The sequence below is a fragment of the Rhodobacter sp. 24-YEA-8 genome (assembly GCF_900105075.1).
In the GTDB taxonomy this organism is placed as follows: domain Bacteria; phylum Pseudomonadota; class Alphaproteobacteria; order Rhodobacterales; family Rhodobacteraceae; genus Pseudogemmobacter.
Genome location: NZ_FNSK01000002.1, coordinates 57,259 through 170,011 on the forward strand (window position 1 = coordinate 57,259; position 112,753 = coordinate 170,011).

General features: G+C 61.9%; 100 protein-coding genes, 10 pseudogenes and 1 riboswitch (1 of these 111 cut by a window edge). Of the genes and pseudogenes, 53 read left to right on the forward strand and 57 right to left on the reverse strand.

The annotated features are described in order from the left end of the window. The first annotated feature begins 104 nt into the window (after positions 1-104). The 5 genes from BLW25_RS16775 (at position 105) to BLW25_RS16795 (ending at position 5,635) form a co-directional block, all read left to right on the forward strand. The gene (locus BLW25_RS16775; protein WP_092902294.1) at positions 105-1,163 is read left to right on the forward strand and encodes an ABC transporter substrate-binding protein; all 1,059 of its coding nucleotides are present in this window, start codon (positions 105-107) and stop codon (positions 1,161-1,163) included. A 71-nt stretch (positions 1,164-1,234) separates the two neighbouring features. Further along, complete coding sequence (locus BLW25_RS16780; RefSeq protein WP_092902296.1) at positions 1,235-2,032, forward strand: ATP-binding cassette domain-containing protein; 798 nt, start codon at positions 1,235-1,237, stop codon at positions 2,030-2,032. Then, positions 2,025-3,272 carry a sugar ABC transporter permease gene (locus tag BLW25_RS16785; RefSeq protein ID WP_092902298.1) on the forward strand — a complete coding sequence of 416 codons (1,248 nt, stop codon included), beginning with the start codon at positions 2,025-2,027 and terminating at the stop codon, positions 3,270-3,272. Before BLW25_RS16780 ends, BLW25_RS16785 begins: the two co-directional genes overlap by 8 nt. A gap of 17 nt (positions 3,273-3,289) precedes the next feature. Beyond that, positions 3,290-4,018: an SDR family oxidoreductase gene (locus BLW25_RS16790; RefSeq protein ID WP_092902300.1), complete on the forward strand. Its 729-nt coding sequence runs from the start codon at positions 3,290-3,292 to the stop codon at positions 4,016-4,018. Between the two features lie 9 nt (positions 4,019-4,027). Next, complete coding sequence (locus BLW25_RS16795; protein ID WP_092902302.1) at positions 4,028-5,635, forward strand: FGGY-family carbohydrate kinase; 1,608 nt, start codon at positions 4,028-4,030, stop codon at positions 5,633-5,635. Here BLW25_RS16795 and BLW25_RS16800 read toward each other — a convergent pair. From BLW25_RS16800 to BLW25_RS16835, 8 genes are all read right to left on the reverse strand, one after another. Beyond that, positions 5,602-7,389 carry an ABC transporter ATP-binding protein gene (locus BLW25_RS16800; protein WP_092902304.1) on the reverse strand — a complete coding sequence of 596 codons (1,788 nt, stop codon included), beginning with the start codon at positions 7,387-7,389 and terminating at the stop codon, positions 5,602-5,604. The two genes, BLW25_RS16795 and BLW25_RS16800, sit on opposite strands and share 34 nt — an antisense overlap. After that, a complete protein-coding gene (locus tag BLW25_RS16805; protein ID WP_092902306.1) occupies positions 7,386-8,345 on the reverse strand; it encodes an acetamidase/formamidase family protein in 960 nt (319 codons plus the stop codon). Before BLW25_RS16805 ends, BLW25_RS16800 begins: the two co-directional genes overlap by 4 nt. A gap of 9 nt (positions 8,346-8,354) precedes the next feature. Further along, positions 8,355-9,959, reverse strand: coding sequence for an ABC transporter substrate-binding protein (locus BLW25_RS16810; RefSeq protein WP_092902308.1), 1,605 nt, complete (start codon positions 9,957-9,959; stop codon positions 8,355-8,357). A gap of 22 nt (positions 9,960-9,981) precedes the next feature. Next, positions 9,982-10,902: an ABC transporter permease gene (locus tag BLW25_RS16815; protein ID WP_092902310.1), complete on the reverse strand. Its 921-nt coding sequence runs from the start codon at positions 10,900-10,902 to the stop codon at positions 9,982-9,984. Further along, positions 10,902-11,795 carry an ABC transporter permease gene (locus BLW25_RS16820; protein WP_092902312.1) on the reverse strand — a complete coding sequence of 298 codons (894 nt, stop codon included), beginning with the start codon at positions 11,793-11,795 and terminating at the stop codon, positions 10,902-10,904. The genes BLW25_RS16815 and BLW25_RS16820 overlap by 1 nt, the downstream gene beginning before the upstream one ends. Further along, complete coding sequence (locus BLW25_RS16825; RefSeq protein ID WP_092902314.1) at positions 11,792-12,391, reverse strand: ANTAR domain-containing response regulator; 600 nt, start codon at positions 12,389-12,391, stop codon at positions 11,792-11,794. Before BLW25_RS16825 ends, BLW25_RS16820 begins: the two co-directional genes overlap by 4 nt. Further along, complete coding sequence (locus BLW25_RS16830; protein ID WP_092902316.1) at positions 12,388-13,455, reverse strand: transporter substrate-binding protein; 1,068 nt, start codon at positions 13,453-13,455, stop codon at positions 12,388-12,390. Before BLW25_RS16830 ends, BLW25_RS16825 begins: the two co-directional genes overlap by 4 nt. Positions 13,456-13,650: 195 nt before the next feature. After that, positions 13,651-14,157: an ABC transporter substrate-binding protein gene (locus tag BLW25_RS16835; RefSeq protein WP_253188566.1), complete on the reverse strand. Its 507-nt coding sequence runs from the start codon at positions 14,155-14,157 to the stop codon at positions 13,651-13,653. Between BLW25_RS16835 and BLW25_RS25015 the strand changes: the two genes are divergently transcribed. Further along, entirely contained in the window at positions 14,156-14,605 is a 450-nt protein-coding gene (locus tag BLW25_RS25015) for a helix-turn-helix transcriptional regulator (protein ID WP_253188567.1), read from the forward strand. The genes BLW25_RS16835 and BLW25_RS25015 overlap by 2 nt on opposite strands. Before the next feature lie 42 nt (positions 14,606-14,647). Here BLW25_RS25015 and BLW25_RS16845 read toward each other — a convergent pair. The 5 genes and pseudogenes from BLW25_RS16845 to BLW25_RS16865 all read right to left on the reverse strand — a co-directional run bounded on the left by BLW25_RS16845 (position 14,648) and on the right by BLW25_RS16865 (position 18,197). Next, a pseudogene (locus BLW25_RS16845) lies at positions 14,648-15,630 on the reverse strand (biotin-dependent carboxyltransferase family protein). After that, a pseudogene (locus tag BLW25_RS16850) lies at positions 15,620-16,395 on the reverse strand (allophanate hydrolase subunit 1). Before BLW25_RS16850 ends, BLW25_RS16845 begins: the two co-directional pseudogenes overlap by 11 nt. Before the next feature lie 12 nt (positions 16,396-16,407). Next, a pseudogene (locus BLW25_RS16855) lies at positions 16,408-17,702 on the reverse strand (biotin carboxylase N-terminal domain-containing protein). Then, complete coding sequence (locus BLW25_RS16860) at positions 17,702-17,935, reverse strand: acetyl-CoA carboxylase (RefSeq protein WP_092902320.1); 234 nt, start codon at positions 17,933-17,935, stop codon at positions 17,702-17,704. The pseudogene BLW25_RS16855 and the gene BLW25_RS16860 overlap by 1 nt, the downstream one beginning before the upstream one ends. Positions 17,936-17,945: 10 nt before the next feature. Beyond that, positions 17,946-18,197 carry a LamB/YcsF family protein gene (locus BLW25_RS16865; protein WP_092902322.1) on the reverse strand — a complete coding sequence of 84 codons (252 nt, stop codon included), beginning with the start codon at positions 18,195-18,197 and terminating at the stop codon, positions 17,946-17,948. Here BLW25_RS16865 and BLW25_RS24735 point away from each other — a divergent pair. After that, entirely contained in the window at positions 18,180-18,497 is a 318-nt protein-coding gene (locus tag BLW25_RS24735; RefSeq protein WP_216279400.1) for a helix-turn-helix domain-containing protein, read from the forward strand. The genes BLW25_RS16865 and BLW25_RS24735 overlap by 18 nt on opposite strands. Before the next feature lie 13 nt (positions 18,498-18,510). Next, the gene (locus BLW25_RS16870) at positions 18,511-18,927 is read left to right on the forward strand and encodes a LysR substrate-binding domain-containing protein (RefSeq protein ID WP_216279401.1); all 417 of its coding nucleotides are present in this window, start codon (positions 18,511-18,513) and stop codon (positions 18,925-18,927) included. A 4-nt stretch (positions 18,928-18,931) separates the two neighbouring features. Here the strand turns inward: BLW25_RS16870 and BLW25_RS16875 are convergent, their stop codons facing one another. Further along, positions 18,932-19,222, reverse strand: a complete 291-nt coding sequence (locus tag BLW25_RS16875) for a hypothetical protein (protein WP_092902324.1) — start codon at positions 19,220-19,222, stop codon at positions 18,932-18,934. 120 nt (positions 19,223-19,342) lie between these two features. Further along, on the reverse strand, positions 19,343-21,130 hold the full coding sequence (locus BLW25_RS16880) for a monovalent cation:proton antiporter-2 (CPA2) family protein (protein WP_092902326.1): 1,788 nt from the start codon (positions 21,128-21,130) through the stop codon (positions 19,343-19,345). A gap of 263 nt (positions 21,131-21,393) precedes the next feature. Here BLW25_RS16880 and BLW25_RS16885 point away from each other — a divergent pair. The 3 genes and pseudogenes from BLW25_RS16885 to BLW25_RS16895 all read left to right on the forward strand — a co-directional run bounded on the left by BLW25_RS16885 (position 21,394) and on the right by BLW25_RS16895 (position 25,353). After that, positions 21,394-22,541: pseudogene (locus tag BLW25_RS16885) on the forward strand (IS3 family transposase). A 419-nt stretch (positions 22,542-22,960) separates the two neighbouring features. Next, a riboswitch (cobalamin riboswitch) is annotated at positions 22,961-23,161 on the forward strand. Positions 23,162-23,317: 156 nt separating this feature from the next. Further along, a complete protein-coding gene (locus BLW25_RS16890) occupies positions 23,318-24,301 on the forward strand; it encodes a DUF1852 domain-containing protein (protein ID WP_092902328.1) in 984 nt (327 codons plus the stop codon). A gap of 23 nt (positions 24,302-24,324) precedes the next feature. After that, positions 24,325-25,353: a methionine synthase gene (locus BLW25_RS16895; protein WP_092902330.1), complete on the forward strand. Its 1,029-nt coding sequence runs from the start codon at positions 24,325-24,327 to the stop codon at positions 25,351-25,353. 43 nt (positions 25,354-25,396) lie between these two features. Here BLW25_RS16895 and BLW25_RS16900 read toward each other — a convergent pair whose 3' ends face one another. Beyond that, on the reverse strand, positions 25,397-26,842 hold the full coding sequence (locus tag BLW25_RS16900; RefSeq protein ID WP_092902332.1) for a helix-turn-helix domain-containing protein: 1,446 nt from the start codon (positions 26,840-26,842) through the stop codon (positions 25,397-25,399). A 157-nt stretch (positions 26,843-26,999) separates the two neighbouring features. Here BLW25_RS16900 and aceB point away from each other — a divergent pair, with 157 nt between their 5' ends. Together aceB and BLW25_RS16910 are read left to right on the forward strand one after the other, a co-directional pair. Then, a complete protein-coding gene (gene aceB / locus BLW25_RS16905) occupies positions 27,000-28,622 on the forward strand; it encodes a malate synthase A (protein ID WP_092902334.1) in 1,623 nt (540 codons plus the stop codon). 77 nt (positions 28,623-28,699) lie between these two features. Then, positions 28,700-30,307: an isocitrate lyase gene (locus BLW25_RS16910; protein WP_092902336.1), complete on the forward strand. Its 1,608-nt coding sequence runs from the start codon at positions 28,700-28,702 to the stop codon at positions 30,305-30,307. Between the two features lie 646 nt (positions 30,308-30,953). Here the strand turns inward: BLW25_RS16910 and BLW25_RS16915 are convergent. The 9 genes from BLW25_RS16915 to BLW25_RS16955 form a co-directional block, all read right to left on the reverse strand. Next, positions 30,954-31,844, reverse strand: coding sequence for a LysR substrate-binding domain-containing protein (locus BLW25_RS16915; protein WP_171909619.1), 891 nt, complete (start codon positions 31,842-31,844; stop codon positions 30,954-30,956). Positions 31,845-31,974: 130 nt separating this feature from the next. Beyond that, a complete protein-coding gene (locus tag BLW25_RS16920) occupies positions 31,975-33,549 on the reverse strand; it encodes a dipeptide ABC transporter ATP-binding protein (protein WP_092902340.1) in 1,575 nt (524 codons plus the stop codon). Then, positions 33,546-34,388: an ABC transporter permease gene (locus tag BLW25_RS16925; RefSeq protein ID WP_092902342.1), complete on the reverse strand. Its 843-nt coding sequence runs from the start codon at positions 34,386-34,388 to the stop codon at positions 33,546-33,548. Before BLW25_RS16925 ends, BLW25_RS16920 begins: the two co-directional genes overlap by 4 nt. Continuing rightward, positions 34,385-35,332 (reverse strand): ABC transporter permease, encoded by a 948-nt coding sequence (locus tag BLW25_RS16930; RefSeq protein ID WP_216279402.1) that lies wholly within the window; start codon positions 35,330-35,332, stop codon positions 34,385-34,387. Before BLW25_RS16930 ends, BLW25_RS16925 begins: the two co-directional genes overlap by 4 nt. Before the next feature lie 83 nt (positions 35,333-35,415). After that, positions 35,416-37,017, reverse strand: a complete 1,602-nt coding sequence (locus BLW25_RS16935; RefSeq protein WP_092902344.1) for an ABC transporter substrate-binding protein — start codon at positions 37,015-37,017, stop codon at positions 35,416-35,418. 70 nt (positions 37,018-37,087) lie between these two features. After that, complete coding sequence (locus BLW25_RS16940; RefSeq protein WP_092902346.1) at positions 37,088-38,119, reverse strand: aldo/keto reductase; 1,032 nt, start codon at positions 38,117-38,119, stop codon at positions 37,088-37,090. 41 nt (positions 38,120-38,160) lie between these two features. Continuing rightward, positions 38,161-39,666, reverse strand: coding sequence for an aldehyde dehydrogenase family protein (locus tag BLW25_RS16945; RefSeq protein ID WP_092902348.1), 1,506 nt, complete (start codon positions 39,664-39,666; stop codon positions 38,161-38,163). 57 nt (positions 39,667-39,723) lie between these two features. Beyond that, on the reverse strand, positions 39,724-41,094 hold the full coding sequence (locus tag BLW25_RS16950; RefSeq protein ID WP_092902350.1) for a lyase family protein: 1,371 nt from the start codon (positions 41,092-41,094) through the stop codon (positions 39,724-39,726). 120 nt (positions 41,095-41,214) lie between these two features. Continuing rightward, positions 41,215-41,991, reverse strand: a complete 777-nt coding sequence (locus BLW25_RS16955) for an IclR family transcriptional regulator (protein ID WP_092902352.1) — start codon at positions 41,989-41,991, stop codon at positions 41,215-41,217. 80 nt (positions 41,992-42,071) lie between these two features. On the opposite strand from BLW25_RS16955, the gene aldA reads away from it, so the two are divergent. Genes aldA through BLW25_RS16970 form a run of 3 tightly spaced genes read left to right on the forward strand, consistent with a single transcriptional unit; the run spans position 42,072 to position 46,415 of the window. Beyond that, on the forward strand, positions 42,072-43,553 hold the full coding sequence (gene aldA, locus BLW25_RS16960) for an aldehyde dehydrogenase (RefSeq protein ID WP_216279403.1): 1,482 nt from the start codon (positions 42,072-42,074) through the stop codon (positions 43,551-43,553). Between the two features lie 10 nt (positions 43,554-43,563). After that, positions 43,564-44,802: a mandelate racemase/muconate lactonizing enzyme family protein gene (locus BLW25_RS16965; protein ID WP_092902356.1), complete on the forward strand. Its 1,239-nt coding sequence runs from the start codon at positions 43,564-43,566 to the stop codon at positions 44,800-44,802. Positions 44,803-44,807: 5 nt separating this feature from the next. Further along, entirely contained in the window at positions 44,808-46,415 is a 1,608-nt protein-coding gene (locus tag BLW25_RS16970; RefSeq protein WP_092902358.1) for a GMC family oxidoreductase, read from the forward strand. Positions 46,416-47,047: 632 nt separating this feature from the next. Here BLW25_RS16970 and BLW25_RS16980 read toward each other — a convergent pair. From BLW25_RS16980 to BLW25_RS17015, 8 genes are all read right to left on the reverse strand, one after another. Beyond that, positions 47,048-48,565 carry a GMC family oxidoreductase gene (locus tag BLW25_RS16980; protein ID WP_092902362.1) on the reverse strand — a complete coding sequence of 506 codons (1,518 nt, stop codon included), beginning with the start codon at positions 48,563-48,565 and terminating at the stop codon, positions 47,048-47,050. 16 nt (positions 48,566-48,581) lie between these two features. Then, entirely contained in the window at positions 48,582-49,625 is a 1,044-nt protein-coding gene (locus BLW25_RS16985; RefSeq protein ID WP_092902364.1) for a 2,5-dihydroxypyridine 5,6-dioxygenase NicX family protein, read from the reverse strand. A gap of 27 nt (positions 49,626-49,652) precedes the next feature. Further along, complete coding sequence (locus BLW25_RS16990) at positions 49,653-50,183, reverse strand: flavin reductase family protein (protein ID WP_092902366.1); 531 nt, start codon at positions 50,181-50,183, stop codon at positions 49,653-49,655. Next, a complete protein-coding gene (locus BLW25_RS16995; protein WP_092902368.1) occupies positions 50,180-51,469 on the reverse strand; it encodes an amidase in 1,290 nt (429 codons plus the stop codon). The genes BLW25_RS16990 and BLW25_RS16995 overlap by 4 nt, the downstream gene beginning before the upstream one ends. Before the next feature lie 5 nt (positions 51,470-51,474). Next, positions 51,475-52,908: an amidase gene (locus BLW25_RS17000; RefSeq protein ID WP_092902370.1), complete on the reverse strand. Its 1,434-nt coding sequence runs from the start codon at positions 52,906-52,908 to the stop codon at positions 51,475-51,477. A 4-nt stretch (positions 52,909-52,912) separates the two neighbouring features. Further along, a complete protein-coding gene (locus tag BLW25_RS17005) occupies positions 52,913-53,296 on the reverse strand; it encodes a nuclear transport factor 2 family protein (protein ID WP_092902372.1) in 384 nt (127 codons plus the stop codon). A gap of 66 nt (positions 53,297-53,362) precedes the next feature. After that, complete coding sequence (locus BLW25_RS17010) at positions 53,363-54,850, reverse strand: 4-hydroxyphenylacetate 3-hydroxylase N-terminal domain-containing protein (RefSeq protein WP_216279404.1); 1,488 nt, start codon at positions 54,848-54,850, stop codon at positions 53,363-53,365. A gap of 65 nt (positions 54,851-54,915) precedes the next feature. After that, positions 54,916-55,332 (reverse strand): carboxymuconolactone decarboxylase family protein, encoded by a 417-nt coding sequence (locus BLW25_RS17015; protein WP_092902376.1) that lies wholly within the window; start codon positions 55,330-55,332, stop codon positions 54,916-54,918. A gap of 188 nt (positions 55,333-55,520) precedes the next feature. Between BLW25_RS17015 and BLW25_RS17020 the strand changes: the two genes are divergently transcribed. The 6 genes from BLW25_RS17020 to BLW25_RS17045 all read left to right on the forward strand — a co-directional run bounded on the left by BLW25_RS17020 (position 55,521) and on the right by BLW25_RS17045 (position 61,412). After that, a complete protein-coding gene (locus BLW25_RS17020; RefSeq protein WP_092902378.1) occupies positions 55,521-56,381 on the forward strand; it encodes an N-acyl homoserine lactonase family protein in 861 nt (286 codons plus the stop codon). Next, the gene (locus BLW25_RS17025) at positions 56,378-57,130 is read left to right on the forward strand and encodes an SDR family oxidoreductase (protein WP_092902380.1); all 753 of its coding nucleotides are present in this window, start codon (positions 56,378-56,380) and stop codon (positions 57,128-57,130) included. The genes BLW25_RS17020 and BLW25_RS17025 overlap by 4 nt, the downstream gene beginning before the upstream one ends. Before the next feature lie 27 nt (positions 57,131-57,157). After that, a complete protein-coding gene (locus BLW25_RS17030) occupies positions 57,158-58,081 on the forward strand; it encodes an NAD(P)-dependent oxidoreductase (RefSeq protein WP_092902382.1) in 924 nt (307 codons plus the stop codon). Continuing rightward, on the forward strand, positions 58,081-59,427 hold the full coding sequence (locus BLW25_RS17035; protein WP_092902384.1) for an MmgE/PrpD family protein: 1,347 nt from the start codon (positions 58,081-58,083) through the stop codon (positions 59,425-59,427). The genes BLW25_RS17030 and BLW25_RS17035 overlap by 1 nt, the downstream gene beginning before the upstream one ends. Position 59,428: 1 nt before the next feature. Next, a complete protein-coding gene (gene ppaT, locus BLW25_RS17040; protein WP_092902386.1) occupies positions 59,429-60,643 on the forward strand; it encodes a pyridoxamine--pyruvate transaminase in 1,215 nt (404 codons plus the stop codon). A 61-nt stretch (positions 60,644-60,704) separates the two neighbouring features. Beyond that, a complete protein-coding gene (locus tag BLW25_RS17045) occupies positions 60,705-61,412 on the forward strand; it encodes a GntR family transcriptional regulator (protein WP_092902388.1) in 708 nt (235 codons plus the stop codon). 20 nt (positions 61,413-61,432) lie between these two features. On the opposite strand, the gene BLW25_RS17050 is transcribed toward BLW25_RS17045, so the two are convergent. Next, positions 61,433-62,200: an SDR family oxidoreductase gene (locus tag BLW25_RS17050; protein WP_092902390.1), complete on the reverse strand. Its 768-nt coding sequence runs from the start codon at positions 62,198-62,200 to the stop codon at positions 61,433-61,435. Positions 62,201-62,520: 320 nt separating this feature from the next. Beyond that, positions 62,521-62,889 carry a hypothetical protein gene (locus BLW25_RS17055; RefSeq protein WP_092902392.1) on the reverse strand — a complete coding sequence of 123 codons (369 nt, stop codon included), beginning with the start codon at positions 62,887-62,889 and terminating at the stop codon, positions 62,521-62,523. 159 nt (positions 62,890-63,048) lie between these two features. Between BLW25_RS17055 and BLW25_RS17060 the strand changes: the two genes are divergently transcribed. The 4 genes from BLW25_RS17060 to BLW25_RS17075 all read left to right on the forward strand — a co-directional run bounded on the left by BLW25_RS17060 (position 63,049) and on the right by BLW25_RS17075 (position 67,751). Next, complete coding sequence (locus BLW25_RS17060) at positions 63,049-64,083, forward strand: putative B6 ABC transporter substrate-binding protein (protein WP_092902394.1); 1,035 nt, start codon at positions 63,049-63,051, stop codon at positions 64,081-64,083. A gap of 98 nt (positions 64,084-64,181) precedes the next feature. Beyond that, the gene (locus BLW25_RS17065; protein WP_216279405.1) at positions 64,182-65,750 is read left to right on the forward strand and encodes a putative B6 ABC transporter ATP-binding protein; all 1,569 of its coding nucleotides are present in this window, start codon (positions 64,182-64,184) and stop codon (positions 65,748-65,750) included. Continuing rightward, a complete protein-coding gene (locus BLW25_RS17070; protein WP_092902396.1) occupies positions 65,747-66,817 on the forward strand; it encodes a putative B6 ABC transporter permease subunit 2 in 1,071 nt (356 codons plus the stop codon). The genes BLW25_RS17065 and BLW25_RS17070 overlap by 4 nt, the downstream gene beginning before the upstream one ends. Positions 66,818-66,824: 7 nt before the next feature. Continuing rightward, positions 66,825-67,751, forward strand: a complete 927-nt coding sequence (locus tag BLW25_RS17075; protein WP_092903073.1) for a putative B6 ABC transporter permease subunit 1 — start codon at positions 66,825-66,827, stop codon at positions 67,749-67,751. 8 nt (positions 67,752-67,759) lie between these two features. On the opposite strand, the gene BLW25_RS17080 is transcribed toward BLW25_RS17075, so the two are convergent. The 3 genes from BLW25_RS17080 to BLW25_RS24495 form a co-directional block, all read right to left on the reverse strand. Then, positions 67,760-68,626 carry an aldose epimerase family protein gene (locus BLW25_RS17080; protein ID WP_092902398.1) on the reverse strand — a complete coding sequence of 289 codons (867 nt, stop codon included), beginning with the start codon at positions 68,624-68,626 and terminating at the stop codon, positions 67,760-67,762. A 15-nt stretch (positions 68,627-68,641) separates the two neighbouring features. Then, complete coding sequence (locus BLW25_RS17085; RefSeq protein ID WP_092902400.1) at positions 68,642-68,872, reverse strand: hypothetical protein; 231 nt, start codon at positions 68,870-68,872, stop codon at positions 68,642-68,644. Positions 68,873-69,227: 355 nt separating this feature from the next. Beyond that, entirely contained in the window at positions 69,228-69,365 is a 138-nt protein-coding gene (locus tag BLW25_RS24495; RefSeq protein ID WP_171909620.1) for a hypothetical protein, read from the reverse strand. 165 nt (positions 69,366-69,530) lie between these two features. Here BLW25_RS24495 and BLW25_RS17090 point away from each other — a divergent pair. The 4 genes and pseudogenes from BLW25_RS17090 to BLW25_RS17105 all read left to right on the forward strand — a co-directional run. Next, positions 69,531-69,962: pseudogene (locus tag BLW25_RS17090) on the forward strand (transposase); the annotation flags it as partial. 385 nt (positions 69,963-70,347) lie between these two features. After that, on the forward strand, positions 70,348-72,567 hold the full coding sequence (locus BLW25_RS17095) for an AAA family ATPase (RefSeq protein WP_092902402.1): 2,220 nt from the start codon (positions 70,348-70,350) through the stop codon (positions 72,565-72,567). After that, positions 72,557-73,048, forward strand: coding sequence for a hypothetical protein (locus BLW25_RS17100; protein ID WP_092902404.1), 492 nt, complete (start codon positions 72,557-72,559; stop codon positions 73,046-73,048). Before BLW25_RS17095 ends, BLW25_RS17100 begins: the two co-directional genes overlap by 11 nt. Before the next feature lie 6 nt (positions 73,049-73,054). Then, positions 73,055-73,381, forward strand: coding sequence for a hypothetical protein (locus BLW25_RS17105; protein ID WP_092902406.1), 327 nt, complete (start codon positions 73,055-73,057; stop codon positions 73,379-73,381). On the opposite strand, the pseudogene BLW25_RS17110 reads toward BLW25_RS17105, so the two are convergent. Continuing rightward, positions 73,336-74,117, reverse strand: a pseudogene (locus BLW25_RS17110) (integrase core domain-containing protein). The gene BLW25_RS17105 and the pseudogene BLW25_RS17110 overlap by 46 nt on opposite strands. A 230-nt stretch (positions 74,118-74,347) precedes the next feature. On the opposite strand from BLW25_RS17110, the pseudogene BLW25_RS25365 reads away from it, so the two are divergent. Beyond that, positions 74,348-74,752, forward strand: a pseudogene (locus tag BLW25_RS25365) (transposase); the annotation flags it as partial. Positions 74,753-74,868: 116 nt separating this feature from the next. On the opposite strand, the gene BLW25_RS17120 reads toward BLW25_RS25365, so the two are convergent. The 10 genes from BLW25_RS17120 to BLW25_RS17165 are packed head-to-tail and all read right to left on the reverse strand — an operon-like array spanning position 74,869 to position 84,459. Further along, complete coding sequence (locus BLW25_RS17120) at positions 74,869-75,198, reverse strand: carboxymuconolactone decarboxylase family protein (protein WP_092902408.1); 330 nt, start codon at positions 75,196-75,198, stop codon at positions 74,869-74,871. Positions 75,199-75,240: 42 nt separating this feature from the next. Beyond that, positions 75,241-76,266 carry a phosphotransferase family protein gene (locus BLW25_RS17125; RefSeq protein WP_092902410.1) on the reverse strand — a complete coding sequence of 342 codons (1,026 nt, stop codon included), beginning with the start codon at positions 76,264-76,266 and terminating at the stop codon, positions 75,241-75,243. Continuing rightward, positions 76,263-77,480 carry an acyl-CoA dehydrogenase family protein gene (locus BLW25_RS17130; protein WP_092902412.1) on the reverse strand — a complete coding sequence of 406 codons (1,218 nt, stop codon included), beginning with the start codon at positions 77,478-77,480 and terminating at the stop codon, positions 76,263-76,265. Before BLW25_RS17130 ends, BLW25_RS17125 begins: the two co-directional genes overlap by 4 nt. 9 nt (positions 77,481-77,489) lie before the next feature. Then, complete coding sequence (locus tag BLW25_RS17135; protein WP_092902414.1) at positions 77,490-78,224, reverse strand: SDR family NAD(P)-dependent oxidoreductase; 735 nt, start codon at positions 78,222-78,224, stop codon at positions 77,490-77,492. Beyond that, positions 78,217-79,290, reverse strand: a complete 1,074-nt coding sequence (locus tag BLW25_RS17140) for a 3-hydroxyacyl-CoA dehydrogenase family protein (RefSeq protein ID WP_092902416.1) — start codon at positions 79,288-79,290, stop codon at positions 78,217-78,219. Before BLW25_RS17140 ends, BLW25_RS17135 begins: the two co-directional genes overlap by 8 nt. Then, on the reverse strand, positions 79,287-80,486 hold the full coding sequence (gene bktB, locus BLW25_RS17145) for a beta-ketothiolase BktB (RefSeq protein ID WP_092902418.1): 1,200 nt from the start codon (positions 80,484-80,486) through the stop codon (positions 79,287-79,289). The genes BLW25_RS17140 and bktB overlap by 4 nt, the downstream gene beginning before the upstream one ends. A 28-nt stretch (positions 80,487-80,514) precedes the next feature. Continuing rightward, positions 80,515-81,270 (reverse strand): SDR family NAD(P)-dependent oxidoreductase, encoded by a 756-nt coding sequence (locus BLW25_RS17150; protein WP_092902420.1) that lies wholly within the window; start codon positions 81,268-81,270, stop codon positions 80,515-80,517. Positions 81,271-81,286: 16 nt separating this feature from the next. Next, positions 81,287-82,450, reverse strand: a complete 1,164-nt coding sequence (locus BLW25_RS17155) for a dihydrolipoamide acetyltransferase family protein (protein WP_171909621.1) — start codon at positions 82,448-82,450, stop codon at positions 81,287-81,289. Between the two features lie 10 nt (positions 82,451-82,460). Beyond that, complete coding sequence (locus BLW25_RS17160) at positions 82,461-83,441, reverse strand: alpha-ketoacid dehydrogenase subunit beta (protein ID WP_092902424.1); 981 nt, start codon at positions 83,439-83,441, stop codon at positions 82,461-82,463. A gap of 16 nt (positions 83,442-83,457) precedes the next feature. Next, on the reverse strand, positions 83,458-84,459 hold the full coding sequence (locus BLW25_RS17165; RefSeq protein WP_171909622.1) for a thiamine pyrophosphate-dependent dehydrogenase E1 component subunit alpha: 1,002 nt from the start codon (positions 84,457-84,459) through the stop codon (positions 83,458-83,460). A 206-nt stretch (positions 84,460-84,665) separates the two neighbouring features. Here BLW25_RS17165 and BLW25_RS17170 point away from each other — a divergent pair, with 206 nt between their 5' ends. Next, positions 84,666-85,352, forward strand: coding sequence for a TetR/AcrR family transcriptional regulator (locus tag BLW25_RS17170; protein ID WP_092902428.1), 687 nt, complete (start codon positions 84,666-84,668; stop codon positions 85,350-85,352). 88 nt (positions 85,353-85,440) lie between these two features. Here BLW25_RS17170 and BLW25_RS17175 read toward each other — a convergent pair whose 3' ends face one another. Both BLW25_RS17175 and BLW25_RS17180 read right to left on the reverse strand, forming a co-directional pair. After that, entirely contained in the window at positions 85,441-86,751 is a 1,311-nt protein-coding gene (locus BLW25_RS17175) for an MFS transporter (protein ID WP_171909623.1), read from the reverse strand. A gap of 162 nt (positions 86,752-86,913) precedes the next feature. Further along, complete coding sequence (locus BLW25_RS17180; RefSeq protein ID WP_366268352.1) at positions 86,914-88,026, reverse strand: zinc-dependent alcohol dehydrogenase; 1,113 nt, start codon at positions 88,024-88,026, stop codon at positions 86,914-86,916. A 420-nt stretch (positions 88,027-88,446) separates the two neighbouring features. On the opposite strand from BLW25_RS17180, the gene BLW25_RS17185 reads away from it, so the two are divergent. The 4 genes from BLW25_RS17185 to BLW25_RS17200 all read left to right on the forward strand — a co-directional run bounded on the left by BLW25_RS17185 (position 88,447) and on the right by BLW25_RS17200 (position 92,602). Continuing rightward, positions 88,447-89,463 carry a transporter substrate-binding domain-containing protein gene (locus BLW25_RS17185; RefSeq protein WP_092902434.1) on the forward strand — a complete coding sequence of 339 codons (1,017 nt, stop codon included), beginning with the start codon at positions 88,447-88,449 and terminating at the stop codon, positions 89,461-89,463. A 114-nt stretch (positions 89,464-89,577) separates the two neighbouring features. Beyond that, on the forward strand, positions 89,578-90,696 hold the full coding sequence (locus tag BLW25_RS17190) for an ABC transporter permease subunit (protein WP_216279406.1): 1,119 nt from the start codon (positions 89,578-89,580) through the stop codon (positions 90,694-90,696). Further along, a complete protein-coding gene (locus tag BLW25_RS17195; protein WP_092902438.1) occupies positions 90,696-91,832 on the forward strand; it encodes an amino acid ABC transporter permease in 1,137 nt (378 codons plus the stop codon). The genes BLW25_RS17190 and BLW25_RS17195 overlap by 1 nt, the downstream gene beginning before the upstream one ends. After that, entirely contained in the window at positions 91,829-92,602 is a 774-nt protein-coding gene (locus BLW25_RS17200) for an amino acid ABC transporter ATP-binding protein (protein ID WP_092902440.1), read from the forward strand. The genes BLW25_RS17195 and BLW25_RS17200 overlap by 4 nt, the downstream gene beginning before the upstream one ends. A gap of 3 nt (positions 92,603-92,605) precedes the next feature. Here the strand turns inward: BLW25_RS17200 and BLW25_RS17205 are convergent, their stop codons facing one another. Further along, positions 92,606-93,499 (reverse strand): LysR family transcriptional regulator, encoded by an 894-nt coding sequence (locus tag BLW25_RS17205; protein ID WP_092902442.1) that lies wholly within the window; start codon positions 93,497-93,499, stop codon positions 92,606-92,608. A 123-nt stretch (positions 93,500-93,622) separates the two neighbouring features. On the opposite strand from BLW25_RS17205, the gene glyA reads away from it, so the two are divergent. The 9 genes and pseudogenes from glyA (at position 93,623) to BLW25_RS17250 (ending at position 100,918) form a co-directional block, all read left to right on the forward strand. Then, positions 93,623-94,894, forward strand: coding sequence for a serine hydroxymethyltransferase (gene glyA, locus BLW25_RS17210; RefSeq protein ID WP_092902444.1), 1,272 nt, complete (start codon positions 93,623-93,625; stop codon positions 94,892-94,894). A 49-nt stretch (positions 94,895-94,943) separates the two neighbouring features. Further along, entirely contained in the window at positions 94,944-96,278 is a 1,335-nt protein-coding gene (locus BLW25_RS17215) for a D-serine ammonia-lyase (protein ID WP_092902446.1), read from the forward strand. A 57-nt stretch (positions 96,279-96,335) separates the two neighbouring features. Continuing rightward, the gene (locus BLW25_RS17220; RefSeq protein WP_253188569.1) at positions 96,336-96,746 is read left to right on the forward strand and encodes a tetrahydrofolate dehydrogenase/cyclohydrolase catalytic domain-containing protein; all 411 of its coding nucleotides are present in this window, start codon (positions 96,336-96,338) and stop codon (positions 96,744-96,746) included. Positions 96,747-96,870: 124 nt separating this feature from the next. Next, positions 96,871-97,029 carry a hypothetical protein gene (locus BLW25_RS17225; RefSeq protein WP_253188570.1) on the forward strand — a complete coding sequence of 53 codons (159 nt, stop codon included), beginning with the start codon at positions 96,871-96,873 and terminating at the stop codon, positions 97,027-97,029. Continuing rightward, positions 97,013-97,279, forward strand: a complete 267-nt coding sequence (locus BLW25_RS17230) for an ATP-binding cassette domain-containing protein (protein WP_253188571.1) — start codon at positions 97,013-97,015, stop codon at positions 97,277-97,279. Before BLW25_RS17225 ends, BLW25_RS17230 begins: the two co-directional genes overlap by 17 nt. A gap of 117 nt (positions 97,280-97,396) precedes the next feature. After that, positions 97,397-97,639 (forward strand): annotated as a pseudogene (locus BLW25_RS17235) (IS21 family transposase); the annotation flags it as partial. A gap of 585 nt (positions 97,640-98,224) precedes the next feature. Continuing rightward, positions 98,225-99,124, forward strand: coding sequence for an OST-HTH/LOTUS domain-containing protein (locus BLW25_RS17240; protein WP_143040542.1), 900 nt, complete (start codon positions 98,225-98,227; stop codon positions 99,122-99,124). 637 nt (positions 99,125-99,761) lie between these two features. Further along, positions 99,762-100,127, forward strand: coding sequence for a transposase (locus BLW25_RS25020; RefSeq protein WP_092902453.1), 366 nt, complete (start codon positions 99,762-99,764; stop codon positions 100,125-100,127). Continuing rightward, complete coding sequence (locus BLW25_RS17250) at positions 100,124-100,918, forward strand: IS3 family transposase (RefSeq protein ID WP_092902455.1); 795 nt, start codon at positions 100,124-100,126, stop codon at positions 100,916-100,918. The genes BLW25_RS25020 and BLW25_RS17250 overlap by 4 nt, the downstream gene beginning before the upstream one ends. A gap of 86 nt (positions 100,919-101,004) precedes the next feature. Here BLW25_RS17250 and istB read toward each other — a convergent pair whose 3' ends face one another. After that, positions 101,005-101,799 (reverse strand): IS21-like element helper ATPase IstB, encoded by a 795-nt coding sequence (istB, locus tag BLW25_RS17255; RefSeq protein ID WP_092899009.1) that lies wholly within the window; start codon positions 101,797-101,799, stop codon positions 101,005-101,007. Continuing rightward, positions 101,789-103,309, reverse strand: coding sequence for an IS21 family transposase (gene istA, locus BLW25_RS17260; RefSeq protein ID WP_143040494.1), 1,521 nt, complete (start codon positions 103,307-103,309; stop codon positions 101,789-101,791). The genes istB and istA overlap by 11 nt, the downstream gene beginning before the upstream one ends. A gap of 269 nt (positions 103,310-103,578) precedes the next feature. Between istA and tnpB the strand changes: the two genes are divergently transcribed. The 4 genes from tnpB (at position 103,579) to BLW25_RS17275 (ending at position 106,404) form a co-directional block, all read left to right on the forward strand. Continuing rightward, positions 103,579-103,929: an IS66 family insertion sequence element accessory protein TnpB gene (tnpB, locus tag BLW25_RS17265; RefSeq protein ID WP_092902457.1), complete on the forward strand. Its 351-nt coding sequence runs from the start codon at positions 103,579-103,581 to the stop codon at positions 103,927-103,929. Positions 103,930-104,003: 74 nt separating this feature from the next. Then, positions 104,004-105,110, forward strand: a complete 1,107-nt coding sequence (locus tag BLW25_RS17270; RefSeq protein WP_092902459.1) for an AAA family ATPase — start codon at positions 104,004-104,006, stop codon at positions 105,108-105,110. Between the two features lie 11 nt (positions 105,111-105,121). Continuing rightward, the gene (locus tag BLW25_RS24035) at positions 105,122-105,574 is read left to right on the forward strand and encodes a DUF6634 family protein (RefSeq protein ID WP_143040544.1); all 453 of its coding nucleotides are present in this window, start codon (positions 105,122-105,124) and stop codon (positions 105,572-105,574) included. Positions 105,575-105,576: 2 nt separating this feature from the next. After that, entirely contained in the window at positions 105,577-106,404 is an 828-nt protein-coding gene (locus BLW25_RS17275; protein ID WP_092902461.1) for a metallophosphoesterase, read from the forward strand. A gap of 342 nt (positions 106,405-106,746) precedes the next feature. On the opposite strand, the pseudogene BLW25_RS25025 reads toward BLW25_RS17275, so the two are convergent. The 3 genes and pseudogenes from BLW25_RS25025 to BLW25_RS17290 form a co-directional block, all read right to left on the reverse strand. After that, positions 106,747-106,983: pseudogene (locus BLW25_RS25025) on the reverse strand (IS5/IS1182 family transposase); the annotation flags it as partial. A gap of 22 nt (positions 106,984-107,005) precedes the next feature. Continuing rightward, a complete protein-coding gene (locus tag BLW25_RS17285) occupies positions 107,006-107,899 on the reverse strand; it encodes a NaeI family type II restriction endonuclease (RefSeq protein WP_092902463.1) in 894 nt (297 codons plus the stop codon). After that, positions 107,896-108,843 (reverse strand): DNA cytosine methyltransferase, encoded by a 948-nt coding sequence (locus BLW25_RS17290; RefSeq protein WP_092902465.1) that lies wholly within the window; start codon positions 108,841-108,843, stop codon positions 107,896-107,898. The genes BLW25_RS17285 and BLW25_RS17290 overlap by 4 nt, the downstream gene beginning before the upstream one ends. Before the next feature lie 178 nt (positions 108,844-109,021). Between BLW25_RS17290 and BLW25_RS17295 the strand changes: the two genes are divergently transcribed. The 4 genes and pseudogenes from BLW25_RS17295 to BLW25_RS17315 form a co-directional block, all read left to right on the forward strand. Then, positions 109,022-110,794, forward strand: a complete 1,773-nt coding sequence (locus tag BLW25_RS17295) for an ATP-dependent nuclease (RefSeq protein WP_143040546.1) — start codon at positions 109,022-109,024, stop codon at positions 110,792-110,794. An 82-nt stretch (positions 110,795-110,876) separates the two neighbouring features. Then, complete coding sequence (locus BLW25_RS17300) at positions 110,877-111,401, forward strand: hypothetical protein (RefSeq protein WP_092902469.1); 525 nt, start codon at positions 110,877-110,879, stop codon at positions 111,399-111,401. A gap of 27 nt (positions 111,402-111,428) precedes the next feature. Next, on the forward strand, positions 111,429-111,659 hold the full coding sequence (locus BLW25_RS17305) for a hypothetical protein (RefSeq protein WP_092902471.1): 231 nt from the start codon (positions 111,429-111,431) through the stop codon (positions 111,657-111,659). 492 nt (positions 111,660-112,151) lie between these two features. Further along, positions 112,152-112,753: pseudogene (locus BLW25_RS17315) on the forward strand (IS3 family transposase); it runs 577 nt beyond the window's last position.

A 112,753-nucleotide genomic window follows, 5' to 3' on the forward strand; every position in this document is an offset into this window, starting at 1 on the left:
GGCTGCGCATCTCTCCTTGCCGGCTTCACCATCCGGAGCAGGATTGGCCGTGTTGGCGATCAGCGGGGGCATGGGCCGCCCGCCCCATGTGGAGGAGAGACGAGATGAGATTTCATGCCTTGCCCGCAGCGGCACCCGTGATGGCGACAGCGCTGGCCATGCTGCTTGGCACTGCTGCCCTGGCGGAGCCTTCGGGTGTGGTGGGCTTCCTGATGCCCGACCAGGCTTCGACCCGTTATGAAGAGCATGACTTCCCCGGCTTCAAGGCCGAGATGGACAAGCTTTGCCCGTCTTGCGAGGTGATCTACCAGAACGCAAATGCCGATGTCGCGCTGCAACAGCAGCAGTTCAACGCGCTGCTGACCCAGGGCGCAAAGGTCATCGTGCTGGATCCGGTCGACTCGGCGGCGGCGGCGGGGCTGGTGACGCTGGCGCAGGCTCAGGGTGTCAAGGTCATCGCCTATGACCGCCCGATCCCGGCAACGCCAGCTGATTTCTATGTGTCTTTTGACAATGAAGGCATTGGCTATGCCATCGCGAAATCGCTGACCGATCATCTGAAAGCCTCGGGCGTGGCCGATGGGGCAGGGGTACTGCAGATCAACGGCTCGCCCACCGATGCGGCGGCCGGGCTTATCCGTGACGGCATCCATCGCGCGCTGAAGGAATCCCCCTATAAGACGCTTGCCGAGTTTGACACGCCGGACTGGGCGCCGCCGAAGGCCCAGGAATGGGCCGCGGGTCAGATCACCCGTTTCGGGGCAGAGATCACCGGCGTGGTCGCGGCGAATGACGGCACCGGCGGCGGCGCGGTTGCGGCCTTCAAAGCGGCAGGTGTGAACCCGGTTCCTCCGGTCACCGGTAATGACGCGACCATCGCGGCACTGCAGCTGATCATCTCGGGCGACCAGTATAACACGATCTCGAAACCCTCCGAGATCGTGGCGGCAGCAGCGGCGAATATCGCGGTCACCTTCCTCAATGGCGAGACGCCCGAGGCCAAGACCACGCTTTATGACACGCCGTCCGAGCTCTTTGTCCCCGCCGTGGTGACGAAGGAAAACATCAAGGCCGAGATCTTCGACAAGGGTATCCAGACCGCTGAGCAGATCTGCACCGGCGAATATGCCGCAGGCTGCAAAGCGCTCGGGATCACCGAGTAAGATCCCGTGCTCTGGCCCGACCGCATCGCTCCCAGGCGGTCGGGCCACATTCTATTGCGGAAGGCGCAGCGATGAGTGACGACAAACCCCCGAAAGGGGAGCTGCTGTTGCAGCTCACAGGTGTTTCAAAGAATTTCGGGGCCGTGTCGGCGCTGAGCGATATCGAGCTTGAGGTCCACGCCGGTGAGGTTGTGGCGCTGGTCGGCGATAATGGTGCCGGTAAATCGACGCTGGTGAAGGTGCTGGCGGGGGTGCATCAGCCTTCGGCGGGCGAGGTGAAGTTCATGGGGAAACCCGTGACCCTCGACAGCCCGGCCAAAGCGCTGGATCTGGGGATTGCGACCGTCTTCCAGGACCTCGCGCTGTGTGAAAACCTCGATGTGGTGTCGAACCTGTTTCTCGGCCATGAGATTTCGCCCTGGCGCCTCGACGAGGTGCAGATGGAGGTCCGGGCCTGGACGCTTTTGCGCGAACTCGCGGCGCGGATCCCTTCGGTGCGCGAACCTGTCGCTTCGCTTTCGGGCGGGCAGCGCCAGACCGTGGCGATTGCGCGCTCGCTGCTCACAGATCCGAAGATCATCATGCTTGATGAGCCGACGGCGGCGCTTGGTGTGGCGCAGACGGCCGAAGTTCTGAACCTGATCGATCGGGTGCGGGCTCGGGGTCTCGGTGTGATCGTCATCAGCCATAATATGGAAGATGTCCGCGCGGTGGCGGACCGGATTGTCGTGCTCAGGCTGGGGAAAAACGGCGGGGTCTTCACGCCCGAGTCCAGCAACCAGGAGCTGGTCGCCGCCATCACCGGCGCGTCGGAAAATGCGGTTTCGCGCCGCGCAAGCCGCAAAGCGGCGGAGGTGCATGATGAGTGAGGCGAAACTCGCCCCCAAACCCCTTGACCGCGCGGATGAGCGGGTCAGAAACGATGATAGTCTTTCCGGTGCAGTGCGGCTGTTCATCGACCGGGTGCGGGCGGGCGATCTGGGCATCCTGCCGGTCGCGGTCGGGCTGGTTGTGATCTCGGTGGTTTTCTCCAGCCTGAACCCGGTGTTCCTGCTGCCCAATAACCTTGTGAACCTGCTGTTTGACTGTGCGACAGTTGGGGTGATCTCGCTTGGCATCGTCTGCGTGCTGATGCTCGGAGAGATCGACCTTTCAGTGGGGTCGATGAGCGGCTTCGCCTCGGCTCTGGTGGGGGTGATCTGGGTGAATATGGGCCTGCCTTTGCCAGTGGCAATTGGCGCGGCGCTGCTTGCGGGCATGGTGATCGGCTTTGTCTATGCCACGCTTTACACAAGGCTTGGCATGCCGAGTTTTGTGGCAACACTGGCCGGGCTTCTGGCCATTCTGGGGATGCAGCTTTACATCCTCGGGCCGACCGGCTCGATCAACCTGCCGTTTTCTTCACCGCTGGTGGCCTTCGGGCAGCTTCTGGTAATGCCGGCCTGGCTGTCGCATGGCCTTGCGCTGATCCCGGGGCTTGTTGTGCTCTTTGGCGGGCTGAACACCGCGAAACGCCGCCGCGAGGCGGGGCTGACCGCGATGCCGCTGAGCCTTTTGCTGATCAAGGCGGGCGTGCTGACGGCGGCACTGCAATTCGCGGTCTGGTATCTTAACCTTGGCCGCGGCGTGCCGTGGATGTTCGGTCTGTTCGTCGGCCTTGTCGTTGCGATGCAATATGCGCTGACCCGCACGAAATGGGGCCGTTCCCTGTTTGCAGTCGGCGGCAATCGCGAGGCGGCGCGGCGGTCGGGCATCAATGTGCGGCGGATCTATTATTCGGCCTTTATGCTCTGTTCCACGCTGGCCGCTCTGGGCGGGGTGCTGGCGGCGGGGCGGCTTGCCTCTTCGAGCCAGCAGGCCGGTACGGGGGATGTGAACCTCAACGCCATTGCGGCGGCAGTGATCGGGGGCACGTCTCTCTTTGGCGGGCGCGGTTCTGCCTGGGCGGCGCTTTTGGGCATCATCGTGATCCAGGCGATTTCCAACGGGCTGACGCTTCTGAACCTGTCGTCGAGCCTGCGTTACATGATCACCGGGGCCGTGCTGGCCATTGCTGTGATCGTCGATTCCCTTGCCCGCCAGTCGCGTGCGACCCATGGGCGCGGTTGATATACAGGAGTTAAGAAATGGCTGAATCAATGCAGGGCAAGGTGGTTGCGATCACTGGTGCGGCCTCGGGGATCGGGCTGGAATGCGCCCGCACCCTGGTCGCGGCCGGCGCGAAAGTGGTGCTGATCGACCGCGCGGAAGACCGGCTTAAGCAGCTTTGCGCCGAAATCGGCCCGAATGCTCTGCCTTTGGTCGTCGATCTGCTGGATGGCAAACAGGTCTCGGCGATCCTTCCGAGGATCCTCGATCTCGCCGGGCGGCTGGATGTCTTCTACGCCAATGCCGGTGCCTATATCGGTGGTCCGGTGGCCGAAGGCGACCCCGATGCCTGGGACCGGATGCTGAACCTGAACATCAACGCGGCTTTCCGCTCGGTCCATGCGGTGCTGCCACATCTGATCGCGCAGAAATCCGGCGATATTCTCTTTACCTCTTCGGTCGCGGGCGTGGTGCCGGTGATCTGGGAGCCGGTCTATACCGCGTCGAAATTCGCGGTCCAGGGCTTTGTCCATGCCACCCGCCGCCAGGTCGCGCCGCATGGCGTCAGGGTCGGCGCCGTTCTGCCCGGCCCGGTCGTGACCGCGCTGCTCGATGACTGGCCCAAAGCCAAGATGGATGAGGCGCTGGCCAATGGCAGCCTGATGCAGGCGAAAGAAGTGGCCGAAGCGGTTCTCTTCATGCTGACCCGTCCCCGGACCGTGACGATCCGCGATCTGGTGATCCTGCCCGCGACCTTTGATCTCTGAGGCACTGCCATGACCACCGAACCCAAATATCTGATCGGTGTCGATGTCGGCACCGGCAGCGCCCGCGCGGGTCTGTTTGACCAGACCGGCCGTCTGCTCGCATCGGCAAAGCGCGAGATCACGCTCTGGCGCGGGCCGGGGGCGATGGTCGAACAATCCAGCGCGCAGATCTGGGGGGCGGTGGCGCAATGTGTGCGCGAGGTGATGGCGGGGGCAGATCCTGCCCGCGTCGCCGGGATCGGCTTTGATGCGACCTGTTCGCTGGTGGTGCTGGGCGAGGGTGGCGTGTCGCTGCCCGTTGGTCCGTCGGAAGACCCGGCACGCGATGTGATCGTCTGGATGGATCACCGCGCGGTCGATCAGGCCGAACGGATCAACGCACAGGGCCATGCGGTTCTGGCCTATGTCGGTGGCAAAATCTCGCCCGAGATGGAGACGCCGAAGCTACTATGGCTGAAAGAAAACCGGCCGCAGGTCTTTGCGGGGGCGCGGCATTTCTTTGATCTGGCGGATTTCCTGACCTGGAAGGCGACCGGGGATGAGGCACGTTCGACCTGTACCGTCACCTGCAAATGGACCTATCTGGCGCATGAAAACCGCTGGGATCCGTCTTACTTCCGCCAGATCGGGCTGGAAGAGCTGGCCGATGAGCAGTTTACCCGTATCGGCACGCGCGTTGTGCCCCCAGGAACTGCCCTTGGCCAGGGCCTGACAGCAGCAGCAGCGGCCGATCTCGGCCTTGCGCCGGGCACGGCGGTTGCGGCGGGGATGATCGACGCCCATGCCGGAGGCATCGGCACGGTCGGGATCGAGGGATCGCCCCTGACCCATATGGCCTATGTATTCGGCACCTCTTCCTGCACCATGACCTCGACGGCAGAGCCGGTTTTCGTGCCCGGGGTCTGGGGCCCGTATTTCTCGGCCATGGTTCCGGGGCTCTGGCTCAGCGAAGGCGGGCAATCGGCTGCGGGGGCGGCGATTGACCAGCTGTTCGACTTCCACCCCGCAAGCACCGGGGCCAGGGCGGAGGCCCGGGGCCAGGGCCAGTCACTGGCGCTCTGGCTGACGCAGCGGATCCTTGCCCGCGCGCCTGATCTGTCACAGGCGGCAGCGCTGGCGGGGGATCTGCATGTGGTGCCGGAATTCCTTGGCAACCGCGCCCCCCATGCCGATCCGCATGCCCGCGCCGTGATTGCCGGGCTGGGAATGGAGCGCGACCTGGAAAACCTTGAGGCGCTTTACCTCGCCGGAATCTGCGGCGTGGCTTACGGGCTGCGGCAGATCCTTGATGTGCAGGACGCTGCCGGGGCGAAGGTCGAAAAGATCGTGATTTCCGGCGGCGCCGGGGAATCGCGGCTGATCCGCCAGATCCTGGCCGATGCAACCGGGCGGGTGGTGATGGGTTCGGCCTCGGATGAGCCGGTATTGCTTGGTTCGGCCACGCTGGGCGCGGTGGCGGGGGGGCTTTTCCCGGATATGCGCGCTGCTATGGCCGGGTTGTCCGGCCCTGGCGAGGCGCATCATCCGGCAGGCGGCGGGGTGAAAGCGCTGCATGAGCGGCGCTTTCAGGCCTTTACCGCGCTTCAGCAGGCGGCGCGGCTTGCGCGAGGAGCCTGACGCGCGACGAGGTGGCCGCCGCCGATATCTTCCAGCTGCACCCGGTCCGGTCCCTGACCCAAAGGCCAGACCGGGCTCGGGATCTCGCCCGCCATCCGGGCCGCAGCTGTGCGCGGACGTTTCGGGTCGGGCACCGGAACAGCTTCCAGCAGGCGCTGCGTATAGGGATGCTGCGGGTTGCCAAACAGCTGCGCGCGGCTGCCCATCTCGACAATCTGGCCAAGATACATCACCGCCACCCGGTCCGAGACATTCTCGACCACCGCCATGTCATGGCTGATGAACAAAAAGCTCACCCCCATCTCGCGCTGCAAATCACGCAGGAGTTCCAGAACCTTCGCCTGGATCGACACATCCAGCGCGGCGACGCTTTCATCGCAGACGATCAGCTTCGGCTTCAGCGCGAGCGCGCGGGCAATGCAGATCCGTTGCCGCTGCCCGCCGGAAAACTGATGCGGATAGCGGTTATAGACCGAGGCTGACAGGCCGACCCGTTCCAGCAGGTCACAGACCCTTGCGCGCTGCTCTGCCGCCGTGCCGATACCATGGATCACCAGGGGCTCGCGGATCAGCTCGCCGACCGTCATCCGCGCATCTAGCGCCGCCATCGGGTCCTGGAAGACGATCTGCAAATCCCGGCGCATCGCCTTGCGCGCAGCCCCGTCAAGCTCTGCCAATGCGCAGCCTGCGACCTCGATCCGCCCGCTATGGGGCACGAGGCCGACCAGCGCCCGCGCCATGGTCGATTTCCCGCAGCCGGATTCACCGACCAGCGACAGCGTCTCGCCCTTGAAAATCTCCAGCGAGACCTGTTCAACCGCGTGAACCTGGGCCGTCACCCGTCCGAGCAACCCCTGGCGGATCGGAAAGCGGACAGAGACATCCTGATAGCGCACCAGCACATCATCTGTCGCCGTCGTGGTCCGCGCCGGTCCGCCACCAATCCGCGGCACGGCGGCGAGCAGCTCGCGCGTATAGGTCTCTTGCGGCGTGTCAAATAGATCAGCCGTGGCGGCAGTCTCCACCACCCGGCCCTTTTGCATCACGATCACCCGGTCGGCCATTTCGGCGACCACGCCCATATCATGGGTGATCAGAATGACCGCCGTGCCAAGATCGCGCTGCAGGTCGCGGATCAGGTCAAGCACCTCGCGCTGCACCGTCACATCCAGGGCCGTGGTCGGCTCATCTGCGATCAGAACATCGGGTTTCAGCGCAATCGCCATGGCGATCATCACCCGCTGCCGCATCCCGCCGGACAGCTCATGCGGGAATTGTTCAAGCCTGCGCTCGGGCTGCGACAGCCGCACTGCCTTCAGCGCCTCAAGCGCGCGGGCGCGGGCTTCGCGCATCGACAGCGCCTCATGCGCCCGGATCGCCTCGGTCAGCTGGCGGCCGATGGACATGACCGGGTTCAGGGCCGTCATCGGCTCCTGAAAGATCATCGCGATACGCGCGCCACGCAGGCGTTGCATCTTTGCCTCGGAAAGGCCGGTCAGCTCGGTCTCGCCCAGATGGATCGTGCCGCCGGTGACCCTGACCGCAGGCTGCGGCAACAGCCCCATGATGGCAAGCGAGGTGATCGACTTGCCCGAGCCACTTTCCCCCGCAATCGCCAGGGTCTCGCCGCGTCTGAGCTCAAGGCTCAGCCCCTCGACAAGGGGGATCAGCCCCTGGTCGGAGCGTGCCGAGACCCTGAGATCCTGCAGCGAAAGCACGACATCATCAGCGGGAGAAAGCGCAGCCTGGGTCATTCGAAAACCGCACGCGGGAAATAGAAGCTGACCACCACATTCGGCATATCGACAATCTCGGAAATTCTGAGATCGCCGCAGACCGAACAGAGCATATAGGCCTCGACCGGATCGAGTTTCTGCGTCACGCAAAGCAGGTCGATCATCGCCGAAACCGCATCCTTCGCCGCCGTCCAGAGATCGGGGCCGATGCCGGTCGTCGCTTCATAGCCTTTCGCGTCAAGATGGCGCGTGACCGGCCCCGGCGTGGTAAAACGCGGGGTTTTCAGCGGCTGGCCTTTGATCAGATCAAGGGTCAGTACCACATCGAACGGGCTTTCAATCGCGGTGCCGCAGACCTCGCCATCCCCCTGGGCCGCATGGGTATCACCCACCGAAAACAGCGCGCCTTCGACCTCGACCGGCAGGTAAAGTGTTGTTCCTGCCGCAAGATCACGGATGTCGAGATTGCCGCCCACCCGGCGCGGCGGCACGATCGAGTGATGCCCTGCCTCGGCCAGCGCATTGCCGATGGTGCCGGCGAAAGGCTTCAGCGGAACACGGGCGTGACGGCCGAACAGTGCGGGTTCAAGGCTGGTCGGATCGAATTTCCAGACATTCAGCGCCGGTTCTTCGAACTGGTCGGTCAGAAGGCCAAAGCCCGGGATATTCGCGGTCCAGCCAAAGCCCGCGCCGTCTCGTTCTTGCGGGGTAAAGCTGTCAATCGTGACCTTCAGCACGTCTCCCGGCTTTGCGCCATCGACAAAGACCGGCCCGGAGACCGGGTTGATCTTGCCAAAATCCAGCGCCGCCACATCCGCGACAGTCGAGCGGGGGCCAAGCTGGCCCCCGGAACTGTCGAGGCACTGGAACAGGATCGTCTCACCCGGGGCGGCTTTCAGCGCGGGCGCGAAAGAATTGTCCCAGCCGAAATGGTGCTGATGGGCGTGGATCGTATGATTGCAGTGCTTACACATGATCCGTGCTCACTCCTTGATATAGACGTAATCGTAATTGACCGGGATCGAGACCGGATCGACATAAAGCGCGTCCGCCCCGCCCATACGCGGCGATTTCAGCGTAAAGCGCTGTTCGTTGAACACCGGTGCCCAGGGAGCATCTTCCATCACGCCCATATAGACATCGGACCAGAGTTTCAGGCGTTCATCCGCTTTCGCCGGATCAACGGTGCTGTCCGCTTTCGCCGCCAGCGCGTCGAGATCGGCATTGCAGTATTTCGACCAGTTCCAGCCGCCTTCGACCGCACCGCCACAGCCAAGGATCGGGCCGTAGAAGTTGGAGGGATCGGGGAAGTCGGCAATCCAGGCCATGCCGCCGGACCAGATCATCGGAGCGGTGCCGGCGCCGCCGGCCTCGATCACATTGGCCTGGGCGAGCGAGCGGATATTCGCGGTGATGCCGATGGCCTTCAGATCCTGCTGGATCGCCTGCGCGATCCGCGGGTTCGGGTCGGTGTTCATCACATAAAGCTCGGTCTCGAACCCGTCCGCATAGCCGGCCTCGCTCAGGAGCGCCTTTGCAGCGTCGACGTCATAGGCATAGCCCGCATAGTCTTTGGTATAGCCGGGCATCGAAGGCGGCAGCGGCTGGTTTGCCGGAACCGCACGGCCATTAATGACCTGGACGATCCGGTCCTTGTTGATCGCCATATTGACCGCACGCCGCACCTGGACCTTGTCAAAGGGGGCAGCGGTGACATTCATCGTGACATAGCCGGTATGGAGCTGGCCGCCTTCGACCACATTCGCGGCCTGGGCCGGGTCGCTCATCACCTCGACGAATTTCGCGGGCGGGATGCCGTCGCCGGGAATGTCGACTTCGCCGTTTTGCGCCCGCAGAAGTGCCACGACCGGCTCCTGGCCGACCTCAACCGTGAAGCTGTCGAGATAGGGAACGCCCGCAATCCAGTAATCTGCGTTTTTCTCGAAGACGAGGCGCTGGCCAAGCGTCCATTCCGCCAGCTTAAACGCACCGGTCCCGACCGGCTTCTTGCCGAAATCGGCACCTTCTGCCTCGACCACCTCTTTCGGCACCACATAAGAGAAGTTCAGCGCCATGACATGCAGGAAGGTCGCATCGGGACGCGAGAGTTTGAACACCACCGTCGCGGCATCCGGCGCCGAAACGCCCGTCAGCGCCGAGCCGTCAGCCGCCGTGGCGTCAAAGCCGTCGATCATGCCGAAAAAGCCCTGGCCCGGTGATTGGGTTGCCGGAGCCACCACGCGGTTGATCGAGTAGACCACGTCTTCAGACGTCATCTCACGGCCATTGTGGAACTTCACACCGGGGCGGAGCCTGAACGTATAGGTCAGCCCGTCTTCGGAAATCTCATAGCTTTCGGCCAGGCCGGGGCGGAGCGTGGTGGTGCCCGGCTCGTAATCCATCAGCCCGTCAAAGACCGATTTAATCATCGACCAGTTCTGCCAGTCATAGCCGATGGCCGGATCAAGCGTCGCGACATCGTCTTTGTAGGTCACGATCATATTGCCGCCCGGGGTCGGGGTCTCGGCAAGCGTCGGGCTCATGGCCATCATGGAGGCAAGTGCGGTAGAAAGGATCAGTTTTTTCATTGTTTCTCTCCTGTTGGGGTGGTCAGCGCAGTTTGATGCGCGGGTCGATAAGCGGGGAAATCAGGTCGGCGAGAAGGTTGCCGATCACGATGGCAAAGGCCGAGATAAGCGTGACGCCCATGATGATCGGGATGTCGACGCGCTGGATCGCCTGCCAGGCCAGCTGGCCGATGCCGGGCCAGCCAAAGACGCTTTCCACGACCACGATCCCGGACATGAAGATGCCGATATCAATGCCGATCATGGCGATCACCGGCAGGATGGCATTGGGGATAGCATGGCCAAGGATGATCCGCCCGCGCCCCAGACCCTTGGCCCGGGCGGTGCGGATGAAGTCGGCGCGCAGCACGTCCAGCATCGAAGACCGCATGATCCGGGCATACCAGCCCGAGCCCAGGATCCCCAAAGTCAGCGCCGGCAAGACCAGATGCGCGAATGTGCCATAGCCGCCGATCGGGAACCAGCCGAGCTTGACCGCAAAGACGTAAAGTAGCAGCAGCGCCACCACGAATTGCGGCGCCGATACCGTGACAAAGCTTGACAGCATCAGCACATTGTCGAGCGCGCGGCCCCGGTAAAGCGCCGCGATGACGCCAAGGGTCAGGCCAATCAGAAGCTCGCAGGTGATCGCGGCCAGCATCAGCAAAAGCGTCGCCGGCAGGCGCGAGGTGATCAGCGCCGCCACTTCGGTCTTTTGCAGATATGAGCGGCCCAGATCGCCTTGCAGCAGGTTCCACAGATAATGGCCATATTGCACGACGAAGGGCTGATCGAGGCCCAGCTGGCGCCGGATGCTGGCGACCGTTTCGGGGGTGGCAGAACGGCCCGCGATCTGGCGCACCGGGTCGGCGGGCAGGACGTAAAGCAACACGAAGGTGATAAACGAGACCCCAAGCAGGATCAGCGCAGAGAGCGCAAGGCGGCGCAGAATATAGGCCAGCATCAGTCGCGCCCCTGTTGTGTCGGGTCAAGAATGTCGCGCAGCGCGTCTCCGACCAGGTTGAAGGCGAGCGCGAGCAGAAGGATCGCGGCGCCGGGGATAAACACCAGCCAGGGCGCGGCCTGGAACCAGGTCTGGTTTTCAAAGATGATATTGCCCCAGGACGGGATCGGCGGCTGCACGCCCACCCCGAGGAAAGACAAAGTCGCCTCCAGAAGCACGGTGGTCGAGATCCCCAGTGTCCCCCAGACGATCAGCGTCGGCAGAAGATGCGGCAGGATATGGCGAAAGAGGATCCGCCCATGCCCGGCGCCCAGCGTCTTTTCGGCCGCGATGAAATCGCGCTCGGCCAGCGAGGAGGTCTGGGTAAAGACCACCCTTGCCGTCTGCACCCAGTTCACGAAAGCGATCACCAGGGCCACGATCCACAAAGACGGCTGAAAGATCGCGGCCATGCAAATCGCCAGCAACAGCGCCGGAAAAGCCATCATCAGATCGGTGAACCGCATCAGGACCGTGCCGGTGATCCCCCGGAAATAGCCCGCGGTGACCCCGACCAGCGTGCCGATGAACAGGGCCGCGCCATTGGCCACGAGCCCGATGATCAGCGAGGTCTGCGCGCCGTATAACAGGCGCGACAGCAGATCGCGGCCCAGAAGGTCGGTGCCGAACCAATAGACCGGTCCGGGCGGCAGCGGCGCGCCTTCGAGGGTCAGGCCGTCGAAAAATTGCTCATTCGGATCGAAGGGTGCCAGCCAGTTGGCAAAGACCGCGCCACCGACACAGATCACGATGATCAGAAAGCCGAACAGCGCCAGTTTGCGCCCCATCAGGCGGCGCAGCACCGATGGCCCTTTATCGACGGGCGCAGTTACGATCGGGGCAGCGGCGGTCATTTGCGGTCCTCTTTGCCCGGGGTTTTCGCCCGGTGATTGGCCACCAGCCTTGCGGCGGCGATCTCGATGGTGACGCGCCAGGCCATGGCCGTCTGGCGCAAAAGCTCATAGGCCTCGGCTTCGGATTTGCCGCGCAGGACAAAGATCATCACGGCCTGGACCACGGTCTGCCGCGCCGAAAGCCGGTCTTCCAGATCCGCTATCAGCGCATCCGAGGCGCGCGCCCGGTCGTAATTCGCCCGCGCCACCAGAAGGGCTGCATAGACGCCCTTATCGCTTACGGGCTTCAGAAGCTGGGCATGAGCGCCCATGGTCAGCGCCCAGTTCAGCCGCCCCGGCGCTTCGGACCCGATCAGCGCGATCATCGGCATGGGCGAGGCCCCCGGCGCCCAGGGGAATTGCTCATCATGGCCGGTATCGGCGTCGTAAAAGATGAAATCGGCGCTGATCGCCTCGGCAGGCAGATCGGGCCAGGCCTCGCGCAGCTCAAGCCCGATGACCCGGAGCTGGCGTGTCAGCCCCTGGATCGCGGGATGCGGCCGGTGCAGCACAAAGGCCAGCGCATTGCCGAGGTTTTCGGTGCGGACCCGCGTCATGACACCACCCGCAAGACCGGTACCGGCGGCAGATCGCGGTCGCGCGCGGTCAGATAGGGATCGGCGGCGCGCGGCGGCTGGCGCAGGATCTCGTGAAAGCGCCCGTCCCGGATCTGCGCGATCACCACCGGCTGCGCGGCATGGAAATGGGTCGGATCAAGGCGGGAGCGCGTCCCGCCCGGCGCATCGCGCAGCAGTTCAGCAAGGCTCAGCCGCTCGGCCCCGGGGCGGCCGTGCAACAGCCGCGCGAGCTCATGCACCGCACGGCGCGCCATCTCGGCAATCGAGCCGCCGCGCCCTTCGCCAGGCTCGAACCAGGGGCCGGCTGCGATCAGACCCTCGGCCCCGGCCTGGCTGCTTTCGATCTCGCATTCGGTGAAATTGCATGACAGCACCTGGAGCCGCGCCCCGGTCCTGTCGCGCAGATCCCGGAGCTGCGACAGGAAGGCATAATCGCTTTCCCCGACCAGAGAATTCAGGATGAAATCGGGCTGCAAAGCCGCGATCTCGTCGATGATATGACTGGAATCGCAATCACCAAGCGCCAGATAGCGATCGCCCGCCACTTCGCCGCCAAGCGACGCGATCCGTTCGCGCGCGATCTGCGCGATCTCCCAGCCCCAGATGTAATTCGAGCCGACCAGATAGCCGCGCCGCCCGAGTGCGGGCAGCGCCCAGTCCAGCAGCGGCAGCAAATGCTGGTTCGGACAGGAATGCAGATAGGCCACGCGTTCCGAGGCCTCGAACCCTTCATAGGGCACAGGGTACCAGAGCACGCCGTCAAAGCGTTCCAGTTCGGGGATCACCTCTTTGCGGCTGGACGATGTGACGCAGCCGAAGATATGGCGCGCACCGGTTTCGCGCAGGATCTCGCGGCACAAGGGCGCATAGCGGTCGGTACGGCCTTCGGGGTCGCGCCCGCAGACGCGGAAGCACAGGTCGTAATCGGGGCTCGCATTGACCTCGGCCACACCGCGCAACAGACCCGCCCGGCTGATGACCGAGAGGGCGGCATAATTGCCGCTCTGCGATTGCAGGATGCCGATGTCGATGCTGCGTTTCATCCCGCCCCAAATGCAAAAAACCCCGCGCCGATCTGCGTGGATAACGCGATCAGAACGGGGCGTGACTGCCAGTATTTGACATAAAGGTAACGCGCCTGCGATCCGAAGGAAAGCCAGAACCGGGTTGATACCGGTTTTCTTCGGTCTTTTGCGTAAATTTCGGGCCGAAGCCCGGGCTCCTGCCCGCAGAACCGCTTATTTCAGAAGCGCGTCCAGCGGCACGGGTTCCGGGATTGTCCAGGTGCCGATCACGGTCGGCTTGCCGTTTTCGGTGCCGATGATGCGATATTCGGCCTTGTTCTGGTGGTGCAGTTCGGCGGTGAAGGTGCGCGGCCCGAACAGGGTCGGCTCCTCATTCATCTTCTCAAGCTCGGTGACCACGGCACCGGTTTCGGTGGTGCCGGTGCGTTCGACGGCTTTGGCCCAGACATCGATCATCACATAGCCCGGGAAGGCATATTGCGTCGCGGGCGGCGCACTGGTGGCCTCCTCGTATTTCTTCACGAAGGCATTCACTTCCGCGCTCGGATCATCGTCGAAGACCGAGCCCCGGGCCGGCACGTAGAAATTCGACAGATCCGGCACCGCCGACATCCAGTAGCTGCCATCGGCACCCGAGCCGTTCAGGAGCATCGAACCGATCCCCGCCGCGCGGATCTGTTTCACCGCCGAGACAAAGCCCGGCATCATCGAGCACAGCATGATTGCATCTGGCTCTTCCGGCAGCGCCTTGATCCGCGCGACCGTGGGCCGGCGGCTTGCCGATCTGCTGGCTCTGGCAACCCAGGCTGATGACCGGGTGATGCAGTCGGGGGTTTCCTCGGTGCGGGCCGGCCATCTGATGCGGATCGAGGGCTTTGTGCGCCGCCATCTCGATGACCCCGATCTGGGCCCGGATTCTGTGGCTGCGGGCTGCGGCATTTCGGTGCGTTACCTCCATGAGGTCCTGCGCGACACCAACACGACGCTTGGTGGCTGGATCCGTGACATGCGGCTGTTGGCCGCGCAGGAGGATCTGGCGACCCCCGGCGACCGGCGTTCTATTGGTGAGATTGCCTGGACGCGGGGCTTCCCCGATCAGGCGCAGTTCTCCTGCGCCTTTCGCGCCCGGTTCGGGATCACCCCGAAAGAGGCGCGCGGGCGTGGTTAAGGCGGAGGCTCTTTTGATCATGGCTCGCCCCCGCTCCCGCCTTCAGCGCCCGAGATGGGCGCGGAGCCGCGCCAGTGCTGCCTTACGGTCCTGGCGGGCAGTCAGCGCCTGATCATCGAGACCCCGGTAAACCGTGCGGGCGAATGCGGCTGCTGCTGGCCGATCAGGTCCATATCGGCCGAAATCACGCAGCCGAGCATCATATAGCCGCCGCCCGAAACCGCATCGCGGTGCAGCACAATCGGTTCGGTCCCGCCCGGAACCCGGATCGAGCCGTAAGGATAGCAGGCATCAACGATGTTCGAGGGGTTCGACCCCGCGCCAAATGGCTGCTCGCGTGGCACGAAATCCAGCGCCGTGCCGCCTTTGAACCGATAGCCGATCCGGTCCGCCTCGGGCGCAACTTTCCAGGTGTCTGCAAAGAACCGCTGGCCCGCCTCCGCCGTGATGCGGTGCCAGTAAAGCCCCGGCAGCATCCTCAGTTCGGCCGGATTGCCGGGTTGGCGCCGCAATACCTCCGGAACCGATCCCTTGCCGCCCGCGCCATTGCTCGCCGCACCCTGGCCAAGCGGCAACACATCGCCCGCTTTCAGCGCCCGTCCCTCATGCCCGCCAAGCGCGCCCAGCGTATAGGTCGAACGCGAGCCCAGCGTCCGGGGCACATCAATACCGCCCGACACCGCGATATAGGCGCGCGCGCCGGATTTCAGGAAACCAAAGGACAGATGGTCGCCGGGACTGACCGGGACTGCCTCCCATGGCGCGAATTCGGTGCCGTTCAGTCTGGGCGGCAGATCGGCCCCTGTAATTGCTACGGTCGCGGCCGAGGTGAATTCCATCTCTGGCCCCATGAAGACGGCCTCAAGCACAGCCGCGCTTTCGTCATTGCCCACCAGCATATTGGCGGCGCGCAGCGCTAAACGGTCCATGCCACCCGAAAGCGGGATGCCGAGATGGTAATAGCCAGGCCGACCAAGGTCCTGGACGGTGGTCGACAGGCCGGGGGTGATGATTTTAACGGCCATTGAGCGCCTCCATCATCCGGGCTTTGGTGCCTGCCATATCCCTGTTGTAATCCGAGAGGCTGAAACTGGTCTGGCGGATCACCGGTTCGAACCGGTTCGCCTCTACCGTTTCAATCGCCGTGTCATACTGATCGCGGGTGACGGGCTTCCATTTCACGATATCGCCGGGTCGGAAGAGGCACATCTCGTCCTGCAGGTAATTCACCTTCTGGCCTGGGTCATAGATCGGCATCGGCGTGACGCCGAACATCTGATAGCCGCCGGCGCCGCGCACCGAATAGATGCAGGAAAAACACCCGCCATGCCCGACCGTCAGTTTTGGCGTATGGGTCCGGGGGCGGAGATATTTCGGGACCTGGAGCTGACGCTCGCGCTCCACCATCTGGTAAAGGAAGGGCAGCCCCGCAACAAAGTCGACCATCGAGACGAACCAGGGCTGGCTGGAATGCGCCTCGATGAAATTCCCGACGGTGCCGAGCCCGTTCACACCCGCCGCATATTCCAGGTCTGTTTTTGACGGATACTGGTGGCGGCGGCCTCCATCGATTGCAGCTCGCGCATCAGATCGTCTGGCCTGATGCGGTCGGGGTCGAATTTGACCTGGAAACTGGCATTGGCGGGGCAGAACTCGGTCACGCCGCTGATCTGCGCCTCCCGCACCACATTGGTCATGGACAGTGAGGTGAAGAAGGATTCGAGCGACATATCCTCGGAAACCTCGCCGAAGATATGCTCATCGCCCCCGAAACTGAAACGGATCGACATGGTCCTTCCTGATCAGGTGTCCGGGCTGAGCCGGGCGGAATTTTCATCAAGCCGGCTCTCCAGCCAGTGGGTGTGGAATGCGCCTGCGCGGACCGACGGATCTGCGGCCAACGCAAGGAAGAGGGGTTTCGTGGTCTTGCAGCCCTCGATCTTCGTCTCTGACAAAGCGCGGGCGAGACGGGTGATCGCGGCCTCGCGACTGTCTGCATGGACGATGAGTTTCGCCAGCAGCGAGTCGTAAAACGGCGGAACGGTATAGCCCGCATAAAGCATGGAATCGAAGCGCACCCCCGGCCCGCCGGGCAGGCGCAGGTCCGAGATCGTGCCGGGGAAGGGGGCGAACCCGCTGGCCGGATCTTCGGCATTCAGCCGCACTTCGCTGGCATGGCCACGGATCTGCACGTCATCGTGAGCGATCCAGAGTTTCTCGTCGCCTGCGATCCGCAGCATCGCCGCCCCGAGGTCGATACCGGTGATCATCTCGGTCACCGGATGTTCCACCTGAATGCGGGAGTTCATCTCGATAAATTAAAAGCGGTCGGCAGCATCGTCGTAAAGATATTCAATCGTACCGGTGCCGGAATAGTTAACGGCTTCAGCCAGCCGCACCGCACTGGCACAAAGGGCGTCGCGCAGATCGGGCGAAAGCGCCAGCGACGGCGCCTCTTCCCAGACTTTCTGACGGCGCCGTTTCGGCGAACGTTCGCGCTCGTTGCAATGGATCGCGCGCTTGCCGTCACCGAGGATCTGCACCTCGATATGGCGTGCCTGGCCGATGACCTTTTCCATGTAAAGCCCGCCATCCCCGAAGGCGGCGAGCGCTTCGGCGGCGGCCTTTATCATGACCGGGAACCCGGTCTCTTTGAGGATCTCGCGCCCCTCAGCGATTGACGCCACCCGCCCCATTGACCCCGGCGCCACCGGGACGCCCGCCTGTGCAGGAGCAATGCGCGCGGAGACCTTGTCGCCCATCAGCCGGATCGCATCCCCCGATGGCCCGACCCAGACCAGGCCCGCCGCAACAACCGCATCGGCGAAATCAGCGTTTTCGGCGAGGAAGCCGTAAACCGGATGCACCGCATCGGCGCCGGTTCTGGCTGCCGCGTTCAGAATGGCCTGTACCGAAAGGTAGCTCTTTTTGCTGCGGGCGGCCCGATACTCAACGCCTCATCGGCCAGCTGCACAGGGAGGCTGTCGCGGTCGGCCTCGGAATGCACAGCAACCGTCGCGATGCCGAGATCCCGGGCCGCGCGGATGATCCGCACGGCAATTTCACCCCGGTTGGCGACCAGCAGTTTGCGGATCATCAGGACAATTCCGCGAGCATGGCTCCGGCCATCACGGGCTCTTCGTTATAGGTCACGAATTGCACATTCCTGCCGGCGACATCGGATTTCACCTCGTGAAAGCTCTTCATCACCTCGATCAGCCCGATCACCTCGCCCACGGCCATATCATCGCCATCGGCCTTGAAGGGCGGCTGATCGGGCGAGGCGGAGCGGTAAAAGGTGCCGGGCAGGGGGGACAGGATCTGGGCCATGGTTTGCCACTCAGACAAAGGGTTGGAGGACGGCGCGCACCGCGCGGGCGATATCGACCGCATTGGGCGTGTCGGAATGGATGCAGATGGTCTCGCAGCGGGTCGGAAAGAGCGAGCCATCCGTGGCGATACCCCGGCCTTCGGTGATGGCCCGCAGGCAGCGTTCTGCCATCTCATCGGGGTCTTTCGCGTCAGGTTCGCGGGTCACGATCAGGCTGCCATCGGGGCGGTAATCGAGATCGCCGTGAAATTCGGCAATCATGCGATGGCCGCGCGCCGGATAGTATTGCTATTGGTTTTCAGGGATGGTGGCGCGACGCGGGCCTTTGTGGCAAATACGAAATTATGCGATTGTTTATCTGAAAAATTGATACAGAATTCGTATATGTCTCTGACCCTGAAACAGCTGAGATATTTCGTCACCGCCGCCGAGACGGGGCAGATCAGTCATGCAGCGATCGAGATGAATATCTCGCAATCGGCGGTGACCGCGGCGATCCAGGATTTGCAGGCCGGGCTTGGGTCAAGCTTTTGTCGCGCAGCCCGAAGGGGATGGTGCTGACGCCTGAAGGGGCGTGGTTCCACTGGCGCCGCAGGCTCTGGCTGGCGACCGACACCCATTGCTGACCGAGCCGCTGGTGCCGGTCGAGGCGGTGATCCGCGAACCCTATATCATGCTGACGGTGGATGAGGCCGACCGCACCCAGGCGAAGTTCTGGCAAGGTTTCGGCATCCGGCCCCGGGTGATCTTCGAAACCTCATCGGTCGAAGCGGTGCGCTCGATGGTGGCGAGCGGCATGGGCGTCACCATCCTGAGCGATATGGTCTACTGGCCCTGGTCGCCTGAAGGGCAGTGGATCGAACAGCGCCCGGTCGCTGAAGGGGTGCCCAGCATGGATGTCGGGCTGAGCTGGTCGAAGGGCAGGGTGCTTTCGCCCCCCGCCCGGGTGTTTCGCGCCTTTCTCGGGCTGGCCACCGGGGGAGGCGGCTGAGCTCTCAGCGGTTGCTGTCGATCCAGCGCGACAGGAGCTGACGGTCGCGGAAGCATTCATCCGGCACCGCGCGATGTTTGATCCGGGCAAGCTTTTCGGCGAACGCGACCTGTTTCGAGGTCGGCTGATTGTCCTGCACTGGTTTCAGCCCCGCCTGCGCCTCGATCCAGGCGCTGAGACTGCGGCGATCCTGCTGAACCTCCCATGGCAGGAGGGTCTTGTTGCGCAATGCCAGCGAGCGGGCATAGGCAATCTGGCGCGGTGTCACCGGCATGATGAAACTGGCAGCTTCCATAGCGGTCTCCCTTCTGTTCATAAAGATGAACATAGAACATAAAGGGAACATTTTCAAGTGAGACCCTGATCGGGACCTCTGAGGGCCCGATCAACACTGCGCGAGGGGTAAATCGGGGCGTCAGTGATGCGAGGGCGCATCCTTGTTGCCCTGGATCAGGCCCGCACCCGCCGCGAGACCTTCGGTAAAGTCGATGGCAAGGCGCTGAACGTCATTGGCCCGCACATCCTGCATCAGATCATCGGCCTCTTCCGGAGTGTCGCCCAGCCGCACCAGCGCCGCGTGGCCAAGCGCCAGCGCCGAATCGCGGGTCTCCCGGATCTGGAAATCGGCATCTGCCTTCATCAGGGCAACCGCATGTTCCCGGTCCCAGGCGCGGGCGAAGACCGGCACCAGCGGGAATTCGTGTTTCACCAGCCCGACGATTTTCAGCGTGGCTTCGGGGTCATCGGTGGCGGCGACGATCAGGCTCGCCTCTGCCGCGCCGGCATTCCTGAGGATATCCAGGCGCGTGCCATCGCCATACCAGACGCGGAAGCCGAAATCAGCCGCATCGCGGATCACCTGCGCATCGGAATCGATGATCGAGACCGTATAGCCGCGTTTCAGCAGCGGCTGGCTGACCATCTGGCCAAAGCGGCCAAAGCCGATCAGCAGGATATTGGCGTTCAGGCCGCTCGCCTCTTCGACCCCCTCCAGCGAAACCTCGGCCTTTGGCGAGAAGCGGTCAAAAAGGATCATCATCAGGGGCGTGAGCGCCATGGAGCAGATCACGATGGCGGTCAGGGTCGCGTTCCATTCGGTCGTCAGCACTCCGACCTGGGTGGCGGTGGCGTAAAGCACGAAGGCGAATTCCCCGCCCTGGGCCATGACCACCGCGCGCTCCCGCGCCTCGGCTCTCGGCGTTTTCAGAAGCCGCGCCACGCTGTAGATCACCAGCATTTTCAGGATGATATAGACCGGCACGCAAAAGGCGATCAGTGCCGCATTCTCGCGGATCACGGTGAGGTTCAGCGCCATGCCAACCCCCATGAAAAAGAGGCCGAGCAAAAGGCCCCGGAAGGGCTCGACATCGGTTTCCAGCTGGTGGCGATAGCTCGATTCCGACAGGAGTACGCCTGCGAGGAAGGCGCCCATTGCCATCGAAAGCCCGCCCGCCTGCATCAAAAGCGCCGCCGCCAGCACGACAAGCAGCGCGGCCGCCGTCATCACATCCCGCCCGCCAAACCGTGCCAGAAACCCAAACATCGGATCCAGGAGATAGCGCCCGGCCAGAACCAGCACCACGATACAGCCAAGCCCGGCCCCGATGTTCTGCACCCGGTCCATCATCGTGGATTCCTCGGCGCCAGGTGCAATAAAGGCGACGATTGCCAGCAGCGGCACGATGGCGAGATCCTCGAGCAGGAGGATCGAAATGATCCGCCGCCCGGCCGGGGTCTCCATCTGCCGCCGCTCCGACAGCATCTGCATGACGACCGCGGTCGAGGTCAGCACAAAGCCGGTGCCCGCCACAAAGCTCGCCGAGGCCGGATAGCCAAGCGCCAGCCCGACACAGGTCAGCACCGCGATAGCCCCGACCACCTGGATCAGCCCCAGCCCGAAAATCTCGCCGCGCATCGACCAGAGCCGCGACGGCTGCATTTCGAGCCCGATCACAAACAGAAAGAGCACTACGCCGAGTTCGGCGACATGGATGACCGCCTCGGCATCCTCGATCACCTTCAGACCGAATGGCCCGATCAGAAGGCCCGCTGCGAGAAAACCCAGGACCGAGCCAAGCCCGAGCCGCCTGAACAACGGCACCGCGATCACCGCCGCGGCCAGAAGAATGACAATGGTGGTCAGATCGACCCCGCCGCCGTGAAGCGCAGCCACTTCGGCCGCCCCCGCGCCCTGTTCCGCCATCTGCGGTTCTCCTGTTGCAATCGTAAGCCGTGCCACAACCATTCGGGCAACGGATCACATACCCGTGACCGGAGAAATGTTAGCTGTATTCCAGAGACACGGCGAGAAAGATTTCATCGGTGCCGCGCGGAGCATCGCAAATGTGTCTGAAGATGCCGTAAACGGTCGTGTTGTCGCGCCAGGTGAGCTACTCCCTGGAAATCGGACAGTGACGGAAGCTACGATCTGACGTTTGCTGGTCTCCACGGACGAGGAGATCAGGCATGCGAAAACGCAGGAACCATGACGCGGGCTTCAAGGCGCGCGTGGCACTTGAGGCCATCAAGGGCGAGCGCACTGTGTCGGAGTTGGCGGCCGAATACGGCGTGCATCCGACGATGATCCATCAATGGAAGAAATCGCTGCTCGACGGGGCTGCGGACATCTTCGAGCGCGGCGGCAAGAAGCCCGCGACGGAGGTGGATGAAGAGACGGTCCGGTCATTGCACGCCAAGATCGGGGAGCTGGCTGTCGCCAACGATTTTTTGTCACGAAAGCTCAAGCCGTGGAGCGGAAAGTGAGGCGTGGGATGATCGAACGGGACCACCCTGCACTGTCGATCGGGGCGCAGTGCCGCCTGCTGTCGATCTCGCGCTCGTCGTTCTGCCACGAGCCGGCTGGAGAGACTGATCAGAACCTCGGCCTGATGCAGCTGATCGACCGGCAGTTCATGGATACGCCCTTCTACGGCGTCCGGCAGATGACCTGGCATCTGCAAAACGAGGGGCACGGCGTGAACCAGAAGCGCATCCGGCGGCTGATGCGGCTCATGCGTTTGATGCCGATTTACCAGAAGCCCAACACCAGCAAGCCGAGAAAGGGCCACAAGACCTATCCCTACCTGCTGGGCGGGCTGCGGGTCGATCGCCCCGGTCAGGTCTGGTGCGCCGACATTACCTATCTCCCGATGCGGCGGGGGTTTCTGTATCTGGTCGCCATCATGGACTGGTTCACGCGCAAAGTTCTGGCCTGGCGCATATCGAACACCCTGGAAGCGGACTTCTGCGTCGAGGCGTTGAACGAGGCCATCCACCGGTTCGGCGCGCCCACAATCATGAACACTGACCAAGGCAGCCAGTTCACGTCCTTCGCTTGGACAGATCGGCTGAAACGCGTCGGAACCCGCATCTCGATGGACGGCAAGGGGCGGTGCATCGACAATGTCTTCATCGAGCGCCTGTGGCGGTCCCTGAAATACGAATGCGTCTATCTGCATGCCTGGGAGACCGGGTCTCAGGCAAAGGCCGCAATCGGATCCTGGGTCAGCTTCTATAACCATCGGCGGCCACACACTGCCCATGGCGGGTTGCCCCCCGCCGTGGTCTACTTCAACAGCATCGAAACCGACCGGCAGGCACAGGCAGTAGCTTAAACATCCTCGAAAACTGTCCAAGCATCGGGGAGTAGCTCAAGGTGCTGTGGCCGCACATATCCATCCCGCGTGACAGCCAGATCGCAGGACTATGCAAGGCGCGATGGCCATATAGGCTGAAACCGGACGGCCAGGCAGCCTGTTTCAGGTGATGCACCCGGGGCGTTGCGAGATTTCGCCAACCGGATTGCGCCAGCTTTGAAAAAGACCGGCTAAATATAGGCCGGAACGGTGCAAATCCATATGAATTCGGTCAGATTCACCTGGCGCGCAGAAGCACCTTCCGGCACAGGTCCAGCTGCAAGGGGGATTTCGAGAAAATTCGTCTGAGCCTGATCTCTTACACTACCGGTTTCGCTCATGATATTCATGAATATAATCTGCCTTTGAAATCGTTGACATTCCCTGGCTCCCAAAGGATTTTATCACTTGATTCAGGTGCCGGGGGAAGCCCCGGTTAAAAGGGAATCCGGTAAGGCCAGTGCCAAATCCGGAGCTGCCCCCGCAACTGTGAGCGGCGAGCCTGTCCGAAAAGCCACTGGCGCATATGCTGCGCCGGGAAGGCCGGACAAGGTTACGACCCGCAAGTCAGGAAACCTGCCTGGATTGATCACCTGTTCCGGCCGCGGTGGGCGTGTCGGGAGCGGCCGTTCCGCAAAGGTGACTGCAAAGGCCCGTGTGACATCTGTCGCCCGGGGCCGGCTTCGCGACATCCGTCGCGGAGTGTCTGTGGTTTTACGGCCTGTCTTTTCAGGCCGCTCAGAAGGCATGTCACAATGACAGAAGGTTTCACTTTCAGGGTTACGAAGATTGGCTTCGACGAGAATTACATTCCCGCCGAAAATACGCGCATCACCACCAATTTTGCCAATCTTGCCAGAGGGGAACATCGCCGGGAGAATTTGCGAAACACTCTGGCGATGATCACTAACCGGTTCAATTCTCTGGCGGGTTGGGACAACCCTGAAGGTGACCGGTATTCCGTCGGGGTTGAGATCATATCTGTCGACATGGATATGGGGGATGCCGAAACTGCGGGCGTTTTCCCGATTATTGAGATTTTGAAGACAAAAATCCTTGATCACAAGAGCCGTAAGGTCATTGATGGGGCCGCGGGGAATAATTTCTCTTCATATGTACGGGACTATGATTTCAGCATAGCGCTCCCCGAGTATAATAAAGGGAGATCCGTTTTCGCCGCGCCAGAAGGTTTTGGAAACCTGCATGGAAATCTGTTCAGGAGTTTCGTTAAATCTGAGGTATATCGTCAGAATTTCAGCAAAACACCTGTGATATGTCTCAGTGTGTCAAGCAACAGAACCTATATTCGAACCGATATCACTCATCCTATTCTTGGTGCTGAATACAGGCAGGATGAAGCATCTCTGACCGACAGATATTTTGCAAAAATGGGAATGAAGGTTCGCTGTTTCATGCCGCCGGGCGCCGTAGCCCCCCTGGCATTTTATTTCATGGGGGATCTTCTGGCTGATTATACAAATCTGGAAATGATCAGTGCCATCAGCACGATGGAGACATTCCAGAAGATCTATCGCCCGGAAATCTACAACGCCAATGCCGCCGCGGGCAGCTGCTATCACCCAAGCCTGAAACATCAGGACTATTCTCTGACGCGGATTGTCTATGACCGCGAAGAGCGCAGTCGTCTGGCGCTGGAGCAGGCCAGGTTCGCGGAAGAGCATTTTATCAGGCCGCATCAGGCCAGGCTTTCGCAATGGTCAGCCAGTTTCGCGCTTTGACAGAATAAAAAAGGTCCCCCACTATGAATAAACTTCTTCCCACCGCCACTGCCGGCAGCCTTCCCAAACCGTCCTGGCTGGCCGAGCCCGAGAAACTCTGGTCGCCCTGGAAACTGGAAGGGGAAACACTTGCTGAAGGCAGGCAGGATGCGTTGCGCCTTGCGCTGGACGATCAGCAGCAGTCGGGCATCGACATTGTGAGCGATGGCGAACAGACCCGCCAGCATTTCGTCACCACGTTCATCGAACATCTTGAAGGCGTTGACTTTGAGAAACGAGAAACCGTAAGGATCCGGGATCGTTATGATGCCAGCGTGCCGACCGTCACCGGTGCCGTGGCGCGCAGCAGACCGGTTTTTGTCGAGGATGCAAAATTCCTGCGGCAGCAGACAAAACAGCCGATCAAATGGGCGCTGCCCGGCCCCATGACCATGATCGACACGCTCTATGATGCTCATTACAAAAGCCGGGAAAAGCTTGCCTGGGAGTTTGCAACAATCCTGAATCAGGAGGCGCGCGAACTGGAAGCCGCAGGCGTCGATATCATCCAGTTTGATGAGCCCGCCTTCAACGTGTTTTTCGATGAGGTCAATGACTGGGGGATTTCTGCACTGGAGCGGGCAGTTGAAGGTCTGAAATGCCAGACCGCAGTTCATATCTGCTATGGTTACGGCATCAAAGCCAATACGGACTGGAAGAAGACACTCGGCACCGAATGGCGTCAATATGAAAAGATCTTCCCGAAGCTGCAGGCGTCAAGCATCGATATGATTTCGCTTGAATGCCATAATTCGCATGTGCCGATGGATCTGATTGAACTGATCCGGGGCAAGAAGGTGATGGTTGGTGCCATCGATGTGGCTTCCGAACGGGTCGAGACGCCGGAGGAAGTGGCCAATACGCTGCGCAAAGCGCTGCAATTCGTAGATGCCGAAAATCTTTGCCCCTGCACCAATTGCGGCATGGCACCGCTGCCGCGCCATATCGCAAGGGCAAAGTTGCAGGCTCTGGGTGCCGGTGCCGAGATTATCCGCAAAGAACTGCAGGCATAATCAGATCGCATCGCCATGCCGCCGGAGAAACGCCGGCGGCATGTTACTCTTCCCCAAAGCGGTAGATCGCGAGGCTTCTTTCGCGTTCATTCACCGCAAGCGGCCGGTTGATCGGCGCGTGAGCGCGGGCGGCGCAGTCGCGACGTTCGCAAAGATAGCAGTTCAGCCCGATCTCGACCGGTTTCGATCTGACAAGGTCGATTCCGTCCGCATAGATCAGGCGCGGCGCATAGGCGGTATCGCAGCCAAGCCCGATCGCAAGCCGCTGCGCCGGTTGCCCCTGCATGCCGCCCGCGCGGGTCACGGTGCGCGCAACCGAAAAATAACTCGCGCCTTCGGGCATGCGGATCAGCTGTGTCTGTACCTGATCGGGCGTCTCGAAAGCGCCATGGATGTTCCAGAGCGGGCAGGTGCCACCAAAGCGCGAGAAGGGGAACCGCCCCGCCGAAAAGCGCTTTGAGATATTTCCCGCCCGGTCCACCCGCACGAAGAAGAACGGGATGCCCCGCGCACCCTCGCGTTGCAGCGTCGACATACGATGCGCGGTCTGCTCGAAACTGGTGCCAAAGCGGTGGGACAGCAATTCGACATCATAGCGCGTTGTTTCACAGGCGCCGAGGAAACGCCCATAGGGCATCACCAGGGCTGCGGCGAAGTAATTGGCAAGGCTGACGCGCATCAGGGTGAAAGCCGACGGAGCGGTCAGTCCGGCCTCCTCCACCAGCCGCGCGATCAGCGGCTCCTGCTCCAGGCGCGCCAGCAGAACGCCGATCTGAAAGCGCCGGCTCGACTGGCGCAACAGCTCAGAGAGCATCAGCTCCTTGCGATGCAGGTCAAAGCGCCTGAGATGCCCCCCCATCACATCTGCCGGCAGGATACGCGTGCGGATGCCATGCGCCGAAAGCCGGGCCGAGAGGGCCACATGCGGCTCGCTGCGATGGAGCTGCAATTCCGCCGCCAGCGACTCGGCGGCGCGGTCGAGCGCATCGACATGATTGCCGCGGGCGTAGAACCAGGCCCGTACTGCCTCGGCCGGGCGCGAACTTTCCGAAAGGACCTCGACCTTGTCGCGATCGGTCAGCGGGTTGTCATCCGCCATCGGGCGCAGGACGGCCTCGCGGTGGCGGTCATGCAGCTGCACAAAGGCCCGTGCGAGCCGGGGTGAGGCCTGGAGAATGGCCTCGATCTCGACCTTCGGGATCTGCCCGGCCCCAAGCAGCGGATCTTTCAGCGCTGCGTTGAAATCTGCGGCCAGCTGCGCGTCACTGGCCGGGGCAAGTTCCGAGATGTTCAGATCGTAGATTGCCGCGAGTTTCATCAGAAACTGTGCCGAGGCGGGACGCTGATCAGCCTCGATCAGGGTGATGTAGCTTGCCGAAACGCCAAGCTCGGTTGCCATCTGCGCCTGGGTCAGCCCCAGCGATTGCCGCAGCACCTTCAGACGCTGTCCGATGATCAGCTTTTCGCCCCGTTTGCCCTCGCCTGTCATGTCATTCCTCGCATCCCGCTTGTGACAAACCTTACAGATCTTGCAAGGGTAATGTGACAAGACTTACATCATTACCCTTTTATTTCAGGTAGATAATGCACATGCGGCATAACATTACCATAGTGACTTTACGCCAGAGTCACATCGGAGAATCGTTATGCCGCTCGACCGTCCGCCCCATAGCCTGCCGCCCGTGATCCTGCGGGAAGTTCCTGGCGCCGACCGGGTTCTGACGCCTGACGCGCTGGCATTCCTCGCCGGGCTGCATCGCGCATTTTCTGGTCAGATCGACGCGCTTCTGGCCGCGCGGCGCGCGCGTCAGCACAGTTATGATCTGGGCATGCTGCCGGAATACCTGACCGAGACGAAAGACATTCGTCAGGGGATCTGGGAGGCGGCTCCGGTGCCCCGGGAGCTGATGGACCGGCGGGTCGAGATCACCGGCCCGGCGGATCGCGTGACGATGATCACCGCGCTGAATTCCGGTGCGAAGGTCTTCATGGCCGATCTGGAAGATGCAAGCGCGCCGCGCTTCGACACCATGATCCAGGGGCAGGTGAACCTGCTCGATTACCGCGATCACGCGCTTCGCTGCACCGATCCGAAATCCGGCGAGACCCGCGAAGTCAAAGATGATCCGGCACTGTTGATCCTGCGGCCGCGCGGGCTGCATCTCATCGAGGCAAATCTGCTGATCGACGGGCGGCCGATCCCGGCGGCGCTGTTCGATTTCGGGCTGCATATCTTCCATTCCGGCAAGGCGCTCGCCGCTGACGGGCGCGGTCCGTTCTATTACCTGCCAAAGCTGGAAAACCACCGCGAGGCGCGGCTTTGGAATGCGATCTTCCTTCACGCGCAGGAAGCAATCGATCTGGCGCCTGGCACCATCAAGGCGACCGTGCTGATCGAGACGCTGCGCGCCGCCTTTGAGATGGATGAGATTATCTGGGAACTGCGCGACCATATCGCCGGGCTGAACTGCGGCCGTTGGGATTATATATTCAGCTATATCAAGACATTGCGCGCGCATCCCGACTATGTCTTGCCTGATCGGGCCGAGGTGACGATGGACCGCGCCTTCCTTGCGACCTATGCGGCGCGGCTGGTCAAGATCTGCCATCGGCGCGGCATCCATGCGATGGGCGGCATGTCCGCCATGGTGCCAGGGCGCGACAACCGGGAGGTGACAGAGGCCGCGCTTGCCCGTGTCCGTGCCGATAAAGAGCGCGAGGTGAACCTGGGTCATGACGGCACATGGGTGGCGCATCCGGATCTCGTGCCGGTTGCGCTGGAAGTGTTCGACGCCGCAATGCCTGGCCCGAACCAGATCCGCCGCCCGCGGCAGGATTACCGGATCGACCCCGCAATGCTGCTGAAACCGCATGACGGACGGGTGAGCGAGGCCGGCCTGCGCGGCAATATCGCGGTCGCGATCGAATATCTGGCGCAATGGTTGCAAGGCCGTGGGGCTGTGGCGATCAACGGGATGCTGGAAGATGCCGCCACGGCCGAGATCGCGCGGATGCAGCTCTGGCAATGGCTGCGCCACGGGGCCGAAGTGACGCTGTCCGATGGCGACCACACGAAGCTGACCGCCGAATGGCTCGCCTCGCTGATCCAGGAAGAGATCGTCGCGATCCTTGGCCGCCTTGGGCCGACCGGCTTCCACCGGGGCCATTATGCCTCGGCCTCCCGGATCGTGCATGAGGCGATCCTTGCCGCGACGCCGCCCGATTTCATCACATTGCCGGCCTATGACGTGCTGAACGCGCTCGACTGATGGACCGGCTGACCACGCTTTCCCCCTTTGGCGGGCCTGTGCCTGCCAGCATTTCCTCTGTTACGAAAGGATCTCCCATGACCCGCAAGACCTATGCAGAACTGCGCCGCGAGGTTGCGCAGCGTTACCCGACCGGCCAGACGGCGGCCGGTGTCTCGGTGGACGATATTGTGCAGCTGAGGCTGCAGAACTCCTGGGAGAGCCATCTTGAGATCGCGCGCGAGATGGCGGTGGTGATGCGCGCCGATATGGCGGCCTATGACCAGGATGCATCGAAATTCACGCAATCGCTGGGCTGCTGGTCGGGCTTTCACGCCCAGCAGATGATCAAAGCGGTCAAGCGGATGCGCGGCACCGCGAAAGGCACCTATGTCTATCTTTCCGGTTGGATGGTTGCCGGGCTGCGCAACCGCTGGGGCCATCTGCCCGACCAGTCGATGCACGAGAAAACCGCAGTCGCCGATCTGATCCAGGAGATTTACACCTCGCTGCGCCAGGCCGATGAGGTGGCGCTGAATGATCTGTTCCGCAGCCTGAAAGCCGCGAAAACGGACGCCGAGCGCGAGGCCGCGATTGCCGCCATCGACGGGTTTGAGACCCATGTCGTACCGATCATCGCCGATATTGATGCCGGTTTCGGCAATGAACATGCAACCTATCTGCTGGCGAAAGAGCTGATCAAGGCCGGGGCCTGCTGCCTCCAGATCGAAAACCAGGTGTCAGACGCCAAGCAATGCGGCCATCAGGATGGCAAGGTCACTGTCCCGCGCGAGGATTTCATCGAGAAACTCCGCGCCTGCCGCCTCGCATTCGAGGAACTCGGCATCGATCAGGGCGTGATCGTCGCGCGCACCGACAGTCTTGGTGCGGGGCTGACGCAGAAAGTTCCGGTCTCCGCCCGCCCGGGCGATCTGGCCAGCCAATATATCAAATGGCTGAAGGTGGAGCCGATCACCGACGAGAATCCGATCCAGGAAGGCGAGCTCGCGCTTTATCAGGGCGGTGAATTCGTGCGCCCGCAGCGCTTGCCCAATGGTCTCTTCCCCTTCCGCGAAGGCACCGGCCGCGCCCGGGTGATCGAGGATTGCATCGCGAACCTGACCGAGGGCGGCGCCGATCTGCTCTGGATCGAAACCGACACCCCGAATGTGGATGAGATCGCGGGAATGGTCGCCGAAATCCGCAGGGCGGTGCCGAATGCGAAACTCACCTATAACAATTCACCCAGCTTCAACTGGACGCTGAACCTTCGGAAACAGGTGCGCGACGAATGGCTCGCAGCGGGCCGGATCAAAGCCGCCGACTACCCCGATGGCAATGAGCTGATGAAGGCCGATTTCGACGCGACCGATCTGGGCCGCGAGGCCGATCAGCGACTTCAGCGCTTCCAGACCGATATCTCGGCGCGGGCGGGGGTGTTCCACAACCTGATCACACTGCCGACCTTCCACCTGACAGCGAAATCGGTCGATGAACTCAGCCGGGGCTATTTCGGCGAGGAGAAGATGCTCGCCTATGTCAAAACCGTGCAGCGCGAGGAAATCCGTCGCGGCGTCTCGGCGGTGAAGCACCAGCATGAGGTCGGCTCGGATCTTGGTGATACCTTCAAGGAAATGGTCTCGGGCGAACGTGCGCTGAAAGCCGGCGGGCACGCCAATACCATGAACCAGTTCGCGGCCGAGTAATCCCGCGATCGTTGCCGGTGCTCTCCCGGCAATTGGCGCCGTCCTGTCAAAGGGGCGGCGCCGTCTGTCATGCCGCTGATGCAGTCCCGTGGTGACGGGGGGCAGCAATATTTATACCTTCCGCTGGGTGGGCTGCTCTTCGAGGATTGAACAGTGACGGAGGCTGCGATCTGACGATTGCCGGTCTCCAGGGGCGTGCAGATCAGGAATGCGGATACGCAGGAACCATGACGCGGGGTTCAAGGCGCGCGGGGGGGCGGAAGCCGTCAAGGGCGCGCATTGTGTCGGAGTTTGCGGCCGAATACGTCATGCGTCCGACGTTGATCCACCAGTGGAAGAAGGGCTTTCGACCGAGCTGCGGATTTTTCGAGCGGGGCGGCAAGAGGCCCGCAGCCGAGGCGCATGAGGAAACTTTCCTGCCCGGAATGCCGAACGCGACGATAGGACGGCACCATCCAGCATTGTGGATCGGCGTGCAGTGCCGCCTTCTGTTGGTCTGGCGCTCATCTGTTTTCCACGAGGCTGCGGGTGAAACGGAGCAGAGCCGCAGGCTGATGCAGGGGACTGATCAGCGGTTCCGCGGCACGCCCTTCTGCGGCGTCCACTCTAATCTCAGACATCAGCACGCATTTGCCTGCCCGTCTGGTCAGTCGCCGGCCGGGGCACGCGTTCCCTGCAGCGCCAGCTGTTGCATCCAGCGGGCGAAATGCACCACCCTGCTGCGGGCCAGCCGCTCGGTCGGGATGTCCAGCCAATAGCCGTAAGGGCCCGTCACCACCACCGGATCGATCTGGATCAGCGCGCCGGAATCCAGCTCGGATTCGATCATATTGCGGTCGATCACCGCCAGACCCGCCCCCGAGACTGCAGCCTGTGTCACCATGTCCAGCGTCGCGAATTCCATCGCATTTTCCGGCAGATCGCGGCGGTCATGCTGGGCCGAGGCAAACCAGTTATCCCAGGTGGGCAGCCGGAGCGCGCGGTCCAGCACGTAAAGCAGGCAACTTGCGCGCAGCCGTTCGGGATCGGCCCAGAGATCGGGCGCACAGACCGCAATATGCTGCTCGACCATCAGGCGGGTCGATGACTGGCGATCGCGCGGGTCCGTGCCGAACCGGATCACACAATCGAACCGCACATTGTCATCGGGGCTCAGATGCAGCGAGAGGTCGAGATCGGGGAAGCGCTGCCGGAACGAGACCAGCCGGCGCGAGAGCCAGCGCGCGGCAAAGGTTGGCGGGGCCAGCAGGGTCAGCTTCTGGCGCGGCACAGACTTGCGCGCTTCCTGCACGGCGTCGTCGATCAGATCAAAGGCCCCGGCAAGGCGCTCATGCAGGATCGCCCCGGCCTCGGTCAGTTCAACCGCATTGCCGATGCGGCGAAAAAGCGCGATGTCGAGCGTGCTTTCCAGCTGGCGGATCTGCCGGCTGACCGCGCTTTGCGTGACGCCAAGGCGATGCGCGCCTTCCGTGAAGCTGAGGCATTGGCCAACGGTCGCGAAAGCGCGCAGTGAAGTCAGGGAGGGGGCGGATGACATCGGAAGGGCAGGGCTCCCGGCACAGGAAACGGGGGCGCGCCGACCGGGCGCGCCCCGAACCTTGTGCTTCTGCCTGCCGCGCGTCAAGGCCCCGTCTGATGCAGGAATGCGGGGCATTCGCCCACCGGCCTCAGAATGCGTCGCGCCCGGGGGCGGCGGCGATCAGCTCGCGGGTATAGGGATGCTGTGGTCGGGTCAGGACCTCGCTCGCCGGGCCGCGCTCGACCACATGGCCCTTGCTCAAGACCACGATCTCGTCGCTGATCTGGGCGGCGACACGCAGGTCATGGGTGATGAACACCACGGCAAGCTTCAGCCGTTTTTGGAGTTCGGCCAGCAGATCCAGCACCTGGGCCTGGACCGAGACATCCAGCGCCGAGACGCTTTCATCGGCGATCAGCACATCGGGCTGCATCGCAAGCGCGCGGGCAATCCCGATCCGCTGCCGCTGCCCGCCGGAAAAGGCGGCCGGTCTGCGGGTATAGGCGCTGCGCTCCAGGCCTACCAGCTCCAGCAGTTCTTTCGCGCGGGTGACGGCTTCGGCGCGGCTGGCGCCCGAGAGCACGGCGGCGCGGGCGATCATCGGCCCGACCCGGCGGCGCGGGTTCAAAGACCCGAACGGGTCCTGGAAAATCATCTGGATCCGCTTGCGCATTCCGCGCAGGGCGGGGCCGTTTGCTCCCAGAATATCCTCGCCCGCAACCACGATCTTGCCGGAAGTCGGGTCGATCAGCCGGATCAGGTTCTTGGCAATGGTCGATTTTCCCGACCCGCTTTCACCGACGATCGACAGCACCCGGCCAGGGGCGACGGAAATTTGAATGTCATGCAGCACCTGTTTCGCGCCGTAAGAGTGGTTCAGCTGCGTAACCTCCAGCGCCGGTTTGGCGGCCTCGGGCGCAGGGCGGTCATGGGGTACAAGGCTTGGAACTGCGGCGATCAGGGTTTTGGTATAGTCATGCTGCGGGTTTTTCAGCACCTGCTCGGCGGTGCCAAGTTCCACCACCTCGCCCCGCCGCATCACCGCGATACGGTCGGCAATATCGGCCACCACGCCAAGGTCATGGGTGATGAAGATGATGCCATGACCATGCACGTCGCGCAGTTCACGGATCAGTTTCAGCACCTGGGCCTGGGTGGTCACATCCAGCGCTGTGGTCGGCTCATCGGCGATCAGCAGTTTCGGGCTCATCGCCAGCGCCATCGCGATCACCACGCGCTGGCATTGCCCGCCCGAAAGCTGATGCGGGTAGCTTTTCAGGATGCGGTCGGGTTCGGGCAGATGCATCGCCTCGACCAGGCGCCGCGCCTCGCGGGCGCGATCCGCCTTAGACATATCGGAATGGAGGATGAAAACCTCTTCGATCTGGCTCGCCACCGTGAGGGCCGGGTTCAGCGACGCCATCGGCTCCTGAAAGATCATGCCGATCTCTTTGCCGCGGATCTTCTGCCATTGCCGTTCCGATAGCGTCAGCAGGTCCTGGCCCGCCATCAGGGCCTCGCCGCCGGCGACCGAAAGACCCTTTGGCGCGGCCCCCATAAGGGTTGCGGTCAGCACCGATTTTCCCGAGCCGGATTCGCCGACAATGCAAAGGATCTCGCGCGGTTTCACATCCAGCGTGACGCCCTGGACCGCGAAAGGCCGGTCGGCACCTTTCGGCAGTGCGACCGAGAGATTGCGGATATCAAGCAATGCGTCGCTCATGCCTGGCGCTCCTTCGCATCATTCACTTCGCGCAGCCCGTCGGCCAGCAGGCTGAGGCCCAGTGTCAGGGTCGAGATCGCGATACAGGGGAAGACCACCAGATGCGGGAAGGCGATGGCCATGGCGCGGCCCTCATTCACCATACCGCCCCAGTCAGGGGTGGGGGGCGGCAGGCCGAGGCCGAGGAAGCCGAGCGTGCCGATGGTGATGGCGGTATAGCCCAGCCGCAGGCAGAAATCGACCGCGAGGGGCCCGGTCGTATTCGGCAGGATATCGACAAACAGGATGCGCCAGGTGCTTTCACCCTGCGTGATCGCGGCTTTGACGAAATCGCGGCTGGCGACATCAATGGTGATGGCGCGCACGATGCGGAAGATCGCCGGGGCCGAGCTGAAGGTCACCGCGATCACGATATTCACCGGAGAGGCGCCGATCACCACGATGATCACGATGTAAAGCACCAGCACCGGGAAGCTGAGGATCACATTGGCGAGGAAACACAGCACCGCATCGGTGCGCCCGCCGACATAGCCCGCGATCAGGCCAAAGCTCAGGCCCAGGATATAGGCGGTCAGGGTGGCAAGCGTGGCATAGATCACCACGGTCTGTGCGCCCCAGATCAGTCGCGAAAGAATATCACGGCCGAGCATGTCGGTGCCCAGAAGGAAATATTCGCCATTGGTGCCGGTGCTTAGCGGTTTGACCAGCGGCTGCAGTGTTTGCAGCGGGTTATAGGGCGCGAGGACCGGCGCCAGGATGGCGACCAGCAGCCAGCCGAATGCGAGGAATCCACCGATCAGAACCAGCGGCTTTTGCAGGTAAGGGGTCAGCGCCTTCATGCTTTTGCTCCCAGCTCGATACGGGGGTTCAGCCAGCCATAGAGCAGGTCGGAAAGGATCTGGCTCAGAACGACGACGAGGACCGAAATCATCGCGCAGGCTTCGATCAGATAGATGTCCTGGTTCAGCGCGGCGTCATAGAGGAGGGTGCCAAAGCCCTTATAGGCGTAGAACACCTCGACAACGATCACGCCGGAAAGGAGCCAGGGAAGTTGCAGCATGATGACGGTCACGGGCGTGATCAGCGCATTGCGGAGCGCATGGCGCAGCACGATGCGCGACAGGCTTGCGCCCTTGAGCCGCGCGGTGCGGATATAATGGGTCGACATCACATCAGCCATCGAGGCGCGGGTGACGCGGGCCAGATAACCCATCGAATACAGGCCCAGAACCGAGACCGGCAGGATCAGCTCGCGGAAGGAGAATCCGGTAATCATCGTGCTGGCCCCGGGGAGCAGCCCCAGCCAGAAGACGAAGATCCCCGACAGAAACACCGCCGAGGCGAAATCCGGGATCGAGGTGGTGATGACGGAAAACACCGAAATCACCCGGTCGAGCACGGTGCCGGGCCGCATCCCCGCGAGGATTCCAAGGCCAAGCCCGAATACGATGATTACAAGGAGCGCGCCGCCGGCAAGAAGTGCTGAGGCGCCAAGGCGCGGCATCACCATATCCATCACCGGTGCGCGGTAATAGGTCGACTGCCCCCAGTCGCCGGTGACAAAATTCGCCAGCCAGCGGAGATAGCGGATCAGGAACGGTTCGTTATAGCCGTTTTGCAACAGCCAGGCCGCACGCTGTTCGGCGGTGGAATACTGCCCCAGCACCTTGACGGCGACTTCCTCGATATTCACTTCGAGTGCGAGAAAGATCAGGAACGAGACCGCCACCATGGTGGCGATCGCGATCGCGGTCTTTCGGATCAGAAATCTGCCCAGTGACACCAGACACCCCCCTTTTGGTTGAACCGCGCCGAAGCGCGAAAGGGGGCCGGGCGCGATGGCCCGACCCCGGTTTTGCCTGGCGATCAGGCCAGCCAGACGCCATCCATACGGAAGAAGTCCGACGGATGCAGCACGAAGCCGCGCACATTCTGCGCCGCAGCCGAGAAACGGTTCGGCCAATAGGGCTGCACCATCACAGCGTCATCGCGCAGGATGGTTTCGACCACGGCCATCGCCTCGCGGCGGGCGTCCGGGTCAACCAGCGACATCGCCTTGTTCAGCGCCTCGTCAAAGGCCGGGTTGGCGTAATGGCTTTCATTCCAGGCCCCGCCCGAACGATAGGCCAGATCCAGCGTCATCGTGCCCAGCGGGCGATGCGCCCAATAGGTGACGCCGAAGGGCACCTTGTCCCAGATCGGCCAGTATTGCGAGGCGGGCAGAACGTTCAGCTTCAGCCGGATGCCAGCCTCGGCGAGGTTCTGTTGCAAGACCTGAGCGGTATCCTGCTCCCATTTGCCCTGGGTATTGCCCAGCGTCAGCTCGATATCGATGCCATCCGGATAGCCGGCCTCGGCCAGCAGCGCCTTTGCCGCCGCCACATCGCGGGCGATGGGGTCGACAGGTGCGTAATCGGCCTGAACCGGCGAGACATGGTAATTCGCCCCCAGATCACCCTCGCCCCGATAGGCAATCGCCAGCATCTGGCCATTGTCGGCCGCCAGCTGCACGGCTTTGCGCACGCGGATATCGTCGAAGGGTTTCTGGTCAACCTGCATCCGGATCGCCAGAGTATGGGCCGCTTTGCCGGCCAGGATCTGGATATTCGGCAGCGATTGCATCAGGTCATATTCGGCAATCGTCGCGCGGTAGAGCACGTCGACCTGACCGCTGGACAGCGCGGCCAGATGGGTGGTGATATCCGCGCCGAGGTCGATGTAATGCACCTCGTCCAGATAGGCCGGCGTGCCCCAGTAATCTTCGCGCTTTTTGAAGATCGCCTGACGGCCGACCTCATGGCTGACCAGGGAGAAGGGGCCGGTTCCGACCGGATCAGCCGGCCAGTTGCCGGTGAAACCACGATGCGCGATGGCGCATGTATGGGAGTAAAGCTGTTCCGGCAGCGAGGCGATGGGGCGCGACAGCGTGATGCGCACCGAATGATCGCCGGTCTTTTCGACCTTTGTGATCGCCTCAAACGCGCTCTTGTTCGAGCTCTGCGAGTCCGGCGCGATCCAGCGTTCGATGTTGAAGATCACATCTTCCGGGCCGAACTGATCGCCATTCGACCATTTGGCGCGCTCGTCGAGATCGAAATCCCAGACGGTCAGATCGTCCGAGGCCGACCAGCTTTTCGCGAGATAGGGATGGGTGATGTTGTCTGCGTCGACAAAGGTCAGGAATTCGAGGCAGTTGCGCAAAAGGTTCGAGGATTCGATCCAGGTCGCCATCATCGGATCGGTGATTTCCTGGATCTGACAGGCAAAGCGCAGCGTGCCGCCGGATTTCGGCGTTTCTTCAGCGCGCAGCATCCCGGGTGCTGCACCTGCGGCCCCGACAGCGACACCCAGCCATGCCATGCCACGCAGGAAGCCGCGACGGTCAATCTGCCCCGCCGCAAAACGGCTTTGCATGGCGCGGGCTTCCGGGTGCAGCGGCTTGCCGTTCAGCGTTCTGAATTCATTCATCCTTATTCTCCCTGTCAGAAGTAATGTATTTTAGCGCCGGAGCGGCGTTGCCGCCGCTCCGGCAAGGGGCTCAGGCCACGGCCTCCAGCGCGAAGCGACCGGCGGCCGGGCGCGGCGCACGCGGAATGCGCTTGCCAGCGGTGTAATCGTTAATCACGTCACAGGGCGTGTAATTGCGCTCAATCTCATAAACTTCATCGGCATCAAGCTCGGTGGTCAGCGCCGCCAGTGCTGAATCGAACTGCGCCCTTGTATCGGCGCCGACCAGCATCGAGGAGACCTCGGGTTTCCTGAGCACCCAGGCCTGGGCGATCTGCGCCGGGCTGAGGCCGCGGGCCTCGGCCACACGCGCGACCGACATCGCGACATCGCGCGAGGCGGCATCGTTATACATCTCGGCGGTGAAGAAGTCGGTCTTGTTGCGGACCGAATTCATATCGCTGGAAAGGATGCCCCGCGCGAGCGGGCTGAAGACCGAGACGCCCACGCCCTGATCCACGCAGAAGGGCAGCATCTCGCGCTCTTCCTCGCGGTAGGCGGCGTTCAGCTGCAGTTGCATATTGATCGGCTTCGCCCAGCCATGTTTTTCGCAGACCGCGAGGATTTTGGCGAATTGCCAGGTGAACATCGTCGAGACGCCGATATAGCGGGCTTTGCCGGCACGCACGATGTCGTTCATCGCTTCCATGGTTTCTTCGATCGGGGTCTCGGTATCGAAGTAATGCAACATATAGATGTCGACATAATCGGTCTTCATCCGGGTGAGCGAGCCATGCAGCGCATCGAACACATGCTTGCGGGAATGGCCGCCATTGTTCGCGCCGGCACCGATCTGATAGCCAAGCTTGGTGGTGATCACCAGCTCATCGCGCTTCGCCAGTTTGCGCAGCACATTGCAGACGACTTCCTCGCCCGCGCCTGCCGAATAGAAATCGGCGAGGTCGATGAAGTTAACGCCATTGTCGAGCGCATGGCCGATGATCGGCTCGGATTCGGTCTCATCAAAAATCCAGGGCTTCCAGGATTTCGAGCCCATATTCATCGTGCCGAGGCAGAGGCGCGATACTTTCAGGCCGGATTGGCCAAGACGGGTATATTGCATGGTCTTCAGTCTCTCGAAGAGGGTGTTGCTTGCAGGCGGGGTCAGCCGCCGAAATGGATCCAGGTGCCTTTGGTTTTCGTGTAGGAAGACAGCGAATGGATCGCCATTTCCTTGCCCCAGCCGCTTTCCTTGAAGCCGCCGAAGGGGGCCGAGAGGCCGTAGCAGCCATAGCGGTTCACAAAGACCATGCCGGCATCGAGACGCTCGGCCATGCGGTGGGCGAGGTTTACATTGCCGGTATAGACGCCGGCCGCGAGGCCATAGCTGGTGCCATTGGCGATGCGAACGGCCTCGTCAGCGGTCTCGAACGGGGTGCAGGACAGGACCGGGCCGAAGATCTCTTCCTGCGCGATACGGGCAGTATCGGGCACATTCGAGAAGATCGTCGGACGGACAAACAGACCTTTGGCATTGCTGCCGGTGGTATCGGCGGTGCCGCCCGCGACCAGCTCGGCCTCGGTCTTGCCAATCTCGATATAATCCATGATGCGTTTGAACTGCGCCTCGTTGCACTGCGCGCCCTGTTCGGTCAAAGCCAGCAGCGGGTCGCCGCATTTGACCGCTTCGGCCTTTGCGATCAGCTTTTCGAGCACATAGTCATAGATGCCCTTCTGGATCAGGAAGCGGGTCGGCTCGGAACATTTCTCGCCTTTTTGCGAGAACATCACATAGAAGGCGCGGTCAATCGCGGCATCCAGATTCAGCGTATCCTCAAAGAAGATACAGGGCGATTTGCCACCCAGTTCCAGCGTGACGCCCTTGAGGTTTGACGCCCCCGAATTCGCCACGATACGGCGCCCGACGCCGGTCGAGCCGGTGAAGGACACTTTATGGACATTGCGGCTCAGCGTCAGCTGATTGGCGGCCGCGCCATCGCAGAGCACCAGGTTCAGAAGGCCTTTGGGAAGATCCAGCTCCCGGTCGATCAGCTCGAAGAGATGCAGCGTCGCGAGCGGCGTATATTCCGAGGGCTTCATCACCACCGTATTGCCCATCGCCAGCGCGGGGGCGATCTTCAGGCTGGCCTGGTAGAGCGGGTAATTCCAGGGCGCGATCAGGGCGCAGACACCAACCGGTTCTTTGGTGGTGAAATTCAGGAAGCCATCTTCGACCGGCGAGACCTCGCCGTAGAATTTATCTGTCCAGCCGGCGTAATATTCAAAAATCTCGGCGCAGGTATAGATGTCGTCATTGACGGCCTCGAGATAGGTCTTGCCATTGGCAAGGCTCTCCAGCAGCGCGAGATGTTTCACATTCTCGCGGATCAGCCGCGCAATCGCGATAAGCTGATCGGCGCGCGCCTTGCGCGAGGTCTTGCGGCTCCAGACGTCCGACTGGTGGCAGCGGTTGGCGGCCTCGGCGGCGGTCTCGATCTGACCGGCATCGGCCAGTGCGATCTGGCAGAGGGTTTCCCCGGTCGCCGGGTTTTTCACCCCCCAGGCGGCACCGTTTCCGGCAACCCATTCACCATTTATATACTGTTTCTTGCTCTCTTTGAGCCAGGATTTGGCCCAGTCAAGATCGGTATCGAGCAATTCATCTGTCATTGTCGTCTTCCACAGAGGAGGTCTGTTTGGGGAAACTGTAGGGTGTACGGGGCGCGCTCAGCGGGGTTCGGCTTCGGCCACCTTGCGGCGCACGAAATCAACGTCACCGGCGGCATCTTTCGCGACCTGGGCCGAATAGCTGTAGCCTTTCAGCTGTTTCAGCCGGATCAGCGAGGGCAGCAGGCTGGTCGAGAGGTCCTGGTTGCGGGCTGCATCGGGCTGCAGGCCCTGCACGCAGTTGCGCCGCAGCGTCGCGACACCGCTTTCCAGCACCCCGATCATTTCGAGAAGGCTCACGATCACCACCGCTTCCCAGGGGTTGTAATCCATCTCGCCATGATCCTGGGTCATCGCCATCGCCGCCGCATGACCGACCGCGATCATGCCGCATTGCACCATGAATTCCGGGATGGTCGGATTGACCTTGCCGGGGATTGCAGAGGATCCCGGCTGCATCGCCGGCAGCCGGATTTCTCCAAGGCCGCCATGCGGGCCGGAACCCATCAGCCGCAGGTCTTTTGCGAAACGGATCAGGGTCCGTGCCAGCTGATCAAGCGAGGCACCAAGCGCCAGCAGCCGGTCATGTGCCTGGCTTGCGGCGAAAAGATTGTCGGTGTGGGCGAGACCGGCGGGCAGTCCCGCCGCCTCAAGCGCGGCATTAAGGGCGGGCAGGATTGCGGCAAAAAAGGCGGGTTCGCAATCTTCCGACCTCCCGATGATATTGCCACCGATGGACACCTCGCGCAGCGCATCTGCGTCACGGGTGGCGCGCTCGAGATTAAAGCGCAGCGAGGCGGAGACGCCGCCAAGGTAATCGGCAAAACCGATATCAACCGCATCCTGCAGGCAGGTCCGCGCCAGTTTGCGCAACGGCGCCCAGTCGGCGCCCAGCCGGTCGAGATCAGCAGCCAGGCCTTCGATCTCAGCCGCCAGGCCCGCAAAAGCCACCCGCGCCGCGATGTGGCAGCCGGTGGAGAGGCAATCTGCCGTCGAATGGTTGAGATTGGCGTGGTCATTCGGGTGGATCGGCGCGTAAGAGCCATATTCCGCGCCAAACCCGGCCTTGTTCGCCAGATTGGCGAGTACCTCATTGAGGTTCATATTGAAGGAAATCCCGCCGCCGCCATGGAAGGCATGGACCGGAAACGCCTCGGGGCGTGGGGTGGTCAACAGGTCCGAGGCTGCATCGATCAGCGCCTCACCCATCGCGGGCTCAATCGCGCTGGTGTCGATATTGACCCGCGCTGCGGCCTTTTTGACCATCAGCATCGCGTTCAGAAGGGCAGGGTAATCAGCAAAGCGCTTTTGCCCTTCCAGCGGGTAAAGCCGTACAGCGCGTTCGGTCTGGATGCCGAAAACGGCGTCCAGGCTGACATCAAGCATACCAATACTGTCACGCTCGACGCGTGTGTTCCGTCCGCTGACCATGAATCGGGCTCTCCCCCACGATGGCGCTCAGGAAAGTCGATTTCGCGACAGTGAACAAACGACTATTCCGCCGGGGTCATTCCAAAAAGTCATGACTTGGAGAAAAAGCGGGATTTCAGCTCAGAGGATATGCGAGGAAAGCTGGCGCGCCGCCTGGACGACGTTTTTCGAATAGACCCGCGCGCTTTGCAGCGACAGCGCCTCGCCGGTGAAGCAGGCGCTGATCGCGGCAACCGGCTCACCGCGCCCGTTCACCACGGGTGCGGCGACACAGCCGACATCAAGCTGGATCTCGTTGAGGCTGACGGCATAGCCGAGGCGGGCCGAACGTTGCAGATCCTGGGCCAGCGCCGGCAGTCCGGCCGCCATGTCGGGCGCGGCAAGGCCCTCGTCGCGCAGATAGGTGAGCTGATCTTCCAGCGGGCGGGCGGCCAGGATCGCCTTACCCGAGGCCGAAAGATGCATCGGCATGGTGCGCCCGACATAGGCATTGAAGGCCGTGCTGGCCGGCGCATCCAGCCGCGCAAGGATCACCACCTGATTGCCGATCGGCAGGCTGAGAAAGATCGAGCGCTGGATCTCGTTCTTCAGGATCTCGGCGATGGGGTAGAAATGCGGCACGAAAGGCTGGCGGGCGAACACCGCTGAGGCAAGCTGGAACAGCCGCGAGCCGGGGACATAGGTTTTGCGCCGCCCGGGGGCGAGCGCGACCATCCGGTGGCTGAGCATGGAATTGAGGATGCGGTGCACCGTGGCCTGGGCCAGCCCGGTCTTTTCGCAGATATCGGAAAGCTGCAGAGGCCAGGGCGAGGCCGAGAGCACTTCTAGGATCTCAACCGCGCCATCAATCGCCGGGGCGGCGGTTTTGGTGGGATCGGGTCTGGCTGTGCCGGACATGCGCTGCTCCTGCAAGGGTGCTGAGGAGATGCCATAATATTTTCCATATGTGGAATATTAATTCCCAATATGGAAAATAATTGACAGCAAGGCGTGTCTGCCCTCTGGTCCTGGCCGAAATCGCACCGGAGGACGCCATGCGGATCGACCGCAACTTCGTCAATAATGACTTCCTGACATCGGATGGCGAAGAGCTGATCGCAGTGCTGAACCCGGCCACCGGTCAGCAGATCGCGCATGTCACCGCCGCCACCGCCGCCGAAGCGCGGGCAGGCGTAGAGGCGGCGGCCCATGCGCAGCGCGGCTGGCGCCGCCTGACCTCGGTCGAGCGGGCCGGGCACCTGCGGGCGCTGGCCGATATGCTGGTGGCACGCAAGGACCGGATCGGCGCGGTTTTGGCGCTGGAATCCGGAAAAAGCCTTGAGGATGCGACGGGTGAGGTCTTTTACGCGGCCGAGCTGACGCGCTACCATGCCGAATGGGCGCGGCGGATCGAGGGGGAAATCATCCCTTCGGACAGCCCTGATGAGAACCTGCTTTTGCAGCGCGAACCGATTGGTGTCGTCGCGGCGCTGATCCCGTTCAACTACCCGATTTATACGCTGATGCGCAAAATCGCCCCGGCGCTGATTGCGGGAAATACCGTGGTGGCGCGGCCTTCGAACAACACGCCCTCTTCGGCGCTGGAAGTGGCGCGGGCGGTGAAAGATTGCGGCTTTCCGGCGGGCGCAATCAATATCATCGCGATGACGCATCAGGTGGCGCAGACGGTCTGCACCCATCCTCGGGTCGGCATGATCACGCTGACCGGCAGCGTCGGTGCGGGCCGCAAGGTGCTGGAATACAGCCAGGTCAATATCGCGAAATCCTCGCTGGAGCTTGGCGGCAAGACGCCTGCGATCATCGAGGCAGATGCCGACCTGGAGAAGGCGGCTGCGGCGGTGGTCGCGTCGCGCACCACCCATTGCGGCCAGCTCTGCACCGCGATCGAGCGGGTCTATGTGCAGGACAGCGTGCATGATCAGTTTGTTGATCTGCTGCGCGGCCATATGGCGGCACGCAAATTCGGCGACCGGATGCGCGAGCCTTCGGTGATGGGCCCGCTGATCAACCAGAATTCGCGCGTGAACATCCATCAGATGGTCAGCCGCGCCATTGATGACGGGGCGCAACTGGAATGCGGCGGCTTCATCCCCGACGGCCCCGGCTGGTTCTACCCGCCCACGCTGCTGACAAATTGCCGCCAGGAGATGGAGATCGTGCAGGAAGAAGTCTTCGGCCCTGTCCTGCCGGTGCTGCGCTATCAGACGACCGAAGATGCGCTCGCGATGGCCAATGACCACCAGTTCGGCCTGTCCTCGGTCATTTATACCGAGAATTACCGCAAGGCGATGATGGTTGCGAACAATATCGAAGCGGGCGAGGTCTATATCAACCGCACCCCCGCAGACCCCTATCAGGGCTACCATTCGGGCTGGAAACGCTCGGGCCTTGGCGGGGATGACGGCAAACACGGGATGCTGGATTTCACCCAGACCCGCCTTGTGATCCAGAGCTGGTGAGGAGCGGCTTATGAAACTCGTATCCGTTAAAACCGATATCGTCGCCGTACCGCCGCCCCATATCGGCGGCATGTACTGGATTTTCGTCACGCTGAAGACGGATGACGGGATCGAAGGCGTCGGCGAGGTCTATGCCGCAACCTTCCACCCCAAGGTGATGGTGCCCGCGATCCAGGATGTGTTTGACCGTCTGCTGGACGGCGAAGACCCGCATCACGTCGAGAAATTCTTCCGCCGGGCCTATTCCAGCGGGTTCACGCAGCGCCCCGATCTGACGATGATGGGCATTGTCTCGGGGCTGGAAATGGCCTGCTGGGATATTATCGGCAAGGCGGCGGGCAAGCCGGTCTATGAGCTGATCGGCGGGCGGGTGCATGAAAAGCTGCGCTCTTACAGCTATCTTTACCCGAAAAACGCAAAGGGCGATCACGATTACAGCAATATCGAACTCAGCGTCGATTGCGCGCTGGAATATATGGAACAGGGCTTCACGGCGCTGAAATTCGACCCCGCCGGGCCGTATACGGTGATGGGCGGTCATCAGCTGTCTCTGGAAGACATGGACCGTTCGGAAACCTTCTGCCGCCGCATCCGCGAGGCGGTGGGGAACCGTTGCGATCTGTTGTTCGGGACGCATGGCCAGATGACGGTTTCCGGCGCGATCCGGCTGGCGCGGCGGCTGGAGCAATATGATCCCCTGTGGTTCGAAGAACCGGTGCCGCCAGGGCAGAGCGAGGCCATGGGCCGTGTCGCCGGTCAGACCACGATCCCGATTGCCGCCGGTGAGCGACTGACCACGAAATACGAATTCCACGATCTTTTGCGCAACAATGGCGCGTCGATCCTGCAGATGAATCTGGGTCGTGTCGGCGGCATTCTGGAAGGCAAGAAGGTCGCGGCACTGGCCGAGGTCCATTACGCCCAGATCGCACCGCATCTTTATAACGGCCCGGTCGGCGCCGCGGCCTCTGTGCAGCTTGCCACCGCAACGCCGAATTTCCTTGTACAGGAAAGCATCCGCCGCTGGGACGGCTTCCATGCCGAGGTGCTGGAGGAAGGGCTCACCTGGTCTGACGGCTGGATCATCCCGTCGGAGAAGCCCGGCCTTGGCATCACCCTGAACCGTGAGGTGATCGAGGCGCATTCCCCCTATACCGACAAGCGCCTGCACCTGTCGATGTGGGACGCCCCGCATGATTTCAAGGCGCAATCCGACACATCCTGGAAAGAACCGCCCGCAAAGGCCTGACGCTCATGTCCTACGATTACATCATCATTGGTGCCGGTTCGGCGGGATCGATCCTGGCCGCGCGGCTGAGCGAAGACCCGGCCACCCGTGTGCTGCTTCTGGAAGCAGGCGGCTCTGACCGCTCTTTCTGGTTCGACATGCCGGCGGGCTATGCGCGGAACTATTTCAACCCCGAAACCAACTGGATTTATTCGTCCGAGCCCGAACCAGGCATGGCCGGGCGCCGGATCTATACACCGCGCGGAAAGGTCCAGGGCGGATCCGGTTCCATCAATGCGATGATCTGGGTGCGCGGGCAAAGGCGTGATTTCGATGACTGGCGCGATGCGGGCAATCCGGGCTGGGGCTATGATGATGTGCTGCCCTGGTTCAGAAAGCTGGAAAACCATCCGCTCGGCGAGACCGAATGGCATGGCGCCAGCGGCCCGGTCGGTATCACGCCGATGAAGGGTCAGACCCATCCGATCTGTGACCGGTTTATCGAGGCCGCGCGGGAAATGCAGCTGCCGGTCAGCGACGATTTCAATGGCGCAGAGTTTGAAGGCGCCGGGATCTATGAGACGAATATCGGCAGGGGCAGGCGGCAATCCAGTTCGAAAACCTATCTGACACCGGCTCTGAAACGGGCCAATCTGACGCTGCGCCTGAAGGTGGATGTCACCCGCATTGTGATCGATGACAGCGGGCGCGCGACCGGGGTCGAGATCCGCGCGAATGGCGTGACCGAAACGCTGAGCGCTGCGCGCGAGGTGATCCTCTCGGCCGGTGCGGTCGGGTCTCCGAAACTCCTGATGCTGTCGGGGATCGGCGATCCGGCAGAGCTGGCGCAGCACGGGATCCAGGTCAAAGCGGCGCTGCCGGCGGTGGGCGGAGGTCTCCAAGACCATCTTTGCGCAAGTTACTATTACCGCGCGAATGTGCCGACGCTGAATGACGAGCTGCGGCCCTGGTGGGGCAAGCTCTGGGCGGGGATGCGCTATGTGCTGACCCGCAAAGGCCCGCTTGCGCTCAGCGTCAATCAGGCGGGCGGGTTCTTTCGCACCGCCTCTGCGGGAGATGCGCCGAATATCCAGCTTTATTTCAACCCGATGTCCTACCGCATTCCGGCCAGCACGAAGGCAAAGCTGGAGCCGGAGCCCTATCCGGGCTTTCTGCTCGCCTTCAATTCCTGCCGCCCAGACAGCCGGGGGCGCATCTCACTGGCCTCGGCCGATCCGCTGGCCGCACCGCTGATCCGGCCGAATTATCTGTCAACCGGGCGCGATTGCCAGGAGGTGATCGAGGCCAGCCGGCTCATCCGTCAGTTCATGCAGGCCCCGGCGCTGCGGGCGATCACGGTGGAGGAAGTGACGCCCGGCCCCGGATGCGACAGTGATGAGGCGATGCTGACCCATCTGCGCGAAGAGGGGGGATCCATCTACCATCTTTGCGGCAGCTGCGCGATGGGGCCGGATCCGGCGACATCGGTGGTCGATGCCGATCTTCGGGTGCATGGCATTCGCGGGCTTCGGGTCGTCGATGCCTCGGTCTTCCCCAATATCACCTCGGGCAATATCAATGCGCCGGTGATGATGGTGGCCGAGAAAGCCGCTGCGATGATCACCGGGCGGTAAGGCATTCGCGCAAACCGGGCCAGGGCGCGCTCCTGGTCCGGGCCATCATCGCGATCTGTCCGGGTCCGAAGACCGCTTCCATCGCCGGACCTGGATTGTGCCGCGCCCGCAAATCGGCCCCCCGGCCGACGCCGAAAGACCCTTGCGGTAAAGCTGCCTTATCGGCGGCAGGGGCGGGGCAGCTGCTGATCAACGCGTTATAGGTTAAGGGGCGCAAGCGCCTCATGCCCAGTGACCATATCTGCAAGATCCGGACCTCAGCGCCAGACATATCCATCGTCAATCAGGTCCACCAGATGTCGGGACGGAACAGCTCATGTGCCCCGGAACTGCTGCATCAGCCGCGTCGCCGCTCCCGGCAAGGTGCCGCGATGCGGCAGGATAAAGCGAAGAACACCATATGGGCGGATCCCGCCTCTCGTCCCAGTCTCGAATTGTTGACGGCGGCCCGTCTTGCGGGTCCGGGACGCATGAGGAAGCGATATGATACGCGCAGCAGCCGTGATCGGCACAGATGTTCACTTGATTGACTGGACAGTTTTCTGCGCAGATAGCGGCGCGCTTTTGTAAATTCAGGGCTTATTGGAGACCGGTCACCATTGCCGTGAAAAGGCTCATGGTCGGTCGCGTGCTCAGGCTGTCTCAATGACGCCCCGTGCAAAGGTCTCGGCAATGGCCAGGACCGCAGCATGGATCGGGCCTGCGGTCAGGGCGGGCAGCACCGAGGCATCGACCACTGCAAGATTGTCGATACCGTTCAGCCTCAGATCGGGTGTGGTCACTGCCCCCGCATCGCGCCCCATGCGGCAGGTGCCGGACGGGTGGTGATGGGTGATCGCGGCCCGCGCGATAAAGGCATCCCGGTCCGCATCTGTATATACCGGTCCCGGCAGGATTTCATGATCGCGCCAGGCGTCGAGTTCGGGCCTGGCGCCGATCTCGCGGGCGGCTTTCAGCGCCTCGCGGAAAAGGCGGCGGTCATTGCCGGTTGAAAGATAGCGCGGCTCGATCACCAGCGGATCGGCGGGCGAGGGGCCGGTTATGCGGATCTCGCCCCGGCTGGTCGGATGTGTCACGCCGAACAGCAAGCTGTAAGCGGTGCCCGGCGCAGGGCGATCAAACATCTCGGAAGTGATCGGCGCCACGCCGCAACCGACCACGATCTCCGGCTGGCCGGTGGCGGTGAAACCTTCCGCCCGCATATAGGTCATGCTTTCGGAATGCTGGAGCCTTGAGGGCGCCACCATACGCTTTGCCGCATAGAGATTGCCGGCGCCGAGAAGGTGGTCCATCAGGTTCTGCCCCAGCTGTGGCACTGCAAGATGGCAGGGGACCCCGGCAGCTGCCAGCACCTCTTCCCGCCCGATGCCGGAGCGCATCAGGAGGGCCGGGCTTTCCAGAGCGCCGGCAGAGAGGATGATCTGATCGGCCTCAACTCGACCCGCAGAGGTCTCCAGTCCTGTGACGCGTGAGCCGCGCAGGGTGAGGCTGGTCACCAGCGTGCCGGTGAGGATTGTCAGGCTCGCGCGCGCCCGCACTGCAGGCGTCAGCCAGGCCTCGGCGGTTGTGACACGGCGGCCATGGCGGATCATCAGCGAATTGGGTGTGACCCCGATCATCTCGCCGGTATTATGGCCGTTCAGACGTTTCAGCCCCAGCCCGGCCCCGGCCTCGATGAAGGCGCGGGCGAGGGGAGAGACCTCGTCGCCGGGCAGCCAGACCGGCATCGGGCCGCCTTTGCCATGGATACCATCGCCGCCAAGCGTATGATCCTCGATGGCGAGAAACGCGGGCAAAAGACCCTCCCAGGACCAGCGGGGATCGCCGGTCGCCTCCTCCCAGGTGGCGAAATCCTCGCGACAGCCCCGGAAATGGCCAAGCGCATGCAGCATTGACGAGCCGCCAAGCCCCCGCCCGCGCGCCCAGGAGAGCGAGCGCCCGGCAAGCCCCGGCTGCGGCGTGGTGCGGTAATCCCAGTCATAGTCGCGATGCTGGATCAGGGGCCACATCTGTGGATTGAGGATGTCGGGATCTGTCGGCTCGCCCCCGGCCTCGATAAGCACCACCTGCCGTGCGGGGTCTTCCGACAGCCGTGCCGCCAGCAGGGCGCCGGCAGAGCCGCCACCGACAATCGCAAGATCAAAGCGCATGGCCTATTTCTGGTCCCTATTTCTGGTCGGCGGGCTGCACCACGCCGTCAATGGTCATCGCCTCACCATCCAGCGAGACCGAGCAGTTCCTGAGCGGAATATCGAGATGGCAGGGCGTGTCGCGGTCGCCGCCGGCCTCGGTATTCGGCCCGGAAGACCAGAGGAAGTTGCCTGCGAAGGACCGCGCATCCATGCCGAGCTGCGATTGCGGGTTGTAAAGGCCCAGCACCGTCCAATGTGCGCGGTTTTCCAGCCCCCAGCCGACATGCGCCATCGCATAGGCGCGGGGATCGTTGAAGCTTTCCATGAACTTGCGCATGAACTCCGCCTCAGTCCGGCCTTTGATATCGACGATCATACCTTTCTCGATGGTCACGAAGACCTGTTCGCGGGCGTAATGTTTGAAGGGCAGGATGATGTCGCCCTCATCGATCACGATGGTGCCCTCGGCAGAACCCTCATCGGGCCAGCGGGCCGAGAAACAGGACGGCCAGTGATCCCAGCGGCCCGGCTCATCGGCGAGGCCATATTGCGTCAGCACCGGGTATTGCCCCAGCCTGCAGCGGAAATCGGTGCCGACGGCCGAGGTCACATGCATCTCTTTCGCGGCACCGATTTTCTTCGCCGCCGCCAGCACGCGGAGCTTGTCTTCCGGGCGCGGGATCTGGCGCATCATGATCTCGGGCGGCTCTACCGCCAGCAGCATGCGGGTGCCGCCCTTCAGCACCTCTTCCTGCTCCTTTGAGAACAAGAGTTGCAGCGTGTCGATCACCAGATCGGACGCTTTCAGGCAGGCGAGGGCCGCCGAGTTCAGCTCCAGTGCGGTCTTGCCGACATAGCCGGATTTATCCGGCGAAAGCGCCTTTTCGCCATTCATCACCGGCAGGTTCAGTTCCGTCACCACCGCGCCGAGATCCGAGGCCGCGAGCTTGGCGATATAGGCGATCTGGCGGTTCGAGTCGTCGCCGGTAAGAACCGTCACCTGCTCGCCGGGTTTCAGCTTGCACGCGGTCAGCACCTCTTTCCAGCCCCTGAGGAAATGCGCGTCACTGATGGCCATGGGGAGATCCTTCCTGATGGGGCGCTGTCAGAGCGCGGTCGTATGGGCGAGGGTGAAGAAGCTGCGGTTGAAATGCAACAAAGGCGACGGCGCGGGTGCATAGCGGATCGCCCGGACCTCACCGATAAAAATCGAATGGCTGCCTGTTTCGGTCGCGGAGGCGATTTCGCAGTCGAGATTGACCAGCGCGCCGTCCAGCGCCGGGGCGCCTGTGGCGAGGGTGGTCCAGCCATGCGGGGCGAATTTGTCCTCGCCGAGATCGCCCGTCTGGCCGGCGAAGCGCTGTGCCACCTCGCGCTGGTGATCGGCGAGGATATTGACGCAGAAACTGCCCGTGTCTGAAATGGCACGATGCGCCGCGCCGCCCCGGTTAACGCAAACCAGCATCGAGGGCGGGGTGACCGACATCGAACAGACCGCAGTGGCGGTGAGCCCGCGCCGGGCAGGGCCTTCGCCCGCGGTGATGATGTTCACAGTCGCCGCAAGGAGCCGCATTGCGGCGCGGAAATCATCTGTCAGCGGATCTGGCTCATGGGGCCGGGTTGGGCCATGGGTCATGGAAGCGCCTTTTGCGTCTGTTCCAGCCAAAGCGCTGCAGAGGCCAGCCGGTGATCGGCCCCGCGCGCGCCCACAAGCTGCACGCCGATCGGCAGGCCCCCGGGGCCGGTGGCGCCGGGCAGGTTTATCAGCGGCACCTGCAAGACGCTCCAGAGCCGGTTGAAGATCGGATCACCCGTGGCGGTGCCTTCCGGCGCCTCGCCGGGCGCAGCGAGGGTGAGGGTCGCGTCGAACCGCGACAGCAGATCATCCATCCGGGCGCGAAGGGCGGGGAGCCGTTCCCGTGCGGCTCGGTAGCGCGGTTCCGTCACGCGACCCTGGTCCTCCAGCATGGCGCGGGTGACGGGGGTGAGGTCTTGCCAGTGATCACGGATCTCGGGGGCGAGCGAGTTCGTCACTTCCCAGCCCATCACCGCCTCATGCAGGTCGAAGATACCGTCATACCAGTCGGGCGGATCGAGAAGGGTGACCTCGGCGCCGACCTGTTCCGCTTGGGCCTTCAGGCGTAAGACCGCCTCTGTGCTTGCCGGATCGGCCTTTTCAAGCCGCGTGCCAGGCAGCACCGCGAGGCGCGGGCGGGCAGGGGGGGTAAGGGTCGCGAGGGCCTTATACCCCGAAAGCACCGAGGCTGCATGGGCGGCGTCTTCAATCCCGCGCGCAAGGACCCCCAGCGTGTCGAGGCTGTGGCAGAGCACTTTGATCCCGACCGTATTGATCAGCCCGAAAGAGGGTTTCAGCGCAGTGACGCCGCAATAGCTCGCCGGTCGGATCACCGAGCCGGAAGTTTGCGTGCCAAAAGCCAGCGGCACATGGCCGGCGGCCACGGCAGCGCAGGACCCCGAGGAAGACCCGCCCGGCGTATGGGCCGGATTATGCGGGTTTCGGGTCTTGTTGGGGCTGGCCATGGCAAGCTCGGTCGAGACGGTTTTGCCGAGGATCAGCCCGTCTGCAGACCGGGTCAGCGAGACCGCTGCCGCATCCCAGGGTGGCCGGAACCCGTCATAGACCTTTGTGCCGTAACCGGTGGGCATGTCTCTGGTGTCGATCACATCCTTGACGCCGACCGGCACCCCCGCAAGCGGGCCTTTCGCGCCGCGCCGGTCCAGCACATCGGCGGCGGCCCGGGCCTGAGCGGGGTCGAGATATTGCCAGGCCATGATCGGGCCATCGGTGGTGGCGATATGTTCCAGATGCGCCTCAAGCACCTGACGGGCGGTGAGATCGCCCGATGCGACCCGCGAAGCGGTTTCACGGGCGGAAAGGGCAAGGATGGTCTCTGTCTTCATCCCGCTCACCCGAAAATCGCCGGGCGGCGGTTGGCCCAGGGCAGCGCGTATTCGATGTCGCGCGCCAGTTGCAGCAGCATCGTGTCATTGCCGAAACCGGCACCGATATGGATGCCGATGGGCAACCCGTCCGCGCTGGTGCCAAAGGGCACCGACATTGCGGGGCAGCCCGAGGCGTTGAAGACGGCGGTGAAGGGGGAATGGGACCAGAACTGGTCATAGAAGGCGTCGAGGCTCTGGCCGTGACCTGCGAGTTTGCCAATGGGCGGCGCGGGTTCAGACGCGGCCGGGGTCAGCACGGCGTCGAAACGCGAGAAGAAACGGCCAAGCGCGCGGGCGGTGGCATGAAGGGTCTGCACTGCCGCGAGATAGGTGGTGGCGGAGAGGGACAGCGCCTCGCGCACCCATTCGCGATTAACCTCTTCCAGCTGTGCGAGGCGGGGCGAGGTCGGATCTCCACCGGTCACACCAAGCGCGACATTGGTGCCGACGACCTGGCGCCAGGCTGTCTTCAGCGCGGCCGCATCATAGCCCATATCGGGGACCGGGATGATGGTATGGTTGCAGTCTTTCAGGAAACGCGCGGCCTCATTGGTCACTCGGATCATCTCGGGATCGATGGCCTCGCCAAGTGGCGATTTGGTCACCACTGCAATCACCATATGGCCGGTCGGCTGGTCGAGCGCAGCCAGGTAGCCTGGTTTCGCGGGTGAGGCCCAGGGATCGCCGATATCGGCCCCGGCGGTGATGTCGAGCATCGCGGCGCTGTCGCGGACCGACCAGGTTACCGCATGAGGCGTCGACATGCCGCCTATGGCTTCGGCCGCCACCGGCCCGACCGGGTTCACAAGGCGCGAGGGTTTGAACCCAAAAAGCCCGCAATGGCTGGCGGGCAGGCGGGTTGATCCGGCGCCATCGGACGCGTTCGCGAGCGGCACCATGCCGGAGGCGACGGCAGCGGCGGACCCGCCCGATGATCCGCCTGCGGTGCGGGACAGATCCCAGGGGTTGCGGGTCGGGCCGAAGGCCTCGGGTTCCGAAGTGAAGGAAAGCGCAAATTCCGGCGTGTTGGATTTGCCGAGGATCACCATTCCGGCGGCCTTGTAGCGCGCGGTGATGGTGGAATCGCGCTGGCTTACCACGCCGCGCAACAGCTCCGAGCCAGAGGAGAGGAGCATCCCCTCCGCTTCGAACCCGGTGTTCTTCAACAGCATCGGTACCCCGGCCAGCGGGCTGAAGGGCAGGAAGCCTTTGGCGGATGCATATTCAGCGACCTGCCCGCGGGCGAGGTCGAAATGCTTGTGCACGACCGCATTCAGCTTTGGGTTCAGCCGCTCGATCCGTTCAATCGCGGCCTCCAGCACCTCGGAGGGGGTGATCTCGAAATCATCAAGCAGCTTTGTGGTGGCAATGCCGTCGAGTGTGGCGAGTTCCTGCATTGTCTCAGCCCATCTGCGCTTTGAAAAGGTCGAGATCCCAGAGGTCCCTGGTGACCGCGAACACCCCATCCCGGATTTCAAACAGATGCAGCCCGTCCAGCGCAATGGGGCGTTTTCTGTCATCCTTGCGGGTGAAGGTGCCGGTCATATGATAGGGCACCGCGACGTGATCCCCTGCGCGGATATAGCCCTGGCGCGACCAGGTGACATCGGGGAGCATGCGCCAGAAGCCGTCCAGCCCCTCGGCCAGCGCCTCGCGCCCCTGCCGTGATTTGCCCATGGCGACCTCTTCATGGCGGCCATCAGCCGCATAAAGCGCGGCAGCACCCTGCGCGTCGCGCGCGACATAGGCGGCGTAAAAACGGTTGATCAGGTCTTCATATTGCATGGCAGCACCCGGGCCAGAATCCGCAATGGCCCCGCCCGTGACTGAACCGGGCGGGGAAGGCGGGGGTCATTCGATCCCGGCGATCTTTTTCACCTGGGCGACATAGGCATCGCGCTTGACCTCGTTATAGAGGCGGGCGCGCAAAGCGGGTGCCGGTGTCGCATTGACGTTCTCAAAAAGCGCCACGCGGCCGGCCAGCGAGCCGGAGGTCATATCCCAGATGAAGTTCATCAGCTGTTCCTTGACCATGGCAGAGACACCATGGCCGGGCAGCAGCTCATGCAGGAAATGGCCGACATCGGGATTATCGAACGCGTTCTTGCCAAAGCGCATGACGAGACCCTGGCCGCACATCTCCTGCAGGATATGGATGATCTTGGGGTAGTTTTCGATGGAATAAAGCCGCCCTGCGGTCAGCATGCCGACATCGGGGCGCACGACGCCACCTTCCAGCTCCACCGCCAGAGCCTCGGCTGCGGTGACAAAGGCGCGCAGGGTCTGGGCGTATTCGATCAGCTGCCCGAGCATCATCTGCACTGCCGGGATCTTGCCGGTGCCGAGATAGTCGAGCACCATCTGCCCTGCGCCGACGAAGAGCTCGGCCTTGACGGCAAGGCGGCTCAGCACATGCCAATGGGCATAGACGCAGACCGGGCCATACCAGGACATGCCGGTCGGGTCGCCAAGGTTGAAAAGACGCTCTTTCGGCACGAACACATTGTCGAAGACGATGAACTGGTCGGCTTCTTCGCCCAGGGATGACACCGGATGGTCGAATTTCGACGCCTCCGGCTGCGAGACCATCTCGCGCGAGATCATCTTGATCCCATCCGTGTCAATCGGGACGGACCCCCAGATACAGGCCTCGGGTGGCGTCTCCATCAGCCCGCCGAGATTGGTGAAGAAAATGTCATTGGCCTGGGCGGCGATCGAGCCCACGGTCTTGGCGCCGTAGATATAGACGCCGTCTTTCGTGACCTTTTTCACCTTGAGCATCGAGGCTTCGGACGCTTTCGGCGAGGAGCGGTCGGCCTGTGGCCCGGCAAGGCTTTCCGAGGCGGTCAGATTGTTGTTCTGACCATATTCCATATAGGCTTCGATATTGGCGCCGAAATCGGGGTCGATGCCATCGATCATCGATTTCTTCTGCCGGAAGGTCGGGAGGTAAGCGTAAAGCCCGGCCACAATCGCCGGCGACAGATCCGGCGGGCGGCCAAAGGTGCCAGCGGTTTTCAGCGAGGTATATTCGATCATCCTGCGCCGCGCGGCGAGGTCTTCTTTCGAGCGCGGCACCTGCCAGGCGCGGGAAATCACGGCGCCGATCCTGTCGTCATAATAGGTGGTCGCGTCCTGATATTCCGGGTCGAACTGATCGTCGAACATCGAGGCCAGCGTATCGATGCCTTTCGCCAGCGCCGGTTCGTCATAGACCGAGGCCAGCTTGCGACCGCCGACCCAGATCTGCCGGTTGTCTTTCAGCGAGTCCTTGTATTCCGCACCGGTCTTCAGCCGATGCGGCCTGCCGTTGATCGTATCTGGTTTTCCCTGTGTCACGGGGGTGTTCTCCTGTTGGGATGACATGCCGCGCCCCTCGTGCCGGGGGCTGTGGCGAAAGCAGGTCAGGTCTTTTCGGCGGCGGATTTCTCATCGCGCATCTGGCGGATCACCTCGGTTGCCGACCGCATCGCATCGAGCGCCGCCGGCACGCCGCAATAGATCGCGGCCTGCAGGATCACTTCGATGATCTCGGCTTCCGTCACGCCATTGTTCAGCGCGCCGCGGACATGCAGCCTGACCTCATGCGGGCGGTTCAGCGCGATCAGCATTCCAAGGTTCAGAAAGGATCTGGTCTTGCGCTCCAGCCCCGGACGGGTCCAGATTTCTCCCCAGCACCATTCGGTCACGAGTTTCTGCAAGGGCGCGGTCAGCTCATCGGCATTGGCAAGGGAGGGCGCGACATAGGCGTCGCCCAGCACCTCACGGCGGACCTGCAGCCCTTTTTGAAACTGCTCACCCTCGAATTCGGGACGGGTCATGTCATTCTCCGCTGGGGATGGGGCGCGGGCCGAAACAGTCGGGTTGGACGGGCCTGCTGAACTGCGCTCAGGTTAGGCATGGCGCGCTTGACCTGTCAACAGATTGTATGACAGGATTACGGTCATACTGATAGACAAAACACCGCTGCCCGCAAATGAGGCAGCCGCAAAGAGGAGGCGGGGCCGCGATGCAGGATCAGCACTTACCTCCGGCCGAGGCGGCGGTTTTTGAGCTTTTTGCACTGCGATATGCCGAACATGCGGGTCGTCATGCGGGCGAGAATTTCCTGGATGCCGCCGCTGTTTCCGCCGATCCGCATGAGGCGGGATCGAACCTGGATTACTTCATCTGGCTGGCGCGACGCGGGCATGAGGTCGTCGTGATCGATACCGGATTCGGGGCGGATGCCGCAATCCGGCGGGGGCGGCAGCTGCACCGGACCGCGCGCGAGGCGCTGGCGCTGACGGGCATCGATTCGCATCAGGTGAAGACGGTGATCCTGACGCATCTGCATTACGATCACGCGGGCGGCTTTGGCGATTTTCCGGCCGCGACCTTCCATCTGCAAGAGGCCGAAGCGGCCTATGCCACCGGCCCCTGTATCTGTGATCCGGCCGCGCGGGGTGTGTTCGATGTGGAAAACATCGTCGATTACATCCGCAGCCTTTACGCAGGGCGCATCCGGTTTCATCGTGGTGATCACGATCTGGGCAATGGCATCACCCTGCATGAAATTCCGGGCCACAGCGCCGGGCTGCAGGCGGTGTCGGTCCCGACCGCGCGGGGGCGGGTGCTGATCGCCTCGGATGCGACGCATCTCTATGCCAATCTCGCGCGGCGCAATCCTTTCCCGATCCTTTGGGATGAGGCGCAGCTGCGCGCGGGGTTCGAGCGGCTGGCGACACTCGCGCCCTCGATGGATCACATCATACCGGGCCATGATCCCCTGGTGATGCGGGCCTATCCCCCCGTGCCAGAGCTGCCAGTGGGCATTGCCGTACGCCTTGATGTGGCACCGCTGATCCCCTTCGCGGAGCTTTGCGCATGAGCCGGGGTGTGCTGATCACCGGCGCGGCGTCAGGCCTTGGGCTGGGGCTGGCGAAGGCCTTTGCCGCTGCGGGCGACCGGGTGTTTCTGTCCGATGTTTCGCCTGTGGTTGCCGGGGCGGCGGCAGAGCTGGGGTCTGGCAGTCTCGTCACGGATCTGGCGCGTACCGGGGCAGCGGCGGAGCTTGCCGCACGGGCCGCAGATCATCTCGGCGGGGTAGATATCCTGATCAATAATGCCGTGATCCGGCGGATGGCCGGGGTCGAGGATCTGCCCGATGCAGACTGGGACTGCGCGCTGGAGGTCAATCTTTCGGCACCCTTCCGGCTGATCAAAGCCTGCCTGCCGGGAATGAAGGCGAAGGGCTGGGGGCGGATCATCAATATGGGGTCGGTCTATAGCCTGATCGCGCTGGCGGGTCGCGCCGATTACGTCACCACGAAACATGCGATCACCGGGCTGACCCGGACCGTCGCCCTGGAACTTGCAGAGACCCGGATCACCTGCAACGCGATCTGCCCCGGGCTGATGGCGACGGATTCGGCGCTGGCACGGATCAGGGCACTGGCCGAGGCGCGTGGCATCAGCACGGCGGAGGCGGAAGGCGCGTTTCTCGCGACCCGCCAGCCGGGGGGTAAATTCATTCCGATGGAAACGGTGACGGCGCTGGCGGTCTTCCTGTGCGGTGAGGCGAGCGCGGGGATCAACGGGGCGGCGATCCCGGTGGATAATGGCTGGTCCTTTGCCTGAGGGGCGGGGCGGCAACAGGAGAGCGAGATGGCTGAGACGGGTTTTGCGGGCCTTGGATTTGCGGGCCTTGGATTTGTAGGTCTGGGCAATATGGGGCGGCCGATGGCCGCGAATATCATCGCCACCGGTGCATCGCTGCTGGTGAATGACCGCGATGCAGGCGCGGTGGCTGCGCTGGTTGCGCAGGGCGCAGAGGATGCCGGTTCCCTGAAGGCACTTTGCGCCCGCGCAGAGACGGTCTTCCTCTCGCTCCCGACGCCCGAAGTGGTGCTGGCGGTCGGCCGCGAGATCGCTTCGCATCCCGGCATGGTCGCGCGGGTGGTTGATCTTTCCACCACTGGCCCCAAGGCCGAGATGGATCTGGCCGAAGTGCTGGCGGCGTCCGGCATCGCGCTGATCGACAGCCCGGTTTCGGGCGGCGTGGCGGGCGCGAAGAAAGGGACGCTCGCGCTGATGGCCGCCGGGCCGTCGCCGCATTTCGAACGGGTCGAACCCCTGCTGCTGGCTTTGGGCAAGGTCATTCGCGTGGCCAATGAACCCGGTAAGGCCCAGGTGATGAAGCTGATCAACAATATCTGCTCGGCCGCCTCGCTTGCGATCACCTCCGAGGCGATGGTGATGGGCGCCAGGGCGGGGCTCGATGCCGATGTGATGATCGAGGTGCTGAATGCGGGATCGGGGCGGACCTCGGCCAGCACGGACAAGATCCCGCGTTTCGTGCTGTCGCGCGGGTTTGATTTTGGTTTTGCGATTGCGCTGTCGCTGAAGGATATCCGGCTCGCGCTGGAGGAGGCAGAGCGCCTTGGCTGTCAGATGCTGGTTGGAAATGCGGTAAGGACGCTGTTTTCCATCACCAGAGCCCAGCTTGGCCCCGACGCCGATATGACCGAGATCATCCGCCCGCTGGAGGCCTGGGCCGGCACTGAACTGCGCGGCAAGGCCGCCGGCTGATGTCCCTCAGCCGCCGGATCGCTGCCTTTGCCACTGATCCCGGCCCGCTGCCAGTTACTGTACGGGTTGCGGGACGGCGGGCTTTCCTGAACATGACCGGCTGCGCGATCGGCGGCGCGCGCGAGGGCGCGATTGACCGGCTGGCCGCGCTGCTGCCGGCATTTTCCGGCCCCGCCACCGCCAGCCTGATCGGGCGGGAAGAGCGCGCCGATATGCTCTGGGCCGCGTATATCAACGCGGCGGCTGCGAATATTTTCGACTATGACGACACCCATATCCCGACCGTGATCCATCCTGCCGCGCCGGTCGGCCCGGCAGTGCTGGCGTTGGCGGAAACCCTGGCGGGGCAGGGGCGTCCGGTTTCGGGCAAGGCGCTGATCAGGGCCTTTGTTACGGGGATGGAGGTGACCTGTCGCCTCGGCCTTGCGCTGCATCCTGTGCATTACGCGCGTGGCTGGCATATCACATCGACCTGCGGAACCTTTGGGGCGGCGCTGGCTGCGGGGCAGATCCTCGGGCTGACCGGGGCGCAGATGGTCGATGCCATGGGGCACGCGCTGGCGCAGAATGCCGGCTCGGTGGAAACGCTGGGAACGATGTCGAAAAGCCTGTCGGTCGGCCAGGCGGCGCGGGCGGGGCTGATGGGGGCGCTGCTGGCGCAGCGGGAGTTTACCGGCCCGGAGGCACCGCTGGAGGGCAGGCGGGGGTTTTTGGCGCTGCATTCGGATGCCCCCGATCTGACTGCTTTTGAAGATCTGGGCAAGCGGTGGGAGGTTTTGCACAACACGTTCAAACCCTATCCCTGTGGTGTGGTGCTGAACCCGGTGATCGAGGCCTGTCTGGCGCTGCATCACGAGCTGAAAGCGGCGCAGATCACGCGTGTCACCCTGACCGGCCATCCGCTGCTCAGACAGCGCACCGACCGGCCCGGCGTGACTTCGGGGCGGCTCGCCCAGGTCTCGGCGCAACATGCGGTGGCGGTAAGCCTTATCCGCGGCGAGGCCGGGCTTTCAGCCTTTTCCGATGCGGCAGCCGCGGACCCGGTCTTGCGTGCCTTTGGCGCGAAGCTGACCTTTTGTGATGATCCGGGCTTTTCACTGGAGACGGCGGAGGTCAGACTGGACCTGGCGGATGGCAGCAGTCTCACCCGCCGCGTTGATGCTGCGAAAGGCGGGCTTGAATATCCGTTGTCCGACGAAGATCTTGCCGCGAAACTCGCCGGTCAGATTCGCCATAACGGAGCCGTGCCGGATGCCGGCGCGCTGGTCGCTGCGCTGACCGGGATCGAAGAGACTGACAATGCCGCGGCCTTCCTCGCCATGACGCGCCCGCCGAAAGGAGCCTGAAATGACCAGAAAACCGATTGCCCCGCCGGTTATGACCCTGACCACCGGCCCGGTCGATGCCTATCCCGAGGTGCTGCGCGCCCTCTCGCGCCCGGTGCTTTATGATTACGATCCGGCGTTTCTGGACTTCTATGAAAGCGTCAATGCGAAGGTTCAGCGCGCCTTCCATACCGACACGCCGCCGGTGATCCTGCAGGGCGAGCCGGTGCTGGGGCTGGAGGCCGCCGCTGCCTCGGTCATCGCCAGGGGCGATGTGGTGCTGAACCTCGTCTCGGGGGTTTATGGCAAGGGCTTTGGCTATTGGGCGGCGCGCTATGCCGGTGAGGTGATCGAGCTGGAGGTGCCTTATAACGAGGCGTTGACGGCGGGGGCCGTGGCGGAAGCCCTTGCGGCCAGGCCCGACGTGGCGGTGGTGTCACTGTGCCATCACGACACGCCGTCGGGCACGCTGAACCCGGTTGATGAGATCGGCGCGGTGGTGCGGGCGGGGGGCAAGATCTTTATCGTCGATTCGGTTTCGGCCTTTGGCGGCGTTAAGGTGCTGCCCGAAGATTGCGGGGCGGATATTTTCATCACCGGGCCGAATAAATGCCTCGGCTGCCCGCCGGGCCTGTCGCTTTTGCATGTGTCAGATCGCGGCTGGGCGAAGATCGCCGCCAATCCCGATGCACCGAAAGACTCGATCCTCTCGATTGCCGACTGGCGGCAGGCGCATCTGGCGGGGCAGGGCTTTCCCTTCACGCCGTCCGTCTCTGAGATCAACGCGCTGGATGCCGCTCTGGATGTCTATCTGGCCGAGGGCGAAGAGGCCGTCTGGGCCCGCCATGCGCTGACCGCGAAAGCCTGTCGCGCCGGGATTGTCGCCGCCGGTATGCGGCTCTGGCCGGCGCGCGAAGAGATCGCCTCGCCAACCTGCACCGCCGTGGCCACGCCTGAGGGCGTCGATGAAGCGGCGCTGCGCGCCCTGATCCGGGCGCGTTACGGGGTGATGCTGTCTTCGGGGCGCGGCGAGACGCTGGGCCGGCTGACCCGGATCGGCCATATGGGGCCGACCGCGAAGCCGACCTATGCGCTGGTCGCGGTGGCCGCGATGGCGGGGGGGATGCGCGCGATGGGGGTCAAAGGCATCGACCCGGGCGCCGGAGTTGCGGCCGCGCTTTCGGTGATCGACGCCGCCGGAGAGACGGTCCTTTCACCAGGGGCGATTGTCGTATAGTAACATTGTCATATGGCCGGCGGCGCCCACTGCGCTGCTGCCCCGATCATGATGGTATGGAATGAACGGCAAAGCCCTTCCGCTGGAATTTCGTGTGACCAAGGCCGCCGCGCCGGTGCGCCATTCGGTAACCGAGAGCATCCGTAATTCGATCGCGCTTGGCTATTTCACCGCCGGGCAGCGTATCACCGAACGCGACCTCTGCGAGATGACCGGCGTGTCCAGGACCGCCGTGCGTGAAGCCCTGCGCCAGCTGGAAAGCGAAGGCCTCGTTCAGGTCGTACCGCATCGCGGGCCGATTGTGGCGGTGCTGACGCCGGAACAGGCCGAGGGCATCTACCAGGTCCGGATCGAGCTTGAGGGGCTCGCCTGCGAGCTTTTCACCCGCAATGCGACCGATGCAGATATCGCCGCGCTGAAAGCCTCGTTCGAGGTCCTCAAGGGCATTGGCAATATGACCGACCCGCTGGAACGGCTGACCGCGAAAAACGCCTTTTACGAGAGCCTTATTTTCGGTGCCCATAATGAGGCGCTTGGCCATACCCTCTCCGCGCTGAACGCGCGGGTAATGGTCTTGCGCGCGACCTCGCTGGCGGCGCCTGGTCGCACCGCCGAAAGCCTGCTGGAACTGGCAGAGCTGGTCGACCATCTTGCGGCGCGACGGGGGAAGGAGGCGCGTAAACTCGCGGCGCGCCATGTGATGAATGCCGGCAAGGTGGCGATCGGGATCCTGAAGAAGCGCCTCGCCGAGGAAGCCGCTGAGGGCTGAATGCCCATCAGCCCGCCCGGTCAGAGTCCGGGCGTCGCCCCACCATCGACATTGATCACGGTGCCGTGGACATAACTTGCCGCCGGGCTGCACAGAAAGCGCAGCACATTGGTGACCTCGTCCGGCTGGCCGTAAGTGGCAATACCATGTTCGAGACGCATCTCTTCCTGCGCTGCGGCGAAACTGATGCCGCGTTCCGCCGCCCGGGTTTCGATCCGGCGGGCGAGACGGTCGGTGACGATATGGCCGGGGCAGAGCGTGTTGATGCGGATGCCCGAGCCCTGCGCCCGTTTCGAGATCGCCTTGGTGAAATTGATCAGCGCCGAATTGACCGATCCGCCGATGGTGAAATCGGGTTCGGGTGTATGGGCGCCGACGCCGGAAATATTGACGATCACGCCTTTTGAGACGGCCAGTGCCTCCCATGCGGCGCGGCAGAACCGGACGGTTGTGTGATATTTCAGCGCGAAGCCTTCGAGGAAATCTTCATCCGTCAGCGCGAGGAAATCGCCGCGTTTGGTGGCGCCGGCATTGTTGATCAGCGCGTCGATCCGGCCCAGCTGATCAAGCGTGGCCTGCACGACCTCGCCCGCTGCCTCGGGCCGTGAGAGGTCGGTCGCGGTGATGATCACCTGCGGCGCCCCGGCGGCACGTGCCTCGCGCGCCGTTTCCTCAAGCGCATTCGCGTCGCGCGCCGCGAGGGAGAGCGCGAATCCATCCCGGGCGAGGCCGATGGCGAAGGCTTTTCCGAGGCCGCGGCTTGCCCCGGTGACGATGGCGCTGCGCATGACATTCTCCTGTTTCTTCCGGTGTCACCGGATAAAATTCCGGCACCCGCCCCGGAAATATGATGAAATTTCAGCCCTGTGACGGAAATTTCAGCGAGGCTGCAGGCGAAGGATTTTTTCACATTGTATTACGGTATGATAATGTTATCGTATTCTTGTGCTGTCAATCGGGGACCTGGTTTCTTATGCTGCCGCAGGGGAAGTTCCCTGAAGTCAGGCAGGCGGCAGAGGGGTTTTCCCGAACGATACCTGCCATGATGTCCCTCAAACGGAAGGGGTCTGATGTTCAGCTTTGCGGCGAGAGATGCAGGTTCGGGCGGTCATTCGGCCGCTTTGGCCGTGCAGCGGGTGGTGCCTTCCGCCGCCGCGCAGTCCAGCGCGACCGGCGCAGGGGCCTCGCCCGCCCGCCGCTCCAGCGGGATCTCGGCGCGGGTGGGCCAGGCATTGCCCGCAAGACCGCACCAGACCCGTTGCACCGCCATTTCATCGCCAACATCATTCAGCCGAAACACCGTGCCGGATGTAAGGTCATATCCAAACCTGAATTCCAGGGTCTCGCCCGGCGCCGCATGGCCCAGGTCTTCCGAGAACCAATGCGCAATCGCGGCACCACAGGCGAGGCCCGCATCTCCGGTATTGGTTATTGCGATTTCCACACTATGCTGCGCGGCAAATGCCGGTGCAGTCATCGCTCCGGCCAGACTGGTGACGAACGCCAGAGCAGGGGTCGTAACAGAGCGTATGCGGGTCAACTGCATCATAAGCCGTGTGTTCGGGTTTCAACTGACCGGATGGCATCCGGGCGGCGGCTGACTGTCAACTGTAAAACGACAACAAGGAAAGATGAGATGAAAAAGACGATTACCGGCAGTGTCAGCCGCGCAGTTCTTACACTCGCCCTTGTGGGCTGGGGGGCTGTTGCTTCCGCGGATGAGATTGATTCCATTGCAATTCTGGCGCCCGAGATGGGCACCGATATGGGCTGGAATCAGCAAGGCGTCGATGCGGCCAAAGCCGCGGCTGCTGCGGCGGGGATCGAGGTCATCGTGGCCGAAAACCTCGGCTATGGCGATCTGCGCCCCACGTTGCGTGAACTGGCCGAAGACGGTGCCGGTCTCCTGATCGGCCATGCTTCGGGCTATAACACCTCTGCGCCCGAGATCGGCGAAGAGCTTGGCGTGCCGGTGGCCATTGTCGATATGCCCGACAAGCTCTCGAAGGGCAAAGTCGCCGATTATACCGCGACCGGCTCGGATGGCGCCTATCTTGCGGGCCGTCTGGCCGCCAAGATGACCCGCACCGGCGTGGTCGGTATCGTGGTGTCAGGCGAGCCGCCGTCCTGGAACAATATGTCCATCGCCTTCGCCGAAGGCGTCAAGGCCGAGAAGCCCGGGGTCGAGGTCCGCTATGCGGTGATCGGCCCGGCAGCATATGCCGATGCGGCAGGCGGCAAGCGCGTGACGGAAACCGTGATCGCCTCGGGCGCGGATATTATCTTCGGCCAGGGCAACGGATCGTCTTTCGGGATGCTCCAGGCCGTGGAAACCACACCCGCAACCGATGGCGGCAAAGCCTATTTCATCGACGTGATCGGCGACAAGACTTCGATCGACAAGGGTCATCTCTTGTCTTCCGTGGTCTGGGATCTGACCCCGGTCTATTCCGCGATGATTGCCGATCTGAAGGCGGGCACCTATGGCGAGAAGAACTATGACATCAAACTCTCGGATAACAGTCTGCGTCTTCTGAAGACCGCGAATATCCCCGATGATGTCTGGGCCGAGATCGAGGCGCTGAAAGGCGAGGTGATTTCCGGCGCGATCAGGGTCGAGGCCAAATATGACGCCGAAAGCGTGCATGCCCTGGTGAAAACTGTCGAGTAAGCTGCGACTGCAGGGGCGGGGTCGATCAGGCCCCGCCCGCCAGTGACATGCGCCCCGCAAGGCCGAAAGAGCTGCGGGTATTCCATAAGGACCACTCCATGCAGGCACCTGTCGGGGCGATGGCGGATGCGCCATCCGCAACCCCCGGCCCGGTTGTTGCGCTGAAAGGCGTGACAAAACGGTATCCGGGCGTGATCGCAAATAACAATGTCAGTGCCGGGATTTACGCGGGCGAGGTCCATGTTCTCCTGGGCGAAAACGGGGCAGGGAAATCGACCCTGGTGGGGATGCTTTCCGGGCTGCAACAGCCCGATGAGGGGCATATCGAGATCGGGGCGAAGCGCGTTACCGTGACCTCGCCGCGTCATGCATTGTCTTTGGGCATCGGCACGGTGTTTCAGCATTCGATGCTGGTGCCGTCGCTGTCGGTCGTCGATAATTTCACCCTTGGCGGCCGCTGGTGGAAACGCCCCGACCGCGAGGGCCAGGCGGCGCGCATCCTTGAGACCGCCGCGCGGCTTGGCCTCCGGGTCGATCCTTTCGCGCTGGTCGCGACGCTGTCGCTGGGCGAGCGCCAGCAGGTCGAGATCCTGCGCGCGCTGATGCGGGGGTCGCGCTGTCTGATCCTGGATGAGGCGACGGCAATGCTGACGCCGCAGGAGGCGGTCTCGCTGGGGGAACTCATGCGGCGCCTGGTGGGCGAGGGGCTGGCGATCATCTTCATCACCCATAAGCTCAACGAAGCGCTGGCTTATGGTGACCGGATTTCGGTGCTGCGCCTCGGCAAGAACGCGGGCGAGATCGGGCCGGAGGAATTGCGCGCCCATACCGATGCGGAAAACACGGCCCGGATCATCGCGCTGATGTTCGGCAGCGGCGCGGGGCAAAACGAGGCGGCGGCACGCGAGCCGCGCGCCCTGGGGCCGGTGGTGCTGGAGGTCCGGGGCCTGACCGCGGGCTCTGGCCGTGTCCCGCTGCAGGACGCGACTTTCGCAGTGCATCAGGGCGAGATCCTCGGTTTTGCCGGCATCGATGGCAACGGCCAGAAGGAACTGGCCGAGGCGCTATCGGGGCAGGTGCCGTCGGGGGGATCTGTGCGGCTGAACGGGCGCGAGATCGGCGCGCTGACTGTCGGCGGGCGCCGCGCGGCAGGGCTGCGCTATGTGACCGATGACCGGCTGGGCGAGGGCACGGTTGGCACTTTCCCGGTTTCGGTGAATTTCCTTCTGAAAGAGATCGGGTCTTCGCCTTTCTGGCAGAAAGGGGTCGAGAACCCGCAGGCGATCCGCGCCCAGGCCGAAGATCTTGTGACGAAATTCGACATCCGCACGCCGGGGGTGCAGACCCCGGTCGGCAAGCTTTCGGGCGGTAATATCCAGAAGGTGCTTCTGGCGCGCGAACTGACCGGCGCGGCCGAGGCGGTGATCTTTGCCAAGCCGACCTATGGCCTTGACGTGCAGAATATCCGCGCGACCCGGGCCCGCATCCGCGAGGCGGCGGCGGCGGGGAAGGCCGTGATGCTGATCTCGACCGATCTGGATGAACTGCTGGAGCTTGCCGACCGTATCGCGGTGATCGACCGGGGCCGGATCCGCGGCATAGTGGAGAACGGACCCGGCGCGCGCGACGCCATTGGCCGGCTGATGAGCGCGGGAGACAGCCTATGAGCGACACGAGTGTGACTGCGCCGCCGCGCGCGGGCCGCGACTGGCTCCGGATGCTGGCGCTTTTGATCGGGCCTTTGTTTGCGGCGCTGGCGCTTGGCGGGCTGATCCTGATTGCGATGGGGGTCAACCCGCTGGATTATTACGCTTTCGTGGTCGAACGCTCGATCCTGAGGCCCTCGGGCCTCGAGGCGACGCTGACCCGAATGGGGCCGCTGCTTCTGATTGCGGCGAGCCTGATCGTGGCGTTTCGGGCAGGGATCTGGAACCTCGGCGGCGACGGGCAGTTTCTTTTGGCCGCCGTGCTGGTCGCTGCGCTGACGCCGCTGATCTATGCGGCCGGGATGCCGGTCTGGCTGGTGCTGGTGCTGGGCCTGGTGATCGGGGCGGTGCTGGGTGCGGCCTGGTCGGTCTTGCCTGCGATCCTCAAGGCGTATCAGGGCATCAATGAAATCATCACCACGCTGATGATGAGCTTTCTCGGCGTCTCCTTCGCCAATGTGCTGGTAAAGCTCGCATTCCTCGACCCCGCCACCACCACGCCGCAGACCAGGACACTGCCGGTCGAGGCACGGCTGCCGCGTCTTTTCGACACGACGGTTTCTTCGGGGCTGATCATCGGGCTCGTGGTGGTGATCCTCGTGCATCTGATGATGACGCGGACGGCATTCGGCATGCGGTTGCGGGTCGTGGGGGCGAACCCGCGCGCGGCGATCCATGCCGGGCTGTCGGTGCCGAAACTGACCATCGCGGTCTTTGCGATCTCGGCGGCGCTTGCGGGGTTGTCGGGGGCGGTCGATATTCTCGGTACTCAGGGCAATGTGCGCGCCGACTGGAACCCGGCCTATAGCCTGACCGTGGTGCCGCTGGTGTTTCTGGCGCGGCTGAACGGGTTCGGGTCCATCGCCTATGTCTTCCTGTTTTCCGCCCTGACCATTGGTGGCGAAAGTGCTGCGCGGCGCCTCGGTGTCCCGAGCTTCTTCTCGCTTGTCATCGTGGCGCTGTTGCTGATCACCCTCGGCCTTGCCGAATATGCCGACAAGCGCCGCCGCGCGCGCGCCAGAGACTGAGGCCCCGATGTTCACGGAAACCTTCCTCATCACGCTCTTCCTTGGCGCCGTCATGGCGGGGATTCCGCTTTTGCTGGCGGGTCTGGGCGAGCAGCTTTCGGAAAAGGCGGGGGTGCTGAATATCGGCCTTGAGGGCATGATCCTCGCCGGGGCCTATGCCGGTTTCCTGACAGCCTGGACAAGCGGCAGTTCCGCCCTCGGCTTTGTCGGAGGCGCGGGGGCGGGGGCGCTGGTGGCAAGCCTGATGGTGGTGTTCTGTGTCATCCTGGGGCTGAACCAGATCGTGATCGGCATCGCGCTGACGCTGCTGGTCCAGGGCCTTACCGCTTTGCTCCATTTCGTGCAATTCTCGAGATCCTATCCGAGGCTGGACGGGATGCAGAGCTGGCGCATCCCCGGCCTCGCCGATATCCCTATCCTCGGGCCGATGTTTTTCAACCATAATCCGGTGGTCTATCTTGCGGTGATCCTGGTGGCGATCTTTGCCTGGATCTATCGCATGACCCATCTCGGATCGGCCCTGCAGGCGGCGGGCGACAAGCCGGCCGCGCTGGATGCGGCTGGCGTCGATGTGATCCGCACCCGCGCCCTGGCGGTGCTGACCACCGGCGCGCTCGCCGGTCTTGGCGGCGCTTTCATGTCGGTCGCGGTGGCGGGTGTCTTCATCCCCTTCATGAGCCATGGCAACGGGTTCATCGCCATCGTGCTTGCGATGCTGGCGCGGGGGCGGCCGCTCTGGGTGCTGGGCGGCGCGCTTTTGTTTGGTGCAAGCCTTTCGATGACAACCGCGCTTCAGGTCGCGGGCGTCAATGTGCCGGTCGATGTGATCCAGATGCTGCCCTTCGCCATGGTCATGCTGGTTCTGCTGGTCGCCGGCCGCAAGGCGAGCCTGCCTGCAGCCCTTGGCGAAAGCTTCGAGCGGGGCGCCAGGTAAGACCGGGGTTAAAGCGCCGCCATATCGACCGAAAGCCCGAATTCCCGCGCCTCACCCGGGGCGAGGGTCAGGCTGTAGGGGCGTGCCGCCAGTTCTGGCCCGGCGCCGATCAGTCCAGGCAGGCCCTGCCAGGGTTCGACACACAGGAACCCGGCCTGCTGCGGGCGCCAGAGGACCAGGTTTTCCAGCCCCTGCCAGCGGATCACCAGACCCCGGTTGCCCGATCCGTAAAACAGTCCGTCCCCCGCGCCTTCGGCGAGGATGATCGAAGATGACGGGAAGAAGGTCTCGTCCCGGATCGCGAGCCGCCCGGCGTCAAATGGTGATGGGATCTGCCCGCCGGTCAGGAAATTCTCGCGCTGTTCCGCAGGCGCAGGTGTGGCACCGTTCAGGAGCCGCACCTCATGCGCGCCAGTCACACCCGGCAAGGGCAGGGCAAAGCCCGGGTGATAGCCAAAGCTGAAGGGCATCAGCCGGGTGCCGGTATTTTCAACCCGTGTCCGGCAGTCAAGCCGGTCGGCTTCCAGCCGGTAGCTCTGTTCCAGCCGGAACGCGAAAGGATAAAGGCGGCGGCTGGTTTCATCGGCCTCAAGCCTGAAAATGCAGCTGTCAGGAGTGGTATCCACCAGCGTGAACCGGCTTTCCATCGCGAAGCCATGGATGGTCATCAGATAATCGACCCCGTCAACGCTGACGCGGTTGTCGATGGCCCGGCCACAGATCGGGAAGAGAAGCGGGCTCGACTGGCCCCAGAACTTCGGGTCGGCCTGCCACAGAACCTCGCACGGGCCGTGTTTCAACGATCGCAACTCTGCCCCCATAACAGCGATTTCCGCCGTCACAGATCCATTTTCAAGCCTGATCCTCTCAGTCATTCTGTACTCTCCCGATCAGCGGCCATGACCGCTTATGCCGCCTGCACTGCGCATGTTCCAGCCGCCCTCTGCCACTTCGGCCAGCAGCGCCTGCGCAAAATCACGGGGATGCATCGTCACCTTGCAGCCAATATCGGCCGCGCGGCGCGCATCGTCGTGACCGTCCCGGCACCAGCACATGATCAGAATGGCTGCGCCATGCAACTGCGCCTCGCAAAAGGATTTAACGCCACTGCAACGGATCATACCCTCCGCCCCGCTCCGGGCCAATACCGCACCCAATCGGCGGCTCAGCCCGATATCCGCGGCGCCGGGGGGGCAGCGCGCTATGCTGGTCGGGGAAGATGAGCGAGCGGGCCGTGCTCACGACCTCCGCGAAAGGAGAACAACGGCCTCAGTCCGCGCTGTCGGCGAAAGGCCTTGTAACGGTCGCGCGCCGGTCAGGTGACGGGCCGGGCCCCGGCGACAAAAGACGCCCGCCCGCTCAGACGGACCGCATCCCTTCCCGAAAGCAGCCTCAGTGAGGTTGGTCACGGCACAAAACCAAGGGGAGCGGCCGCGGCAATCGCCTTCATCACCTGAGTGGTACTGCCTCTACAGATCACATCTGCCGGTAGCGCCCCCGCACCAAAGAACCCACAGCACTCATTATGAGCGATACAAGGGTGGCACCGGCCCCGATCCAGACGTTGCCATTGATCGTGATCAGATGCGTGTATTTAAACTCTTTGTTGCGCATTCCGCATCCGACGGGTGGCCCATAGTAGAGACACCGACAGTTGCAGTGACAGACAGTGCGTGCCGATCAGCACCTTTGCCCCGTTAAGGAGCACAAGGCTGCCAATCGCATAAAACTTCTCGCAGAGATCGGTGCTTTCGGCGTATTTTCAGTGGAAACAGCCTTCGAGGATGCGCTGCCACCAAACTGCACGCCGTTGCAGATGCGGATGGACGCCCGGTCTGCCTCTTCCTGACTGCTGGTCAGGTCAGTGATTATACGGGGGCAGCTGCGCTCCCCGGTAGTTTGCCGCAGGCGGAATGGCTGCTCGGCGACAGGGGTTATGATGCCGACTGGCTCAGGGGTTCACTGAAAAACAAGGGCATAAAGCCCTGCATTCCCGGCCGTAAGTCACGTGGCAAGCCGATCAGGCACAACACGCGCCGTAACCGCATCGAGACCATGTCTCAGCAGGCTCAAAGATTGGCAATCGTCGGGAAAGCAGTCCACCGGACTGTTTTCTGATCGTCCTCATACGTTGCAACACGCTACGACAGATGTCCGAAGGTCTTCCTGTCCGCCATAGCTCTCGCTGCAACCGCCATCTTCTGGTTATGAACCGAGAACGAGGTCTGACCCTAGCGAACGCGGCACGGCCTTTGGCATAGTTATTACATAATTAGGCTTACGCGATATTCTCATCACTGAGCGGTAGTTTCTGTGTAAGCGAACCCATTACTTTGCCATTTCACCCAATTTACTTCCTCTCCGACATTCCGCACCAAAATTAAACTACACAATATCATACACTTAATGCCATCCCCCCCGGCACCCGTCAGCTCGCCACCACCTCGCTTGACCTGCTTTCTCGGCATCCGCATGGTCCGCTGAAACCCTCCGGACCTGTCGGCACCGCCGCAGCACGGAGTTCCCAAATTCATGTCTCATCCACACGAGAGCGCCGCTTTCGTGACCGGTGAGCTGTTGCGCAAAGGATGCCGCGATGACGACTGACCTCACACCAGCCTGGTCGGATTACGCCAAGGATGTGCTCGAGCGTCTGAATGAAACCTGGCACATCCATTCCTGGGAACGGCCGCGCAGTGAGGCGTTTGCAGCGCCGGTTGTTCTGCCCGAGGTTGCCCCATCGGCACTCCAGAAGAAACGCGGTGCTGAATGCCCCCTCGGTGCAGCTGCACTGGATGAGCTCGCGCTGCCGCCGGTGCCCCCACATGTTATCCAGCTCTGCCTGCGGCTTGCCGCGCATTTTGGCACTGCTGATGGCTTTCAGCAGTGCCTCCGGCCTGGGCAGATCACACTGATCAGCGGTATTGCACAGGATCAGCTGAGCTTCGTGCGAGAGCTGATCTGTGTCGGCTTTGCCCCCGAAAACCTGAGGATCGGCTTCGCGCCCCGGCATCACGCAGAGTGCGATGTCATGGTGCTTTCCCCGGAAGACGGCCTGACATCATCTGCAGCGGCTTCGTTCCATCGGCGCATCAGCGCCGCTTTGGGCCATTCCCAGCCGCTGATCCTTCTGTGCACAGATGAGACCGAACCTGCAGCAGAGCTTTCGCGATATCTTCCGCCTGTCACTCGGCTCACCCCGCTAAATCGCGAGGTCCTGTTTGAGCTTCTCCGCATCACATGGCCAAATGGCGCGGCTGGACTGGTCAAAATTGCAGACCAGTTCCCGGATGATCACCAGCTTGCTGCCCTTCCCCTGCCCGCGCTGCAGATCGCCCTTCGTGCCAACAGTGCCTTGGAAGTGGCCGAGACCCTTCGGAATTTCCTCGCAGGAACAGAAGTGAAGAAAGGCCCGCAACTCTCTGATATTCATGGTGGAGGCCCGGCGTTAGAAGCCGCGAAGCGGATAGTCGCCGACCTGCAGTCCTGGCGGGACGGTAGTCTGCCATGGACGGAAATGAGCCGCTCCCTTTTGCTCCATGGCCGACCCGGAACAGGCAAGACCTGGCTGGCGCGCGCCATGGGCAACACCCCTGGGATCGGATTTGTGGCGGCAAGCTTTGCAGACTGGCAAGCACGCGGCCATCTTGGAGATATGCTGAAAGCCATGCAGGCCAGCTTCAGTGAGGCACGGCGACTGACGCCCGCGATCCTGTTCATTGATGAAATCGATGCCGTGGGAGCGCGCGGTAGTCGAGACCACAATGCCGACTACCGGCATCAGGTAGTCAACGGCTTCCTTCAAGCGATGGATGGCATCGCGCGTGAGGAAGGTGTCGTCGTTGTAGGAGCCTGTAATGACCCATCCCGCATCGATCCCGCGGTGCTGCGGGCCGGCAGGTTCGACCTCAAGGCCGAAGTAAAACTTCCCGATCATGACGCCATTCACGGTATCCTGACAGCCCATCTGGGCCAGATCCTGCGCCAGTCAGAGATATCCGAACTGGCGCGCGCCGCCATAGGAAGCACTGCAGCCGAAATCGATGCTGCCATTCGCAGAGCGAAGGCCGAGGCTCGCGCCCGGGGGACCGATGTGCAGCTCGCCGAGCTTCGCACGCTGCTCGTCGGAGACATGTCAGTGTCGCCCGAACTCGATCATCGCCTCGCAGTTCACGAATGTGGTCATGCCATTGTGGGCCATGAACTTGATTTCACCATCCTACGCACAGTCCTGACGCACGATGGTGGCGCGACTGAGCACACCGTCCCAACAAACGCCGGCCGCTTGCAGGATATAGAGGCGGAAATCGTTATGTGCATGGCGGGCCGCGCGGCAGAGCAGATGGTCTTCGGCGACGTCAGCAGCGGATCAGGCGGGCCTGAGCGCTCAGATCTTGCGCGGGCGACCAGCCTTGCTGTCGCGATAGATACCCGACTTGGGCTGGGCGTATTTGGTCCAATCTGGACCGATACCTCATTGGATGCCGCAATGCGCGATCCAGATGCACGCCAGCGCGTCCGGCTACGGCTGGAGGCTGCAGAACAGCACGCGATCAGGATATTGCAGACCAACCGTCCCCATTTCGATGCTATGGTCGCAGCGCTTGCGCAGGATCGGGATCTGGCCGGAGACACCCTGCAGACGTGGCTGGACAATTGGAAGCCACCCTCACCATCTTCTGCCCCTGCCCCTGCCCCTGCCCCTGCCCCTGCCCCTGCCCCTGCCCCTGCCCCTGCCCCTGCCGAAACCCGGCCCATCTCCGATAGCGCTCATCCATCGCAGCTGTCAGATTGCGAGGTATCGAATGCCCCGTAACAAGCCGGCGCCGCAGGTCAGGCTCGCTCTGACAGAGGAAGGCCTCGCGCTGACCGTCCGTTTCACGCGCGATCAGATCCGCAATTTAGATCCTGATCTGGCCATCACCGAGGCACACCCGCAAGACACCATCAACGCGATCGACAGGCTGGAAATTTCGCGCCTCGCCCAAGCATTGACGGCTGATTACACGCAGGATTTCCTAACATATACATGCACTTCCGAACTCCGATTGGCCGATCTCAACGAGATTGCTGCGGCCCTCATCAGCCCACCGGACGTCAAACCTGACATCAAGCACTTCGCAGGTGGCACAGAACTGACCTGCGTGATTGACGCAGCACTCGAGAAGTCTCTGCCAACGGCGCTGCGCCTCCAGGTTGCGGTCCACCGTTCTCGCCTCAAACTACTTGCCCGCACTTCAATGCTGATGCCGGCCGAGGCGGCGAAAGTCCTCGGCAAGAAGCCTGCAACGGCATAACGCAGCATGAAACGGTTGATCGCAACCGGGAGGATTTTCCAGATCAATACAGTGGATGGCGTGCGATACCCGCAGTTCCAGTTCAGGACCGAGCGCCAGGATCTTCAGCCGGTGATCGCCCGCCTCCTCGAAGTGCGGATGAACCGGGAGAGCGACATGCATCTGTTGGGATTTCTGATGTCGGCCCACCCTGCCCTGACAGATCGGGGGCAGAAGTTAGGGCCTGACGCCGCCGCGGCATATCCTGCATCCTTGATTGGCGTAGATGATGGGCAACTGCTTGCACTTTATCGCGACAGTTTCTGCCGGGAAGGTGAAGGATGGGATGCGTAGATTTTCAGTCCCGGCATCTGGTGGATCGGGTTTAGGATGAATCTGTCTGGCTCTGATGTCCAGATCTTGCAGATGTATTCGTATGGGGTGAGGCCACCGAGGGTCTTGAGCCTGCGCGCGAAGTTGTAGGCACCCATGAAGTCTCCGAGGTGTGTTCGCAGCTGGTCATGGGCTTCGTAGTGGAAGCGTTTGACGGTGGCGTCCTTGATCGTGCGGTTCATCGGTTCGACGTGGCCGTTGGTCCAGGGATGGTTGGGCTTGGTCAGCCGGTGCTCGATGCCATTGGCCTCGCAAATCATGTCGAAGCGCATCGGCCGGGAGTAGATGGATTTCCGGTTCCGGGGCTGCTCTGCGAACGGGATTCCGTTGTCGGTGAGAATCGTATGGACCTTGTAGGGCACGGCTTCGAGCATGTGCTGAAGGAATTCCCAGGCTGTCTTCCTGTCGGCTTTATCGACGAGTTGGGTCACGGCGAACTTGCTCGTCCGGTCGATGCCAACGAATAAATTAGTTTGCCTTCAGCGGTATGCACCTCGGCCTCCGTCAGCACGGTAGATCGCGGCTCGGAATGCCCCGTCTTCATATCCTCGACCGTCGCGCGCTTGCGCCACTTCGCAACGGTCTTGGGATTGACCCCCAGCTCCCGGCTCAGCTGCGCGAGCGAAGCTTGCGATCGCTGTATTGCTGCTCGGACGGCGTGCGTGGTCGTGGCGCTGCCATGACGAATTTGTCCCATAGGGCGTCCTTATCAAACCGTGGGATCAAACACCTTATGTGTCTCGGGTCTGCTACATTAGCCCCATCGCGGCTCCCGGCCAGGAGCTGCGATGGGGTGGGATACAGCGCTGAACACCTTGTGGCCTGACCACGATTTCTAGCCGGCTGATCCTGCCTCTCCTCACCGTCTCGAACAATTGACGGCGGCCCGTTTTGCGGGACCGCGAAGCATAAGGAAGAGAGAGTGACATGATAGCAGAAACCAGTGTGGTCGGGATAGACGTGTGTCGTGACTGGCTCGACGGGTTTTGTTTGCCTGGCTTGCAGAGGTTTCGTTTGCCCAACTCACCAGCAGGGCATCAAGAGCTGATCTCGATGATCCGTCAGTTGCCTGCCTCCATCCAGGTCGGTTTCGAAGCAACCGGCGGACAAGAATGGGCCTTGTGGACTGCGCTGGTCGAAGCAGGGATTGTCTCGAAGCAGCTTCCTCCATCTCAGATCAAGGCGTTTGCCATGTCGCGGGGAACACGCGCCAAGACGGACCGGATCGATGCGGAACTCATCGCCCGCTTCATGCTGTTTCGTCCAGATGCCGGGCGAATGTTGCCGGGTCATAACCTGCGTATTCTCAGAACCTTGACAACGCGACGCGCTAGTCTTTCCGCAGCATTTCAATGTCCGCGCATCCGTCGTGAAATCTCTCGTGAAAGTGGTCTTTTTAAGAGAGTAGAGGCCGCCGCAAACGGCCTCCGCACAAGCGGTCAGCTGAATCAACTGCGAAAATTGTCCAGCGCTTTGGCGCCATACATGACCGCCGGGCCGCCGCCCATTTCGACCGCGATCTCCAGCGCTTCGATCAGCGCCGCCTCGTCCACCCCATGCTTTCGCGCCGCATCGAGATGGTAGAGGATACAGTCATCGCAGCCCTTCGCCACCGCAATCGCCACCGCGATCAGCTCTTTCTGCCCGGTCGTGAAGCTGCCCGCCGCTGTCGCCTGTTTGCTGACCGCGCCAAAGCCCTGCATCAGCGCCGGGGTGGCTTTGGCAAAGGCGGCAAGCCTCGACTTTGCCGCAGTCAGCTTGTCTTTCGTGGTCTCCATGGCGCGTCTCCCTTTCGGCCGCTTTTGTTCAGATATTGCCTGTCACGCTGTTAGATCGCCAAAGGCGCCGTCCAGAACCTCGGTCGCGCGGGTGGCAAGCCGCCGAGCCAGCGGCGCATGGCGCGCGGCCTCCGGATCAGAGGCGATCCCCGCCGCTACACGGTCGGCTATGCCGACAAAAATCACGGCGAAGCGGAACAGCGCGAAAGCGACATGGAAGGGCTGCGGCGGTGGCAGATCCGGCCGCACCGCACGATAGGCGGCAAAGAACTCGCCCACGTCCGGGATCCCCTCGCTGACATCGCCCAGCATGCCACCGAATTCATCGGGCGATGTGAACCAGGGCATGGCGGCAAAGGCCAGATCCGCCAAAGGATGGCCAATGGTCGAAAGTTCCCAGTCGAGGATCGCCACCACGCGCGGCTCTGTCGGGTGGAACATCAGATTGCCGAGCCGGAAATCACCATGTGCGATGGCGCTGTGGCCACCATCGGCAGGGCGCAAAGCGGCAATCCGGGCGGCAAGACCGCTGAGTAAAGGGTCATCCGCCTGACCCGAGCCTTGCAACTGGCTGGTCCAGCGGTGGATTTGGCGGCCAAAATAGTCGCCGGGCTTGCCGTAATCGCCCAGCCCGATAGTGGCGGGAGTCTCGCTGTGCATCCGTGCGAGCGTTTTCGCCATCGCAAGATAGACTGCCCGCCGCGCCTGCGGATCAAGATCGGGCAGGCGGCAATCGGAAAAGACGCGGCCCTCCACCCGCTCCATCAGGAAAAATGGTGTGCCGATCAGCGCGGGGTCATCATGCAAAAGCTCCATCCGCGGCACCGGAACCGAGGTCGCGCCAAAGGCTTTCATCACGCGGTATTCGCGCTGGATCGCATGGGCGCCTGGCAGGATCGGCCCCTTCGGCTGTTTGCGCAACACCAGCCGGCGGCCGGCATAGTCGAGAAAATAGGTGGGGTTCGACTGGCCGCCGCCGATCCGCTCCAGCACCAGCTCGCCCGGGCCAAAACGCTCCGCCAGAAACCCCGCGAGCTTTTCCGGCGCAAAATCGAGGGACGCCGTCATTGTGCGGGCTCCGCCGCGACATCCCAGGACCAGAACCTGTGTGCCTCCTCGGCAAGAAGGCCGTTCAGCACCATTTTATGCACCTCATCCGCCCCATCGACGAGCCGGGCCTGACGGGCGTAGCGGTAGATCCATTCCGCCACAGTGTCGCGCGAATAGCCCCGTGCACCGTTGATCTGGATCGCGGTATCGGCGGCGCGGTTGACGAGACCCGCGACATGGATCTTTGCCATGGAAATCTCTTTCTTCGCGAACCCGCCCTGATCCAGCGCCCAAGCCGCTTTCATCACCAGAAGCCTGCCGATCTCGATATCCGCCGCCAGACCGCCCAGCAGCACCTGGACGCTTTCGCGGTCGGCAAGCCTGACACCAAAACCCTGCCGCCGTGCAGCATACTCGGTCGCAAGGGCGACACAGCGTTTCGACAGGCCGAGCCAGCGCATGCAATGCGTCAGCCGTGCGATGCCAAGCCGCGTCTGCACCACTTTCAGCCCATGGCCTTCGCGGTATAGCACATTGCGCGACGGGATGCGCAGCCCGTCAAACGTCATCTCGCAATGACCGCCATGTTCCTCCGGCCCCATGATCGGAATGCGCCGCCCCAGCGACCAGCCCGGATCATCGCGGTGGAACAGGAAACAGGTATGGCCGCGCCGCGGATCGTCAGAGGTGCGGGCGACAAGGAGGAAATGCTCTGCCACACCGGCGCCGGTGATGAACCATTTCCTGCCATGGATCACATAATCATCACCATCCCGCGTGGCGCGGGTCAGCATCATGCCGGGGTCGGACCCACTGCCCGGATCGGGTTCGGTCATCGCAAAAGCCGATCTCACGCAGCCATCGGCGATAGGTTGCAGGAATTCGGCCTTCTGCGCCTCGGTGCCAAGGGCCTGCAGCACCATCATATTGCCATCATCGGGCGCCGCCGAATTGAACACGACCGGCCCGAAGATCGAACGGTTCATCTCTTCATAACAAACCGCCATCCCAACCCGCGACAGACCCTGGCCGCCATGTTCGGGGGACAGTTGAAGGCACCAGAGGCCCTCGGCCCTGGCTTCGGCGCGCAGGCGTTCCAGATGGTCGGGCGCGATATTCTCATGCGCGTCATAGGCAGCCGGGTCGGCCTCCAAAGGCAAGAGCCGGGTCTCGACAAAATCGGCGATGCGCCTGCGAAAATCCTCAATGCGCGGCGAGATCGTAAAATCCATCGCTGTCTCCTAAAGTCCAGAACAGAGGTGACCGCCATCGACGGCAAGCACCGCCCCGGTCATGTAACGCGCGCCATCCGAGCACAGGAGCTTCAGCGGCGCGTCAAGGTCTTGCAGCTGCCCAAGGCGGCGCTGCGGGATGCGGGCGATCAGGGCCTTGCCGGCATCGGTTGCAAAGAAATCGCGGTTGAGCGGGGTCTCGATATAGCCCGGGCAAAGCGCGTTCACCCGAATGCCATGGCGCGCCCATTCCAGCGCCAGCGATTTCGTGAGCTGCACTACCCCCGCCTTGGCGGCGGCATAGGCCGAGACATGCCCCGCCACCCTGAGCCCCAGGATCGAGGCGACATTGACCATCGCGCCACCCCGCCCGGCCATGCGCTTTGCGCCCGCCTGGGCAACATGGAAAACACCCTTCAGATCGACATCGATGATATGGCCGAAATCGGCGGGATCCATGGTCATTGCGGCAGCCGTCGCGGTGACACCGGCATTGTTGATCACCACATCGATCTCGCCCGGGATGGCCGCGAAAGCCGCCGTCACACTGGCGGGATCGGCCACATCCATCGCAACCGTCAGCACGTCGCCCCCGGCGGCGCGGATCTCGGTCGCGACATCTTGCAAGACATCGGGACGACGGGCGGCAAGGATCACCTTTGCGCCCTCGGCGGCAAGAATCTCTGCGAAATGCCGGCCGAGCCCGCTGGAGGCACCGGTGATCAGGATGGTCCGTTCACGCATGAGACAGGCTTTCCTTCGGGTGACGTTTGTAAAGGGCGGCGACCAGCCTTGCTGCTTCCGCTTCGCCAAGGCTTTCGCGCAAGGCGCCTGGCGGTGTGCCGAAGCGCAGTGCCAGCCGCGCGCCCCGGTCAAGATCATCGGCGCTGACCACGCCCTCGGCAACCACCTCGCCTACCACCAGCAGGATCGCGGCCTGCAGGCGCTCTGCAACCTGGCGCGCGGTATCCGCGGCCAGAGGCTCAGGCTCCGCCTCGATCTCCCAGAGCGTGCCCTGCGCGCCGATGGCGGTCAGAGCGGGCGACGGAGTATAGAAAGCGCCAAAGCGGGTGAGGCTTTGCTGTGCATGCAGCATGATGCGCGGATGGGTGAGGTTCATCACCGCGAAAGGGCCAAGCGCCAGGCCGAACGTCTCGCGTGCAACGGCATCGACCTGGCCGGGTGTAGCGAGGCCTTCGCCGGTCAGCCGGGTCGCCTCGTTGCAATAGGGGCAGAAAAAGCGGTTGATCGCAAAGCCATTGCTGTCACGGCAGAGCAGCGCCTCCTTGCCGGTCCGGCGCAGCAGGTCAGCGGCCATCTCTGCACTGCGGGCATTGGTCTGAGCAGTGCGGATCAGTTCGACCACCGGGTTGACCGCCGCCGGGCTGAAATAATGCAATCCCAGAAAGCGTTCGGGATGGCGCAGCGCACGGGCCAGATCCGCCACAAGCAGGCAGGATGTATTGGTCGCAATCACCGTATCCGGCGCGATCAGCGGTTCGACTTCGGTCAGCAGCGCATGCTTGACGTCGGGATCCTCGAACACGGCCTCGATCACGACTGTTGCCGGGGCGAGGTCGGCAAGCGCCTGCGATAGGGTCAGCCCGGACTGAAAGCGAAGCGCCTCCGGCTCCGCCAGCCGACCGGTCTCGACCTGGCGACGGAAATGGGCGCTGATCAGCGCCCCGGCACGCTCCAGCGCGGCGGGCTGGCTGTCGATCAGCGTGACCGGCAGCCCCGCGCTCAGACAAGAGACCGCGATGCCGCTGCCCATGGTGCCGGCGCCGAGAACGGCGATGACCTGGGTCATGTCGCCTGCCCCGCGCCCGGGTTCTCGATCACCAGCGCGATGCCCTGACCACCGCCGATGCACATGGTCGCCAGACCATAGCGCCCCGCCACGCGCCGCAGTTCATAAACCAGTTTCGTCAGGATGATCGCCCCCGAAGCGCCAATCGGATGACCAAGCGCAATTGCGCCGCCATTGGGGTTCACCCGTGCCGGATCAAACCCGAGCCGGTCACTGACCGCACAGGCCTGGGCGGCAAAAGCCTCATTCGATTCAATGACATCGATCTGCGATAGCGTCAGGCCTGCCCGGGCCAGCGCCTGTTCCACCGCCGGAACCGGGCCAAGCCCCATGACCTCGGGTGCGACACCGCCAAGGCCCGAGGCGATGATCCGCGCAAGTGCCGTGACACCGCGCGCGCCGGCCCTCGACTCTTCCATCAGGATCAGCGCCGCCGCACCATCATTGATGCCGCTGGCATTCCCGGCCGTCACCGATCCCTCTTTTGAAAAAGCCGGGCGCAGCTTTGCAAGATCCGCAGCTGTCACATCCGGGCGGACATGTTCATCCGTGTCAAAGACCCGCTCGGCCCTGCCCTTGCGCACGGTCAGCGGCAGGATCTGGTCGCGAAAACGCCCCTCGGCCGCCGCCGCTGCCGCGCGGCGATGCGATTCCAGCGCGAAGCCATCCTGACGCTCGCGACTGATGCCGTCTTGGGTCGCGATGTTTTCAGCGGTCATGCCCATATGACCCGCGCCGAACGGATCGGTCAGCGCGCCGGTCATCATATCAATCGCCCGGACATCACCCATCTTCCGGCCCTCGCGGGATTCGGTCAGCAAGTGGCCAGCTCGGCTCATGCTTTCCGCGCCGCCTGCCAGAACGACATCGGCATGACCCAGCCGGATCTGCTCGGCCCCCGATATCACCGCCTGCAGGCCCGAGCCGCAAAGCCGGTTCAGCGTCAGCGCCGGGGCACCAGCGCGCGCCCCGGCACCAAGCGCCACGACCCGCGAAAGATACATATCTTCCGGCAAAGTATGGATCACATTGCCAAAGACGGTCTGGTCAATGTCGCTGGCTGCGATACCGGCACGCGCTACCGCCTCACGCGCCACGGCAATGCCGGTTTCGCTGGGCTTCAGCCCCGACAGAGCGCCGCCAAAATCGCCAATCGCGGTCCGCACCGCCGAGGTGATGATCACAGAACGGGTCATAGTCTTTCCTTCTGAACGTATCCGGGCCTCAGGGCGCGACCTGGCCGCCATCGACCGGGATGATCGCGCCATGCACGAACGAGGCCGCATCCGAGGCGAGGAACAGGCTCACCGCCGCGATCTCTTCCGGGCGGCCCGGGCGACCGAGCGGGATGCGTTCCGCGACCATTTTGATAAAGCCCGGATCATTCAGCGCGCCCTCGATCATCGGCGTCACCACCACGCCCGGGCAAACACAATTCACCCGCACGCCCTTGCTGGCCCAGTCAAGTGCCAGCACCCGTGTCAGCGCGACGATGCCGCCTTTTGACGCCGTATAGGCATCGGCCCCTGTCAGCCCGGCAATGCCGTTGATCGAGGCGATGTTGACAATGGCGCCGCCGCCCTGCGCCACCATCAGCGGGATCGCATGTTTGCAGGCCATGCCGACACTTTTCAGGTTGATCGCCATGATCTGATCCCAGTCATCCGCCGGGGTCTCGGTCACACTGGCCATTTTGTAGCGGTTGCTGGCGCTGAACCCGATCCCGGCATTGTTGATCAGCACATCAAGCCGCCCCCATTTCGCCACCGCCGCATCCAGCATGGCGCGGACCTGGTCTTCCTGAGAGACATCGACCCGGACGGCGATCCCGCCGATTTCGGCAGCAACCTTTTCTGCGGCCTCGAAACTCCAGTCCGCCACCACCACTTTTCCGCCATCCCGGGCAAAGCCGCGACAGGTCTCCAGGCCCTGGCCGGAGGCGCCGCCTGTCACCACGGCAACCTTGTCTTTGAATCGCATATTCAATCTCCGCGCGTCAGCCAAAGGCCGTCGGGTTGAGGCTTTCCAGCCGTTTTTTCAGATCAGACGTGAACGCCGCCGCCGTCATGCCGTCGATGAAACGATGATCAAAGGCGATGGAAAGCCGCATGACCGGCGTGATGCGAATGGCATCATCCTCGCCCACGGTGACGGTCTTCACGATGGCCCCGGCAAAGACCAGAACCGCCTGGGGCCCATTTATCACCGGCGTGCCATATTCCACGCCATAAGCCCCGAGGTTGGAGAAGGTGATCGTGCCGCCTTCGGTATCGGCGGGCGCGAGGCCGGGGCCTTTCGCCTTTGCCGCCAGCGCCGCGATGGCCGTGTTCACATCCTGGACGCCAAGCGTCTCGACCGCGTGCACCACTGGCACGACAAGGCCCTTCGGCGTGGCAACCGCCACCGAGACATTCACATTGCGGCCGATGCGGACGCGGTCCCCCTCCAGCCGGCCATTGATCATTGGATGATCCGCCGCGGTATCGGCCACCATCTTGACGAGGATGTCATTCAGCCCCGCCTTGCCAAAGGCACCCTTGAGCTTCAGCACATTGGTCATGTCGACGCTGAGGATCTGCACAAAATGCGGGATCGAGGTCCAGCTGGCGGTGATATGCGCCCTCATCGCGCGCTGGATCGAGGTCAGCTCGACATAATCTGCATCGCCCGCGGGGGCGGGCCGGGTCTGATCGGCAGCCATGCTGCGGATCAGTTCTTCGCTGATCTCAAGCCCGGCAAGGCTTTCAACCTCCAGTCCCAGATCCTGCGCCAATTTGCGGTTATAGGGCGAAAGACGCACCCGGTCCGGGGCAGCAGCGGCAGGCTCCGTCTGTGCGGCGGCGACCGGCGCGGATTCCGGTGCAGGTGCGGTGCCCTCCTCAGGGTCGCCCGCGAGGTCAACCCCGGCGAGGTCGATCTTCTCATCTTCCCCCGCGATCACGGCGATTGCGGTATTGACCGCAATCTCCTGATCCAGTTCCACCAGCAGCTTTCGCAAGATCCCCGAGGCCTGGGCCTCAATCTCGACGGTGGATTTGTCGGTCTCCATCTCGAAAAGCGGATCACCGGCTTTGACCGGGCTGTTCACTGCGACGATCCAGCGGCCGACCTTGCCGCTTTCCATCGTGATGCCAAGGCGCGGCATGCGAACGATATACATGGCGCCCCCCTTACCTGAACCGGATAAGATCACGCGCCGCCGCGATGATTTCGTCGCGGCTCGGGCGGTAGAACTGTTCAAGATGCAGGCTTTGCGCGATCGGCACATCGGGGCCGGCCAGACGGCGGATCGGGGCCCGCAGATCAAACAGCGCCTTTTCCGCGATGATCGCGGCAATCTCCGACCCGGTTCCGCCGGTCTTTGCATCCTCATGCACCAGCAGCACCCGCCCGGTTTTCGCGATGGAGCTGAGGATCAGATCCTCGTCCAGCGGCTTCAGCCAGCGCGGGTCGATCACTTCAACGTCAATTCCATCCCCGGCCAGTGCAGTCGCCGCCTCTATCGCCGTGCCGACGAGCGTTGCGGTGGCGATGATGGTCAGATCCGCGCCTTTGCGACAGAGATTGCCCTTGCCAAGCGGCACGATATGATCGCCTTCGGGCACCTCGCATTTCTGGGTGTAAAGCACCTTATGCTCGAAAAAGAGCACCGGGTTATCCTCGCGGATCGAGGTTTTCAGCATCCCTTTCGCATCAGCCGCATTTGAGGGCACTGCAATATAAAGACCCGGCCCGCTGACGAACAAAGCCTGCGGGCTTTGGGAATGTTCCGGGCCTGCACCCCCCGCGATGCCGATGGGCAGGCGCACCGTGACCGGCACGCGCATATCGCCGCCATGCATCCATTTCCATTTGCCGAGCTTGTTGTAGATCTCGTCAAAGGCAAGCCCCGCAAAATCACCGAATTGCAATTCCGGCACCGGACGCATTCCGGTGATCGCCATCCCGAGCGCCGCGCCGATAATGGTCTTTTCCGCAATCGGCGTGTCAAAGATCCGGCGATCCCCGAATTCGGCATGCAGCCCTTTCGTGGTGCCGAACACGCCGCCGAATTTGCCGATATCCTCGCCAAACAGGATCACACTGGGATCACGGGCGATTTCTTCGCGAAGCGCCTCAACAATGGCTTCGCGCATATTCATCATGGCCATGAGACTCTCTCCCCCCTCAGGAATACAGACCTTCGAAAATCCGCTCACGCGGGGGCAGAGGCGCCGCCTCGGCCAGGTCGATCGCAGCGGCGACCTCGGCATCCGTTGCCTCTTCGATCGCGGTCAGGGCCGCCGCGCCGAGGGCACCGCGCTCCTCCAGCAAGGCCCTGAAATTCTTGACCGGATCACGGTTCTCGACCCATTCCTTCATCAGGACCGGATCGACATAGTCAAAGGGATCGCCTTCGAAATGCCCGCGATGCCGGAAAGTTTCGGCCTCGATAAAGGTCGGCCCGCCGCCGCCCCGTGCACGTTCCACCGCCTCGCGGGTGGCCTCATACATCAGGAGCGCATCATTGCCGTCGACGACCAGATTTGGGATGCCATAGCCATCCGCCCAATCGGCGATATGTTCGCGCACCGCATGGGTTTCCCGCCAATGTGACGAGATCGCATATTGGTTATTTTCGCAGATGAAAATGATCGGCAGCTTATAAAGCGCCGCCCAGTTCATCGCGCCGTGGAACGCCTCTTCGGACGCCGCGCCTTCACCGAAATACACCGCCGTCACCCGGTCATTGCCATTCCATTTCGAGGAATAGGCCGTGCCCAGACTGATCGACAATTGCGAGCCGATGGTGCCGGCCTGGCCCATGACCCCGCGCGAGAGATCGGCGCTGTGGACGATCCCGGCGCCAAGCCCGCGGGTGGTGCCTTCCAGCGTGCCAAGAAAATCACCATAAAGCTTTGCCAGCGGCACGCCTTTGGCGATCATCTGGTTACAGCCCCGATGGTTGTAGAACAGATAATCATCGTCGCGCAGATTGGCGATGGAACTGGCCGAAACCGCCTCGGACCCGATGCCGGAATGATAGAATCCCGAGACCTTACCCTCATTCATCAGACGGATCAGGTTCTCGTCGAATTTCCTGATCCGCACCATCATGCCGTAAAGTCTGGCCAGCCAGTCCTTGTCATAGGATGACGGGACGATCTGGGTTTTGAAAATTGGTGCCATTTTACTCCTCCCCTGGGCAAGGTGCATGCCGGTGCCAAAGGGCTGCCCCTTTGCGCCCTGCCAATGTCAGCTTGAGCTTTCAGGATCGCGGCCATTGGTTCCTCCCCCCGGCGCGCATCCCTTCTCTTTTTCCATTAAGGCTCTTATCATTCTTCGAGTCAATAAATAAATCGGTCGCTCGATTTTTTAGCAGCCTGGAGCCGTATATGACCCTGCGCGTCACAGATACCCTGGACACAAGCGAGATCTGTCGCCGCATGCTGGAACGCAATCCGGACACGATCCGCGTGCAGAAAGAGCGGATGGCGCTGCCAAAGCTGATGCGGATCGTCGAGGCGACCCTTCTGCTGTCGCGCCGCCAGGGGTTTCACGCCACCAGCCTGCGCGAGCTGGCGGCCGAGGCGAGCATGTCGATGGGCGGGCTTTACGCCTATTTCGATTCGAAGAATTCGCTCTTGCGGATGATGATCACCGAAGTGGCCAGCACGATTGTCGAGGCCCTGAACCACCCGCCCGAGGATCTTTCCGAAGACCCGGTCGCTTATCTGCACTGGCTGATCCGCACCCATATCGAGGTGACGGACAAGATGCATGCCTGGTTCACATTTTCCTATATGGAAGCCCGGTTCTTCGCCGAGGCCGAACGCAATCTGGCAATGGATGGCGAGCTTGCAACCGAGAAGATCTTTGCCGCGGCACTGGAAAACGGCGTGCAACGCGGGGTGTTTGCGATTGATGATGTCGGGCTGACGGCGGCATTGCTCAAGCCCCTGTTGCAGGACTGGTATGTGAAACACGGCAAATACCGGCGCCGCAATGTCTCGCCCGCGCAATATGCCGAGGCGGTGATCACCCTTTTCGACCGCGCCATAGTGAAAGGCACCGCCCTTTGAACGGCAAAATGGGGCCTCCGGCCAGCGGGCGCCCCATATCAGCCTGGAAAGTGACCGGGCGACATTGTGCCGCCCGGCGCAGGACGGGTCAGTCGCGCCCGGCGGATCGGAACTCCACCTGCACCCCGCGCGCGATAAAGACCGGAACCAGCGTCAGGAAGAACATGATCGCGCCAACAAGCCAGATCGTGTCCAGCGCGCGTATCCCCGCCACGTCCAGCGGCCTGACCCAGCCGCCCGAAAGGCTCAGGAGCACATAGCCCGCCGCGACCTGACCGGCAGCAGAAATGCCGTTCAGCGTGCCGGCATATTCTGGCTTTGCGATCTGGGTCCAATAGGCGTTGATCGTGCCCCAGAAGAACGGGTTCGCCAGATTTGCCACGCCAAACACCGCGAGAGCAAAGACGATCGGGTTCGAGGTGGTGGCGGCAATCAGAAAGCCGATTCCCGCAATGACCGGCCCCGCCGCAAGCGTCGGACGGCATCGCCCGCCGAAGATATGCTGGAACACCCAACCATGGAAAAACCCATAGGCGGCGGTGGTGCAATAGCCCAGCGAGATGAAGAAAGAGGCCGTATCGCCTTCAAGCTTGTAGACATTGATCAGCTGGTAAAAGCCCCAGGCCCCCAGAAACCAGGTCGGAGCTGTGGCAAGAAGGGTTGCGATCACCATAGCCACAACGCTGCGGCTGCGCAGCAGATTACCAAGTGCGGCCCAGCTGAACTGGCTTTTCGCTGCATCGGGGTCAACACCGGCATAGATCACGCTCAGCTCTTCCTTTGTGACGCGCGGCTCTTCTTCCGGGCGGTCTCTGGTGCCGAAATACAAGAGCAGGAAGGCCGGAACCCCCAGCACTGTCACCAGAAGGAAGGCATCCTCCCAGACCCAGGTCCGTGCGATCCACAAAGCCAGCGGTGCGGCAACCGCGAAAGCCAGCATGGTGCTGGAAAACCAGATCGCGCCAAAACGCGTCCGCTCCTGCACCGGCAGCCAGAGCGCCATGATCCGGTTGCAAGGCGCCCAGAGGAAGCCAAAGAACACGCCGAAGACCACATTGCGCAGGAAGAGCGTCGGATAATCATGGACCCAGAGCATCGCCGCGCTCAGTATGCTGCATCCGAGCACCGACAGCAGCAACAGACTCCGCGCCCCGAACCGGTCGGAGAGCACGCCCGCCACCAGCAACGTCGGGAAATAGCCCAACAGATAGGCCGCCGATCCGGTCCCGATCTGCACAGGCGTCAGATGGAGCGCCTCGGCCCAATAGGGCGTCAGCGCGGCCAGCACCGCCTCATCCAGCCATATGGTGAAATTGACGAAAAAGATGATGAGAAAGACGCTGTGCCGCCTTCCCCAGGCCGGCGCACGGCCGGGTTTTGTTGAAGTGTTTGGTGTCATTTGTCCTCTCCCTGTCCGGCGGCAGCCCTTGTCCCGGGCCACGGCCATGGCTGATTGGGCGACCGCTGCGGGCCGCCGATGATTCCTGTTTTGACGGTGGTGACGCGCTCCGGGGCCGGTTCTGTGACCCGCGACCGGGGAGTGGGGATCAGTGATCCAGTATCAAGGGAAAATCATCGCCTTGATCTGATCCGAGGGTCTGCGCAGCTGTTCAAATGCCGCTGGCAAGGTCTCAAATGTGAGCCGGTCGGTGATCATCGGCAAAGGCCGGACAAGACCCGCAGCCAGGGCCGCCAGCACCCGCGCGAAATCGTTCTCTTTGTAGCCGAGCACATATTGCAGCCGCAGTTCTTTCATGATCGCGGTGAAGGGGATCTGGGTATCCTCCTTCATGCAGACGCCGACCACCACGATGGTGCCCCGCGCCCGGACAAGGCCAATGCATTTCTGGATGATGCCCGGCACACCGACACAGTCGAAAACCACATCCGGCGGCCCGTCTGCGAGGGCCGCGAAAGCCGCGCCCACATCCTGTTCCTGGCCCGCGTCAATCGTGCCGGTCGCGCCGAAAAGCGGCCCCGCTTTCAGGCGCGCCGGGGCGCGCTCGGACAGGATGACCGAAGCCGCGCCGGCCGCACGGGCAAAGGCCGCGACCGCCTGGCCAATCGGCCCGCCGCCAATGACCAGCACCCGATCGCCGATCCGGATATTGGCATTGTCGACCGCATGCAGCCCGACCGCCAGCGGCTCGACCGTGGCGCCCTCATCGAAACTGACCGCATCGGGAAGCGCGACTGCATAGCGCGCCGGCAGGGTGATATATTCGGCGTAAGCCCCCGGAAAATCCTTTGCGAGGCCGGTGATGCTGTTCGTCGCGCACATCATCGGATACCCCTCGCGGCACTGGGCGCAGCTGCCGCAGGGATTGACCGGGACGGCCGTCACCCGCGTGCCCGGCGGAAATGCCGGATCCGCCGATTGTTCAACCACGCCGGAAAATTCATGGCCGAGGATTGTTCCCTCTTCCTGAAGGAACACCCCCTCTTCGGTCGCATGAAGATCCGATCCGCAAATCCCGCAGGCTGCAACGCGGACAAGCAGCTCCCCCTCTCGCGGTTCTGGTTTTGGAATTTCCCTGATGGTCAAAGGGCGCCCTGCCCCTGTGAATATAGCGGCTTTCACGTCATCCTCCTCCTTATAGTGACGCCCGGGACGCACAAAGGCTTGTCCCGACAGCAAAACAGCACAGCCTTTCTGATGTGGCAGAGCGGGCACCCTCCCCGGCGCCCTCTCTCTCGCGTTGCGCAAGCCTCCTCGAGTTGCACATCAAATGAGACTATCGTTGCTCGCCATATAAATCAATCGAGCGTTCGAAATATTTACTGATGTCAGGAAACGGCATTCCCTCACCGTCAGTGCTGGCACTTTGAACGTCTGAGGTTATCGGCGCGGGCAATGCATTATGGTGGCTCCGGCGCATCAGCATCGCCCTCCCGCCCTGTTCGCATCAGATCAGATCCGACGAAAATGAACATAATTGCTAATGCTTATATTGAATCCAATTAACTGGACTGAACATTAGGCCCTACCTACCGTCGATGAAGGGGCGGAAAGCCAGTCCCGAACATGAAGTCGGAACCCAAAAACAACCCGACCGGGCCTTCCAGCCATCAGAAACAGTAGGGAGCTTGAACCATGAAGAAACTTGCAATTGCCACTACGCTCACCATCCTCGCTGCAGTCCCGGCTTCGGCCGACGTTCTGGATGATGTGCTGAAGCGCGGGACACTCAACTGCGGAACGGACAACACCGCGCCCGGCTTTGGCTATCTGAATACCGCCACGGGGGCCATGGAGGGGATTGATGTCGACTTCTGCCGCGCTGTCGCGGCCGCGGTGCTCGGCGATGCGACGAAGGTCAACTTTGTTACCGTGACCGACAAGAGCCGGTTCACGGCGGTTCAGACCGGCCAGGTGGATGTGGTGTTCGCGCATACGACCATCAAGCCGGGGCGGGAATCCGCAATTACGGTCGACTTTTTGCCGATCATGTTCTGGGACGGCACCGGTGCGATGGTGAAGGCCTCGCTCGGAGTCTCGGCGATGTCTGATCTCGATGGTGCAAATCTTTGCACTACCCAAGGGTCGAGCACGGAGGCCGCGATCGCGAATATGCTCAAGGCGAATAGCTGGACAAATCAGGTTTTGACCTACGAGAATCTGGAGAAGCTCTTCGGTGCTCTGGACAGCGGCCGTTGCGATGCGATGTTCACCGACAAGTCCGCGCTGGCGGCCTGGCGCGGCAATTCGGCCAAGCCGGATGACTATGTCGTGCTGCCGGAAATCATCGAGAAATCTCCATTCGCGGGCTTCGTTGCTGCGAATGATAGCCGGTGGCGCAATGCGCTGCGCTGGATCAGCTACGGGCTGATCCAAGCCGAAGAGTCGGGCATCACCTCGGAGAATGTCGAGACCTTCAAGGCTTCGGAGGATCCAGCAATCCGTAAGTTCCTGGGTGTCGAGGGCACTTTTGGGGCCGACTTCGGTATCCCGGCGGATTTCATCGAGCAGGCCGTGACGCAGGTCGGAAACTACGGCGAGATGTATGACCGCAACCTCGGTCCGGATACGACATTGGCCATCGAGCGGAAAGGCACGCCAAACGCCCTCTGGAGCGAAGGCGGCGCAATGATCTCACCCCTCTGGAACTGAGCCCTCTCAGGGCGCGCGCTTTTTGCGCGCGCCTTTTTGTTCCGACCCCCTGCCGATGAGGTGGGCGACAATCCTTCCATGCGAGGCGGCATGTTCTCCATAAATTCTCTACGGATGCGCCGCATCCGCCGGGCTGCAATGCAGTTTGGCGTGATCGGCATCATGTTCGCACTTGTTGTGCTGCTCGGCGTCACGGTTCGTGATGGGTTTGCGGCAAGAGGTGTCAACTTCAGTTTCAGCTTCCTGACCGCACCGGCCGGGTTCGAGATATCCGAGGGGCTCACGGTCACCAAAGATGGCCTAACCCGCTTTTCGTCAGATCTCACCAACACGCAAGCACTGATCGCCGGTTTGAGCAATACCCTCAAGGTGGCAGTTGCGGCAATTGTCCTTGCGACCGCTCTGGGCGTCCTGATGGGTGTGTCCCGCCTCTCGACGAACTGGCTCATCCGCAATCTGGCCTTCGGAGCGACCGAGTTCCTGCGCAACACCCCGCTGCTGATCCAGCTGACCTTCTGGTATATCGCGGTTATACTGAAGCTTCCCACATTGCGTGACGCGCCGGAGTTCTGGGGGGCGATCATCAGCCAGCAGGGGATCTGGCTCCCGGCAGTGCTTCCTTACGGTGGCTACGCAATGCTGCCGGCCTTTGTGGGGGCGATCCTCGCTATCGCCGCCATCCTGCCCGCACAGCGTGCCAGGCGCGGATGGCTGGTCGCCGGGGCTGTCATCATGCTGGCCATCGCCTTTCTGACAGGTTTCAGGCTGAGCGTCGATTTCCCGGAGGCGGGCCGGTTCCGGGCGACCGGAGGTCTCTCCATAAGTGCAGAATATGCCGCTTTGCTGATTGCAATCACGGTGAACGCTGCCGCCTATATCAGCGAAATCGTGCGTGGCGCGATCGAGGCCCTGCCGCGAGGACAGTGGGAGGCGGCGGATTCTATCGGGCTATCTCGCAGAAACGTGCTGAGCGACGTGGTGCTGCCCCAGGTGTTCCGTGTCGTCCTGCCCTCATTCGGCAATCAATATATCAGCCTCGCCAAGAATACATCGCTCGGCATCGCCATCGGATATCCGGACCTGTTCAATGTCTATGGCACGGTCTCGAACCAGACCGGACGAAGCCTTGAGGGGGTTCTCCTAGCGATGGCGATCTATCTGGTGATGAGCTGGATCATCAGCCTTGCCATGAACCTAATTAACCGTCGCATGAAAATCCCAGGAGTCCGGTGATGTCAGCATTTGGCAAAGCAGGCCGTTGGCTTCACGTAAACCTCTTCTCGAAGCCGGTCGATATCGCTCTGACGCTTCTCGTGATCCCGCTCATGTCCTGGGCCGCGTGGAGTTTTCTGGAATGGGCTATAGCGGCGGCCGACTGGTCCGTGATCATAAACAGTATGAAAGTGCTCATGACCGGTCTTTTCCCGTCAGAGCAGATGTGGCTGGTATGGATTGCGGTCTCGCTGATTGCGGGCCTCGTGGGCCTCGCCAGCGCCGCGACAATGCCATTTGGACGCAAAGCTCTCCTCTCAGGCCTGGCTTCAATCGGTATCGCGCTGATTGCGGCCGCCTGGACGTCCCGGATCGCGCCTGAAAGCGCGATTGTTGTTGCGGCATTCTTCGGGGTCTGGGCACTGGGCTGCCGCAGTGAAGCGCTTCGGGACAATCTCCCGGGGATATCCTTCGGTGTCCTGATTACGGTGTTGCTGGTCTTGTCGCCTGCTGGCCCGTCAAGCTGGGGCGGGCTTCTCCTGTCGATCATCCTCACCCTGACGGCCGCCCTGCTCACCATTCCGCTGGGCGTCCTTCTGGCCTTCGGGCGCCAAAGTCGCATTGCCAGCCTGAGCGCCTTCTGCACCGCCTATATCGAGGTCATGCGTTCGGTTCCCCTGATCCTCGTGGTCTATTGCATCTGGGTCGCCTTCCCCCTGATCCTGCCGCAATTTCCCATTCCGGATGTGGTCCGCGGCCTGATCGGCTTTACCCTCTTCTATTCGGCCTATTCCGCCGAGTTTATTCGATCGGGCCTGCAATCCGTTGCGCGGGGGCAGACGGAGGCGGCGCAGTCACTTGGCCTGTCGGATTTCGATTCCAAACGCATCGTGATCCTGCCTCAGGCCCTGCGCGTTGCGGTCCCGGGATTGGTTGGCAACATCCTCGACATCTTCAACTATGCGCCGCTCGTGTTCATCATCGGCCTGACGGATTTCCTCCGGGCCGGCCAGATGATCCTCGCAAATCCCGAGAACAGCGCAAGAACATATGAAGTCTACGTTTTCCTGTTCCTCGTCTACTTCGCGGTCGGGAGCGTCATCACATTTCAGGCACGCAGGCTGGAAACCAAACTGAGCAAGGGGTCGCGCAAATGAAGATCGGGAATGAGCAAGCCATCGTAAGCATTGCCAACCTCAACAAGTTCTACGGCTCATTTCACGTGTTGAAAGAGGTGGATCTGACCGTGAGCCGCGGTGAGGTTCTGGTCATCGTGGGCGCCTCCGGATCCGGGAAGTCCACGCTGATCCGATGTGTCAACGGGCTTGAGGAATATCAGTCCGGCTCGCTGACGGTGGATGGCTTCCAGATGCCACGGGCGGAGGAGCGGGAGTTTGGCGAAACCAGAGGTCTGCGGGAGATCCGGAAGGGCGTTGGCATGGTTTTCCAGCAGTTCAACCTCTTCCCCCACCTGACCGTCCTGCAGAATATCACCCTTGGCCCGATCCGGGTGCGGGGTAAATCCAGGAGCGAGGCGGAGGCGCAGGCGATGCAATTGCTTGAGCGCGTGGGTCTGCGGGATCAGGCCCTGAAGTTTCCGGGCGCGCTGTCCGGCGGCCAGCAACAACGCGTGGCCATTGCTAGGTCACTCGCAATGGAACCGCATCTGATGCTGTTCGATGAGCCGACAAGTGCGCTTGACCCGGAGATGGTGGGCGAGGTCCTCGACGTCATGCGTGAACTGGCGCGCGAGGGCATGACCATGATGATTGTCACCCATGAAATGGGCTTTGCCAGGGAAGTGAGTGATCGGGTGATCTATGTGGATCAGGGCCGCATCACCGAAAGCGGCACGCCCGATGAGTTCTTCGACAACCCCAGGAACGAACGAACACGGAGCTTCCTGTCGCGCGTGCTGAAGCACTGAGGCTCAGTTCTTTGCCTGCTGCTTCAGTTCGGTAAGAAATGCCTGCAATGCCGGGCTCCGTTTCTCGCCTTTGCGAAACGCTACGAAAATTCGGCGACGGATCTCCGGTGTCAGGCGGCAGACCCATACATCCTCGAGATCGTGGCTGGCACGAAGTCCGGGAAGGATTGCAATCGCACATCCTTCCCGGATCAGCGCAACGGTAACCTCAAACCCTTTACACCTTGCGATGATGCGGGGCGAGAAGCCGACGGCCTGACAGGCCTCGGTGAGCATTCTTGTGTAGTTTGAAGACGCAGTATCAATCACCCAGGGCTCACCACGCAAGGTGTCCAGGCTGGTCGTGGGAATGTTTGCCAAAGGATGCTGCGGCCCGACGATGGCGTGGAATACATCCTCCATCAGCGGCAGTGTTTCTATGCTCGGGTCCAGCGCACCGGGGGGCACATTCAGATCGTCGATCAGAGCCACATCCGTTTGCCAGCTCCGAAGTGCTGCCAGACTTTGCTCGGGCTCCATCTCCTCAAAGAGGATTGCCAGTTGTGGGTGCTCTCCGCTGAGGGAGCGAAGCGTGCGCGGGATAAGCGCGGCCGCGACAGAGGGGAAGGCGGCAACCCGCAGTTCGCCCGCAATGACCTGCTTGAGTTCAGCAATGTCAGCACGGGCGGATTCGATCTCTGCAAATATCCGATCCGCGCGCCGGACCAGATTCTGACCAGCTACCGTAAGCTCTACACCACGCCCGCGCCGTTCGATCAGCTTGATGCCAACCTCTTCTTCCAGAAGAGATATTTGCTGGGAAACCGCGGAGGGGGACACATATAGCGCCTCGGCGACGGCTGCCATTGTTCTGCGCAGTGAAAGCTCGCGCAAAGCGCGCAGGCGGCCAAGGTCCACAGCATCCTCCCGTTTTTAATAGATTAGCATAGCTAAATATATATGCAAACATTACTCACTTTTTCTGAAGCTTTGACCTGATTAGCGTCTCTCACAATGACCCAACAGGGACCGGAGAGACCCATGACCACCGAATATTTCCAGGGCAGCCTTGCCCAACGTGACCCCCTTGTTCATCAGGCTCTGGAGAACGAAAAGAAGCGGCAGCAAGGGCAGATCGAGCTCATCGCCTCCGAGAATTCGGTCAGCCTTGCATCGCTCGAGGCGCTCGGTTCCGTCATTACGAACAAGACCGTCGAGGGATATCCGGGCAATCGCTTCCATGGCGGAGCCGATTTCGCCGATGTCGTCGAGCAGGCGGCCATCGACCGGGCAAAGCAGCTTTTCGGCTGTTCGTTCGCCAATGTGCAGCCCCATTCCGGCACACAGGCAAACCAGGCCGTGTTCTTTGCCCTGCTGCAGCCGGGCGACACGGTATTGAGCCTGGACCTCGCCGCCGGCGGTCACCTGAGCCACGGCGCAAAGCCCAATCAATCCGGCCGTTGGTTCAAAATCGTGTCTTACGGTGTCACGCGTGAGACGGGTCGGATCGACTATGACAATGTCGAGCAGCTCGCGCTTGAGCATAAACCGAAACTGATCATTTCGGGTGGCTCGTCCTATCCGAGGGAGATCGACTTCGCCCGGATGCGCGAAATCGCGAATGCGGCGGGCGCGACCTACCTTGTGGATATGGCGCATTTCGCGGGGCTGGTTGCGGCCGGAGTCCACCCGAGCCCCGTGCCTTATGCGGACATTGTGACCTGCACGACGACGAAGACGCTTCGCGGATCGCGCGGTGGGCTCATCCTGACCAATCGTGAGGATCTTTTCAAAAAGCTCCAATCCGCCGTCTTCCCCGGCGTGCAGGGTTCGGCTCATCTGGCAACCATTGCAGCAAAGGCGGTGTGCCTGGGCGAGGCGCTGACCGACGAATTCAAGACCTATGGTGCCAATGTCAAAGCCAATGCCCACAAGCTCGCTGAGACGCTTCAGCGCCGTGGTGTCGAGATCGTCAGCGGCGGAACCGACACCCATGTCGTGCTCGTCGATGTCTCCTCGAAGGGTCTGAGTGGCCAACGGGCCCAGGATCTGCTGGGTGCGGCAAACATCACGTCGAACAAGAACCCGATCCCGTTCGACAGCGCAAAGCCATCCGAATGGAAAGGTCTGCGGCTCGGTGCCTCCGCGGGCACAACCCGGGGCTTTGGCCTGGCGGAGTTTGAACAGATTGGCAATCTCATCGCGGATCTGTTCGATGCCGCGGACGCAGATGAGACGAGCCGGGCAGCGCTCTATGAGACCGCACGGCGGGACGTTGCTGACCTCTGCGGCGCCCACCCGATTTATGCATAAGCAGATGTGACGGGGCCCTGCCCCGTCACGCCAACGTCCAGGAGCAGCAATGACCGTGATCCTTCCTGAAAACCCGGCCAAGGCAGATCTGCTTGCCGGAAATCCCACACTCTGGCTCAATGATCAGCTGCGTCCGGATGGGATATCCGATCCTGGTCTTCCGATCCGCCCTGGCCAAGTCATTTCGTCTGAAGCCAGCTGGCGCCGTCTTGCACCGCTGCTGGAAAGGCTGTTCCCAGAAACCAGCGGGACCGGCGGGCAGATCCGTTCCGATCTGGTCGAAGCGCAGACGCTCAAGGGCGCAATTGGATACTGCTCGGCGGAATACGGTCGCGTGTTCATCAAGGCCGATGGCAGCCTGCCCGTCGCCGGATCGATCAAAGCCAGGGGCGGCCTCTTCGAGGTGTTCATGCATGCTGAGGCGCTTGCCATGCAGCACGGGCTGCTTGCCGAGGGCGGGGACGTCATGACGCTCGCGGGCACGGAGGCGATGTCGCTCTTCCAGCGCCACACGATCGCGGTGGGCAGCACGGGAAATCTGGGGCTCAGTGTAGGGATCGCCGCACGGGCGCTTGGCTTCCGTGCGGTGGTGCATATGTCCTCAGATGCGAAGCGATGGAAGGTCGACCGCCTTACCAATCTTGGCGTCGAGGTCGTGCAACATGAGGCGGATTATACCACCGCCGTAGAGGAAGCGCGCGCCCTGGCCGAGGGCGATCCATCCATCTACTTTGTCGATGACGAGCGGTCGCAGCTTCTTTTCCTCGGCTACAGCGCCGCCGCTCGGGAACTCGCCGGGCAGTTGGACGAGGCGGGCATCATAGTTGACCACGATCACCCTCTCTTTGTCTATCTGCCCTGCGGGATCGGGGGGGCGCCGGGCGGCGTGGCATATGGGCTCAAAGCAATCTTCGGTGATGCGGCGCATTGCTTTTTTGTCGAACCGGTGCAGTCGCCCTGCGCGCTGGTGCATATGATGAGCGGTTCTGCGGAGCTGGTGTCCGTATATGATGTGGGTCTGACGAACCGGACAGAAGCCGATGGCATGGCCGTTGCCCGGATGTCGGATTTCGTGGCGCAGGTGATGGGCCCCATGCTGTCAGGTGTTTTCACCGTGGCCGATGAGGATCTGTTCCGGTGGCTCTATCTGGCACATTCCTCCCAGGGGATCCGCCTCGAACCCTCGGCGGCGGCTGGTTTCGCGGGTCCGGAGTTCACGGTCAACTCTCCTCAGGGGCGCGCATATCAGACCAGTCAGGGCCTGATCGGACACATGGCGAACGCCACCCATATCGTCTGGACGACCGGCGGCGCCTTCGTTCCAGAGGAGCAGTTCCAACAATTCCTGGAGCGCGGTGAGGCGCTGACCACTGCGGCCGGCTGAGCGCGACGCCAAACCATATCCGCAAAACGGCCTGAAGATGCACGGTTTGCCCGCTGCATGACGCCACCACGCTGTCAAAAAATGGGGAGCCACATGGACATTGCCTTTCGGGCAGATTTGATTGACGGGAAATCCTTCGCGGCACGGCTGGTTGACGATCTGGCGGTGCAGGTGCGGTCCATCATGACGGAGACCGGAAAGGTTCCGGGGCTGGCCGTCGTCCTGATCGGCGAGGATCCGGCCAGCGCGGTGTATGTGAATTCGAAACATCGCCAGACCGTGCAGATTGGCATGCGGTTCCAAACATGCCGACACCGCGACACAGCAGAATTCCGTCATCAGATCCGTGCCAATGCTTCCTTGCGCAATTACCGCCCGAGGTCAGGCCGGGGTGGCAGATCGCCGCTCTACGGTTCAGTGCTACGGATGTCGCCTTTGCCCATGCTCCCCGCTCGGCGTGTGACGTGATCAACGCTGATCGAGCCACCTCGCGGCCCGTCATGATGGCGAACTTTTGATACCGGGCGTCGGGTCGTCAGGGGAGGCTCTGCAAGCATGCCGTTAGATTGCTCCCAATAGGGAGGAACTCGGTATGACTGAACTCACCTACACCAGCAAGCTCATCAACAACTCGACGTTCCAGCCCTTCGTCATCTTCAGCGTCGTTGCGCTGCTTTACTTCTGCATGTGCTACCCGCTGGCCTGGTGGAGCCGGAAACTGGAGGACAAACTGAATGTCGCCCATCGTTAAACTGAGCAATGTTTCCAAAAGCTTCGGCGCCGTGCGTGTGCTTGAGGGTGTTTCCTTCGATGTGAGCAAGGGCAATGTTGTGGCCCTGATCGGGCGAAGCGGATCTGGTAAGAGCACGGCGTTGCGATGCATGAACGGGCTCGAAAAAATCAATGGGGGCGAGATCACTGTCTGCGATCATCACCTCCATCAGAATGTGACCCGCGTGAGAACGGCGGTGCGAAATTCGACCACGGAAGCGGCGGCCTGATGCTGCTGCGGTCGGCGTAAAAGTCGTCCAGTTTTCCCTTTCTGCGGTTGCAGGGAGGGCGTGGGGATTTACAGCGTGGAGCTATATCTGAGAGTTCGTCAGGCTTGTGCGGAGGGCATGAGCCAGCGGGAAGCGGCACGGGTGTTTAATGTGTCGCGTGACACGGTTCGAAAGATGATGTCGTTTTCGGTTCCGCCTGGCTATCGACGGACGGTCGAAGTCCGGCGCCCCAAACTCGATCCTTTCATTCCGATTATCGATGGGTGGCTGGAGGCGGACCGGACCATGCCGCGCAAGCAGCGGCATACGGCGAAGCGGGTGTTTGACCGGCTTCGCGAGGAACGTGACTTCACCGGCGGCTAAGGTGGATGGCGGCGCAGGTCTGATCTCCTAAGGGCAGCGGCCGCGTTGATTCCGCCGCCCAGCTCTTCATTCGTGTGGCGCGCGATTCCGTTGCCATCGCCCGCGCGATGCAATCCCTTGGGCAGAACACTGGGCACGATCCGCAGCCTCCTGGAAGGTAAGATGCAGAAACAATGCGGGCGATCACCGCCGGTATGGACCTTATCGAGTTGGACCAGTCGTATGCCAGTTTCGTGCAGAAAGTGCAGCAGACGCTGAACAGAGACCTCGCCACAAAGAGCTGAAGCGGGAAAGTGTGGCACTTGCCAAGCTAATCGAGGCGCCGATCAGAAAGCTTGATGAAAACAATGCACAAGTCTGGTGCCCTGCGGACTGGCACTTGCCCCGGACGACTTATGCTGTCCACTTACTCGCTTAAAGGGACTGCGAGTGCGGTCGTGCCGAACACCGGGCGCATCCCGGCACACCGTCCGCCGGTGCGCGCCGGCCGCTCAGGTTTCTCAGGCGCAGCCCGATTAAATGCTGCAGGGAATTGATTGGCGCAATCCGCGCTGGACGCAGTGGTAAGATTCAGCGCTATTCTTGACGAAAGAACGTTGTGCTGAACCGAATTTCCACACTGGAGCTCTCATTCGCTTGCCCGCCCCTCCTTCCCCAGACCACCTGCCCGACCTGCAGCGTGAGATTCAGCGCCTTATGGGGCAGAACGTCCTCCGCCTGCAGCTCTATGAGCAGCAGCTGAAGCGTATAATGTCAGCAACCGATTTCGGCGTGGAGATCCTGACCGAGGGTGAGCCGCGCCAGACGCAGGGTATTCAGACGGAAGGTAAAACGCTCGGGCAGCTGGTCGGACTGCTAATGGGAGATGTCCTGTTCTCAGAACCCCCACCTCCCGCCCCGGATCATCCGGTGGCCCCCGACGTAGCCGTGCGCTTCAACACCAAGATGCGGCTTCATATGCAGTCAGCCGATCATGATGAGTTTCAGACAGCTCTTCGCGAGCTCGTCGCGCAGAGAAACCATCTCGTTCATCACTTTATCGAAGGGCACGACTTATCTACCGTCGAGGGGTGCCAGAGCGCCATCAACACTCTGCACGAAGTCCTGGAGGCAGTGGGAAAGCGGTTTGGCCAGCTGCAGGACATGGCGCGGCATGTCAATGATGCCTGCACGGTCGCCCATTCCGTTTTCACCTCACCAGAATTTCAGGAATACTTGGTGAAGGGACAGATTCCTTGGGCGATTACAGACATCGTGGCGGATCTCCGCGCCGCAGCGCGTGAACTGCGGACGGAAGACTGGACACCTGTAGATGCCGCAGCGGCCTGGATTAAAGAAAGGTCGCCGGACCAGAGCCCCGCGCACTATCACTGCTCGAGTTGGAAGCAGGTTGTTCACACATCGGGCCAGTTCGACCTCAGATACCAAATCGTCGATGGGCGCCGTATCGCCTTTTATCGCGAGCGCCCCGAGTGCCTTTGAAAACTGCTACGCGGGACTGCCACTTTGCCAGTGGTCACCCTTGATCTCCCCCGCTGTTCGCAGCCATCCCCTGCACTCCCGGAGTATCATTGCTGGACCTCAATGTTGATCTGCGGCTGCGATGAAATCATTTTCGCATTCAAATTAGAGATCCAATTTCTCTCATTATAAAATCTTAAAGAATACAGGCAGATAATTTATTGATCGTGCGGCTTTCAGCTATAGCCAGGCCGATCTCCGGCACCGAATCACCAGGTCGAGCCACGAACCGAAACTGACGAAAATTTATTGAATTCTGCTTCATGAAAGGGATGTGTGAAAATTCTCATTTTACATATCCACCGGTTATTTCTGATAATGACGGCAAGGGATTTATTCGGATCGCGAAAAATCATCAATGACACGTCACGCAGAATGGAGCAGACAAAACAATATATAGCGTCACGACGACTTGTAAGGGTGCGAAATATTGTGAGAACTCAAAGCACGGCCAAAATACAAGTATCTATTTTCGCATTTCATCATGCCGTGTTGATTTGCACTCGGAACTGACCCGGGTTTGGAGTGAACCCCATCGGCTGGACCACGGGAGCCTGAAGAACTGATACGCTGAGCTGGCCTTAATGGGAGAAGGCTCATGTCATCACGCGGTCCCTACCGGCGACATTCGGCGCCGTTCAAGCTGCAGCTGTGCCAGGATATCCGCGCCGGGGTGATCGGTCGGCGCGACGCGCAGCGCACGCATCATATCTCGGCCAACCTCATCCACATGTGGCTGACGCAGTTCGACCGGGGAGAGCTGACCAGCGAAGAGGCCGAGGCGAGCGTCATTGCCGAATACGAGGCGAAGATCGCGGCGCTGGAGCGCAAGGTCGGACAACTGACGATGGAGCTGGATCTTGTCAAAAAAACATCGCGCCCGCCACACGGTGCCAGCAGCGGGAGATCCTCCATCGTCACCGGCCCGGGGGGTGCTCTGTCAGACGGGGGTGCAAAGCTATGAACCTGCCGCGGAGCACGCTCTACTACCGCCCGACGACTTCGGAAGCTGGGCTCACCGATGCCGAGATCACCGCTATCGTCGAAGACATCCAGGACGAGTTCCCCGTCTACGGCTACAGGCGGGTGACGCATGAGCTGCGTCGCCGCGGACTTGTGGTGAACCACAAGAAAGTGGCGCGGATCATGCGGTTGGCGGGGCTCGGGATCAGACCGCGAAAGCGCTACGTGCGCACCACGGACAGTCGGCATGACAACCCGATCTACCCGAACCTCTATCGCAACACTATCCCACGCTGCCTCGATCAGGTTTGGGTCGCGGACTTCACCTACATTCGCGTCACGCAGGGCTTTTGCTACCTCGCGGTCATCCTCGATGCCTGCAGCCGGAAGGTTGTGGGTTACGCCCTGTCGCAGCGCCTGGACACGCCGCTCGCCCTGGCGGCGCTGGAATCCGCTGTCGCAAGCAGGCGGCCGCCGCCCGGCTGCATTCACCATACGGACCGCGGCGCCCAATACGCGTCTCAACTCTATCGCGAAGCGCTGGAGGCTGCCGGTCTGCGCGGATCAATGAGCAGCGTCGGCAATCCCTACCACAATGCTCAGGCGGAGAGCTTCATGAAGACGCTGAAGGTCGAGGAGGTCTATCGCGCAGGTTACGAGACCTTCACCGACGTCGCCCAGCGATTGCCGATCTTCATCGAACAAATATACAATACCCGAAGACTGCACTCTGCCCTCGGCTACCGTCCGCCAGAGGAATTCGAAACGCTAATCGCCCAGCAGGCGGCTTAGTTGGAAGGACCTTCGTGGTCCAGCCGATGGGGTTCACTCCAGTTTTCCATCGAGAAGTGACCCACCTCTCAGTTATGCGAACCAGGTTATTGCTGGGTCAAGGCATGTGCGATTTCCTTCTTCTTTCGGGTTGCGGCAGCGGTGCTGGCTTTGAAGCGGAAGCTATCGTTTCCGGTCTCCAGAATGTGGCATCGGTGGGTAAGGCGATCGAGCAGCGCAGTGGTCATCTTGGCATCACCGAAGACGCTGGCCCATTCGCTGAAGCTGAGGTTGGTGGTGATCACAACGCTGGTGCGTTCGTAGAGCTTACTCAGCAGATGGAAGAGCAGCGCACCGCCTGAAGAGCTGAACGGCAGGTAGCCCAACTCGTCCAGTATCACGAGGTCGAGGCGTGCGAGGTTTTCGGCCGTCTGCCCGGCCTTGCCCTTGGCTTTCTCCTGTTCGAGCGTATTGACGAGTTCGATGGTGGAGAAGAAGCGGACCTTGCGGCGATGATGCTCGACGGCCTGTGTGCCGATGGCGGTCGCGACATGGGTCTTGCCAGTGCCCGGCCCGCCGATCATCACGACATTCTGCGCACCATCGATGAACTCGCAGCGATGCAGCTGGCGCACGGTGGCTTCGTTCATCTCGCTGGCCGCGAAGTCGAAGCCCGTCAGATCCTTATAGGCCGGGAAGCGTGCCGACTTCATATGATAGGCGATGGAGCGCACCTCTCGCTCCGCAACCTCTGCCTTCAGCAGCTGGGTCAGGATCGGCACAGCTGCATCGAAGGCGGGCGCGCCCTGTTCGATCAGGTCCGTCACGGCCTGGGCCATGCCATACATCTTGAGGCTTCGCAGCATGATGACGATGGCCCCACTGGCGGGATCATGACGCATGGCGGCCTCCGGTGCTGCGGGCGCGCAGATTGTCATAGCGTCCGACATCGGCCTTGGGTTCGTGGCGCAGGAGCAGCGCCTGCGGGGCGTCGACGGTCGGGCCGTTGATCGCCTTGCCATCGATCAGCCGGTGCAGGGTGTTGAGAACATGGGTCTTGGTGGCGATGCCCTCCGACAAAGCAAGCTCGACTGCGGTCAGCACCACCTGCTCATCGTGATGCAGGACGAGGGCGAGGATATCGACCATCTCCCGGTCCCCGCCGGGGCGCTTCAGCATCTGCTCCTGCAACTGCCGGAAGGCGGGCGGCAGCTCGACGAATGGTGCGCCGTTGCGCAGCGCCCCGGGTTTGCGCTGGATCACCGTCAGGTAGTGGCGCCAGTCATAGATCGTGCGCGGCGGCAGATGATGGGACCGATCAATCCGCCGCACATGTTCGCACAGGATCTGCCCCTCGGCGACGACCACGAGCCGCTCCGGATAGACGCGCAGGCTCACCCGACGGTTCGCAAAAGATGCAGGGACGCTGTAGCGGTTGCGCTCGAAGTTGATCAGGCAGGTCGGGGAGACCCTATTGCTCTGTTCGACGAAGCCATCGAAGGGAGCCGGCACGGGCATCAGCGCGTGCTGCTCGTCGCTCCAGACATCGGCGACGCTGCCGACCAGATGGCCGTGCGGGATCTCGCGCCATTGCTCGACACATCGCTGCTCCAGCCAGGCGTTGAGGGCGGCCAGATCGGGGAAGTTCGGTATCGGTTGCCAGAACCGTGGCCGGGCATCCTGCACGTTCTTCTCGACCTGACCCTTCTCCCAACCCGCAGCCGGATTGCAGAAGTCAGGTTCGAAGACGTAGTGGTTGGCCATGGCGAGGAAGCGCAGATTGACCTGCCGTTCCTTGCCACGGCCAATCTGACCGACCGCAGTCTTCATGTTGTCGTAGATCCCCCGCTCAGGCACGCCGCCAAAGACGCGGAAGGCATGCCAGTGGGCGTCGAACAGCATCTCATGGGTCTGGAGCAGATACGCGCGCACCACGAAAGCGCGGCTGTGCGACAGCTTCGTATGCGCCACCTGCAGCTTGGTCCGCTCACCGCCAAGCACGGCAAAGTCTTCGCTCCAATCGAACTGGAAGGCCTCGCCGGGGCGGAAGGCCAGAGGCACGAAGGTGCCCCGATCAGCCGTTTGCCGCGCCGTGCGCCATTCCCGCGCGAAGGCCGCGACCCGGTTGTAGGAGCCTGTAAACCCCAGTGCGACAAGATCGGTATGCAATCGCGTCAGCGGCCGGCGCTGCTTGCGCGACTTCGTGCTGTCGGTCTTCAGCCAGGCCGACAGCTTGTCCGCGAATGGATCGAGCTTGCTCGGTCGCTCTGGCACCGAGAACTTCGGCTCGATCGCGCCCGACTTCAGATACTTCTTGATCGTGTTCCGAGAGAGCCCAGTCCGCCGCGCGATCTCACGGATCGGCAGCTTCTCTCGCAGCGCAAGACGACGAATGACGTTCAAAAGTCCCATGTGGATCACTCCAATGCCCCCCGTCGCTCACAGTGCTCAGGGGAAGGGTCACATGGGTCAAATCACGGTGGAAGTTATACGCCTGCCCGGGTCAGTTCCGAGTGCAAATCAACACCCGCCGAAACAGCGCCGTCACCGCCTCCGGTTGCGCCGACCTCCGTGCAGCCTGTAACCTGTGAGCTGCGTATCGGTGGGATCGGCATCACCTTGCCCGCCGGATATCCTGCTGAGCATCTGACAGAGATCCTGCGCGCAGTGAGGGCTACCCTGTGATCTTTCCCTCCAACGCTTGTCGCATCTTCCTGGCGACGCAACCCATTGATTTCCGCAAGGGTATGGACGGGCTGGCAGGCTATATTGCCAACAATTTCGACCTCGATCCCTTCAGCGGGGCGATCTATGTGTTCCGGTCCCGCCGCGCGAACATGCTGAAGATGATCGTCTGGGATGGGACGGGTCTGGTCCTCGTGACAAAGCGGCTTGATGGCCGCGGCTTTCCTTGGCCCACCGCTCAGTCCGCGCCGTTCACGCTATCCAGAGTTCAGCTTGATGCCCTGTTCGAGGGAACCGAGTGGAACCGCGTCAGCATAGCAGTGACGCGAAAGCCCGTCTTCCTCTGATCTTTCCCTTTTCCTGCAGCCTGTCCCGCCGGACCTGATTTCCGGCGTCAGCGCCGCTTTATCCGGAGTCTGCCATGTCTTCCCTCTTCCCGATCCTCCTTGTCGATTTTCCCCGCCGTGACCGTGAGCGTCAGGCCCTCAGAGAACGCCTCACAGCGCATCACCGCCGATTGCGCGCCCGCAGCATCTGTCTTGAAGCCCCCATGAACGGGCGCGGTATGATTGATTACGCGGCATGGGAAGACCTGATTGCTCGCATCCAGCTCTATCCGGAAGAGGAAATGCGCATTGAACGCCGGGCGGCGGCTCTGGCCAGGCGCGAGTTGGAGCGTGATGGGTTGCGCCACCTGAAACCGGACGACAGGAAGAGGATCGAGCGCTTGCGGGATGGTGCGCGCCTGGTGGCCCTCAAGTCCGAACATCAGGCCGATGAGCTTGCAGCCCGGCTTCATTCCGAATTTCCCTGGATGGGCGCCGCCACGGAGAGAGTATGGCATGATATGCGTGCTTCGGTTCGCGATGGTTCGCGCGGGCTGCGGATCCGCCCGATTTTGCTCGACGGCCCACCCGGAATTGGCAAATCGGTCTGGGCCCGGCGGCTGGCGGAACTCATCCAGAGCCCTTCAATGACCTATGAGGCAACGGCGGAAAATGCGTCGTTTGGGTTGATCGGCAGCCAGAAGACATGGAGCAATTCCTCGCCAGGGCGTCTGGTCAATCTGGTCATTGATCATAGGGTTGCCAACCCGATTGTCATCGTGGACGAAGTCGAGAAGGCCGGATCTGCCTCTTCGACCGCGGGGCGCTCCTATGATCTTGCCGCCTCTGTTCTGCCATTGCTGGAAACGGCTACAGCCAGGAGCTGGTCCTGCCCCTACTTCCAGGTTCCATTCGACCTGAGTTGGGTCATCTGGGTGATGACCTGCAACGATTGGCGTCTTCTGCCTGAGCCGCTGCTCAGCCGTTGCCCGCCGATCCGGCTTTCACATTTGGGCCTGCAAGATCTCGAGGGCTTCGCCCGCCGCGAGGGCGAGCGACGCGGATTGTCGGTCGAGGCTATCGACGCGATCTCCGAAATGCTGGTGCGGCAGTCGGATCAATCCTCGCGCCTCAGCCTGCGCTCGGTGATCCGGGCATTGGAGCTGGCGGCCACTTTGGAAAACCACCCGCTTCTGCAGTGAACCCGCGTGCGATGAATTTTCAACACCGCCTGAAAGAACGCAGAAAAATGCACCGAAAAATCATGCCATCTGAGCTCAATTACGACTTCTCAAGTGTTCTTGCTGCCGTGAATGCCGCTGAAGCAGGCCCCAGCATGTCTGATATCGACGCCGCCCCAGTCCTGGATGAATGGTGGCCGGCATTTGATCCGCACAGAACCCCGTTCCTGATCGGGCGGGTGAACAACCACCCAGTCCTGGGTTCAAAATCTATTCGCACGTCCCGGCTCCTTGCGCTCAACAAACACGCCGGTTGGGCGCGGACATTCAACCGTTGGTATCGTTTGGGTGCACCTGCATCAGATCTGCCGATACCCATGCCTGGATTGAACCCGATCAATAGCGTGGAAACCCTTGGCGCGCTTTTGGCTGATTACATCAAACGCGTTCGCGAACTCGAAGCTGCCCCGCGGAGAAATACTTAAAAATGCGCATCCTTGTCATCGCCGACCTTCACCTGGATCTGTGGGATCATGCCCGGCGCGATCCCTTTGGTCCGCTATTGCCGATTTTTCAGACACTGGACGCCATCATTATCGCCGGTGATCTTGCCAACGACCCGATGAGGAACTGGCCAGGCGCGCTTGAACGGATTGGCCAGTTGATTGAACCGTCAAAGGTCTGGGTCATGCCTGGAAACCATGACTATTACGGCTGGAATCTCGCCGGTGACGATGGGTTGCGTGCCCTAGCCGAGCGAGCCGGAATGCACTTCGCCCAAAAGGCCTCTGTCGAGTTCGGCGGCGTTCGCTTTCTCTGCTGCACGCTATGGACGGACTTCAGCCTGCACGCGGAACCGCATGTGTCAAAGGTCACCGCCCAGCGGGCGATGAACGATTATTTCCAAATTGCCAGAGACGCAAATGGATCAGACCTCGTCCTGCCGGACGATGTGGTGCGCAAGCACAAGGAGCAGCTTGTCTGGCTTGCCAGCGCACTGGACAAAGCATTCGAAGGCCGAACCGTCGTCGTGACACATCACTGCCCATCGCCAGCGGCTCTCGGCACTGATAACCGTCTAGCCCCAGCTTTTTGCACTGATCTCAGCAGCTTGACGGTGACACGCCGTGTTGACTTGTGGTTGTTTGGGCATACTCATCGCCACTTGAGCGCCGTGCCAGTAAGAACTCCGGTGGTGAATGTGTCGCTCGGATATCCGAGGGAGGTCGATGACAGCGATATCGTCGATGTCGTGTTGCGCGGAATCGTTGACACTGATCTTCCGGGCTTCTTTGCCTATCCGGAGCTATTGTGATGCACTGGTTCACCGCTGACCTGCACTTCGGGCACAAGAACATCATTGATTATTGTGCTCGGCCGTTCATGGACGTGACCGACATGGATGCGCAGCTTCTCTGCAGCATTCAGGCACATGTTCGGCCAGCCGACACTCTCTATGTGGTCGGTGACTTTGCATATTGGAAAGCCAGCGGACCCGAGAGGCATCGGATCGCCGCGATCTTCGGGCAAATCCCAAGACGAAAGATTCTGGTCAGGGGTAATCATGACGCCAACTGGATCTGTGATCTGGGCTGGGAAGAAGTGCACGACATGCTATCGGTCACAGCAGAGGACCAGCGCCTTTTCATGTGCCACTATCGAAGACCGGGATGTGAGGATCGAGGCCGTGTTCATCAACCAGCCAGCCCAACATCTCGCACGCTCCATAGGCGGTGTCGGCGACTAGCGTTTCGGGATGCAGACCAAATGTGTCATCTGTGCGCATGAGCATATCGCGCGCAGAGCTGATCTCGTCCTGACGCACCGGTGCGGTCGCCTCGACATCCACGATGATCGCATGTTCCAGATCGACCAGATAGTTGGTGCTGTATGCAGTTTTCCGCGCCGATTGACAATCAGGGCCTTACGGCAATATGCCAGCCATGTGCTGAGCAAATCGGTTGCTCTGCAATTGTGACCTTGTGGGAAATGAAGTCACTTGGGCCACAGTGCGGCAACCCCAAAGCCTGAATCAGTGCAGCATCATATGTCCCGCTGAGCAACATGATCCCCTCAGCCGCAAGGCGGTTCCGGCTGCCTCGAGGCCCATCTGACCGAATGCGACGCATGAAGTCCTTCTGCGCAGCGGCCTCCTCAACAATGCGGCGCGAAATCACCCGGTCGGTAACGCCCCTGAAGAGCTCGACTATTTTATCGTTGCCGGTGGGCGCAGCGAAGATGGATGCAACGAGTTTCGATGAGATGGTGCGCCAGAAGTTCGGCTCGACGGGGTGATCGCGCAGCAACCACAATATCTGTGTGGCTCCGAAGGCCGAGACGCTTTTCTTGCCATCCCGGTTCGCTCCGCCCGTCAAGTTCGCCGGATCCGCATACATCAGGCCCAAGAAGCAGCGGGAGTTCTGCTCGTCGAGAGCCGCAAGGAGGCAGGCGTGCCCGACCGCTTCTTGGGGTATCATCCAGTTGCCAGTGATCGTGAACTTCATGTCGACGTTTTCGCCGCCAATCATGAAGTCGAGAACCCCCTTGGGCACCTGCATCCTAGCGCGCATCAGGATCTCGACGCGCGTGCCAAGATAGGTTTTCTCGGTCTTTTCCAACTCTCCGTAAGAGCGCCGACGGGTATTGACGGTGTCGACGACGTCATCGACTACCTTGCGGAGCATGCCGGGAAACCACTCGGAAGCCGAGGCGCGCCCGCCCAAGAGTCGTTCCACCTCATGCCCGAGGCGCGAAAGGTCATCGTAACGGGAATGACCGGGGACGATCAGGCTGGGCGCGGGTGACCTCATGCCACCGCGTAGATCCGTTTGGATTGGATCGCAATGGCGACCTGGCGGCCGACCGCCTCAGCGACCGGTGGAGGGAAGGCGTTGCCTACCTGGCGATAGGCGTGGGTCTTGCGTCCATAGAATTGCCAGTCGTCGGGGAAGCCCTGGAGACGAGCCACCATCCGGATTGTAAGTCGAGGCATGCCCACGTAGTCCTTTTCAGGCGCCTCCTCGGCCAGAGTCTTGCCGTTTACTCCCAATGTCGCCCACGCGGCTCGTGCGCGCGTAGGACCGAGATCAGGGCCACCATGCTTCTTGGAGCCACCCACGATGGTGGGCGCGATCTCATCGGCACGCTCCGCCCATGCACGAGCACCTGGCCACCCCCTCGCAGCCATCAGGTCTCCGAGCACCCGCCCAACAGTCGGCGGGTTGTGATGACGCTCTTCCGGCCATTCGAATTTATCGGCGATGTCCTGCTTAACCGCGACGATCACAACGCGCGGCCGAAGCTGCGGCACACCGAAGTGGGAAGCGTTTAGTAGGCGCCAGTCGGCGACATAGCCAAGCTTGGTCAATTTCTTCTTGAGCGACTGCCGATAGTCCACGAACACCGCGTCTAGGAATCCGCGCACGTTCTCAAGCATAACGGCCTGAGGGCGGATCTCGTCAACCAGGCGCAGAGCCTCCGGGAACAGGTCGCGCTCATCATCCTTGCCCAGTTGCTTGCCAGCGACGGAAAAAGGCGGGCACGGAACACCACCAGCAAGCAATTCGACACCGGCGAAGGATTTGCCGACAAAGTTGCGAAGATCGCCCTCTCTGACGTCCCAGAATGGGCGGTTCATGCGAAGCGTCTGACAGGCATGGGGGTCGATCTCGACGAGAGCGTCATGCTCGAAGCCTGCGCGTTCGAGGCCAAGTGCTTGGCCACCCGCACCCGCGCAAAGCTCTACTGATCGCATGACTGCCTCCTAATTTTTCCGCATCTTAGAGGGCGAGGATGAGGATTTGAAGCGCGAAATCCATGGCCGAAGCGGGTTTTCATGCTTGCGGCGGGGCGCATGCCAACCGTCTAAAGTTGTGGATTTAAGGGCGCTGACCGGCCATGATCCCGATCATTAGGTTTAGGAGTCGGGCAACGTGCATCATATTTCTGAATTGAAAATTCAGGGTTTCAAGTCGATAGCCAGTGCAACATTTCCACTGTCACATTACACGCCACTCGTTGGCTACAACAACGCCGGGAAGACGAATATTCTCAGGGCGGCGAGTTGGGTGATGAAAAAGGCCAGCTTAAGCGCCGAGGATTTCAACGACGTAAACACGCCGGTGACAGTGGAGGCGGAGATTTCTGGGATCACAGCTGCAGTGTTGGACGCACTGGATGCCGCTCATCGCGCCCGTATAGAGCCCCTGGTCGTCGATGGAAAAATTAAGATCCGTAGATCCCAGGCAACGCCCGGTCAGTCAGCGGCCAGCATACGTTTTGAGGTCGAGAAGGAACAAGATGGAGCCATGGCCTGGGTCGTTAATCCCACGGGGATTGATGCTGCGATCGGAGTTCTTTTCCCGGATCCCATCCTTATCGGGGCGATGGAAAATGCAACCGAGGACGTGGCAAAGTTCGGGAGTGGAACTACAATCGGGAAGCTCCTCAAAGAGATCATGGGCCCAGTCATCGAACGGCACTCACCTGCCGTTGCTGCGGCTCTGGACGCCGTTGGACGGCAGCTGTCTGCTAACTCTGCTGAAAAGGATGAGACACTCACGGCGCTCGATGCGTCTATCCAGGGGGAGCTGGCACGACTGTTCCCCGGGGTCACGGCCAAGACTCACGTCCCTGTTCCGGACTTTGCCGACTTCATGAAATCTGCGACCATACGCATCTTTGAAGAGGGCTTTGATCATCCCGATGGACGGGACGCGTCTTCGTTCGGTCATGGTGCTCAGCGCTCAATTCAGATTGCATTGATCAAATGCCTGGCTGAAGTAAAGCGGGCAGCCGGAGGCAATGTTGGCCGGACAACGCTTCTCCTAATTGATGAACCTGAACTCTACCTTCATCCGCAGGCCATTGAGGTCGTGAGAGCTGCTCTTAACCGCTTGGCTGGTGAGGGATACCAAATCATCATCACAACCCATTCGGCGAATATGATCGCCCGCTCAGATGCCAAAAATTCGCTTTTGATACGACGCAGTGTCGAGCATGGAACGACATGCCTTCCAAGGATGAAGGACGTTGTCGAGCAAGCGATAGCCGAAGCGGATCATCAGTCGGAAGCCCTATTTGCGCTCTCGAACTCGAGCAAGGTCCTGTTCTCCGAGAGGGTCGTCATCACGGAAGGCAAGACAGAGCGCATGATTTTGCCTGCGGTGTTCGAGAACCTGTTCGGGTTGACACCAGGTGAAGACAAGATCGGCGTTGTTGATATCGGCGGGGTTCACAATATACCGGATACTATGCGCATTCTTTGCGCTATGGGCCTCCCTTGCAAGGCTATCGTCGACCTCGATTTTGTGTTCAGGACCGCACCAGCGAAGGCTTTGATCGCCGCTGACCACCCAGCGATTGTAGAGTGCAAGGCGATCCTGGCTCGCCTCGCGGCCTCAGGCGCAGTAGGGCTTGATGCTTCGGGGCTCCCTACGAAGCATGCTGGAAATCCGGCGATAGTGGCGTTCGAGCTCTTGGCGCTTGAGGTTGATGCGGCTCCGCACATCGACGCTTTGTTCATCGAGATGCAAGAACACGGAATATGGCTGTGGAAGAAGGGCGCCATTGAAGCTTATCTGAACATTGCTAAAACCGATGCGGCACGGATGACCTTTATTGATCGCCTCAACGAAGAGGCTTATCGGGCCGCGCTGCCGGACTATCCCGCGATCTCCGACGCGATGGCTTGGCTTCGCGTGTAAATGAATAGGTTCCGACGGCCACGGCCGCCAGCCCGGAGCGGTTCAAAGATACGGAAATCACCTCATAATTGACGAGAATTTCATGACCTGCGCCTATCCCGTTTTGGAATTCACAAAGCAAATATGGCCGTATGCGCTCGAACTCGTGAGGGCTGTCGCAGCCCCTGGAGCTGCCGTTTGGATTGCAACAATCATTTTCAGGAGACAGAAGCAGTTTGAGCGCCAGAGCGAGGCTGCGAAGGAGTTGCGCTCCGCGCTTTCTGAGTATCTTACACTTACAAAGCGGCTTCATCGGCAACGAAAAAGCGCTCAGACAGCCGATGACCTCATCGGTGAGACTGTTAGCGAACTATCTCAAAAGACCGAGCAGGCATATCAATACATTAGGCTTTTCTCTACTGACCCATCGATGATTGCTGCTGCTGAGGCTTTAGCAAGAGCCGACGCTAAGCGGCAGGGAGCAATCCTATTGATTAGAGATGCGCATATCGCTTCACTCAATCCCGGCGCAGCCAGCCTGCACGAAGCCGAAGAGGCCTTCGGCATTGCCATCAAGGATTACGTCGATAAGGTGAGGGAGGTTCATCAAAGAAACCTAGGGCTTTAGCCACAGATCGGCGCCAACAAATCCCTGGTGGCAATCTGGGTCAAGAACGCGCAGCGCAAAGATTCCGCGCCGGCATTCTTCGAGGTCGTGCCCCTGACTGAGGTCAAGTCCAGCCGTAAACAGAGCAAGGCCGTTGGCCCGGACCATGCCGCCTCGACCTGCCGGATCCGCATCGGCGATACCGATATCGCGATACAGCTCGGCTACCCGGCCGATCATCTGGCCGAGGTTCTACGCGCGATGAGGGCCTCGCAGTGATTTCTCCCGCCGACAGTTTCCGCAAGGGCATGGACGGGCTACCGCCGGAACATGCGAAGATGGCTGCGATGCGCTCCCCGACCGGTTTTGGCGGATTGAGCTGAGCGATAACGACCGGGAGCGGATCCAGCGCCGGGCCCGCCGCATCCTTGAACGTCGCAAGGCGGCCTACGGTCTCGAACATCTGAAGTCCGATGATCGCGAGCGGCTGGAGGTGTTGAAGGACGGCGCCCGGCTGATCTCCATCCGGAATGAGTATCACGCCGACGAACTGGCTGCGGCCTTGCACGAGGACATGCCCTGGATAGGTGATCTGGGTGCTGACCTCAAACGATCACCGGCTGCTGCTGGAGCCCTTGCTCAGCCGCTGCCCGCCGATCCGGCTGCGTCGAAGCGATTGCAGTCGATATTATCGCGGCGTCTAACATCAAGATGAATAGCCCCATGTTTCGTGGACGCCTTCTTTGCTAATTTTGAGGCAAGGAGGCCATGATGGGCACAGCCACTTTCAGCGACGACTTCAAGCGCGATGCGGTCGCTCAGATCACGGAGCGGGGCTACCCGGTCAGCGAGGTTTCTGAACGGCTCGGGGTGAGCAAGCACTCGCTCTATGCCTGGAAGCGCAAGTTCGCGAAGACGGCATCAGGCGAGACCGAGAAGGATGCCGAGATCCGCCTGTTGAAGCGGGAGCTGGCACGGGTTTCCGAGGAGCGCGACATCCTAAAAAAAGCCACCGCGTATTTCGCCAGGGATGCAAAGTGAGATACGCGTTTGTGGCCGAGCATCGGAGGCAATTTTCTGTCCGGGCAATGTGTCGCTGCCTGCGCATCCAGCCAAGCGGGTTCTATGCCTGGCTACAGGCTCCAATGAGCGTGCGCGCTCAGGAAGACAGGCGCCAAACTGAGCTGCTGCACAAGGCCTGGACCGAGAGCGGGAAGGTCTACGGCTATCGCAAACTTCACGATGACCTGATTGATCAAGGTGAAAGCATCTGCCCGAACCGGGTTGCCCGGCTTGCACAGCTTGCGGGGATCAAGGCGGAGATCGGCTATAAGCGCCGCCCCAGCAGCTATGGCGGCAAGCCATCGGTCGTG

What these genes read in the sequence shown, in the direction of transcription:
- BLW25_RS17025 (WP_092902380.1), top strand. Translation starts at nt 56,378, where the DNA reads ATGAGCCGGGGTGTGCTGATCACCGGCGCGGCGTCAGGCCTTGGGCTG.
- BLW25_RS16895 (WP_092902330.1), top strand. Translation starts at nt 24,325, where the DNA reads ATGAATAAACTTCTTCCCACCGCCACTGCCGGCAGCCTTCCCAAACCG.
- BLW25_RS16910 (WP_092902336.1), top strand. Translation starts at nt 28,700, where the DNA reads ATGACCCGCAAGACCTATGCAGAACTGCGCCGCGAGGTTGCGCAGCGT.
- BLW25_RS16820 (WP_092902312.1), bottom strand. Translation starts at nt 11,795, where the DNA reads ATGACCGCCGCTGCCCCGATCGTAACTGCGCCCGTCGATAAAGGGCCA.
- BLW25_RS17225 (WP_253188570.1), top strand. Translation starts at nt 96,871, where the DNA reads ATGACTGAACTCACCTACACCAGCAAGCTCATCAACAACTCGACGTTC.
- BLW25_RS16925 (WP_092902342.1), bottom strand. Translation starts at nt 34,388, where the DNA reads ATGAAGGCGCTGACCCCTTACCTGCAAAAGCCGCTGGTTCTGATCGGT.
- BLW25_RS17080 (WP_092902398.1), bottom strand. Translation starts at nt 68,626, where the DNA reads ATGACTGAGAGGATCAGGCTTGAAAATGGATCTGTGACGGCGGAAATC.
- BLW25_RS17200 (WP_092902440.1), top strand. Translation starts at nt 91,829, where the DNA reads ATGAAGATCGGGAATGAGCAAGCCATCGTAAGCATTGCCAACCTCAAC.
- BLW25_RS16790 (WP_092902300.1), top strand. Translation starts at nt 3,290, where the DNA reads ATGGCTGAATCAATGCAGGGCAAGGTGGTTGCGATCACTGGTGCGGCC.
- istA (WP_143040494.1), bottom strand. Translation starts at nt 103,309, where the DNA reads ATGGGACTTTTGAACGTCATTCGTCGTCTTGCGCTGCGAGAGAAGCTG.
- istB (WP_092899009.1), bottom strand. Translation starts at nt 101,799, where the DNA reads ATGCGTCATGATCCCGCCAGTGGGGCCATCGTCATCATGCTGCGAAGC.
- BLW25_RS17020 (WP_092902378.1), top strand. Translation starts at nt 55,521, where the DNA reads ATGCAGGATCAGCACTTACCTCCGGCCGAGGCGGCGGTTTTTGAGCTT.
- BLW25_RS16880 (WP_092902326.1), bottom strand. Translation starts at nt 21,130, where the DNA reads ATGGCGGAACAGGGCGCGGGGGCGGCCGAAGTGGCTGCGCTTCACGGC.
- BLW25_RS17195 (WP_092902438.1), top strand. Translation starts at nt 90,696, where the DNA reads ATGTCAGCATTTGGCAAAGCAGGCCGTTGGCTTCACGTAAACCTCTTC.
- BLW25_RS16985 (WP_092902364.1), bottom strand. Translation starts at nt 49,625, where the DNA reads ATGGCCATCAGTGACGCGCATTTCCTCAGGGGCTGGAAAGAGGTGCTG.
- BLW25_RS16915 (WP_171909619.1), bottom strand. Translation starts at nt 31,844, where the DNA reads ATGTCATCCGCCCCCTCCCTGACTTCACTGCGCGCTTTCGCGACCGTT.
- BLW25_RS17075 (WP_092903073.1), top strand. Translation starts at nt 66,825, where the DNA reads ATGTTCACGGAAACCTTCCTCATCACGCTCTTCCTTGGCGCCGTCATG.
- BLW25_RS17005 (WP_092902372.1), bottom strand. Translation starts at nt 53,296, where the DNA reads ATGCAATATGAAGACCTGATCAACCGTTTTTACGCCGCCTATGTCGCG.
- BLW25_RS17070 (WP_092902396.1), top strand. Translation starts at nt 65,747, where the DNA reads ATGAGCGACACGAGTGTGACTGCGCCGCCGCGCGCGGGCCGCGACTGG.
- aceB (WP_092902334.1), top strand. Translation starts at nt 27,000, where the DNA reads ATGCCGCTCGACCGTCCGCCCCATAGCCTGCCGCCCGTGATCCTGCGG.
- BLW25_RS17095 (WP_092902402.1), top strand. Translation starts at nt 70,348, where the DNA reads ATGACGACTGACCTCACACCAGCCTGGTCGGATTACGCCAAGGATGTG.
- BLW25_RS17050 (WP_092902390.1), bottom strand. Translation starts at nt 62,200, where the DNA reads ATGCGCAGCGCCATCGTCACCGGGGCAAGCCGCGGCCTCGGAAAAGCC.
- BLW25_RS16980 (WP_092902362.1), bottom strand. Translation starts at nt 48,565, where the DNA reads ATGCGCTTTGATCTTGCGATTGTCGGTGGCGGCTCTGCCGGCGCCCTG.
- BLW25_RS25015 (WP_253188567.1), top strand. Translation starts at nt 14,156, where the DNA reads ATGATTGCATCTGGCTCTTCCGGCAGCGCCTTGATCCGCGCGACCGTG.
- BLW25_RS17120 (WP_092902408.1), bottom strand. Translation starts at nt 75,198, where the DNA reads ATGGAGACCACGAAAGACAAGCTGACTGCGGCAAAGTCGAGGCTTGCC.
- BLW25_RS16875 (WP_092902324.1), bottom strand. Translation starts at nt 19,222, where the DNA reads ATGGAAGCTGCCAGTTTCATCATGCCGGTGACACCGCGCCAGATTGCC.
- BLW25_RS16800 (WP_092902304.1), bottom strand. Translation starts at nt 7,389, where the DNA reads ATGACCCAGGCTGCGCTTTCTCCCGCTGATGATGTCGTGCTTTCGCTG.
- BLW25_RS16835 (WP_253188566.1), bottom strand. Translation starts at nt 14,157, where the DNA reads ATGCTGTGCTCGATGATGCCGGGCTTTGTCTCGGCGGTGAAACAGATC.
- BLW25_RS17170 (WP_092902428.1), top strand. Translation starts at nt 84,666, where the DNA reads ATGACCCTGCGCGTCACAGATACCCTGGACACAAGCGAGATCTGTCGC.
- glyA (WP_092902444.1), top strand. Translation starts at nt 93,623, where the DNA reads ATGACCACCGAATATTTCCAGGGCAGCCTTGCCCAACGTGACCCCCTT.
- BLW25_RS17220 (WP_253188569.1), top strand. Translation starts at nt 96,336, where the DNA reads ATGACGCCACCACGCTGTCAAAAAATGGGGAGCCACATGGACATTGCC.
- BLW25_RS16785 (WP_092902298.1), top strand. Translation starts at nt 2,025, where the DNA reads ATGAGTGAGGCGAAACTCGCCCCCAAACCCCTTGACCGCGCGGATGAG.
- BLW25_RS16830 (WP_092902316.1), bottom strand. Translation starts at nt 13,455, where the DNA reads ATGAAACGCAGCATCGACATCGGCATCCTGCAATCGCAGAGCGGCAAT.
- BLW25_RS16795 (WP_092902302.1), top strand. Translation starts at nt 4,028, where the DNA reads ATGACCACCGAACCCAAATATCTGATCGGTGTCGATGTCGGCACCGGC.
- BLW25_RS16955 (WP_092902352.1), bottom strand. Translation starts at nt 41,991, where the DNA reads ATGTCCGGCACAGCCAGACCCGATCCCACCAAAACCGCCGCCCCGGCG.
- BLW25_RS17015 (WP_092902376.1), bottom strand. Translation starts at nt 55,332, where the DNA reads ATGACCCGTCCCGAATTCGAGGGTGAGCAGTTTCAAAAAGGGCTGCAG.
- BLW25_RS17060 (WP_092902394.1), top strand. Translation starts at nt 63,049, where the DNA reads ATGAAAAAGACGATTACCGGCAGTGTCAGCCGCGCAGTTCTTACACTC.
- BLW25_RS17185 (WP_092902434.1), top strand. Translation starts at nt 88,447, where the DNA reads ATGAAGAAACTTGCAATTGCCACTACGCTCACCATCCTCGCTGCAGTC.
- BLW25_RS17140 (WP_092902416.1), bottom strand. Translation starts at nt 79,290, where the DNA reads ATGACCCAGGTCATCGCCGTTCTCGGCGCCGGCACCATGGGCAGCGGC.
- BLW25_RS17085 (WP_092902400.1), bottom strand. Translation starts at nt 68,872, where the DNA reads ATGATCCGTTGCAGTGGCGTTAAATCCTTTTGCGAGGCGCAGTTGCAT.
- BLW25_RS16920 (WP_092902340.1), bottom strand. Translation starts at nt 33,549, where the DNA reads ATGAGCGACGCATTGCTTGATATCCGCAATCTCTCGGTCGCACTGCCG.
- BLW25_RS17270 (WP_092902459.1), top strand. Translation starts at nt 104,004, where the DNA reads ATGTCTTCCCTCTTCCCGATCCTCCTTGTCGATTTTCCCCGCCGTGAC.
- BLW25_RS17155 (WP_171909621.1), bottom strand. Translation starts at nt 82,450, where the DNA reads ATGTATATCGTTCGCATGCCGCGCCTTGGCATCACGATGGAAAGCGGC.
- BLW25_RS16860 (WP_092902320.1), bottom strand. Translation starts at nt 17,935, where the DNA reads ATGGCCCAGATCCTGTCCCCCCTGCCCGGCACCTTTTACCGCTCCGCC.
- BLW25_RS17175 (WP_171909623.1), bottom strand. Translation starts at nt 86,751, where the DNA reads ATGACACCAAACACTTCAACAAAACCCGGCCGTGCGCCGGCCTGGGGA.
- BLW25_RS16780 (WP_092902296.1), top strand. Translation starts at nt 1,235, where the DNA reads ATGAGTGACGACAAACCCCCGAAAGGGGAGCTGCTGTTGCAGCTCACA.
- BLW25_RS16805 (WP_092902306.1), bottom strand. Translation starts at nt 8,345, where the DNA reads ATGTGTAAGCACTGCAATCATACGATCCACGCCCATCAGCACCATTTC.
- BLW25_RS17000 (WP_092902370.1), bottom strand. Translation starts at nt 52,908, where the DNA reads ATGCAGGAACTCGCCACACTCGACGGCATTGCCACCACAAAGCTGCTT.
- BLW25_RS16935 (WP_092902344.1), bottom strand. Translation starts at nt 37,017, where the DNA reads ATGAATGAATTCAGAACGCTGAACGGCAAGCCGCTGCACCCGGAAGCC.
- BLW25_RS16950 (WP_092902350.1), bottom strand. Translation starts at nt 41,094, where the DNA reads ATGGTCAGCGGACGGAACACACGCGTCGAGCGTGACAGTATTGGTATG.
- BLW25_RS16890 (WP_092902328.1), top strand. Translation starts at nt 23,318, where the DNA reads ATGACAGAAGGTTTCACTTTCAGGGTTACGAAGATTGGCTTCGACGAG.
- BLW25_RS16965 (WP_092902356.1), top strand. Translation starts at nt 43,564, where the DNA reads ATGAAACTCGTATCCGTTAAAACCGATATCGTCGCCGTACCGCCGCCC.
- BLW25_RS16810 (WP_092902308.1), bottom strand. Translation starts at nt 9,959, where the DNA reads ATGAAAAAACTGATCCTTTCTACCGCACTTGCCTCCATGATGGCCATG.
- BLW25_RS16865 (WP_092902322.1), bottom strand. Translation starts at nt 18,197, where the DNA reads ATGATTGCCGAATTTCACGGCGATCTCGATTACCGCCCCGATGGCAGC.
- BLW25_RS24035 (WP_143040544.1), top strand. Translation starts at nt 105,122, where the DNA reads ATGAATTTTCAACACCGCCTGAAAGAACGCAGAAAAATGCACCGAAAA.
- BLW25_RS16990 (WP_092902366.1), bottom strand. Translation starts at nt 50,183, where the DNA reads ATGACCCATGGCCCAACCCGGCCCCATGAGCCAGATCCGCTGACAGAT.
- BLW25_RS24495 (WP_171909620.1), bottom strand. Translation starts at nt 69,365, where the DNA reads ATGCGCAACAAAGAGTTTAAATACACGCATCTGATCACGATCAATGGC.
- BLW25_RS17135 (WP_092902414.1), bottom strand. Translation starts at nt 78,224, where the DNA reads ATGCGTGAACGGACCATCCTGATCACCGGTGCCTCCAGCGGGCTCGGC.
- BLW25_RS16825 (WP_092902314.1), bottom strand. Translation starts at nt 12,391, where the DNA reads ATGACGCGGGTCCGCACCGAAAACCTCGGCAATGCGCTGGCCTTTGTG.
- BLW25_RS17285 (WP_092902463.1), bottom strand. Translation starts at nt 107,899, where the DNA reads ATGAGGTCACCCGCGCCCAGCCTGATCGTCCCCGGTCATTCCCGTTAC.
- BLW25_RS17215 (WP_092902446.1), top strand. Translation starts at nt 94,944, where the DNA reads ATGACCGTGATCCTTCCTGAAAACCCGGCCAAGGCAGATCTGCTTGCC.
- BLW25_RS17035 (WP_092902384.1), top strand. Translation starts at nt 58,081, where the DNA reads ATGTCCCTCAGCCGCCGGATCGCTGCCTTTGCCACTGATCCCGGCCCG.
- BLW25_RS17130 (WP_092902412.1), bottom strand. Translation starts at nt 77,480, where the DNA reads ATGGATTTTACGATCTCGCCGCGCATTGAGGATTTTCGCAGGCGCATC.
- ppaT (WP_092902386.1), top strand. Translation starts at nt 59,429, where the DNA reads ATGACCAGAAAACCGATTGCCCCGCCGGTTATGACCCTGACCACCGGC.
- bktB (WP_092902418.1), bottom strand. Translation starts at nt 80,486, where the DNA reads ATGACCCGTTCTGTGATCATCACCTCGGCGGTGCGGACCGCGATTGGC.
- BLW25_RS25020 (WP_092902453.1), top strand. Translation starts at nt 99,762, where the DNA reads ATGTCATCACGCGGTCCCTACCGGCGACATTCGGCGCCGTTCAAGCTG.
- BLW25_RS16945 (WP_092902348.1), bottom strand. Translation starts at nt 39,666, where the DNA reads ATGACAGATGAATTGCTCGATACCGATCTTGACTGGGCCAAATCCTGG.
- BLW25_RS17105 (WP_092902406.1), top strand. Translation starts at nt 73,055, where the DNA reads ATGAAACGGTTGATCGCAACCGGGAGGATTTTCCAGATCAATACAGTG.
- BLW25_RS16940 (WP_092902346.1), bottom strand. Translation starts at nt 38,119, where the DNA reads ATGCAATATACCCGTCTTGGCCAATCCGGCCTGAAAGTATCGCGCCTC.
- BLW25_RS16900 (WP_092902332.1), bottom strand. Translation starts at nt 26,842, where the DNA reads ATGACAGGCGAGGGCAAACGGGGCGAAAAGCTGATCATCGGACAGCGT.
- BLW25_RS17030 (WP_092902382.1), top strand. Translation starts at nt 57,158, where the DNA reads ATGGCTGAGACGGGTTTTGCGGGCCTTGGATTTGCGGGCCTTGGATTT.
- BLW25_RS17300 (WP_092902469.1), top strand. Translation starts at nt 110,877, where the DNA reads ATGACCTGCGCCTATCCCGTTTTGGAATTCACAAAGCAAATATGGCCG.
- BLW25_RS17250 (WP_092902455.1), top strand. Translation starts at nt 100,124, where the DNA reads ATGAACCTGCCGCGGAGCACGCTCTACTACCGCCCGACGACTTCGGAA.
- BLW25_RS17230 (WP_253188571.1), top strand. Translation starts at nt 97,013, where the DNA reads ATGTCGCCCATCGTTAAACTGAGCAATGTTTCCAAAAGCTTCGGCGCC.
- BLW25_RS16815 (WP_092902310.1), bottom strand. Translation starts at nt 10,902, where the DNA reads ATGCTGGCCTATATTCTGCGCCGCCTTGCGCTCTCTGCGCTGATCCTG.
- BLW25_RS17065 (WP_216279405.1), top strand. Translation starts at nt 64,182, where the DNA reads ATGCAGGCACCTGTCGGGGCGATGGCGGATGCGCCATCCGCAACCCCC.
- BLW25_RS17160 (WP_092902424.1), bottom strand. Translation starts at nt 83,441, where the DNA reads ATGGCCATGATGAATATGCGCGAAGCCATTGTTGAGGCGCTTCGCGAA.
- BLW25_RS17290 (WP_092902465.1), bottom strand. Translation starts at nt 108,843, where the DNA reads ATGCGATCAGTAGAGCTTTGCGCGGGTGCGGGTGGCCAAGCACTTGGC.
- BLW25_RS16970 (WP_092902358.1), top strand. Translation starts at nt 44,808, where the DNA reads ATGTCCTACGATTACATCATCATTGGTGCCGGTTCGGCGGGATCGATC.
- BLW25_RS17150 (WP_092902420.1), bottom strand. Translation starts at nt 81,270, where the DNA reads ATGCGATTCAAAGACAAGGTTGCCGTGGTGACAGGCGGCGCCTCCGGC.
- BLW25_RS16995 (WP_092902368.1), bottom strand. Translation starts at nt 51,469, where the DNA reads ATGAAGACAGAGACCATCCTTGCCCTTTCCGCCCGTGAAACCGCTTCG.
- BLW25_RS17165 (WP_171909622.1), bottom strand. Translation starts at nt 84,459, where the DNA reads ATGGCACCAATTTTCAAAACCCAGATCGTCCCGTCATCCTATGACAAG.
- BLW25_RS16775 (WP_092902294.1), top strand. Translation starts at nt 105, where the DNA reads ATGAGATTTCATGCCTTGCCCGCAGCGGCACCCGTGATGGCGACAGCG.
- BLW25_RS17190 (WP_216279406.1), top strand. Translation starts at nt 89,578, where the DNA reads ATGCGCCGCATCCGCCGGGCTGCAATGCAGTTTGGCGTGATCGGCATC.
- BLW25_RS17125 (WP_092902410.1), bottom strand. Translation starts at nt 76,266, where the DNA reads ATGACGGCGTCCCTCGATTTTGCGCCGGAAAAGCTCGCGGGGTTTCTG.
- BLW25_RS17045 (WP_092902388.1), top strand. Translation starts at nt 60,705, where the DNA reads ATGAACGGCAAAGCCCTTCCGCTGGAATTTCGTGTGACCAAGGCCGCC.
- BLW25_RS17055 (WP_092902392.1), bottom strand. Translation starts at nt 62,889, where the DNA reads ATGACTGCACCGGCATTTGCCGCGCAGCATAGTGTGGAAATCGCAATA.
- BLW25_RS17100 (WP_092902404.1), top strand. Translation starts at nt 72,557, where the DNA reads ATGCCCCGTAACAAGCCGGCGCCGCAGGTCAGGCTCGCTCTGACAGAG.
- BLW25_RS17275 (WP_092902461.1), top strand. Translation starts at nt 105,577, where the DNA reads ATGCGCATCCTTGTCATCGCCGACCTTCACCTGGATCTGTGGGATCAT.